82 protein-coding genes are annotated in these 91,025 nt (G+C 37.6%); 41 read left to right on the top strand and 41 right to left on the bottom strand.

Translation table 11 applies throughout. The features are described from left to right. The coding region (locus B5440_RS15460) for a transposase (RefSeq protein ID WP_143533304.1) at positions 1-253 on the bottom strand (253 nt) is incomplete at its 3' end. A gap of 285 nt (positions 254-538) precedes the next feature. On the opposite strand from B5440_RS15460, the gene B5440_RS08160 reads away from it, so the two are divergent. Further along, positions 539-2,692, top strand: coding sequence for a prolyl oligopeptidase family serine peptidase (locus B5440_RS08160; RefSeq protein WP_070052919.1), 2,154 nt, complete (start codon positions 539-541; stop codon positions 2,690-2,692). A 42-nt stretch (positions 2,693-2,734) separates the two neighbouring features. On the opposite strand, the gene B5440_RS08155 is transcribed toward B5440_RS08160, so the two are convergent. Both B5440_RS08155 and B5440_RS08150 read right to left on the bottom strand, forming a co-directional pair. Next, positions 2,735-3,094 carry a YraN family protein gene (locus tag B5440_RS08155; RefSeq protein ID WP_070052921.1) on the bottom strand — a complete coding sequence of 120 codons (360 nt, stop codon included), beginning with the start codon at positions 3,092-3,094 and terminating at the stop codon, positions 2,735-2,737. Between the two features lie 58 nt (positions 3,095-3,152). Next, positions 3,153-3,722, bottom strand: a complete 570-nt coding sequence (locus B5440_RS08150) for a hypothetical protein (RefSeq protein ID WP_070052923.1) — start codon at positions 3,720-3,722, stop codon at positions 3,153-3,155. Positions 3,723-3,857: 135 nt separating this feature from the next. Here B5440_RS08150 and metG point away from each other — a divergent pair, with 135 nt between their 5' ends. After that, positions 3,858-5,945 carry a methionine--tRNA ligase gene (gene metG, locus B5440_RS08145; protein WP_070052925.1) on the top strand — a complete coding sequence of 696 codons (2,088 nt, stop codon included), beginning with the start codon at positions 3,858-3,860 and terminating at the stop codon, positions 5,943-5,945. Positions 5,946-6,113: 168 nt separating this feature from the next. Further along, positions 6,114-7,016 carry a histone deacetylase family protein gene (locus tag B5440_RS08140; protein ID WP_070052928.1) on the top strand — a complete coding sequence of 301 codons (903 nt, stop codon included), beginning with the start codon at positions 6,114-6,116 and terminating at the stop codon, positions 7,014-7,016. Here B5440_RS08140 and B5440_RS08135 read toward each other — a convergent pair. Beyond that, the gene (locus tag B5440_RS08135; protein ID WP_070052929.1) at positions 7,007-7,342 is read right to left on the bottom strand and encodes a single-stranded DNA-binding protein; all 336 of its coding nucleotides are present in this window, start codon (positions 7,340-7,342) and stop codon (positions 7,007-7,009) included. The genes B5440_RS08140 and B5440_RS08135 overlap by 10 nt on opposite strands. A 207-nt stretch (positions 7,343-7,549) precedes the next feature. Between B5440_RS08135 and B5440_RS08130 the strand changes: the two genes are divergently transcribed. The 6 genes from B5440_RS08130 (at position 7,550) to B5440_RS08105 (ending at position 10,767) form a co-directional block, all read left to right on the top strand. Further along, entirely contained in the window at positions 7,550-8,185 is a 636-nt protein-coding gene (locus B5440_RS08130) for a hypothetical protein (protein ID WP_070052931.1), read from the top strand. A 39-nt stretch (positions 8,186-8,224) separates the two neighbouring features. Further along, positions 8,225-8,590 carry a cupin domain-containing protein gene (locus B5440_RS08125; protein ID WP_070052933.1) on the top strand — a complete coding sequence of 122 codons (366 nt, stop codon included), beginning with the start codon at positions 8,225-8,227 and terminating at the stop codon, positions 8,588-8,590. A 123-nt stretch (positions 8,591-8,713) separates the two neighbouring features. Next, a complete protein-coding gene (locus B5440_RS08120) occupies positions 8,714-9,331 on the top strand; it encodes a DEAD/DEAH box helicase (RefSeq protein WP_070052935.1) in 618 nt (205 codons plus the stop codon). A gap of 22 nt (positions 9,332-9,353) precedes the next feature. Then, positions 9,354-9,779, top strand: coding sequence for a DUF4174 domain-containing protein (locus B5440_RS08115; protein ID WP_070052937.1), 426 nt, complete (start codon positions 9,354-9,356; stop codon positions 9,777-9,779). Between the two features lie 169 nt (positions 9,780-9,948). Continuing rightward, a complete protein-coding gene (locus B5440_RS08110; protein WP_070052939.1) occupies positions 9,949-10,296 on the top strand; it encodes a hypothetical protein in 348 nt (115 codons plus the stop codon). Positions 10,297-10,341: 45 nt separating this feature from the next. After that, complete coding sequence (locus tag B5440_RS08105) at positions 10,342-10,767, top strand: putative quinol monooxygenase (RefSeq protein WP_070052940.1); 426 nt, start codon at positions 10,342-10,344, stop codon at positions 10,765-10,767. 61 nt (positions 10,768-10,828) lie between these two features. On the opposite strand, the gene B5440_RS08100 is transcribed toward B5440_RS08105, so the two are convergent. After that, positions 10,829-11,296: a CBS domain-containing protein gene (locus tag B5440_RS08100; protein WP_070052941.1), complete on the bottom strand. Its 468-nt coding sequence runs from the start codon at positions 11,294-11,296 to the stop codon at positions 10,829-10,831. 137 nt (positions 11,297-11,433) lie between these two features. On the opposite strand from B5440_RS08100, the gene B5440_RS08095 reads away from it, so the two are divergent. Next, on the top strand, positions 11,434-13,749 hold the full coding sequence (locus B5440_RS08095) for a M28 family peptidase (RefSeq protein WP_070052943.1): 2,316 nt from the start codon (positions 11,434-11,436) through the stop codon (positions 13,747-13,749). Between the two features lie 196 nt (positions 13,750-13,945). Further along, positions 13,946-14,746 (top strand): NAD(P)H-binding protein, encoded by an 801-nt coding sequence (locus B5440_RS08090; RefSeq protein ID WP_070052944.1) that lies wholly within the window; start codon positions 13,946-13,948, stop codon positions 14,744-14,746. Positions 14,747-14,861: 115 nt separating this feature from the next. Here the strand turns inward: B5440_RS08090 and B5440_RS08085 are convergent, their stop codons facing one another. Further along, positions 14,862-15,401 (bottom strand): porin family protein, encoded by a 540-nt coding sequence (locus B5440_RS08085; RefSeq protein WP_070052945.1) that lies wholly within the window; start codon positions 15,399-15,401, stop codon positions 14,862-14,864. A gap of 311 nt (positions 15,402-15,712) precedes the next feature. Beyond that, a complete protein-coding gene (gene mfd / locus B5440_RS08080; protein ID WP_070052947.1) occupies positions 15,713-19,177 on the bottom strand; it encodes a transcription-repair coupling factor in 3,465 nt (1,154 codons plus the stop codon). A 168-nt stretch (positions 19,178-19,345) separates the two neighbouring features. Here mfd and B5440_RS08075 point away from each other — a divergent pair, with 168 nt between their 5' ends. Next, positions 19,346-20,704 (top strand): dihydrolipoyl dehydrogenase family protein, encoded by a 1,359-nt coding sequence (locus B5440_RS08075; protein WP_070053040.1) that lies wholly within the window; start codon positions 19,346-19,348, stop codon positions 20,702-20,704. Between the two features lie 33 nt (positions 20,705-20,737). On the opposite strand, the gene B5440_RS08070 is transcribed toward B5440_RS08075, so the two are convergent. The 7 genes from B5440_RS08070 to asnB form a co-directional block, all read right to left on the bottom strand. Then, complete coding sequence (locus tag B5440_RS08070) at positions 20,738-21,529, bottom strand: hypothetical protein (protein WP_070052949.1); 792 nt, start codon at positions 21,527-21,529, stop codon at positions 20,738-20,740. 2 nt (positions 21,530-21,531) lie between these two features. Next, entirely contained in the window at positions 21,532-22,167 is a 636-nt protein-coding gene (pdeM, locus tag B5440_RS08065; protein WP_070052951.1) for a ligase-associated DNA damage response endonuclease PdeM, read from the bottom strand. Between the two features lie 142 nt (positions 22,168-22,309). Further along, on the bottom strand, positions 22,310-23,464 hold the full coding sequence (locus tag B5440_RS08060; protein WP_070052953.1) for a methionine aminotransferase: 1,155 nt from the start codon (positions 23,462-23,464) through the stop codon (positions 22,310-22,312). Between the two features lie 180 nt (positions 23,465-23,644). Next, positions 23,645-24,391 carry a succinate dehydrogenase/fumarate reductase iron-sulfur subunit gene (locus tag B5440_RS08055; protein ID WP_070052954.1) on the bottom strand — a complete coding sequence of 249 codons (747 nt, stop codon included), beginning with the start codon at positions 24,389-24,391 and terminating at the stop codon, positions 23,645-23,647. Between the two features lie 67 nt (positions 24,392-24,458). Further along, the gene (locus B5440_RS08050; protein ID WP_070052956.1) at positions 24,459-26,462 is read right to left on the bottom strand and encodes a fumarate reductase/succinate dehydrogenase flavoprotein subunit; all 2,004 of its coding nucleotides are present in this window, start codon (positions 26,460-26,462) and stop codon (positions 24,459-24,461) included. A gap of 12 nt (positions 26,463-26,474) precedes the next feature. Further along, complete coding sequence (locus B5440_RS08045; RefSeq protein WP_070052958.1) at positions 26,475-27,137, bottom strand: succinate dehydrogenase cytochrome b subunit; 663 nt, start codon at positions 27,135-27,137, stop codon at positions 26,475-26,477. A 288-nt stretch (positions 27,138-27,425) separates the two neighbouring features. Continuing rightward, the gene (gene asnB / locus B5440_RS08040; RefSeq protein ID WP_070052960.1) at positions 27,426-29,099 is read right to left on the bottom strand and encodes an asparagine synthase B; all 1,674 of its coding nucleotides are present in this window, start codon (positions 29,097-29,099) and stop codon (positions 27,426-27,428) included. Between the two features lie 332 nt (positions 29,100-29,431). Between asnB and B5440_RS08030 the strand changes: the two genes are divergently transcribed. The 5 genes from B5440_RS08030 (at position 29,432) to B5440_RS08010 (ending at position 33,438) form a co-directional block, all read left to right on the top strand. After that, complete coding sequence (locus B5440_RS08030) at positions 29,432-30,376, top strand: DnaJ C-terminal domain-containing protein (protein WP_070052964.1); 945 nt, start codon at positions 29,432-29,434, stop codon at positions 30,374-30,376. Beyond that, on the top strand, positions 30,373-30,663 hold the full coding sequence (locus tag B5440_RS08025) for a chaperone modulator CbpM (protein ID WP_070052965.1): 291 nt from the start codon (positions 30,373-30,375) through the stop codon (positions 30,661-30,663). Before B5440_RS08030 ends, B5440_RS08025 begins: the two co-directional genes overlap by 4 nt. Positions 30,664-30,859: 196 nt before the next feature. Beyond that, the gene (locus B5440_RS08020; protein ID WP_070052966.1) at positions 30,860-32,152 is read left to right on the top strand and encodes an aminopeptidase P family protein; all 1,293 of its coding nucleotides are present in this window, start codon (positions 30,860-30,862) and stop codon (positions 32,150-32,152) included. 191 nt (positions 32,153-32,343) lie between these two features. Continuing rightward, positions 32,344-33,114 (top strand): alpha/beta fold hydrolase, encoded by a 771-nt coding sequence (locus B5440_RS08015; RefSeq protein ID WP_070052967.1) that lies wholly within the window; start codon positions 32,344-32,346, stop codon positions 33,112-33,114. Between the two features lie 72 nt (positions 33,115-33,186). Next, a complete protein-coding gene (locus B5440_RS08010; protein WP_070053041.1) occupies positions 33,187-33,438 on the top strand; it encodes a hypothetical protein in 252 nt (83 codons plus the stop codon). 31 nt (positions 33,439-33,469) lie between these two features. On the opposite strand, the gene thiL is transcribed toward B5440_RS08010, so the two are convergent. Further along, entirely contained in the window at positions 33,470-34,534 is a 1,065-nt protein-coding gene (gene thiL / locus B5440_RS08005) for a thiamine-phosphate kinase (RefSeq protein WP_070052968.1), read from the bottom strand. Between the two features lie 272 nt (positions 34,535-34,806). On the opposite strand from thiL, the gene B5440_RS08000 reads away from it, so the two are divergent. The 13 genes from B5440_RS08000 (at position 34,807) to B5440_RS07940 (ending at position 45,502) form a co-directional block, all read left to right on the top strand. Then, positions 34,807-35,136, top strand: coding sequence for a HesB/IscA family protein (locus B5440_RS08000; protein ID WP_070053042.1), 330 nt, complete (start codon positions 34,807-34,809; stop codon positions 35,134-35,136). Between the two features lie 46 nt (positions 35,137-35,182). After that, positions 35,183-36,628 (top strand): Fe-S cluster assembly protein SufB, encoded by a 1,446-nt coding sequence (gene sufB, locus B5440_RS07995; protein ID WP_070052969.1) that lies wholly within the window; start codon positions 35,183-35,185, stop codon positions 36,626-36,628. A 9-nt stretch (positions 36,629-36,637) separates the two neighbouring features. Then, entirely contained in the window at positions 36,638-37,039 is a 402-nt protein-coding gene (locus tag B5440_RS07990) for a hypothetical protein (RefSeq protein ID WP_070052971.1), read from the top strand. Between the two features lie 41 nt (positions 37,040-37,080). Next, positions 37,081-37,833, top strand: a complete 753-nt coding sequence (sufC, locus tag B5440_RS07985; RefSeq protein WP_070052973.1) for a Fe-S cluster assembly ATPase SufC — start codon at positions 37,081-37,083, stop codon at positions 37,831-37,833. A gap of 99 nt (positions 37,834-37,932) precedes the next feature. Continuing rightward, the gene (sufD, locus tag B5440_RS07980; protein WP_070053044.1) at positions 37,933-39,249 is read left to right on the top strand and encodes a Fe-S cluster assembly protein SufD; all 1,317 of its coding nucleotides are present in this window, start codon (positions 37,933-37,935) and stop codon (positions 39,247-39,249) included. 48 nt (positions 39,250-39,297) lie between these two features. Beyond that, entirely contained in the window at positions 39,298-40,536 is a 1,239-nt protein-coding gene (locus tag B5440_RS07975; RefSeq protein ID WP_070052975.1) for an aminotransferase class V-fold PLP-dependent enzyme, read from the top strand. A gap of 10 nt (positions 40,537-40,546) precedes the next feature. Beyond that, positions 40,547-40,975, top strand: coding sequence for an META domain-containing protein (locus tag B5440_RS07970; RefSeq protein ID WP_079711104.1), 429 nt, complete (start codon positions 40,547-40,549; stop codon positions 40,973-40,975). Between the two features lie 43 nt (positions 40,976-41,018). Then, complete coding sequence (locus tag B5440_RS07965) at positions 41,019-41,396, top strand: SufE family protein (protein WP_070053046.1); 378 nt, start codon at positions 41,019-41,021, stop codon at positions 41,394-41,396. A gap of 1 nt (position 41,397) precedes the next feature. Continuing rightward, positions 41,398-41,721 (top strand): iron-sulfur cluster assembly protein, encoded by a 324-nt coding sequence (locus tag B5440_RS07960; protein WP_070052978.1) that lies wholly within the window; start codon positions 41,398-41,400, stop codon positions 41,719-41,721. Between the two features lie 85 nt (positions 41,722-41,806). Beyond that, positions 41,807-42,319 carry a DUF2480 family protein gene (locus B5440_RS07955; protein ID WP_070052979.1) on the top strand — a complete coding sequence of 171 codons (513 nt, stop codon included), beginning with the start codon at positions 41,807-41,809 and terminating at the stop codon, positions 42,317-42,319. A gap of 97 nt (positions 42,320-42,416) precedes the next feature. Then, positions 42,417-43,310, top strand: a complete 894-nt coding sequence (locus B5440_RS07950; RefSeq protein ID WP_070052980.1) for a DUF3078 domain-containing protein — start codon at positions 42,417-42,419, stop codon at positions 43,308-43,310. 166 nt (positions 43,311-43,476) lie between these two features. After that, positions 43,477-44,697: a GTPase HflX gene (gene hflX, locus B5440_RS07945; RefSeq protein WP_070052981.1), complete on the top strand. Its 1,221-nt coding sequence runs from the start codon at positions 43,477-43,479 to the stop codon at positions 44,695-44,697. Between the two features lie 76 nt (positions 44,698-44,773). Next, complete coding sequence (locus B5440_RS07940) at positions 44,774-45,502, top strand: hypothetical protein (RefSeq protein ID WP_070052982.1); 729 nt, start codon at positions 44,774-44,776, stop codon at positions 45,500-45,502. Positions 45,503-45,522: 20 nt separating this feature from the next. Here the strand turns inward: B5440_RS07940 and B5440_RS07935 are convergent, their stop codons facing one another. From B5440_RS07935 to B5440_RS07925, 3 genes are read right to left on the bottom strand one after another with little or no spacing between them, the layout of a single operon-like run. Then, positions 45,523-45,930, bottom strand: a complete 408-nt coding sequence (locus B5440_RS07935) for a hypothetical protein (protein ID WP_070052983.1) — start codon at positions 45,928-45,930, stop codon at positions 45,523-45,525. Between the two features lie 30 nt (positions 45,931-45,960). Then, entirely contained in the window at positions 45,961-47,340 is a 1,380-nt protein-coding gene (locus B5440_RS07930; protein WP_070053048.1) for a DUF5689 domain-containing protein, read from the bottom strand. Between the two features lie 10 nt (positions 47,341-47,350). Beyond that, positions 47,351-50,152 (bottom strand): TonB-dependent receptor, encoded by a 2,802-nt coding sequence (locus B5440_RS07925; RefSeq protein WP_070052984.1) that lies wholly within the window; start codon positions 50,150-50,152, stop codon positions 47,351-47,353. A gap of 102 nt (positions 50,153-50,254) precedes the next feature. Here B5440_RS07925 and B5440_RS07920 point away from each other — a divergent pair, with 102 nt between their 5' ends. Beyond that, entirely contained in the window at positions 50,255-51,337 is a 1,083-nt protein-coding gene (locus B5440_RS07920; RefSeq protein ID WP_070053050.1) for an endonuclease/exonuclease/phosphatase family protein, read from the top strand. Between the two features lie 15 nt (positions 51,338-51,352). Here the strand turns inward: B5440_RS07920 and B5440_RS07915 are convergent, their stop codons facing one another. Then, positions 51,353-51,790, bottom strand: a complete 438-nt coding sequence (locus tag B5440_RS07915) for a hypothetical protein (protein ID WP_057482501.1) — start codon at positions 51,788-51,790, stop codon at positions 51,353-51,355. A 231-nt stretch (positions 51,791-52,021) separates the two neighbouring features. On the opposite strand from B5440_RS07915, the gene B5440_RS07910 reads away from it, so the two are divergent. The 3 genes from B5440_RS07910 (at position 52,022) to B5440_RS07900 (ending at position 54,062) form a co-directional block, all read left to right on the top strand. Beyond that, positions 52,022-52,738: an energy transducer TonB gene (locus tag B5440_RS07910; protein ID WP_070052986.1), complete on the top strand. Its 717-nt coding sequence runs from the start codon at positions 52,022-52,024 to the stop codon at positions 52,736-52,738. Between the two features lie 109 nt (positions 52,739-52,847). Further along, a complete protein-coding gene (locus B5440_RS07905) occupies positions 52,848-53,051 on the top strand; it encodes a YfbK domain-containing protein (RefSeq protein WP_079711102.1) in 204 nt (67 codons plus the stop codon). 243 nt (positions 53,052-53,294) lie between these two features. Further along, the gene (locus tag B5440_RS07900) at positions 53,295-54,062 is read left to right on the top strand and encodes a TrkA C-terminal domain-containing protein (RefSeq protein WP_070052988.1); all 768 of its coding nucleotides are present in this window, start codon (positions 53,295-53,297) and stop codon (positions 54,060-54,062) included. A gap of 166 nt (positions 54,063-54,228) precedes the next feature. Here the strand turns inward: B5440_RS07900 and B5440_RS07895 are convergent, their stop codons facing one another. From B5440_RS07895 to uvrC, 11 genes are all read right to left on the bottom strand, one after another. Continuing rightward, positions 54,229-55,866 (bottom strand): Ig-like domain-containing protein, encoded by a 1,638-nt coding sequence (locus tag B5440_RS07895; protein ID WP_070052990.1) that lies wholly within the window; start codon positions 55,864-55,866, stop codon positions 54,229-54,231. A gap of 102 nt (positions 55,867-55,968) precedes the next feature. Next, complete coding sequence (locus B5440_RS07890; protein ID WP_070052992.1) at positions 55,969-57,687, bottom strand: hypothetical protein; 1,719 nt, start codon at positions 57,685-57,687, stop codon at positions 55,969-55,971. A 10-nt stretch (positions 57,688-57,697) separates the two neighbouring features. Continuing rightward, entirely contained in the window at positions 57,698-60,232 is a 2,535-nt protein-coding gene (locus tag B5440_RS07885; RefSeq protein WP_070052994.1) for a TonB-dependent receptor, read from the bottom strand. A gap of 184 nt (positions 60,233-60,416) precedes the next feature. Then, on the bottom strand, positions 60,417-62,048 hold the full coding sequence (gene pgi, locus B5440_RS07880) for a glucose-6-phosphate isomerase (RefSeq protein WP_070052996.1): 1,632 nt from the start codon (positions 62,046-62,048) through the stop codon (positions 60,417-60,419). A 129-nt stretch (positions 62,049-62,177) separates the two neighbouring features. Beyond that, positions 62,178-63,416: a peptidoglycan DD-metalloendopeptidase family protein gene (locus tag B5440_RS07875; RefSeq protein ID WP_176728198.1), complete on the bottom strand. Its 1,239-nt coding sequence runs from the start codon at positions 63,414-63,416 to the stop codon at positions 62,178-62,180. Positions 63,417-63,419: 3 nt separating this feature from the next. Further along, positions 63,420-64,388 carry a tryptophan 2,3-dioxygenase family protein gene (locus B5440_RS07870; protein WP_070053000.1) on the bottom strand — a complete coding sequence of 323 codons (969 nt, stop codon included), beginning with the start codon at positions 64,386-64,388 and terminating at the stop codon, positions 63,420-63,422. Positions 64,389-64,391: 3 nt separating this feature from the next. Next, positions 64,392-65,171 carry a DUF3108 domain-containing protein gene (locus B5440_RS07865; protein ID WP_070053001.1) on the bottom strand — a complete coding sequence of 260 codons (780 nt, stop codon included), beginning with the start codon at positions 65,169-65,171 and terminating at the stop codon, positions 64,392-64,394. Positions 65,172-65,471: 300 nt separating this feature from the next. Further along, complete coding sequence (hppD, locus tag B5440_RS07860; RefSeq protein WP_070053003.1) at positions 65,472-66,614, bottom strand: 4-hydroxyphenylpyruvate dioxygenase; 1,143 nt, start codon at positions 66,612-66,614, stop codon at positions 65,472-65,474. A 38-nt stretch (positions 66,615-66,652) separates the two neighbouring features. Continuing rightward, positions 66,653-67,819: a homogentisate 1,2-dioxygenase gene (locus tag B5440_RS07855; RefSeq protein ID WP_070053010.1), complete on the bottom strand. Its 1,167-nt coding sequence runs from the start codon at positions 67,817-67,819 to the stop codon at positions 66,653-66,655. Between the two features lie 191 nt (positions 67,820-68,010). Beyond that, entirely contained in the window at positions 68,011-70,239 is a 2,229-nt protein-coding gene (locus tag B5440_RS07850) for a patatin-like phospholipase family protein (protein ID WP_070053011.1), read from the bottom strand. A 13-nt stretch (positions 70,240-70,252) separates the two neighbouring features. Further along, positions 70,253-72,058, bottom strand: coding sequence for an excinuclease ABC subunit UvrC (uvrC, locus tag B5440_RS07845; protein WP_070053012.1), 1,806 nt, complete (start codon positions 72,056-72,058; stop codon positions 70,253-70,255). A gap of 177 nt (positions 72,059-72,235) precedes the next feature. Between uvrC and B5440_RS07840 the strand changes: the two genes are divergently transcribed. Genes B5440_RS07840 through B5440_RS07815 form a run of 6 tightly spaced genes read left to right on the top strand, consistent with a single transcriptional unit; the run spans position 72,236 to position 77,015 of the window. After that, a complete protein-coding gene (locus B5440_RS07840) occupies positions 72,236-72,661 on the top strand; it encodes an ATP-dependent zinc protease family protein (RefSeq protein WP_070053013.1) in 426 nt (141 codons plus the stop codon). Beyond that, positions 72,658-73,530: a 30S ribosomal protein S6--L-glutamate ligase gene (gene rimK / locus B5440_RS07835; protein ID WP_070053014.1), complete on the top strand. Its 873-nt coding sequence runs from the start codon at positions 72,658-72,660 to the stop codon at positions 73,528-73,530. Before B5440_RS07840 ends, rimK begins: the two co-directional genes overlap by 4 nt. Before the next feature lie 3 nt (positions 73,531-73,533). Then, entirely contained in the window at positions 73,534-74,514 is a 981-nt protein-coding gene (locus B5440_RS07830; protein WP_070053015.1) for a succinylglutamate desuccinylase/aspartoacylase family protein, read from the top strand. After that, entirely contained in the window at positions 74,507-75,076 is a 570-nt protein-coding gene (locus tag B5440_RS07825; protein ID WP_070053016.1) for a 5-formyltetrahydrofolate cyclo-ligase, read from the top strand. Before B5440_RS07830 ends, B5440_RS07825 begins: the two co-directional genes overlap by 8 nt. 48 nt (positions 75,077-75,124) lie before the next feature. Then, positions 75,125-76,573 carry a sensor histidine kinase gene (locus B5440_RS07820; RefSeq protein WP_070053018.1) on the top strand — a complete coding sequence of 483 codons (1,449 nt, stop codon included), beginning with the start codon at positions 75,125-75,127 and terminating at the stop codon, positions 76,571-76,573. 19 nt (positions 76,574-76,592) lie between these two features. Beyond that, positions 76,593-77,015 (top strand): response regulator, encoded by a 423-nt coding sequence (locus B5440_RS07815; protein WP_070053020.1) that lies wholly within the window; start codon positions 76,593-76,595, stop codon positions 77,013-77,015. Here the strand turns inward: B5440_RS07815 and B5440_RS07810 are convergent, their stop codons facing one another. The 6 genes from B5440_RS07810 to gdhA all read right to left on the bottom strand — a co-directional run bounded on the left by B5440_RS07810 (position 77,016) and on the right by gdhA (position 86,284). Continuing rightward, entirely contained in the window at positions 77,016-77,639 is a 624-nt protein-coding gene (locus B5440_RS07810) for a lipoprotein signal peptidase (protein ID WP_070053022.1), read from the bottom strand. A 159-nt stretch (positions 77,640-77,798) separates the two neighbouring features. Further along, complete coding sequence (locus B5440_RS07805; RefSeq protein ID WP_070053052.1) at positions 77,799-78,182, bottom strand: TraR/DksA family transcriptional regulator; 384 nt, start codon at positions 78,180-78,182, stop codon at positions 77,799-77,801. A gap of 4 nt (positions 78,183-78,186) precedes the next feature. Further along, positions 78,187-81,588 (bottom strand): isoleucine--tRNA ligase, encoded by a 3,402-nt coding sequence (ileS, locus tag B5440_RS07800; protein ID WP_070053023.1) that lies wholly within the window; start codon positions 81,586-81,588, stop codon positions 78,187-78,189. 145 nt (positions 81,589-81,733) lie between these two features. Next, a complete protein-coding gene (locus B5440_RS07795) occupies positions 81,734-84,136 on the bottom strand; it encodes a TonB-dependent receptor (RefSeq protein ID WP_070053025.1) in 2,403 nt (800 codons plus the stop codon). Continuing rightward, a complete protein-coding gene (gene recO, locus B5440_RS07790; RefSeq protein WP_070053027.1) occupies positions 84,137-84,856 on the bottom strand; it encodes a DNA repair protein RecO in 720 nt (239 codons plus the stop codon). Between the two features lie 84 nt (positions 84,857-84,940). Further along, the gene (gdhA, locus tag B5440_RS07785; RefSeq protein ID WP_070053029.1) at positions 84,941-86,284 is read right to left on the bottom strand and encodes an NADP-specific glutamate dehydrogenase; all 1,344 of its coding nucleotides are present in this window, start codon (positions 86,282-86,284) and stop codon (positions 84,941-84,943) included. Positions 86,285-86,486: 202 nt separating this feature from the next. Here gdhA and B5440_RS07780 point away from each other — a divergent pair, with 202 nt between their 5' ends. Then, the gene (locus B5440_RS07780; protein WP_070053031.1) at positions 86,487-87,266 is read left to right on the top strand and encodes a THC0290_0291 family protein; all 780 of its coding nucleotides are present in this window, start codon (positions 86,487-86,489) and stop codon (positions 87,264-87,266) included. Here B5440_RS07780 and pncA read toward each other — a convergent pair. The 5 genes from pncA to B5440_RS07755 all read right to left on the bottom strand — a co-directional run. Then, positions 87,253-87,864, bottom strand: coding sequence for a bifunctional nicotinamidase/pyrazinamidase (pncA, locus tag B5440_RS07775; protein WP_070053033.1), 612 nt, complete (start codon positions 87,862-87,864; stop codon positions 87,253-87,255). The genes B5440_RS07780 and pncA overlap by 14 nt on opposite strands. A gap of 5 nt (positions 87,865-87,869) precedes the next feature. Beyond that, the gene (locus tag B5440_RS07770) at positions 87,870-89,273 is read right to left on the bottom strand and encodes a nicotinate phosphoribosyltransferase (protein ID WP_070053035.1); all 1,404 of its coding nucleotides are present in this window, start codon (positions 89,271-89,273) and stop codon (positions 87,870-87,872) included. A gap of 14 nt (positions 89,274-89,287) precedes the next feature. Then, complete coding sequence (locus B5440_RS07765) at positions 89,288-89,815, bottom strand: macro domain-containing protein (RefSeq protein WP_070053037.1); 528 nt, start codon at positions 89,813-89,815, stop codon at positions 89,288-89,290. Between the two features lie 41 nt (positions 89,816-89,856). Beyond that, positions 89,857-90,405 carry a hypothetical protein gene (locus B5440_RS07760; protein WP_070053039.1) on the bottom strand — a complete coding sequence of 183 codons (549 nt, stop codon included), beginning with the start codon at positions 90,403-90,405 and terminating at the stop codon, positions 89,857-89,859. 391 nt (positions 90,406-90,796) lie between these two features. Further along, positions 90,797-91,025: transposase (locus B5440_RS07755; RefSeq protein ID WP_143533303.1), on the bottom strand; the 229-nt coding region annotated here is incomplete at its 5' end.

The following is a 91,025-nucleotide window of genomic DNA, read 5'->3' as shown; positions in this document are numbered from 1 at the left end:
CCTGCTCAATTTTACGAGAGGAATACATATTGCGAAGGTACGCATAGATGGTCACCTTGAGCAACATCCGGGGATGGTAACTGGAGGTACCTCCTCCTTTATAACTTCGCTCCAGGTCAGCGATGTCGATTTGATCAATAATCGTATTGACGATCCTAACGGGATGATGGGCAGGGACCAGATCATCATAACTGGGAGGTAAAAGACTTAACTGCGACTGGTCATAGGTCTTAAATACTGCTTTGGCTTTCATTACATGAAAATACTAAAAACCAGAAAATAATACAACAAAAAAGGCTGCCTTTTCAGACGGCCTCTTTTTTATAAAGTAGTTTTAGATTATGGAAACTCAACCTCAAAAATTCGAAATAACTATTAACTCAAGAGATTCATCTCGGGAGAGCATCAGAAGTTTTATTGTAAATTTCTTTCCTAAGATTTCAGACTTTCCTGAAAATTATTAATTTTAACAAAAATTTTACAATCTAAGAGTAAACTCCCTAATTTACTTCTCCTAATTCAAGTTTTTATTGCCGTAATGAGAAATTTCACTATCCTCTTATTCCTTTTTTCAGGAATAACCACATTTTGTCAAAATGAATATGATTACCCAAAGGCCCCCAAAGAAGCTACAACAAACACCTATTTTGAAGAGGTGATTGAAGATCCCTATCAGTATATGGAAAATTCTAATGATGAGCAATTAAAGGAATGGCTGGAAGAACAGGCTAGATTTACCAGGGCACAATCAAAGAAACAAACCAATTACTGGGATCTTAGAGCTCAAATTGCAACCATGTATAGAGTTCGGAGGGAAAAAACCGAAGATCATATAAAAAAGGATCCAAAATTTGAAGATAAGTTTGAAACTAAAGAAGACTGGAATCCTTATACAGGTTCTATGGACCTTTTATATAAATTGAAAGATCAACAAAACTGGAAAAAACTAATTAGTGGAAAAGATATTATAAGTAGTAAAGAGGAACGTGTTCTTTACGGAAATACAAGCATCAATGAAAGTGAAAACTTAATAGCTGTGGCTATTTCGGTAAACGGTAGCGACTGGGCCCAGGGACATATTTATGATCTCACCACGGGATCAAAATTTCCATACACGATTAAGAACATTAGAACAAGTACAAATTTGGAGTGGGACGGCCGTGAATTATATTATACCGCCTATAAAAAACCTAAAGAAGGTAGAGAATTATTAGACACCCCAACCCATAAGACATTATACCGTCTTTCCATAAATAACGCTACAGCGAACCCGGAACCTATATACAAAAATCCGGATACCAGTGGCACCTATAATTTTTGGTATGATATTCACGAGAAAAACTTAAAATTATTCCATCATATAAATTCCCAGGGCACCTGGTATAATGCTATATCTATTGCAGATCTTAACAAAGAAAATTTTCAACCAAGAAGGTTTCTGGTTTATCCCGCAGAAGAAAACGTAGAACTAAGTATTAAACATATTAAAGGTGATTCTGTTTTCCTAAAGACTACTATAGGAGCTCCCAAAGGCAAAGTACTTCTTGCTAATTTAAACACGCCTAATAAATTGAGTGAGTTCATCCCTGAATATGATATTGACCTTCAATACGTACTTAAATTGGGTAAAGATAAACTTGCGTGTATCTATCGTAATGAGGGACAAAACATCGCTCTAATTTTTAATTTAAAAGGTGAGTTGCTTCGGAAAATAGATTTCCCGAAGGGTAAGAAATTAAATCATTTCTACGAACTTAATGATGATGCCAGGACCACCAAGTTTAGTATAAGTTCTTTTTTTCACCCTTCCACCTGGTACCAACTAGATCTTGATAATCTTGAATTTAAACCTTCTGAATCTATTTCGGTGCCCTATGACATTAATAGTCTGGAAACCAGATATGTTACTTATACTTCAAAAGATGGCACAGAGATAAACATGTACATCACTTGTGATAAAGAAACCGTTCTAGATGGAAGTAATCCTGTGCTAATGTATGGTTATGGAGGTTATGGAACAACTGTAGAGCCTTCTTTTAGCTATGCTACAGGACTTTTATTGGCTCACGGTGGTATCCTGGCTGTTCCCAATATAAGAGGCGGGGGTGCCAATGGGAGTGATTGGGCATTAGCAGGCCGGCGATTAAAAAAACAGAATGCCATAGACGATTTCATCGCTGCAGGAGAATATTTAATAAAAAACAACTATACCTCTTCAGAAAAACTTGTTATTAAAGGAGGTTCCCATGGCGCATTACTGGTAGAAGCTGCTGCTACACAAAGACCCGAACTTTTTAAAGCAGTTATTGCGGAAGCAGGCCCATATGATATGCTTAGGTTTAATTTATTTACAGTTGGTGGCATGAATACAAACCTAAAAGAATTTGGAACCCCGGAAAACTTAGAGGATTATAGAAATTTAAAATCCTACTCTCCACTTCATAATATAACTGAAGGGAAGAGATACCCTAACACCCTTTTGATTACCGGAGATACCGATGATCGAGTACCACCCCACCATTCTTATAAGTTTCTTGCTAAACTACAGGAGCTAGGAGATCCTTCTGCGCTTTACCATCTATATATTACGCCGGGATCTGGCCATGGCGGGGCATTGAAAAAACAAGATTCTCACGATAAGACTTTGTATGAGTACTATTTTTTGTTTGAGCAATTGGGAATAGAGCTCTAACCTTAAATTCGATAATGTTAAATAGAGCTATATAAATGTAGACTAGAAATGAAGAAAAGCATCTTCCAGGTGTTCTACCTGAATGCCGGCTTTATTCTTGATTATCGCAACGATATCAAACCTTACTTCCAGGTCTAATTGGTGATCGTTTAAAAAAAAATCGGCAGCTTTTACGAGCTGCCGAATTTGTTTAGGCTTTACAAAACTTTGCGGGTCCCCAAAATCGGGTGTGCTTCTCGTTTTCACTTCTACTACCACTAGGGTTTTATGCTTTCGTGCTAAAATGTCTATTTCCGCTTTATTATACACATAATTTTTAGCTAAAATTTCATAGCCCTTTTTTAAAAGATGTTCCACAGCGAGGCGTTCACCCAATTCCCCCAAAGTATTATGCTGAGCCATAATCGAATTTAGGCTTTATTAAAACTTCATAAACCGGGGGATTTCCCGTAAAAAGCACCTAATTGATAAGCATTATACTTTTCACTTTTAAATCCAGGTTTGCAGTTTCTTCTTCGCTAGCTTCAATAATTCGGTCTCCATAAAATTTATCATCTATTTCACCTTCGGGAGATAGAAACACTCTTAAATTAGATTTTTCAAATTTCCCGTCATTCCACATGACTGCGCCGCCATAATCCCAACCAAATCCGTAAAATGAGACTTGCTTTTCATTTAGTTGATTCAAAGCTTCATAAGAAGTTCCAATTTCAATTCCTTTGGCAGATTTCCATTTTCCATTTTCTGAAAATCGTATATCAAAAATTTCCTCGCGCTCTTCACTTTTCCAGGTAATATGTAGTTCATCCGGAGTATTGGGATAGATGATGGTATAGGCCCTTTCTACAGTGCCTTCTTCAAACATACCGGTGTCTTCCTGAATATTTGCTTCTGGAAAAGTTTCAGCTAGATCTTCTGCATCATAATTTGTAAGGTTTTCAACCACAAATTTATCCTTAGACATTTTATTATTAGAACTTCCGCAGGACACTAGACTAAGAACAAAAATTATTAAGCTTATTTTTTTCATTTGGTTAAATATTAGAAATAGATTTCTAGGCTAAAATGAGGAACATTTACCTTAGTCTCCCTGTGTTTTACAAGAATTTAACGCGTATTTTTAAGGAGTTGCTTACCTTTGCGGCTTCAATAAATTTTAAGATAAATGAGCAATACTCCACAGCGATACACGATTACCGCAGCATTACCATACACCAACGGCCCCATACATATTGGGCATCTTGCAGGTGTTTATGTTCCAGCCGATATTTATGCCCGATATTTACGAATGCAGGGCAATGACGTGGCTTTTGTTTGCGGAAGTGATGAGCACGGAGTACCTATTACCATAAAAGCAAAGAAAGAAGGTGTTACCCCGCAGGATATCGTAGATAAATACGATGGAATTATCAGGAAATCTTTCGAAGATTTTGGGGTTTCTTTCGATAATTATTCCAGGACCTCAGCCAAAGTACATCATGATACCGCGTCGGCATTTTTTAAAAAAATGTATGAAGACGGAAAATTCATTGAAGAGACTACGCAACAACTTTACGACGAAAAAGCAGGACAATTCCTGGCCGATAGGTTTGTAACAGGAACCTGTCCAAAATGCGGAAACGAGGAAGCCTATGGCGACCAGTGTGAAAGCTGCGGAACTTCGCTAAACGCCACAGATCTTATTAATCCAAAATCGGCAATTACCGGAGAAGTACCCACTTTAAAAGAAACACGTCACTGGTTTTTACCTTTAGATCAATACCAGGAATGGCTGGATGAGTGGATCGTAAAAGGCCACGCCCACGACTGGAAGAGCAATGTACACGGACAGGTGAAATCCTGGTTAAACGATGGTTTGCGAGCCCGTGCCGTAACCCGCGATTTAGACTGGGGAATTCCCGTTCCTGTTGAAGGCGGCGATGGCAAAGTGCTTTATGTTTGGTTTGATGCGCCTATTGGCTACATATCTTCTACCAAAGAATGGGCCGAGCGCGAAGGCAAAGACTGGGAACCTTACTGGAAAGACGAGAACACTAAACTAGTTCACTTTATAGGAAAAGATAATATTGTATTTCACTGTATTATTTTCCCGGTGATGCTAAAAGCACACGGCGAATACATTTTGCCGGAAAATGTTCCTGCGAACGAATTTCTTAACCTGGAAGGAAAAAAATTATCTACCTCAAAAAACTGGGCAGTTTGGCTGCACGAATATCTTGAGGATTTTCCAGATCAGCAGGATGTATTGCGTTATGTATTAACCGCAAATGCACCTGAAGCTAAAGACAACGATTTTACCTGGAAAGATTTCCAGGCCAGGAATAATAATGAGTTGGTTGCCGTTTTTGGAAACTTCATAAACCGGGTAGTTGTACTTACCAATAAATATTACTCCGGAATTGTTCCGAAACCTAATGATTATTCTGAAGTTGACGAGCAAACTATTGCTGAGCTAAAAGCTTATCCGGCGGTTATTGCAAGTTCTATTGAAAAATACAGGTTCCGCGAAGCGCAAGGCGAATTAATGAATTTGGCTCGCTTAGGAAATAAATATCTGGCTGACGAAGAGCCCTGGAAATTGATTAAAACCGATGAAGAACGTGTAAAAACAGTGATGTACGTGGCTTTACAAATCGCTTCGGCACTGGCTACTTTAAGCGAACCATTTTTACCATTTTCTTCAGCAAAACTTCAAAAAATGCTGAACTTCACCGATGCTGAAAATAAACTTTCCGGTGAAGAATATTCGCAATGGGATAAGATTGCTACCCGCGATTCATTACTCCCGGCAGGTCATCAAATTTGGAAAGCAGAATTACTTTTCAGCAAAATAGAAGATGCCCAAATCCAACAACAATTAGAGAAATTGGAAGCTACAAAAACAGCTAATGCTGCCGAGGATAAAGTGGTAGAGCCGCAAAAGGAAACTGCAACTTTCGAGGATTTCACCAAAATGGATTTGCGCGTTGGGACTATTATTCAAGCCCATAAGATGCCAAAAACTAAGAAATTAATGGTGATAAAAGTTGACACCGGTTTAGATCAAAGAACAGTAGTTTCGGGAATCGCTGAACATTACAAAGCTGAAGAAATTATAGGCAAAAAAGTAACGGTTTTAGCCAATTTAGCCCCAAGAAAACTGCGTGGTGTAGAAAGCGAGGGAATGATCTTAATGACCGAGAATGCAGCTGGAAAATTGGTTTTCGTAAATCCAGATGAAGATGGTGTAGAACCGGGAACTACCATAAATTAGTTTTTAGCTGGTCTATTGAGGTGTAAATAAAATTCTCTTTAAAGTAATTGAAAACGTCATCCTGAATTTATTTCAGGATCTAAGTTCGAGGGTAGGACATGTTAGAAGCTGAAACAAGTTCAGCTTGACGAAAATTTAACTTTTCGCGCAGTCTCGTAAAATCTCAAAATGCTCAAAATCGCTTACCATCCCATCTATAAACATCCTTTACCCGAAGGTCACCGTTTCCCGATGGAGAAATATGAGCTTCTACCCAGGCAATTACTTCATGAAGGAACTTGTAGTGAAGACAATTTTTTTGAACCAGACTTTCCAGATGAAAAACACATTCTCAATGTTCACGATGCTGGTTATTTTGAACGATTACGCGATTTAAAACTCAGCAAAAAAGAAATTAGAAGAAGTGGATTTCCACTTTCTGAAGCTTTGGTAAAACGAGAAATGATTATTGCCGATGGTACGATGAAAGCCGTACATTATTCCCTGGAAAATGGGATTTCTTTTAATATTGCCGGTGGCACGCATCACGCATATACCAATCGTGCAGAAGCTTTTTGCTTGCTCAATGACCAGGCGATTGCTGCCAGGTATCTTCAGCAAAAAAAATTAGCCGAAAAGATCCTTATCGTAGACCTGGACGTTCATCAGGGAAATGGTACCGCTGAGATTTTTCAGAATGATTCTTCGGTTTTCACCTTTTCTATGCACGGTAAAGGAAACTACCCCTTCAAAAAAGAACAATCAGACCTCGATATTGAAGTACCTGATGGCAGTGGCGATGACCAATATTTAAAACTATTAAAAGAAACTTTACCCGATCTAATTGAAAAACAGAAACCTGATTTTATCTTTTACCTAAGTGGTGTGGATATTTTAGAAACCGATAAACTCGGCCGACTCTCCTGCACAGTTAATGGCTGTAAAGAAAGAGACAGGTTCGTTTTGCAAACCTGTCACGATCTAAACATCCCGGTGCAATGCAGTATGGGCGGCGGATATTCTAAAGAGATAAGAGTGATTATTGAAGCTCACGCAAACACCTATAGGCTGGCCCGAGAGATCTATTTTTGACCTAATAAGAGTAGCTCATTGCAAACCACCTCGGTTATATAGCGCTTTGTTCCATCTTTATCATCCCAACTGCGGCTGGTAAGCTTTCCTTCTACTCCAACTTCTTTCCCTTTATTTACATATTTCTCTACCAGCTCTGCGGTTTTGCCCCAGGCCACAATATTATGCCATTGGGTATCGGTTACACGCTCGCCGTTTCCATTCTTGTAATTTTCATTGGTAGCTACCGAGAATTTCGCCAGTTTTTTACCAGACTCCAGGTTTACGATCTCAGGCTCTCTTCCCACATTCCCGATCAACTGTACTTTGTTTCTAATAGTGCTCATAACGTATTAATTTAAAAAGCTGAAAATCGTTAGTTCATTTCAACGGTACAAACATAGCGCTGGAATTCACCATTAATCGGTTGGTAATTATTTGTTTACGTTTAAAGACGTTTGTAAACGTTTGTAAACTTTACTACCTGATGCAAAGTCAATTTTATGTATTCTGGTTGTTATTCTCTATAAGAAAGCCTTTCTTGTAGAAAAAAAATGCCCCAAGAAGAATCCAAAGTTTGGTATGCCTGTTACGGTTCTAATTTATTAAAAGAGCGTTTTAGCTGTTATATTAGTGGTGGTCGCCCGGCAAATGCCAAACGCGTTTATCCCGGTTGCACCAATAAAACGCTTCCAAAAAAATCTAAAAGTATTACTATTAATGGAGAACTCTACTTCGCTAAATCCTCCGAAACCTGGAGTGGTGGTGGCGCCGGGTTTATCCGATCAAGCTTCGATAAAAGTATAGAAACCCTCGGGAGAATGTACCTCATCACCCAACAGCAATTTGTGGACCTAGTGCAACAGGAAATTAAACTGGAAGGTGATTTTGATATAGATCTTCAACAAGTAATTAAAAACCGTAGCCTGGATATGAAAAACAATTCGTGGTACGGGAAGATTATTTACCTGGGAGAAGATGAAGACTCTCCTATCTTCACTTTTACGAATGAAGATTATTTAAAAGATGAAATAAACCCACCTCACGAATTCTATCTAAAAATAATTATTGATGGTCTCAAAGAAACTTACCAAATGAGCGATAACGAAATTGAGGCTTATTTAAAAAACAAGGAAGGAATTAAAGGTGTCCCCATTGAGGATAAATTACCAGAACTCATAAAAAGCTAATCGCAATTTTCTTATTTTTGATTAGTTAACTAAACAATTATGAAGCCTGAGAAAGTGAACCTAAAAGATAAATTTGAGCTTTTTAATGAACATTGGACCCCTAAAATTATTGGCGAGCTCAATGGGCAACAGGTGAAATTAGCCAAATTAAAGGGAGAATTTGTTTGGCACGATCACAAAGACGAAGATGAAATGTTCCTGGTTATCAAAGGAAGCCTGAAGATTGAATTTCGTGACAAGACCATTAATCTAAGTGAAGGCGAAATGTATATCGTTCCAAAAGGAGTTGAGCACAACCCAGTAGCATCAGAAGAAGCCTGGATATTGCTTTTTGAACCGGCCACTACTAAACATACGGGTGATGTAAAAGATAATCGTAGTGTAGAAAATCTAAATTGGATTTGATTATTAAGCTTTATCCATAAATTGTAGCTCTTAAGTATAGGGAAAGCTATCTTTGCAAACTTCAGAAGCTTTTGGTCCCTTGTTCAACGATTAAAAAAATCAAAAGCTCTAATAATAAATCGTATGTCGTTTAAAAAACTGAATATTCCGCTTAAAGAAGCTTTAGAAAGACTGGAAATTAAAAATCCGCTTCCATTTCAGAAACAAATTTTACCCAAAATTAAAAGCGGAAGAGATCTTTTTATCGTTGCTCCTGAAGGCTCAGGAAAAACTACCGCCCTGGTAATTAGCACAATTCAGAAATTGGAAAGTGCAGCTTTCGAAGATGCTCCCAGAGCACTTATTTTTGTGCAGGACAAAGAAGCTGCCCTGGCGCTGGAGGAAGAATTCAACAAATTCACAAAATATATGAACTTGCGTGTGTATAGCGCTCACGATGCACCAGCTATAGACAAACAAAAAGATGATATTTATGATGGTGTAGATATTGTGATCGCTACCCCAAAAAAGTTATTCAAGCTTTTTAAAATTACCGGTATTAATGTGAGTCAGTTAAAAATCCTTGCGGTTGAAGACGCCGAATTCTTAACCAAAAACAGCGATTATAACGATCTGATTAGAATACCGCAGCATATTACAAAATGTCAATACCTCGTTTTTGCCTCTACGATGAATCCTAAAATTGAACGCCTAAAAGATTCTTTTATGGCTCGTGCCGAAACACTTAGACTAAAGGTATAGTAGATTTTTTGTATTTTAGAATATGCTAAAAACAATAAGTTTCCTTATACTAATTTTCTCTTTTGCTATGAATTTAAACGCGCAAGACCTGTCTAAACACCAATGGGAAGACAGATTGGTATTAATTATTGCCGAAGAGGAAAACGAAACATTTCAACAACAACTTACCGAACTGCAAAAACACCAACAAGGCTTAAAAGAGCGAAAACTGGTAATCTACCAAATCTTGCCTGAAAAATATACGACCGGATTTGAAGAAGAGAACTGGAAAACTTCTTCTGAGCTTTTTCAGAAATATAAAGCTGAAAAAAGCGGTTTCAGGATAATACTTATTGGTTTGGACGGTGGGGAAAAACTGGATCAAACAGAAGTCCTTTCCGTAGAAAAACTATTCAACACCATAGATAGTATGCCAATGCGGCAAGCAGAAATGCGGAAAAACAGATAACTCCACAAACAGTATAAAAACCTGAAATTCAGCAATTATTCAGGATTTTCTTTATATTTATTGTAAAAGCAAGCAAACTGCCCTAAAATAAGCTCGCAAGGCGTTATAAATAATAAGAATCAATTTCGAGGTAAGTCCTGGAGTATCTAAATCTCGATTATCGAGTATTATGCAAAAATCCTGTTTAGAATGTGGCGAAAAAATTGTGGGACGTGTAGATAAGAAATTCTGCAGCGATTATTGTCGCAATGTACATCACAATAACCTTAATAAAGACAGGAAAAACCTGGTTAGAAACATCAATAACCTACTTCGCAAAAATTATAGGATTTTAGAAGAATTCAATCCAAACGAAAAAACCACGACTAATAAAAATAAATTACTCGCTCGTGGTTTCAATTTTGAATACTTTACCAGCATCTATACAACCAAAACCGGTAAGGTCTATTATTTTGTATACGACCAGGGATATCTTCCTTTAGAAAATGGAATTTATGCTTTGGTAAAACGTAATTAATATAGCGCATTACCCGAAAGTGGATTTGATCAAAATTTAAACTAAATGAAATTTATAAAATCAGTTTTTACCATTCTAGCCTTTCTCTTTTTATCCTATTCTTGTAGCGCCCAAAATAAGACCAAAAATACTACAACAGCAGATGAAATGCTTATCAGGATTTCTGAGATTAAAATAGAAGAGCAGTATCTTGATGAGTATATAAAAATTCTAAAATATGAAGCTGAAGCCTCAGTTAGGTTAGAACCAGGCGTGATTTCTATCTATCCCATGTTTCAAAAAGAAAACCCTACCGAGATAAGAGTATTAGAAATATATGCAGATAACGAAGCTTATAAAGCTCATCTAGAAACGCCACATTTCAAAGAATATAAATCTTCAACAATTAATATGGTAGAATCCTTAAAGCTTATAGATATGGAAGCAATCAATGCTGAAACAATGTCAAAGATTTTCAAAAAGCTTGAATAATTAAAATCAAGCAAATTACCTCAAAGCATTTAAATCTACGTTACCGAGGCAATCGAAATCCTTAATCTCGCCAATTATTGCTCTTTAGGCGCACCGCAGCCCGCAAAACATCACTCTGACTAATTTGCCCAATAAGTTTCCCGTGCTCTACAATTGGGAAACGTCTAAAACGTTTTTCAATAAAGAGCTTCGCAGCATCCATCACGTTCATATTCCCGTCTATGGTATCAACATTACACGTCATTCGTTTTCCTACCGTGGCATTATCTAAAGGCATATTATAATACCGGCTGTCAGAAATTTGTTTCATACAATCCCCTTCAGAAATAAGGCCCAGAAGTTTATTATTATCGTCTACCACGCACCCACCAGAAATTTTGTGTTTGGTAAGTTTTTCAGCAACATCCATAATATTTTCGTGTTCCTTAAAGGTAATAAGTGAAGTACTCATATAATCTCTAACTAACATTGGAGCGCTTTTCGCCTTTTCCGGCGCAGCCCGTTTTCCCTGAAAACTTTTAATACCCATAGCCTAAATTTTTGATTACTAATTACTTAAATATAGGCAAAATTTAATTATTCTGAAAGCTTACTGGCAGGCGCTACTATTCCTTAAAATCTTAAGTATCTTTAAGTCCTGTAAAACCTTTTGTTTTTTTCTGAATTATGTTGAAAAATATACCTCGCTTTTTTTCATTCATTTTTATTGCTATTGCAGTTTGGTTTAGCTTTTACAGCAGCCAGCCAAAAAGTATTGAAGCCGAAGATGCGCCTGAGACCACTTTTTCTACCCAACGCGCTTTCAAACACGTTGAAGCAATTGCCCAAAAACCTCATTATGTGGGAACTGAAGCACATAGTCGCGTAAGAAATTATATTGTAGGCCAGTTACAGAAAATGGGCTTACAGGCACAAACTCACGAAGATTATACGCTAAATAAAAATGGCGTATTAGTCCGTCCTCAAAACATCATGGCGCGTTTGGAAGGCAACGGAAACGGTGAAGCTTTGGTGATTATGACGCATTACGACAGTAACCCACATTCTTCCCTGGGCGCCAGTGATGCCGGCAGCGGTGTAGGAACCATTTTAGAAGGAATCCGCACATTTTTAGCTGAAAATAAAGAGCATAAAAATGATATCATCATTTTATTTACCGATGCCGAAGAACTTGGTTTAAATGGCGCCGAACTTTTTATAAAAGACCATCCCTGGGCTAAAGACGCCAAACTTGCGCTTAATTTTGAAGCCCGTGGCAGTGATGGCGATTCTTTTATGTTTTTGGAAACAAATTCAGGAAATGCAGGGCTTATTAATTCTTTCAAAAAAGCAAATCCAGAATTTCCCGTTTCAAATTCGCTGGTTTACAGTGTATATAAAATGCTGCCTAACGATACCGATCTTACGGTTTTAAGGGAACAGGGAAATATCCCGGGTTATAATTTTGCGTTTATAGACGATCATTTTGATTATCACACCGCGACTGACACCCCGGAAAACTTAGATAAACAAACCTTAGCACATCAAGGAAGTTATTTAATGCCTCTACTCGATTATTTTAAAGATGCAAAATTAGGCGAAGTTAAAGCCGAAGAAGAAGTCTTGTTTTTTAATATTCCGGGCGGGGAAATAATTAGTTATCCGTTTTCCTGGATCTTCCCAATGCTTATTATCGCTTTTGTTTTGTTTTTTATTATTCTGAGCTATGGATTTTCACAAAACCGCCTTCAGCTAAAAGAAATTTCAAAGAGTATTATTCCTTTTATAGTGAGCCTGGCCTTTTCTGGCTTATTGGTTTTTCTACTTTGGAAATTCCTCCTTTACAGCTACCCGGAATACTCAGAAATGGAACAGGATTTCACCTATAACGGCTATTATTATATCGCCGCTTTTATTTCACTAAGTTTATTGATCGCCTTTTTTAGCTATTTCCGTTTTCGTCATATAGAAAACAAGGCTAATCTATTTGTTGTTCCGCTATTTTTCTGGTTATTGCTTTGTGCTTTGCTCGCATTCTTTTTAAAAGGCGCGGCTTATTTTATAATACCAGCATTTTTTGCACTACTGCAACTTTTTGTAATGATAAGACAGGAAAATCCAAATTCATTGCTGATGGCATTTTTAAGCCTTCCTTCGATCTTTATTTTGGTACCGTTTATCAAAATGTTTCCGGTAGCTTTAGGCTTGAAAATACTGTTTGTCTCAGCTTTACTTACCGTTTTATTATTTCAACTGCTATTACCTGTTTTTGCTTATTTTAAAAGCAATAAAAAAATCGCGGTATTCTTCTTTCTAATTTTCAATATTCTTCTAATTACCGCACATTTTAAAGCCGATTTCACCGAAGAACACCCTAAACCAAATTCACTTGTGTATCTTTTTGATGCCGATAAAAATACTACCAATTGGTATTCCTATGATAATATGGTTGATGACTGGACCGAAGCCTATTTTGGTGAAGAACCGCTAATCGCACCTTCAGAAAATAAAACCTTCAGCAGTAAATACGGATCTAATTTTACCTGGCGTGCCGAAGCTCCAAAAATTGACCTGAAGTCTCCCGGGGTAATTTGGAAAAAAACCGATTCTACTTCAGCTTTAGATTTTTATTCACTGAAAATTGCAACAAATCGAAAAGCAGATAGAATAGAACTTTTTGCTGATAGAACCGTAGATTTTAGAAGCTTTAAAGTAAACGAGCTTGAGGCCGATTCCGTTGCACTGGGAAGCAACGATTTTCATATTCACACCCGTAGGTGGCACGACCGGATATTGACTTATCATATTTCGGGAAGGGACACCTTAAGATTGGAATTCAGTTTAAAAAAGGATAAGAAGCCAGAATTTACGCTTTACGAGTCCAGTTATGATTTGCTGGAAAATGAAGCTTTAAATGTAAAGCCAAGACCAGAAACAATGATTCCAAGGCCTTTTGTACTAAACGATGCTGTAATTTTTAAGAAAACCATAAGCCCAGAGTAGGCTTTGGTTTTGTAGCTTTGAGGTTATTACTCGTCATCCTGAATTTATTTCAGGATCTAACTTGATAAGAAATGCTCTCATATTAGAAGCTGAAACATCCCGAAGCGTCGGGACAGCTTGACGAATACACGAATACACAAATTTTTTATTTAAAACTTAAAAACACCTCCCCTTTGGGGAGGCCGGGAGGGGCTTTATGAATATATCTATATTAGGAACCGGCTGGCTGGGATTGCCACTCGCAAAAAAGCTGAAAGATGAGCACGTAGTAAAAGGCTCGGTTACCAGCCAGGAAAAAATGCAGCCATTACGTGAGGCCGGCATTACACCATACCAGATTAAAATTTTCACCGAAGGTGTTCAGGGCGACCTGACTTCGTTTCTGGCTCATTCTGATATTCTTATCATTGATATTCCGCCCGGATTACGCGGTAATCCTGAAGCCGATTTCGTAGGAAAAATAGGCAGAATTATAGATTATATAGAAAAATCACCTGTAGGAAAAGTGGTTTTTGTGAGTTCTACTTCAGTCTATAAAGACGAAGAAAACTTCCCCGAATACACCGAAGAAAACGAAGCTAACGGAACTTCAGAAGCCGCTAAACAACTTATTTCTTCCGAAAAAATGTTATTGAAAAATGATCATTTTCAAACCACAGTTATTCGATTTGGCGGATTAATTGGACCCGGAAGACACCCGGTAAATTATCTTGCTAACAAAACCGGGATTAAAAATCCGAAAGCCCCGGTAAACCTTATTCAGCAGGAAGATTGTATAAAAATCATCAATCAGATCATCAAGAAAGAAGCCTGGGGAAAGACTTTTAACGCCGCCTACCCTCATCATCCCACCAAAGAAGATTACTATACTAAAACTGCAAAAGAAAAAAACTCAAATATTCCCGATTTTGACCAGAATGGAGTTTCTAAGGGCAAGAAAATAAGTTCGGTTAATTTAGGGGAAGTATTGGATTATCAATTTGAGAAGGAAATCTAGAGACCCTCTGAACCAGGCTGAAGATGGCGTAAATAAAAAACCTCACAGATTTTAAAAACCTGTAAGGTCTATATTGTAGAAAGGTTTTCCTTTCACTTCGGTTTAGGAAACTTGGTTAGAACTTATAACCTACTCCTACCATCAAAGTATTTACTCCACTTTTAATATCCGTATCATATTGTTCGGCAAACTCTATAGATTCGTCAGTGTATCTATTGGTTAGTTCAATACCATAGCGTGCCTCAATAAAGAAATTCTCGGTGATATGATACCCTATACCAAATGCCGCATCTAAACCAAATTCGTTGGTAGTGGGAACATCTTCTAATACAATAGTTGCCTGAGGACCCGCTTGTAAGTAAAAGCCAGAATTTTCTATATAATACTGTACAAGAACCGGAATAGATAAGAAATCGGTTTCTTCTGCATTAAAATAATTTAAAGAAGGTTGTAGATGCCAATTTTCGGTGAATTGATAATCGGCTAAAAATCCTACATAAAAACCGGATCCGTCTTCAGAAACCTGAGTACCACCCTCGGCATTAGCTTCTACTTCAACATTCGTATATCCGGCTTGTATACCGAAATCTACGTTTTGAGCAAAGGAATTCAATCCCAGGAAAAGGAAGAAAACTAAAAAGAAATTTTTAATCATTTTGTTAGATAGTTTATGTTATAAACTACAAACATAGTTTTTATTTGCTAAAACAATGGAAAAACCATAATATTTAGGCTTTAAATTGAATTTCTCAAAATTGCTTGAGGGAATTATTTAATAGTTTAGATTCTGAAATGAGTTCAGAATGACGTGAAAAAGAGACCTCACAGGTTTTTGAAACCTGTGAGGTCTAATATATTCAAGCTCCTTCCCTTCTCCAGGGAAGGTGGCATTCCGAAGGAATGAAGGAAGGGTTCAACCACCCCGGCCTATCGGCCACCCCTCCTTAAAAGCGAGGGGAACATTTTTTAAATCCCCCTTCGGGGGTTAGGGGCTTCAACCTCTTCTTCCTTCACCCTAAAATCCAGAGGCTGCAGAACTTTTAATGCGCTTTCTATCGAATTAATCTTTTCAAAAGTTAAAAGCAAACGAAGACCGTTTCTGGTTTTCTTCTCTTTCATTGTACATTTATGCTTATGCGTTTGTACATATTGCAGCACTTTGGTGAACGTATTGGTTTGGTAAAACCTGGATTGCTGATCGGAAATAAAATAACCTATCAATTTACCTTGTTTTAATATGATCTTTTCCAAACCTATACTAGCCGCGATCCATTTTATACGAACACTATTAAGTAAATCTACCGCCTGGGTTGGTAATTCTCCAAAACGATCTACAAGCTCGGCTTCAAACTTTTGCAATTCTTCTTCTGAAGTAATTTTATTTAACTGTGTATATAAATTCAGTCTTTCAGTAATATTATTGATATAATCGTCGGGGAAAAGAATTTCAAAATCGGTATCGATCTGCGCATCTTTTACAAAGGTTTTATCCTCTATATTTTCAGATTCACTATACAGCTCCTGGAATTCATTTTCTTTTAGTTCCTCAATGGCTTCATTCAGGATCTTTTGATAGGTATCAAAGCCGATTTCATTAATGAATCCGCTTTGTTCGCCACCCAATAAGTCTCCGGCACCACGAATTTCCAAATCTTTCATTGCGATATTTATCCCGCTTCCCAATTCAGAAAATTGCTCTAAAGCACTAATTCGTTTACGCGCATCCTCGGTCATTACAGAATATGGTGGCGTTATAAAGTAACAAAAAGCCTTCTTGTTGCTTCGTCCTACTCTACCTCGCATCTGGTGAAGATCTGAAACCCCAAAATTATTCGCATTATTAATGAAAATAGTGTTCGCATTGGTAACATCAAGTCCGCTTTCCACGATTGTTGTTGAAACCAGAACATCAAACTCGCCATTTATAAAACTCAGCATCAGTTTTTCCAGCTTCTTACCTTCCATTTGCCCGTGACCTATACCAATTTTAGCATCTGGAACAACACGCTGAATCATCCCCGCGACTTCTTTAATGTTTTCAATCCTATTATGAATAAAGAAAACCTGCCCACCACGCTGAATTTCATAGGAAACCGCATCCCGAATGGTTTCTTCGGAAAAGCGAATTACGTTGGTTTCAATGGGATATCTATTTGGCGGTGGTGTGGTAATGGTAGATAAATCTCTAGCGGCCATTAAACTAAACTGAAGCGTTCTTGGAATAGGCGTCGCCGTGAGCGTTAGCGTATCTACATTCTCTTTTATAGTCTTCAGTTTATCCTTTACCGAAACTCCAAATTTTTGCTCTTCATCCACGATCAGCAAACCAAGATCTTTGAATTTCACCGCTTTATTAACTAATTGGTGTGTACCAATCACAATATCCACTTTTCCATTTTCCAGGTCGGCTAAGGTTTCACGGCGTTCTTTAGCGGTTCTAAACCTATTTAAATAATCTACAGTTACAGGGAAATCTTTTAAACGTTCAGTGAAAGTTTCGTGATGCTGAAATGCCAAAATAGTGGTTGGCACTAAAACAGCTACCTGCTTGCCGTTATCTACCGCTTTAAAAGCTGCCCGAATAGCAACCTCGGTTTTTCCGAAACCGACATCACCACAAACCAACCGATCCATAGGGCGTTCGTTTTCCATATCCTCCTTTACCGCCTGGGTTGCGGTACTTTGATCTGGCGTGTCTTCATACATAAAAGAGGCTTCCAGCTCGTGTTGCAAGTAAGAATCTGGGCCAAAGGCAAAACCCTTTTGTAATCTACGCTTTGCGTAAAGTTCAATTAAGTTATAGGCTATATGCTTAACCCGGGCCTTGGTTTTTTGCTTTAATTTCTTCCAGGCATTGCTTCCCAGTTTAAATATCTTGGGTTCTTTGCCATCTTTCCCGTTATATTTTGAAATTTTATGAAGGGAATGTATGCTGACATATAAAATATCACGCTCGCCGTAGAAAAGCTTGATGGCTTCCTGCTTTTTGCCTTCTACATCAATTTTCTGAAGTCCGCCAAATTTCCCTATTCCGTGGTCAATATGCGTTACATAATCACCGACTTCAAGATTACCGAGTTCCTTAAGCGTGATCGCCTGTTTTTTGGCATAACCATTCTTAAGATGAAACTTATGATAACGTTCAAAGATCTGGTGATCGGTATAGCAAATATTTTTTCCGGTTTCATCTATAAAACCCTGAAACAAAGCCAAAGTAATTGTTTGGTATTTCACTATACGTTCCTGGTCATCGAAAATATCGTGAAATCGTTTGGCTTGCTGTTCACTTACGCAGAAAATATAATTTGTATACCCGTTTTCCTGATTTTCAATCAAGTTATCAATCAGTAAATCGAATTGCTTATTAAAAGAAGGTTGGGGTTTTGTTTGAAATTCTATACTTTTTACCGCGCCGTCACCCTGAACTTGTTTCAGGGTCTCATTCGACTTAGATCCTGAAATAAATTCAGGATGACGAAAGTAAGATTGGTTGCTCAATTCAACAACTGAAAAAAGCTCCAGCTGACTTTTAATTAACTGCCCGTCACAAAACAGCTCTTTGGGTTCACTATGTTTTACTTCTTCAGAAAGTTTATTAAAAGCTTCTTCCGCCTTGCTAAAAAGTTTATCGGCTTGTGCAGTGAGTAGATCTAGGTTTTTTATAAACACCACGGTTTTTTCTGAAATATATTTTAGAAAACTGTCCCGTATTTCGTCGAGATGTTTATTTTCAACATTCGGCATCACCGAAATTTTCTTCACTTTATCTGTAGAAAGCTGGGTTTCTACATCAAAACTTCTAATACTATCTACTTCATCACCAAAAAACTCGATACGGTAAGGCTCGTCGTTACTAAAGGAGAAAACATCTATAATTCCCCCACGCACTGAGAACTCGCCCGGTTCGGTTACAAAATCTACCCGCTTAAATTTGTATTCGAATAAAACCTCGTTTACAAAATCTATAGAAAGTTCGTCTTCCACCGAAATTTTTAACGTGCTTCTATCCAGTTCTTTTCGGGTAACTACTTTTTCAAAAAGTGCATCTGGATAGGTAACGATTATCGCCGGCTTTTTACGAGAGTTAATTCGGTTTAAAACCTCAGCTCGTAACAGTACATTCGCATTATCTGTTTCCTCTATTTGGTATGGACGACGATAACTGCCGGGATAAAAAAGTACATCCTTTTCTCCTACCAGTTGCTCGAGATCGTTTAAATAATAAGCCGCTTCTTCTTTATCGTTAAAAATCAGTAAAAAAGGTTTTTCTGCTTCTTTAAACGCATTGGCTGCAACAAAAGAAAAAGCTGAACCAACAAGTCCTTTTAGTTGAATTTTAGTACGATTTTTTTCAGAAGAGACAAGGGAATCCCGCAATTCCTGCTGTTGCGGGGATTGTGCAAAGCTTTGGGCGATAGTAGATTTACTCATTGGCGCAAAGATAATTGCAGAAACTTTGTCCCGCAACCTCTCAACATTTTTTTAACGTTAGTTGATTTATGTCTTCGTCCTAAAGAATTCCCTTCTATCCAATTTTTACCATTTTCATAACAGCAAAAGCGCACAAACTTGGTTAATTTCCCTCAAGAAACTAAAGTTATGGGATTTAAGCATTTTGACGTATTTGTAATAGGAACCGGGACTGCCGGAAAAGGTGTTGCCAAAGACTGCGCCAAGGCAGGATGGAAAGTAGCAATTGCCGATAACCGGGAGTATGGTGGCACCTGCCCAAATCGCGGCTGTGATCCTAAAAAAGTTTTAGTTGGTTTTACCGAAATTATAGATCGTGCCACTAAAATGCAGAGCAAGGGGATTACCAAAATGCCGGAAGTAAATTGGAGTGATCTAATGACTTTTAAAGAAACATTTGTAGACGCTATTCCCGCCGCCACCGAAAAAGATCTGGCTGCCCTGGAAATCAAAATGTATCATCAATCCCCTAAATTTCTAGATGAAAATACGCTTTCGGTGGAAGGAAAAACGGTAACCGCAGATAAGATCGTGATCGCTACAGGTAATAAACCTATGCCATTGAGAATTTCCAGCGAAGAACACGCTTTATTTAGTGAAGATTTTCTCGATTTAAAAGAGCTACCCGAAACAATGATTTTTATCGGCGCAGGATATATTGGGATGGAATTCGCGCATATTGCAGCCCGATTTGGGGTAAAAGTAACCATGATGGATTTTATGCCAGGACCGCTTTCCAATTTTGATGAAGATATGGTGAACTACATCCAGCAGGTTTCTGAAGACGATTTAGGTATTGAATTTATCTTTAATGCCGAAGTCAAAGAAATTGAAAAGCTGCAAAAAAACTTTAGAGTAAAAGCGAATCAGAATGGAAAAGAGGTTTCAGCTAAAGCTGAAATGGTTTTTAATACTGCAGGCCGAGTTCCATCTATAGAAGATCTTGATCTGGAAAAAGGAAACGTTGCTTTTTCAAAAAAGGGAATTACAGTAAATGAATTTTTGCAAAATACCACGAATAAAAACATTTATGCCTGCGGGGATGTTTCAGATAGTGAAGGCCTGCCCTTAACCCCGCTTTCTTCACAAGAATCAAAGGTCGTTTCGGCAAATCTTTTAAATAGTAAAGAGCCTAAAAAAGCAGATTATCCGCCGCAACCTACAGTAGTATTTACCCTGCCCAAACTGGCTTCCGTAGGACTTTCAGAAAAGGAAGCTAAGGAACAGGGATACGATTTTGAACTGGAACACAAATTAGTGCCTGAATGGTTTAATGCCAAACACATCAATGAGAAAATTTATGCTTATAAGACCTTAGTGGATAAGAAAACCGGACTCGTGATTGGGGCTCATTTGGTTGGCCCGGAAGCTTCAGAAATCATCAATATGTTTGTGATGGCGATGTGTGGAAAATTAGATTGTGAGACCTTAAAAAAGATGATCTTTACTTATCCTAGCTGGGCAAGCGATATTAAAGGAATGGTTTAAACAGCCTCCTCCCGCCCCTCCAAAGGAGGGGAGTTAATCGCGATTAATTAATTTATACATCGGGTTAGTTTCTTTATTCATCCAGCCGTGATAAATAATATTTGAAAAAATAGCAACCGCACCTATTAAAGCAGAATAAGCGATAAGTGGGATTTCGCCAAAATGTCTAAAATAAATAGCTATTAACGCCCAAACTCCAACTGCGGCAAATTCCCGCATATTTCTGCGCCAGATTATAGCGATATTTAGAAAAACAGCCACTGCAATAATGATAACTGTCCAAATTTCTTCTCCAAAAAACGGTACTGTCCAATCTATTTTAGAAAGATAAGCCGAAACATTCGCGATACTGGCAACGGCGATCCATCCTGAATAAAGGCAAATAGGCCACCAGCTAAATGCTAGTATTTTTAATGGGGCGTCCCAGCGTTCCATATTAGTATTCAGAATAATTTTTATAAGAGAGAAAAGAATTAAAAACATGAGCAATACTGAAACTCCCGTAAACTCATACAGCCAAAAAATTACCCAGGTAGCATTGGCCAGATTAGCTGTTAAAAACCAGTAACCGGATTGCCTTAAAAACTCCAAATCATTTTTCGCTGAAAATACCTGGAAAAGTTGATAGCCGGAAAAAACCAAAAGCGAAAGAAAAATTATTCCCCAAATGGCAAAAGCATAACCTGCAGGAGTAAAAAGATTATAATACTCGGCACTAAGGCTACCCATAGTATTCCCATTAATTATTCCTGTTTGGGAGATATAACTAACCGCAATAATTAAAATTACCGACATAAAATTGAGTACCGCAAGACGTTTTTCCATTTTTAGCTGTTTTCTATTAAAATTACTTCATTTTGGGTAATCGCGTATGCTTTTTCCCCTTCATTTAGCTTCATCATAAAATTCCCGGTAAATTCTCCAAGAGCAGGAAAAATCAACTGATCTTTTCTTCGGAAAAAACAAGGCAATTTAAGGCTTTGTTTTCCTTTTCCATTTAATCGGTAGCCCGGGTGAATATGACCGCAAAGGTTAAAGAAATCTGCTCTGATTTCCGGATGATGGGTAAGTAAAAAACCTTTAAGCTGCCATTCTGAATGAATTTTAACGCCCAGCTCTTCATATTTTATGGGAGAAATAATATCGTGATTTCCTGCTATTAGGACTACTTCAGCTTCTACAAAACTGAGCCAGTTTTCGAATAATTTCCACTCACTATTAAGATCGCTATGAAAAAGATCGCCTAGAAAACAGACGATTTTAGGCTGAAACTTTCCTACTACTTCACTCAGCCTTAAAAAATTTGCATTTATCGCTTTATGAGGCACTGCACTTCCAAATTTTCTGAAATGTGAGATCTTCCCTAAATGCACATCGCTTATTAAGAGGATTTCCTCTTCTTTCCAAAAAGCGGCACCGCTGGGGTGAAGTTCGAAGGTTTGGTTTTGGAGGTTTATGGTCATTGGTTTATTTGAGTGGGTTAGAAAAAAATAAAATCGTCATCCTGAATTTATTTCAGGATCTAAGATGTTGATAATTCAAAACATGTTAGAAGCTGAAACGAGTTCAGCTTGACGAAACTAGACTTTTCAGACAACCTCGATGCTATAATTTATGTAAAATCTCAGCTGCCTTTTCCAGGGTTTCATCGGTTTTGGCAAAACAGAAACGCAACTGTTTGTGATCTTTTCCATCTTTATGAAATACAGAAACAGGAATTGTGGCCAGTCCGTATTCAGTAATTAATCTTTTCGCAAAATCTACATCGTGTTCATCGGTAATTTCTGAATAGTCCATTACCTGGAAATAGGTGCCTTTTGAGGGAGTTCCTTTAAATTTAGAGCCTTGCATAAGCTCAAGGAATTTATCTCGTTTTTGCTGATAAAAATTTCCCAGGCTCAAATAATGATCCGGATTTTTTAAATATTCAGCAAAAGCCCGCTGCATGGGGTGATTCACACAAAAAACCGTAGCCTGGTGAAACTTGATGATCTCCTTCATTAAATCTTCAGGCGCCACGCAATAGCCCATTTTCCAACCCGTGTTATGAAAAGTTTTTCCGAAGGAAGCGCAAACAATGGCTCTTTCAGCTAAACCAGGGAACTTTGAGGCACTTTGGTGTTCTTCCTCATCATAAATAAGATGCTCGTATACCTCATCACTCAAAAGTATAATATTGGTATTTTTTAACAACCTTTCCAGCCGCTGCATATCGTTTTTAGATATAATAGTCCCCGTAGGATTATGCGGTGTGTTAATTACGACCATCCTGGTTTTGGAAGTGATTTTTGCTTCAACTTCCTGCCAGTCGATTTTAAAATCTTTTCCTTTTAATTCAATTAAAACAGGTTTCCCGCCAGCCAGTTTAATGTCTGGTTCGTAAGAATCGTAAGCCGGTTTAAAAACAATTACTTCATCACCTGGATGAACAAATGCGCTTATAGCACAATACAAGGCCTGAGTAGCTCCGGCGGTGAAGATAATTTCAGAAGCTTCATCGTATTTCTTCCCGTAGAGATTTTCAATTTTGCTAACTATTTGCTCCCTCAATTCAGGAATACCATTCATTGGCGGATACTGGTTGTAGCCATCTTTCATCGCTTTACAAACCAGCTCTTTTAAATGATTATTGGTTTCGAAATTCGGAAAACCCTGAGAGAGATCTATCGCTTTATGCTTTCTTGCGAGCCCGCTCATCACTGAAAATATACTGGTTTTCCCGGCTGGAAGTTTTGAAGGAAGGTTTTGAAAATCTGGCATTATGTTATTTTTAAATCCTATTAAATGGGTTTTATTAAATGATGTGCGACATCGTATTTGGATGAATTTATTCTCGTAAAATACCTCCTGCACTTTTCTTCGAGGTAGTTGATTAAGTTGCATAAAAAATCCCAAATTCAAAAAGAATTTGGGATTGATTTATTTGTATTTAAGGAAGTTTTATCCTTTTACGCTAGCCGCAAGATATTCACGGTTCATACGCGCGATATTCTCTAAGGAAATTCCTTTAGGACATTCTATTTCGCAAGCTCCCGTATTACTACAGTTCCCAAATCCTTCTTCGTCCATTTGTCTAACCATTGCCTGAACACGCTCGGTAGCTTCTACACGACCTTGCGGAAGTAAAGCATACTGAGAAACTTTTGCTGATGTAAACAACATAGCACTCGCATTCTTACAAGCTGCTACACAAGCTCCACAACCTATGCAGGTTGCCGCGTTAAAAGATTCGTCGGCTTTCTCTTTTTCTATTGGAATAGTATTCGCATCTACAGTGTTCCCCGAAGTATTTACCGAAACATATCCCCAGGCTTGTTGAATCCTGTCAAAAGCAGTACGGTCTACAATAAGGTCTTTTATAACCGGAAAAGCTTTTGCTCTAAATGGCTCGATATAAATGGTATCGCCATCTTTAAAAGAACGCATATGCAACTGGCAGGTTGCGATTAACTTATCTGGCCCGTGTGGCTCTCCGTTAATTTGCAAAGAACAAGAACCACAAATTCCCTCACGACAATCGTGATCAAACTGAATAGTATCTTCTCCTTTTTCTACCAACTGCTCGTTAAGTATATCCAGCATTTCAAGAAAAGACATATCTCCATCTATCCCATCTACAGGATAATCTACCATTTTTCCTTTAGCAGTGGCATTTTCCTGACGCCATATTTTTAAGTTAAGCTTCATATCTTAAAAGTATTGAGTAGTGAGTATTTAGTATTGAGCTTTTATACTCAATACTTAAATCTCAATTCTATTTATAACTTCTTGTTTTCAATTCTATATTTTCAAATACCAGGTCTTCTTTGTGAAGAACGGCATCTGCAGGTTTCCCTTTATATTCCCAGGCAGCAACATACTTAAAGTTCTCATCGTCTCTTAAAGCTTCACCTTCCTCGGTTTGGTATTCTTCTCTAAAGTGCCCTCCACAAGATTCTTCTCTATGTAGTGCGTCTTTAGCGAATAACTCTCCCAGTTCAAGGAAATCTGCTACACGACCTGCTTTTTCAAGCTCGGCGTTCTTAGAAGTTGCACTTCCGGGAACTTTTACATTTTTCCAGAAATCTTCTCTTAAAGCTGCAATTTCTTCAATCGCCTCTTTTAATCCTTCTGCATTACGTGCCATCCCGCATTTGTTCCACATAATCAGTCCTAATTCCTTGTGATAGGAATCAACAGATTTCTTTCCGCCAGCATTCATCAACTTGTCGATTCGCTCTTTCACGGCTTTCTCAGTTTCTTCAAATTCTGGTAAATCTGTAGGAATTGCTCCGGTACGAATGTCTTTTGATAAATAATCTCCAATAGTGTATGGGAGTACAAAATAACCATCTGCCAATCCTTGCATTAAAGCAGAAGCCCCAAGCCTGTTAGCTCCGTGATCTGAGAAGTTTGCTTCTCCGGCAGCATAACAACCAGGAATGGTAGTTTGCAGGTTATAGTCCACCCAAAGTCCACCCATTGTATAGTGAACCGCAGGATATATCATCATTGGGGTTTCATACGGATTCTGGTCTACGATCTTGTTATACATATCGAAGAGGTTTCCGTATTTAGAAGCCACAACTTCTTTCCCTAATTTTGTTATTTCTTCTTTTGAAGCATTTTTATTTCCAGAGGTAAAAGCTTTTTCTTTTCCGTAACGCTCAATAGCACTAGAGAAATCAAGATAAACTGCCTGTCCTGTTTTATTTACTCCATAACCGGCATCGCAACGTTCTTTAGCCGCCCTTGAAGCCACATCTCGAGGCACAAGGTTACCAAAAGCAGGATAACGACGCTCTAAATAATAATCTCTTTCTTCTTCTGAAAGTTCAGTTGGTTTTTTCTTACCTTCTCTTATTGCCTTTGCATCTTCTTCCTTCTTAGGCACCCAGATTCGTCCATCATTCCTAAGAGATTCAGACATCAAAGTCAATTTAGACTGGTGATCTCCGGTAACCGGAATACAGGTTGGGTGAATTTGTGTATAGCAAGGGTTAGCGAAATAAGCTCCTCTACGGTGAGCTCTCCAGGCTGCCATCACGTTACTCCCCATTGCGTTTGTAGAAAGGAAGAAAACATTACCATAACCACCCGAAGCCAATACCACGGCGTGAGCCGAGTGACGTTCAATCTCACCGGTAATCATATTTCTGGCGATAATTCCACGAGCTTTACCGTCTACCAATACCAAATCCATCATTTCGTGACGGTTGTAAGGCTTGATCTTTCCACGGTTAATCTGGCGGTTCATTGCTGAATATGCTCCCAGCAATAACTGTTGTCCGGTTTGTCCTTTCGCATAGAAAGTACGGGAAACAAGCACCCCACCAAAAGAGCGGTTATCTAAATAACCACCATATTCACGGGCAAAAGGAACTCCCTGTGCCACACATTGATCTATAATATTTCCGGAAACCTCAGCAAGACGATAAACATTCCCTTCACGAGAACGGTAATCCCCACCTTTTACAGTATCGTAAAACAAGCGGTAATCTGAATCGCCATCACCCTGGTAATTCTTAGAGGCGTTAATACCTCCCTGGGCGGCGATAGAGTGAGCACGTCTTGGAGAATCCTGGTAACAAAATGTTTTTACATTATAACCTAATTCGGCAAGAGTTGCAGCTGCAGCTCCTCCCGCAAGACCTGTCCCAATAACGATAACATCGATATTACGCTTATTGGCCGGGTTTACCAGGTTAATATCATTTTTATGATTGGTCCACTTTTCTGCTAGAGGCCCTTTAGGTATTTTTGAATCTAAAACTGACATAAATCTTACGTATTAAAGGTTATTAATATAGTGAAAAAGGGCTATAAAAATAAATCCTAGCGGTATGATGATCGCATAAGCTTTGGTAAATCCTCTAAGTCCTTTTGCGTACTTATTTCTCCATCCAACAGATTGGAAAGAAGAAGAAAAGCCGTGATAAAGGTGAAGGGCCAAAAATACAAATGAAACCACGTATAATATTGTTCTAACCGGGCTTTGGAATTTCGCCACTAACTCATCATAATAACGAGCAGCGTCTTCGGGATGCGATTCAATATATTTATGAATCATTTCCGGAAACCAGAAATCGTAAAAGTGAAGCCCTAAAAAAGCTAAGACTACAAGTCCGGAATAAATCATATTTCTTGAAACCCAGCTTGAATTTTCATTTCCAGCAAACTTCACATACTTTATGTCTCTTGCCCCGCGGTTTTTCGCTTCCAGTATAAAACCCATTACAAAGTGAAAAATCACTCCAAAAATTAAAATCGGTTGCAATAAAGCCTGTACAAAAAAGTTGGTTCCCATAAAATGAGAAACCTCATTAAAGACGTCTTTACTTAATACTGAAATAAAATTGATGCTGAAATGCTGAGCTAAAAATAAGACCAGAAATAGTCCCGATAAGGCCATAGCAAATTTTCTTGCTATGGTTGAATTTAGAAATCCACCCATTGGTTTGATAATTTTATAGAAATTTAACAGCAAAAATACACTCCAAATCACTTACGGACAAACTTTCAAGCCTGTTTATAGGACTATTTAGAACAAATATAAGTAAGCGATAATTTTGTTGAAGACCATTATTCCAAATCTACACAATGCTAAAGGTTAAAAGCTTTACCTAATGCCATCTTCTAAAGCACTTCAATTTTTCCTGGTAAAAATTCATATAAATTATAGTTATACAATTCACAAACGCTGTTAAGAATGAAAATTTCATAAAAAAAGCTACCCATAGATTTAGGTAGCTTTTTGATAACTATCAGAATGAACATTAGCTACTGCTCTACCTGACGGATCGTTCATGTTTTTAAATGACTCATCCCATTCTAAAGCAGTTGGCGTACTACAAGCTACAGAAGGCACAGATGGAACTGACTCTGCAGCAGCGTCGCTTGGGAAATGATCGGTAAAAATAGATCGGTAATAATATTCTTCTTTGCTAGAAGGTGGTTGAATTGGAAATTTAAAGCGTGCATTTTTAAGCTGCTCATCGCTCACCTCGGCATTAACCAATTCTTTTAGAGTATCTATCCAGCTATAACCAACACCATCTGAAAATTGTTCTTTTTGCCTCCAGGCTACGCTTTCCGGCAAATAATCTTCAAATGCCTTTCTTAACACCCACTTTTCTATACGATCGCCGGTAATCATTTTATCTTTAGGGTTTATCCTCATGGCTACATCCATAAATTCTTTATCCAGGAATGGAACACGCCCCTCTATACCCCAGGCACAAAGAGATTTATTAGCTCGTAAACAATCATATTGATGTAATTTATCTAATTTTCGAACGGTCTCCTCGTGAAAATCTTTTGCACTAGGAGCTTTATGAAAGTAAAGATACCCGCCAAATAATTCATCTGCACCTTCACCCGAAAGCACCATTTTAATCCCTAAAGATTTGATAGTTCTAGCCATTAAATACATAGGAGTAGACGCCCTAATTGTGGTTACATCATAAGTTTCTAAATGATAAATAACATCTTTAATCGCATCTAATCCCTCCTGTATAGTGAATTTTATTTCGTGATGAACCGTGTCTAAATGATCGGCCACTTTTTGCGCAGCAGCAAGATCTGGTGAACCCTCTAACCCAATGGCGAAAGAGTGCAATCTTGGCCACCATGCTGCGTCTTTATCGTCGCTTTCTATTCTTTTTTCTGAATACAGTTTGGCAACCGCAGAAGTAATTGAAGAATCTAAACCACCTGAAAGTAAAACACCATAAGGTACATCACTCATCAACTGCCGGTGCACCGCTTTTTCAAGAGCTTCTTTTAAATCTTCGATACTGGTTTCATTATCCTTTACGGCATCATACTCCATCCAGTCGCGCTCATACCATTTTTGAAAACCTTCCTTTTTACTGGATAAATAATGCCCGGGAGGAAATAATTCAATCTTAGTACATTTTCCTTCCAGAGCTTTAAGTTCTGAAGCTACATAAAAGGTTCCGTTTTGATCCCAGCCTATATATAAAGGAATAATTCCCATATGATCGCGAGCAACAAAATGCTCATCGTTTTCGGCATCATAAATAGCAAAACCAAAAATCCCGTTTAATTCATCTAAAAAGCTATCTCCTTTTTCTTTATAAAGGGCAAGGATAACCTCACAATCAGATTTTGTTTGGAAATTATAATCTGGAAACTGACTTCTTAATTCTTTATGATTATAGATCTCTCCATTTGCAGCAAGCACTAGCTGTTTGTCATCAGATAATAATGGTTGTCCACCAGAAATGGGATCTACAATAGCCAGACGCTCATGCGCTAAAATCGCCTTTTCATCACTATAAATTCCACTCCAGTCCGGGCCACGATGTCTTAAACATTTAGCCATTTCTAATATTTGGGGTCTTAAGTCTTCAGACCTCTCTTTTAAATCGAAAGCACATACAATTCCACACACAGCTTTAAAGTTTTAAGTATTAATATTGAAACAAATATTGAATTAATATTTCATAAAAAAAGCTAATAAGATGTATTTGGTTACAAATGAAAATTTAAAATTCAATATTAACTTCATATTAAAAATAAAATTTAATAATAATTTCGATTTAATTTCAGCAGTAAAATTTCCAGGAAACATTAATAGTATTATTCCAAAAAATAAATATTGCGCATAACACCTTTTGTAAAATTTCTCCTAATTTATTCGATTTTACCCAAACTAAATGGGAAGTAAGCCAGCTTTTTAGTAATTTCAGGAGATAGAATTTCAACATTAATTCATAAGTTTTCATGGATTTTATAGACTACTACAAATTGCTGGAATTAGATAAATCTGCCAGCCAGGCCGATATTAAAAAAGCCTACCGGAAGCTGGCCAGAAAATATCACCCAGATCTCAACCCTAATAATAAGGAAGCGCAGCTCCGGTTTCAGCAAATAAATGAAGCCAACGAAGTCTTGAGCGATCCCGAAAAACGAAAAAAATACGACCAATACGGGAAAGACTGGCAACACGCCGATGCTTACGAAGAAGCTAAAAAACAACAGCAAGCCTCTGGCGGTAGAGCCTATTCTGGCGGCGGATTTGGAAACGCTGGTTTTGGTGGCGGCCAGGGCGGGTATTCCTACTCAGGGAATTTTGACGATGATACTTTTTCAGACTTTTTTGAGGAAATGTTTGGCAGTGGTGCAAGAGCTCACGGTTCGGGGCGAGGCCGTCATTTTAAAGGCCAGGATTTTAATGCGGAGCTTCAGCTAAACCTAAGCGATGTGTATACCAGTCACAAACAAACGCTAACGGTAAACGGGAAAAATATTCGGTTAACAATTCCCGCCGGTGTTGAAAATGGCCAGACCATTAAAATTAAAGGGCACGGCGGTCCGGGCGTTCAGGGTGGCCCTAAAGGCGATCTTTATATTACTTTTAATATTGTAAACAACACAAAATTCAGAAGAGAAAAAGAGCATTTGTTTAGCCACGTAAACATGGATTTATATACCGCTTTACTTGGTGGGGAACTTACCGTGGACACTTTTGGCGGAAAGGTAAAATTAAAAGTAAAACAGGAAACCCAACCCGGAACTAAAGTGAAATTAAAAGGCAAAGGCTTCCCGAAGTATAAAAAGGAAAATCAGTTTGGGGATTTAATTATCACTTATGATGTGAAAATGCCGACAAACTTAAGCGCGAGAGAAAAAGAACTGTTTCAAGAACTTCAAAAATTACGCTCATGAATTTAGAAGATTTAATACCAACCGATGAGATTTGCGCCAGATACCGTGTTGAAAGTACTTTTGTAAGCTCACTATATGAAAGCGGTTTAATTGAAATCATTACCGTAGAAGAAACAGAGTATGTGCATTGCGATGAGATTTCAGAATTTGAAAGGCTATGGCGTTTGCATTACGACCTCGATATAAATTTGGAAGGGCTTGAAGCAATTCAGCATTTATTAAGGCAGGTACGAAAATTACAAAAGAAAAATCTAGAGCTTAAAAACAGGCTGGGGTTATATGAGTAAGCCAGGAACTTTTAATTCGCTAATCGAGAAAATACACCAATACTCCTCGAAATCAAACTATAGTTCCCAGATATTAACTTGTAGGTTTGCCTGGAGGTTTTTTCCTCTGAGAGATAATGATAACTTTGCAGGAAGACTTTACAAACGAACAAACCTCACAGGTTTTGGAAACCTGTGAGGTTTAAAATATAAACAAATGAGATACGATCAAATAGACAGTAAATTATTTATAAAAAACCGAAAAAGCTTTACAGCGGGAATGAAACCTAACAGCCTTGCGGTTTTTAACGCTAACGATATTTACCCGATAGGCGCCGATAGCACCATGCCTTTTCAGCAAAATAGGGATTTATTTTATTTAAGCGGTGTAGACCAGGAAGAAGCGATTTTGGTGATTTTCCCGGATGCCCCAAAACCGGAACATCGTGAGATTTTATTTCTTACAGAAACCAATCCACATATCGCAGTTTGGGAAGGCGCAAAATTAGATAAGGAAAAAGCTTTAGAAGTTAGCGGTATAGAAACGGTTTACTGGCTTCAGGATTTTGAAAAGATCTTCTTTGAAGTAATGTCACAGTGCGAAACGGTATATTTTAATACCAACGAGCATTACCGTGCGAATGTACAAACCGAAACTCGTGACGAAAGATTTATAAAATGGTGTAAAGTAAAATATCCCGCGCACCAGGTAGCGAAAAGCAATCCTATTTTGCAGCGTCTACGTTCAGTAAAAGATCCAATTGAGCTAGATCTAATGCAAAAAGCTTGTGATATTACCGAAAAAGCTTTCCGCAGGGCATTAAAATTCACGAAACCCGGAGTTTGGGAACACGAAATTGAAGCTGAATACTGGCACGAAATGATTAGAAATCGTAGCCGCGGATTTGCTTATACGCCAATTATTGCCAGCGGAAATAACGCTAACGTACTGCATTACACCGAGAATAACCAGCAATGTAAAGAAGGAGATTTAATCCTTATAGACACTGGCGCAGAATATGCTAATTATTCTAGTGATATGACCAGAACTATTCCGGTTTCAGGAAAGTTTTCAGATCGTCAGAAAAAGATTTACAACACGGTGAATAAGGTAAAGAAAGAAGCCACAAAATGGCTAGTTCCCGGAACTATTTGGGCAGAATACCACAAGGAAGTCGGTAAATTAATGACTTCAGAATTACTGGATCTTGGCTTATTAGATAAAGCTGATGTTAAAAATGAAGATCCAAAATGGCCAGCTTATAAAAAATATTTTATGCACGGTACTGCACATAATATCGGATTAGACACCCACGATTACGGGATTTTAACCGAACCTATGAAACCTAACCAGGTTTTCACCGTAGAACCGGGAATTTATTTACCAGATGAAGGCTTCGGAATTCGTTTGGAAGACGATGTGGTAATTCAAAAAGAAGGAGAACCATTTAACCTGATGCGCAATATCCCAATTGAAATTGAGGAGATTGAAGATATTATGAATTCTTAATAGATAAGCTCTTATTGTCGTCAAGCTGAATTTATTTCAGCTTCTAACATGAGACTAACTAGAATTATATTAGATCTCCGAATAAATTTCGGAGCAGGCTCTGAAACCAGTTCAGGATCACGATTTAAAACCAAAGCCACGAATACACGAATTATTTTGTGAATTCGTGGCTTTTTATATTTTGCGCGCCAATGAAAACAATTTTCAAAAACACGCCTATTTCTTATACCACACAGGGAGCAGGAAATCCTCTAGTTCTCTTGCACGGCTTTTTAGAGTCTAAAGAAATATGGCAAGATTATGTTGTAGAACTTTCAGCAAAACGACAGGTTATATGTATGGACCTTCCCGGCCACGGAGAATCTGGGAACTTCGCAGAAGTTCATACTATGGCTGATATGGCCAAAGCTGTAAAAACGGTTTTAGATGAACTTGATATTCAACAGGCTTCTTTTGCAGGTCATTCTATGGGTGGTTATGTAAGTTTGGAATTCCAAAATATTTTTCCTACTATAATCAATAGCTTAGTGTTGGTAAATTCTACTCCACAGGCAGATTCCGAGGAACGCAAAGCTAACCGCGATCGCGCGGCCACTTTGGTCTTAAAAAATAAAAGGGCTTTTGTAAGTATGGCAATGTCTAATTTATTGACGCCCGAAAACAATAAGATATTCAAATCTCAAATTGATATCTTAAAAAAGCGCGCCCAACAATTTTCTTCCACAGGAATCTATGCCGCTATAAAAGGAATGAAAATTCGTACAGACCATACTGAGCTTTTTGCAAAATTTAATGGTCAAAAAATTGTGGTTGCGGGAAAAAACGATCCTGTTTTAGAGTACAGTACAATAAAGAACCTAGCTAAACGCTGTAATAGCAAGTTCTATAGTTTGCCAGATGGACATTTATCTTTTTTGGAAAACCAAACAGAACTTCGAGAAATTTTGCATTTAATCGATTAATTTTAACTTTTGGTCGGAAGTTTAACTTTTTTTTATACTTTAGGCTCTCAAAACAAACAAAATCAAACTTTTATGAAGGAAAGAAACCCTAATACATTTTCGTTCGCTAAAGTTTTTTGCAGCATTTTTGGACACAAACTAAGAGTTTCTAAAAATGTAACAGATCACGTGCACGAATACAAATGCGAGAAATGCGGCATGGAAATGACCGATACCGCAAATGGTTTTTTGGCTCGCTTAACCCCAAAATTCAAAGAAACCAACGATTATATTTCCAAAATACACCGAAAAAGAAAGCGTAAGCATTACGCTCACGCTTCTTAAGCATTTATTTCGGAATTAATTTTCCGAAATCTTATTTCTCTTCAGAATCCTTGGCATCCATAGAATTCCAGCCACGAGCAATAAGTGGTAGTTTCTGGTTGGCACGTGTAATTAGGTGCATCCCTTCTTTTTCCTCGGTCATATGCCCAATTATACTTAAATTAGGATTTGCTTTTATCTTTTCGAAATCATCTTGCGAAATAGTAAAAAGCAATTCATAGTCTTCACCGCCGCTTAAGGCAATGGTAGTACTATCTATATCAAACTCCTCACATACTGAAATCACAGCAGGATCTAACGGAATTTTCTCTTCAAATAAATTAGCTCCCACCTGTGAGTTCTTACATAAATGGATAATTTCAGAAGAAAGTCCGTCGCTAATATCGATCATGGAAGTTGGTTTCACCCCAAGTTCTTTCAATAAAGGAGCGATATCTTTCCTTGCTTCCGGCTTCAATTGTCTTTCAATTAAATAAGTATAAGGATCAAGATCTGGCTGCGCGTTTGGATTGGCTTTAAAAACCTCTTTTTCACGTTCCAAAATTTGCAAGCCCATATAAGCCGCACCGAGATCGCCGGTCACTACAAGCAAATCATTTGGTTTAGCACCACTGCGGTAAACAATATCTTCTTTTTCGGCTACACCTATTGCGGTTATACTAATTAGCAAACCAGAAGTTGACGAAGTAGTATCACCCCCAACCACATCTATATTATATAAATTCGCAGCAAGCTGAATTCCGGAGTATAATTCTTCCAGCGCTTCTACCGGAAACCTGTTTGAAGCAGCAATTGAAACTGTAATCTGTGTGGCTTTTGCATTCATGGCATAAACATCTGAAGCATTTACCATTACCGCTTTATAGCCAAGATGTTTCAAGGGCATATAGGCGAGGTCAAAATGCACGCCTTCAACCAAAAGATCTGTAGTAACCACGGTGTGTTTATTTTCAAAATTCAACACTGCGGCATCATCGCCAATCGCTTTTACAGTAGAAGTAAGCTTGGGTTCAAAACCTTTGGTGAGATGATCTATTAAACCAAATTCACCTAATTCTGAAAGGTTTGTACGCATATCCTGACTATTCTGAAACATAAGAGTGTATTTTAATTTGCAAAATAAATGAATATTATTCAACTCTGGTCATAAAGATAACCAGAGATTGAGAGACGGTAGAAGAATACTATATAAATCAAAGCTTAAAACAGCGAAACAAACTAATTTTCAGCTCAATAGCGACGCTCAAAATTTCAAAAGTTAGGATTGATAAGGCTTATCAACTCATTCTTAAAACATATACCGCCTCTATGGTAAACCGCTTGTTTTATAGTATATTTGTACCCAATTTAGAATTAATCTTTTTAGCTATGATAAAAGTAAGCGAAAGCGCTAAAAAAAAGATTGCCGCGCTAATGAGCGATGAAGGTTTTGACAATTTACAGGACTTTGTTCGCGTAGGTGTTAAAAGCGGAGGATGCTCTGGCTTGTCTTATGAATTAAAATTTGACAAAGCTAAAGCTGAGGACGACAAACTTTTTGAAGATAACGACATAAAAATAGTAGTAGACAAACGCAGTGTTTTATACCTGGCAGGAACGGTTTTGGAATTTTCTGGCGGTTTAAATGGCAAAGGTTTTGTATTTAACAATCCCAACGCCCAAAGAACCTGTGGATGTGGAGAGAGTTTTTCTCTTTAACGGTTCAGGATTTTAGATTTTGAACTTTAACTAATAAAAAATTGAGATGGCATATACTGAAGATGATTTAAAAAAAGAGCTCGAGACAAAAGAATATGAGTACGGGTTTTATACCGATATCGAATCGGATACATTTCCCGTGGGATTAAATGAAGATATTGTTAGAGCAATCTCCAAGAAAAAAGAAGAGCCTGAGTGGATGACAGAATGGCGACTGGAAGCATATCGCCACTGGGAAACCATGGAGGAACCGGAATGGGCCAATGTACATTACGAAAAACCGAACTTTCAGAACATTTCTTACTATTCGGCTCCTAATAAAAAACCGAAATACGATAGCTTAGATGAAGTAGATCCTGAATTGCTGGACACCTTCAAAAAACTTGGTATTTCTGTAGACGAACAGAAAAAACTTGCCGGTGTTGCGGTAGATGTGGTAATGGATTCAGTTTCTGTAACCACCACTTTTAAAAAGACGCTTGCTGAAAAAGGAATAATTTTCTGTTCTATTTCTGAAGCTATAAGGGAGCACCCAGAGTTGGTTAAGAAATATATTGGCTCTGTAGTTCCAAAAACAGATAATTTCTATGCTGCGTTAAATTCAGCAGTATTTAGTGATGGCTCATTTTGCTACATTCCAAAAGGAGTAAGATGCCCAATGGAACTTTCTACTTATTTTAGAATAAACCAGGCCGGTACCGGTCAATTTGAGCGTACGCTTGTTGTAGCCGAACCTGGAAGTTATGTTAGTTACCTGGAAGGTTGTACTGCCCCAATGCGTGATGAAAACCAATTGCACGCCGCTGTAGTAGAATTGGTAGCTATGGATGATGCCGAAATTAAATACAGTACCGTACAAAACTGGTTCCCTGGGAACAAAGATGGAAAAGGTGGTGTTTTCAATTTTGTAACTAAACGTGGACTTTGCGAGAAAGGCGCTAAAATTTCCTGGACACAAGTTGAAACAGGATCTGCAGTAACCTGGAAATACCCTTCATGTATTTTAAAAGGAGATAATTCTATTGGTGAATTTTACTCTATAGCGGTAACCAACAATTACCAGCAGGCAGATACAGGTACCAAAATGGTTCACCTTGGTAAAAACACAAAGAGTACTATTATTTCCAAAGGTATCTCGGCCGGACATTCCCAAAACTCTTATCGAGGTTTGGTTCAAATAAACGGCAGAGCTCAAAATGCTCGTAATTTCTCCCAATGTGATTCCTTGTTAATGGGGAACGAATGTGGTGCACACACCTTCCCTTATATAGAAGTGAAAAACAAAAGCGGACAGGTAGAACACGAGGCAACCACCAGTAAAATTGGGGAAGATCAAATCTTTTATTGCAACCAACGTGGTATTGATACGGAAAAAGCTATCGCCCTTATTGTAAACGGCTTTAGCAAGGAAGTATTAAACAAGTTACCGATGGAGTTTGCGGTAGAAGCGCAAAAATTACTTGAAATTTCCCTTGAAGGATCTGTAGGATAAATAGGGAAAATGAAGATTGAAAAAATGAAGAAGTTTTTGCTAATCATAGCCCTTGCTATTATGGCTTTTTCCTGCCAGGACGAAGGCCGCGAAGATCTTATGAATCAACCTGAAACAGAAAAAGTTCCTGATAGCATTCAAACGCTAACCGGGGAATTTATCTATGCAGGAGATGCGGCAATTTTAAGGGGAAGTGACTTTGTTTACGGGGTAACTATAGACTCGATGTCTAAAGTACTGGCCAAGCAGGTACAGCCATTTCAAAAAGAAGAATTTGATATGGTTTCAGTAAAAGTAAAAGGAAAAATAGTTCCAAATTCAAGGCAGGATGGCTGGAACGAGAATATAGAAATTAGAGAGATTTTAGAAATTCTGGAGACCGAAAAGGCTACAGAACAACAAGAAGAATAATAAACCAATCCCATTTTATTAGGGATGCATACAGAGAATTTATGCTAAAAATAAAGAATTTACACGCGAGTATAGAAGATAAGGAAATCCTTAAAGGAATTAATCTTGAAATTAATCCGGGAGAGGTTCATGCTATAATGGGACCAAACGGTTCAGGAAAAAGTACGCTTTCTTCGGTAATTGCCGGGAAAGAGGAATTTGAACAAACCGAAGGAGAAATTATTTTTGAAAATACAGAGATCTCAGAAATGGATCCTGAAGAAAGAGCTCATAAAGGGATCTTTCTTTCTTTTCAATATCCTGTGGAGATTCCGGGAGTTTCAGTTACCAATTTTATGAAAACCGCTATCAACGCGCATAGAAAAGCTAACGGACTTGAAGATATGCCAGCTAATGAAATGCTGAAGAAGATTCGTGAGAAATCTGAAAGTTTGGGAATTGACCGTAAATTCTTATCAAGATCTCTAAACGAAGGGTTTTCCGGAGGTGAAAAGAAACGTAACGAGATTTTCCAAATGGCCATGTTAGAGCCAAAACTATCTATTCTTGATGAGACTGATTCAGGTTTGGATATTGATGCTTTAAAAATTGTTGCCGATGGAGTGAACAAATTAAGAAGCAAAGATAACGCGGTATTGCTAATTACTCACTACCAGCGTTTGCTTAACTATATTGTACCAGATGTGGTTCACGTAATGGTAGACGGGAAAATTGTGAAATCTGGCGGAAAAGAACTTGCTCTTGAGCTGGAAGAAAGAGGTTACGAATGGGTTAAAGCTGAAAAAGCGGTTTAGTTCAAGGTTTGAAAACTTTTTAATAGAACTAAAAAGAAGATTCACACCCTTTCAATTAAGAAGATTTCCGCCGCTGCGGAAATGACAAAAGAATTAAAGATGGAATTAAAAGAAAAATTAGTATCATCATTCCTGGCTTTTGAAGAAGAGTACACAGGAGCTAATGATGATCTTCATAAAATAAGAAACCAGGCGATTAAGGACTTTGAAACTATGGGTTTCCCAAGTCGAAAAGAAGAAGATTATAAATACACTTCTTTGAAATCGATTTTGAAAGAAGACTACAGTCTTTTTCCAAAGAAGGAAAACGCTATAGAATACAAAGACATTAAAAAATACCTTATCCACGAGATAGATACTTACGATCTGGTATTTATAGATGGTATTTACTCATCTCACTTATCCAGCACCACGCACGATAAGATTGATGTTTGCCTTATGTCTTCAGCTTTAAACAAAGACCTTTACAAGCCGGTAATTGATAATTATTTCAACAAACTGGCTCCAAAAAACGGGTTAAATTCGTTGAATACGGCTTTTACCAAGGAAGGAGCTTTTATCCATATTCATAAGAATACTTTGGCCGATAAACCAATCCAGATCATTAATTTCTCTACGGGAAATGAATCGTCTATTTTGGTACAGCCGCGTAATCTAATTGTTGTAGATGAGAATTCTCACTGCCAGATCATTGAGCGTCACCAGAGTTTAACCGAGCACCCGGTACTTACCAATTCGGTTACTGAAATTTTTGCTGATAAGCGCGCCATTGTAGATTACTATAAGATTCAGAACGATAAACTTTCTGCATCTTTAATAGATAACACCTACATAGAGCAACAATCTGAAAGTTTCTGTTCAGTACATACATTCTCTCTTGGCGGAAAATTAACACGAAACAATCTTAATTTCTATCAAAGAGGAGAGCGCATAGATTCTACAATGAAAGGGGTAACCATCATTGAAGGAAAACAACACGTAGATCACAATACCCTGGTACATCATATAGAACCAAATTGTGAATCGCACCAGGATTACAAAGGTATTTTTGACGAAAGATCAGTTGGTGTTTTCAACGGAAAAGTAGTGGTTGAAAAAGAAGCGCAAAAAACAAATGCGTACCAGTCTAACAACAATGTTTTATTAAATGATAAAGCAACCATAAACTCGAAACCTCAGCTGGAAATTTTTGCAGACGATGTAAAATGTAGCCACGGTTGTACAATTGGTCAGTTAGATGAAGAAGCTTTATTCTATCTTCAATCCCGCGGAATTCCAAGAAAAGAGGCTAGCGGACTTTTAATGTACGCATTTGCCAATAACGTACTGGAAAGTGTAAAAATTCCGGAAATTAAAAAGAGAATCAATAAACTTATAGCCCATAAATTGGGTGTAGAATTAGGATTCAACCTATAAATCGCTATCTAAAGTAGCATTAAATAGAATCCTCAAATCAATATAAAAATGAGCATTGCTACTAATAATATAGCATTTAACGTTGACGAAATTAGAAAAGACTTCCCTATCCTAAATAGGGAAGTTAACGGTTATCCTTTGGTTTACTTTGATAATGCCGCAACTTCGCAAACGCCAAAACAGGTAATGGATGCGATTGTAGATTATTACTCTAACTACAATGCTAATATTCACCGCGGCGTGCATAGTTTATCACAGGAAGCAACCGATAAATATGAAGGTGCAAGAAGAAAAATTCAGCAACATTTTAATGCTGAAAAAGCGCACGAAATCATCTTTACTTCGGGCACCACGCACGGCATTAATCTTGTAGCCAGTGGCTTTGCTTCTATTCTAAAAAAAGGCGATGAAATCCTGGTATCGGCATTAGAGCACCATTCCAATATAGTGCCCTGGCAAATGCTTTGCGAAAAAACAGGAGCAATCTTAAAAGTGATTCCCATGAACGAGCAGGGAGAACTTATTTACGAGTCTTTTGAAGAATTGCTTTCAGAAAAAACAAAAATGGTTTTCCTAAACCACGTTTCAAATGCTTTGGGAACCATTAATCCTATTAAAAAAATTATAGATAAGGCCCACGAAAAAGGCGCAGCCGTTTTAATTGATGGCGCACAAGCCGCCCCGCATATTAAAGCCGATGTTCAGGCTCTGGATGTGGACTTTTACGTGGTTTCTGCTCATAAAATGTGTGGCCCCACAGGAGTTGGCATTTTATATGGCAAAGAAGAATGGCTCAATAAACTTCCCCCTTACCAGGGAGGCGGAGAAATGATTGCAACGGTGAGTTTTGAAAAGACTAGTTATGCCGAGCTTCCTCATAAATTTGAAGCCGGTACGCCTAATATTTGTGGTGGGATCGCTTTTGGTGCGGCTATAGACTATATGAACCGTATAGGTTTTGAAGCTATTGCCCGCTACGAAGATGAATTGCTGGATTATGCCACTTTAAAACTTCAGGAAATTGAAGGAATGAAACTCTACGGAACTTCGAGAGAAAAAACCGCTGTGATTTCTTTTAATATTGAAGGATTGCATCCTTATGATATTGGGACGCTTGTAGACAAAATGGGTATTGCAGTAAGAACCGGCCATCATTGCGCCCAACCCATTATGGATTTTTATAAAATTCCGGGGACGGTTAGGGCTTCTTTTTCATTTTACAACACTAAAGAAGAAATTGACCGATTTATTGAGGCTGTTAAAAAAGCAAAATCGATGCTTTCCTAAACAATATACGATGAAGAAATTCCTATTTATACTTAGCGTATTTTTAATGATTTCCTGCGGAAATTCAGAAGAAAAAATTTCAGAAGATCCAGCAGATCTAAAATCCCTTAACGGCAATTATGAATTGCTGGAAATGGACGGGGAAGATATTTCTGTAGAAGGCTTTATTTTAAATTTTGAAGGCAAAGAACAACGCCTTTCGGGAAAAACGGGTTGCAATAATTTCGTAGCAACTTATAAAGTTCAGGATTCCGTCGTAAAGTTTAATCCACCGCTAGGCACAAAAATGTACTGCGAAGGACAAATGGAATATGAAGAGATTTTTAATGAAGCAATTCCCGAAATCAGAAAAGTAAAAATTAGCGATAAAGATTTAATATTTTTATCTGCAGAAAATCAGGAGCTTTTAAACCTGCAAAAAACAGAAGATAGTGAGTAAAACGATACAGGAAATACAGGAAGAGATTGTAGACGAGTTCGCGATGTTCGACGACTGGATGCAGCGTTATGAATATATGATAGAGCTTGGAAAAGCACTTCCGCTTATAGACGAAAAATATAAAATTGACGAAAACCTTATTAAAGGTTGTCAGAGCAAAGTATGGGTTCACGCTGAACTAAAAGATGAGAAATTGGTTTTTACTGCAGATAGTGATGCGATAATTACCAAAGGTATTGTAGCCATTTTAATAAGGGCTTTTTCAAATCATCATCCTTCAGCAATTATTGAAGCCGACACAAAATTTATTGATGATATTGGCCTGAAAGAGCATTTGTCTCCTACCCGTGCCAATGGTTTGGTGAGTATGATCAAACAACTTAAAATGTATGCTGTGGCATACCAAACACAATTAAAATAAGATGGAAAAAGAAATAGATACACAGGAATTGGGAGAAAAGATCGTAAAGGTTTTAAAAACCATTTATGACCCGGAGATTCCTGTAGATATATACGAATTAGGACTTATTTACGACGTAATGGTAAATACCGATTACGAAGTAAAGATCCTAATGACCCTAACCACACCTAACTGCCCGGTAGCGGAAAGTTTACCGCAGGAAGTAAAAGAGAAAGTAGCGTCTATAGATACTGTGAAAGAGGCCGAAGTAGAGATCACTTTCGATCCGCCCTGGAATCAGGATCTTATTAGCGAAGAAGCAAAATTGGAATTAGGGCTATTATAAAAAGCCCCCTAGGCCCCAAAGGGGGAATAAAAACTTTTGCTTCAAACGTTTATTAACTTTTAACCATTAACACTTAACCCATTTTATGGCTGAAGAAATTGTAAACAGGATAGCCAACAGCAAACTAATCACCTTTAACCTTGAGGATTATTATCCTGAAGGCGAACGTGTTTTGTTTGATGTAAAAGACTGGCTGTTGGAAGGTTTTGTATTACGGGAAAGTGAATTTAGGGAACAGGCCAAAAATCATGACTGGAGCCAGTACGAAGGCAAATTCATTGCACTTACCTGCTCCAGCGATGCGATTATCCCGGCCTGGGCATTTATGTTATTGGCTACCTACTTACAGCCTTACGCAAAAAAAGTAATAACCGGCGATCTGGAAACACTGGAGACAGTACTGTACACCGAAGCTATTTTAAAAATGGATGTAAGCGATTTAAAGGATAAGCCTGTAATTGTAAAGGGTTGTGCCCACAAACCGGTTCCAAAAAACGCATATTTACTTTTAATAGAAAAATTACAACCCGTTGTAAAGAGTTTAATGTATGGCGAGGCTTGCTCGTCGGTACCTTTGTACAAGAAACCAAAAAATTAAAATGAACAAGCATGATGCTGGACGCAAATTTAACAATATCAAGAAAGTGATTATATTCTTGTATTAGCGTTCAGGTGACATTCAGAATTATAAAAAAATGAAAAAATTAGTACTTACTTTCGCCCTATTTGGCGGGATTTTTAATATGTCTGCTCAGGAAGAGGAAGAAGAACAAAAACAAGGATGGACCAAAGAAGGAAACATCTCCTTACTTTTTAATCAATCAGCCTTTAATGAAGAATGGACCGGCGGTGGAACCTCTAACCTTTCAGGAAATTTACTTTTTGACTATAATTTCAATTATTTAAAAGACGATTTTACCTGGGATAATAGGTTGCTCGTAGATTATGGGATCACAAAGCAACGCAGCGATGAGTTTGCGAGAAAAACAAGTGACCGTTTAGAATTTAACTCAATCGCAGGTAAGCAATTAGAAGATTCAAACTGGTATTATTCACTTTTTCTTAATTTCAGAACACAAATTACCAAAGGTTATAAATTTGGTGAAGATGCTGAAACAGGAGAAACTACCCGAACAGAATATACTAACTTTTTATCTCCCGCCTATCTTCAGTTTGGTCCTGGTATGATGTGGAAAAAAAGCGAAAATTTCTATGTAAATATTGCACCGGCTACCGGCCGAATGGTTTTTGTTGATAAAGATTTCACCTCTGGACCAGGCTATGTAGGTGGAGATTATTTTGGTGTAGACGCCAATAAAGCGATGCGTTTTGAACTTGGAGCCTCGGTTTCGGGATATGCTAAATTTGACGTTATTGAAAACGTAACGATGGAAAACCTGCTTAACCTCTACTCCAATTACCTTGAAGATCCACAAAATGTAGATATAGATTACACCATGAACATGAAAATGAAGATTAACGATTATCTTTCTACAAATCTTATTTTCCAGGCCATTTACGACGATAATGCAGTACAGGGATTTCAAATAAGAGAAGTATTCGGTCTTGGAATTAATTATGGATTTTAAATCTTTCTAAGACTTCTTGCTGAACTTGTTTTCAGCAGCAATAATTTAAAATACAACCTGCCCATAAACGGCAGGTTTTTTATTTTATGAGCTTTTTTAGTTAAATATATGTTGAAATGAATTCAGCAAAAATCGCAGTAGCAATCTATTATGTAACTTTGTAGTTATGATTGAAAAAACCGACCTAACCCACGAAAAAGCTGTTCTAATTGGTATCGTAACCAAGGAGCAGGGGCACGATAAATTAGAAGAATACCTGGACGAGCTAGAGTTCCTTACCTATACAGCAGGCGGGGAAGTGATAAAGCGTTTTAGCCAGAATATGGATAAACCCAATCCTAAAACTTTTATCGGTACCGGAAAGATGAATGAATTAAAAGAATTCGTTGATGAAAATGACGTAGGTACTGCTATTTTTGATGATGAACTTTCTCCTGCCCAGCAAAAGAATATTGAAAAGATCCTGAAGTGTAAAGTTTTAGATAGAACTACGCTTATCCTTGATATTTTTGCACAGCGTGCGCAAACAAGTTACGCCCGTACACAGGTAGAACTTGCGCAATATGAATATTTACTTCCAAGACTTGCCGGTATGTGGACTCACCTTGAACGCCAGCGTGGTGGTATTGGAATGCGTGGTCCCGGGGAAACAGAAATTGAAACTGACCGTAGGATCGTTAGAGATAAAATTTCGCTTTTAAAGAAAAAGCTCGAAACCATAGATAAACAGATGGAAGTGCAGCGCGGTAATCGCGGGCAGTTGGTTAGAGTAGCACTTGTAGGTTATACCAATGTTGGGAAATCTACTTTAATGAACACCATAAGTAAAAGTGAAGTTTTTGCCGAAAATAAACTTTTTGCAACTTTAGACACCACGGTTAGAAAAGTGGTAATTCGTAATTTACCCTTCCTTTTAACCGATACGGTAGGATTTATAAGGAAATTGCCTACGCAATTGGTAGAGTCTTTTAAATCTACCTTAGATGAAGTTAGAGAAGCCGATTTGCTCTTACACGTTGTAGATATTTCTCATCCAAACTTTGAAGACCATATAGAATCTGTTAACCAGATTATGAGTGAGATTAAAAGTATTGATAAGCCAACCATTATGGTTTTCAATAAAATTGATCAATATGAAGCTGAAGAAATTGAAGATGACGATTTAATGACCGAAAGGACCAAAGCGCATTATACGCTAAAAGAATGGAAGCAAACCTGGATGAATAAAATGGGAGATAACGTCCTGTTCATATCTGCTTTAAATAAGGAAAATATGGAAGATTTTAGAAGAAAAGTTTACGAAGCGGTTCGCAAAATTCATATCACCCGTTTTCCCTACAATAACTTCCTATATCCCGAATACGATAAATACGGAGAAGAAAAATAGCAAATCAAGCCCCGAAATTTTCGGGGTTTTTTATTGAATTTTATATTAAATTAGAGGGAATCAATATTCTATTAAAATGAAAAAATTAATCTTATTACCTCTCCTATTCTGCTTCGGAATAATATCTGCCCAGGAATTAGATGGTGCCTGGAAACTAATTCAAAAAAATGGCGAAACGGTTAGCGATCGCGTAGTGATCAAAATAGTTCAGGATGGTTATTTTGCCCTGGGTTCTAAAAATCTAAGCAATAATGAATTTTTGGGCGCAGCCGGTGGAGCACTAAGCCTCCAAGATGAAACCCTTACCGAAATCAGGGATTTTGACACCTACAATGCCCAAAACATCGGTACTGAACAGGAATATAATATTTCCTGGGATGGAGAAAACAAGATGGAAATTTCTGACGGAATGACAACCAAAATTTGGGAAAGAGTTTCTGAAGAAACTGATGCCCTTACCGGAACCTGGGTAATTACCGGCCGGGAAAGAAACGGGGAAATGAATACGATGACTCCCGGTGATAGGCGCACGGTAAAGATTTTAAGCGGCGGAAGATTTCAATGGATCGCTTTTAATTCAGCCACCAAAGAATTTAATGGCTCCGGCGGCGGAACTTACACTGCAGAAAATGGAAAATACATTGAAAATATTGAATTTTTCTCCAGAGATTCGAGTCGTGTGGGGGCCAGTTTAAATTTTAAATATGAAGTAAAAGATGGTAAATGGCATCACCGGGGAAAAAGTTCTAAAGGAGATCCTATTTACGAGATTTGGTCTCCATATAGTGAAGCTTATCAGAAGTAAGTTTTTAAATTATTATAAACTTATCTCATTAAAAATGCCTCCTTTGGGATATAGAATTCCCCGGGAGGCACTTCTTTTAAGTAAAATCGGATTGCTTTTTCACGATCTATATATTGCAAACGTATTTTTCCGGAAGTAAAACTTACTGCACTTTCTATAGTACCATCATAAACTCCTTCCGCAATTTTTACTAAATTAATGCTAAGAGCTCCGGTATCGTTTCTTTTACAGTCGGTTTTTTCACCCTGATAAAAAATCACACAGTGATTACCAACAATCCTGTTTTGATTTTCGTATTCCAGCTGTAACTCCATAGTGTTTTGTCCATCTGGAGATTCCCAAAACCAATTTCCCGCGAAATCCTGGGATTGCTGCGCGAACCCGGCAACGAAAGTCAGTAAAAAAAGAAAGAGTAAAGTTTGCTTCATTTCTTGATTTTAAAATAAAAATCAATTTACTCAATTCCCACTTACCCGAATGTTATCAATATCATAAGTTGTGCTTTTATCGGGTGCGGCGCCCAAATACCTGAAGGCAAAATGAATATCGCCCTTTAAACAAGAAATATCGATCTTACTTTTTACAAAACCTCTACCATATTGATTGGTGGGACCTATAGGAATTATCGCATCCAAAGTTTTCCAGTTAGTGGTTAATACATTCCCGGTAAATTCTTCGGTAATTAAAACACTTAGAATGGTGGCGTTATCGTAAGAAGACATAATTTCAAAAGACAATTGAGCTCCTAAAACATCGTCTAAATTTATTGGGGGACTCACCAGCCAGGTTTCCATTGGCGCCTCTTCGGTATTAAATGCCGAAACCCGAATATACCGGTTTCCATCAAAGTTTCCGGGTTGAAAAACTTTGCCCCCGTTTACATTCACATTGATCCATCCGCTATTTTCTAATGCTGAAAGACTGGTGATATTCGTAAAATCTTCCTCGAATAAAACATTTATTCCTTCGGAAGTATTATTCGTACACTTCAAAAATTCCGGGTCGCAACGCTCGCCGTCAAAACTAAAATCATCGGGAGAATTTACCGCGATCACAAAATAATCATCGTAAAAATTTCGGGTTAGAATTCCTTTTACGCTTCCAGAGTTTTCAGGCAAATACAAAGATTTAAATCCGGAAAAAGTGCTGGTGCTTAACATCGTACTGGCGCCTGTGCTGCAGCTTTCCAACTGTCTCTCACCATCATACTCATCGGTCACTTCCCCGGCAAAAGTATAATGATGTTGTTCCCTTAGTAGGTTTCGATTAAACTGAACATTTTTAACCTGAATAAATAAGTTTTCGTGGATTTCCTTAAATTCTGAAATCTCTAATTGAAGTGGAATAATTTCAGCGGTTTCCACGGTTCTAATAATATGATCGTCTATCCTGGAAGGCGGAATCGCCACCACATCTCCCCTATTCTGAATTCCCAGTTGATGTATCCCATTGTTAGACCATAAAGCGAGTCCGTCTAACTTTACATATATTTTTCTACCAAAATTATAGGTTTCAAATAGCGAATTATCATCTACCAACAAAAGAGTTCCGGCAACGGGATTTTCTGGTTTATCCTGCAAGACCAGCTCCTTATAAAAATTACCTCCCTCATCACTGGAAACCACATAAGCTTCCATCCAGGTGTTGGTTTCAGAAAAAACATATATTTCTTCAGTTTCAGGTTTAAAATTGCTTTTTACCGCAGAAATTCCGGTAATATTTCCTTCAATAATTATCTCTTTGGTTTCAGATTCCGGCAACTGAAAATCCCCTGTTTTCACGCAAGATGAATACAAAACCAGGAAGATAATAACCGATATCAATTTAAAATTTCTCATCGCTATAGTTTTAAAATCGCACATAAACCATGGCAAAATAAGAAGCACCGGTGCCATACCAGTATTTAGGAGCAAAAATGGGGGTTTCCCTCTCCTGGTCTTGTTTTAGGGTTCGGTAATTCGCATTTCGGGATTGCTCAAAACCACCGGTTTTGTATACTTTATCAAAAATATTATTCAGACTTATAAAAAAGCCGATAAACTTTCCCTTCACTAGCCAGGATTTTCCACCTATGGCATTTACCAATATATAATCACTAAACTGCTCTTGTTTTAGAAGTTTCTCGGCGACATTTTCATCGTAATTTAAAATGGGTAGACCGTCGCTATCATTCAGGAAATTCGCAGTTCTGGTTAAGGGGCTTATATCTAAAAAAGCCTGAGAAAAGAAGTTAGCAGTAGTGCCAAAAAACCAATAATCAGCATCACGATATTCAAAACCAATTTGAGCCGCTCTTTGCGGACCTCCGGCAATGCGGTAATTTTTCAAATAGGAAGTTCCATAATCTACTATCTCATTAAAATCGTCTGAAGTTAAATAGAGTTCTGGATTATTATTGTAGATAAATTGTCCCATTGCTCCCGCCGCCTTCAATTTTATAGCTGAAGTTAGTTGCGCTTCAATTCCTATTTCCAAGCCAAGATGCTGTTTATCAATTCCGCTTAAAACTTCCTGAACAAATGCCGTAGTACTGTTTCTACCTAAGCCTGAAAGACCATCGGCATAATAAAAAGAGATTTCAGTTGCGTCTTTAATTTGAGTGTAATAAGCTTTAATATTTGAAGACCTATACCTGTAACTTAAATCTATATTCTGGATTTGCTCGCTTTCTATACCCTTCACAACATCATTATTTTGGCGTGAATTTGAAAAGGAATTCCGAAGGTTTGGTGGTTTAGTAAACCAGGCTGCATTAAAACCCAATAAATGTTTGGCGGTAAGTTTATAATTTGCTCCAATTTTCCCTCCAAAATCGGTAAAACTTAATTGCTCACTTTTACCGAGTGAATTATCTGGGTAATTCCCGTTTTGGAACAATCCTTCTCTTTGATAAAAAGTTTGGGAAGCGATAATACCAGAATAGAAATCAAGCCGATCGTAATCAAAATTTAATTGCCCAAAAGCCTTAGCGGAACTCGCATAGAACCGAAAATTATATTTGTAAGGCTCATTTTCAGAAACTCTTCTATTCGGATTTTGAAGATCGCTTTGGGCCCTATTTTCAAGAGAGGTTTCCCGGTCGCCTTCAGCAAAAAAATCAACGTCAAGAAAAGTATCGCCTCCCAGCATATCTTTTATAGAAGCAAAATTATGAGAGTTCAAATACGAAAAAGCCAGTTTTCCATTTAGATCAATATTATCATTCATTTTAGCTGAAACGATAGAATTCAAATCAAGCTTAAGATCATCGCTTCTGTCTTCTGCCAACGCATAAACTGTGTAACCTGCCGAGCTGTTAGCGTTATATAACTGCTGCCAATCTAACTGACCTTCTTCTTTGAATTCTTGCTGCGCAAGGTATGCTGCTTCATAATTAGGATTATCTGCGAAGCGCAAATAATAGCTGGGTAGTTTTTGATAATAGGTAGGATCTGGATTGGTGCCTCCGCCTACGTAACCCGACTGGTCATTAATTTCAGCCCTTCGGGTTCCTCCAAAATCTATCCTTGAATTTCCCATTTTTCCAAACTGAAAAGCAAAATTATTATTGATGCTCACGTTTTCTGAAAATTCCCAGAAATGATTCAACATTAATACAGGTTCTTTTATCTCCCTAATTCGGGAATTCCTAATTTCAGTATCCTGGTAACCCCAGTATGCATTATATTTTCTTCCTTTTAGTTCGAAAACTTCTTCGGTATTGGGAGAAGATTTTCCACGAAGGTTAGGCGTATAAAAACCTGTAAAATTGAGACTATGTTTCTCATGGAATGACTTTTCAACCGAAAGGAAAAATGCATTTGCATCGTACAAGGTTCCATCTACATAAGCTTCGTTGGCAAACCTACGGGAAGCCGAAATTGCATAAGCCCAGCCGTTCTTTAATTCTCCAGAGCCGTAACTAGCCATCAATCTGCCGTTGTAGCTTCTATTAGCCGCTGCTATGGAAGCTTTCCCTGCTTTGGCGTATTTTGAAGCCCGCATAATTATATTCGTGGTTCCCGCAAGACCTCCAAAACTTACTTCAGAAGGACTAAGCCCCATTGAAAAAACCTGGTTGCGTTGCACATCGTTGAGTCCGCCCCAGGCACTCCATTGTGGCCGGCCGGTATAAATCTTGTTCATTTCTATACCATTTATTAAAACTTTACCATGTTCGCTATCGAGACCGCGTGGTCTAAAAAAAGTCTGACTAAAATCGAAAGCAGCGGCATTTAGAAATACATCACGAGAAGCCTGTAGAAGACCAGAAAGATTATCTATATGAGCTTCATCTTCATCTAGCTCAGCATCAGATAGACTTATAGTGGTTATTTGATTAGCATAATCGGCAAGAACAGGTTGCATTAAAATAAGCCCAAGATCTTTATTAGTTCTCTTTTCAATAATTACCGGAATTCTAAGCAATTTGTAATCTGGAAGACCTATGCTTAAAATTTGTTCACCTAGCGGAAGATCTTCCGAGGAAAATAAAAACTCCCCATTTTCATTCGAAATTGTTTCAAAAAAGCTTTTCTCTATCTGAAGTTTAGCGCCGGGTAATTCTTTATAAGTTTGAGCATCTACCAATTTCCCTTTCAGGGAAATTTCCTGCGCCAGGGAGCCAGAAAATCCCAACCCAAAAAAGAGAACAAAAATTAAAAATTTCATTACCAGGTAGTGTCATATTCAATATAAGTTTAGATATTTAAGCGTTAATAATCAAAATATCAACACTTTATACCAATAATTTAGCTTTAATGTAAGACAATGATTACCCGTATTTTTCCCCTTTTTGTTTTTTGCCTGTTATTCTTTTTGAGTACTGAAAGTAGTTTCTCACAGCAAAAGGAGTATAAAATTATAAGTATTGCTTTCTATAATGTCGAAAATCTATTTGATACTGAAAATAATCCCTTCACTTTTGATGATGACCGTACCCCAGACGGAGATGATGTTTGGACCCAGGAAAAATACCGTGATAAATTGCAAAAGCTGGCTGGAGTTATTCCAGAGATTGGTTCAGAAATATCAAAGCAAGTTCCTGCTATTGTAGGGATTTGTGAAATTGAAAACAGGCAGGTTTTAGAAGATCTAATAAATGAGCCAAAACTCAAAGCCTATAACTATGGTATTGTACATTATGACTCGCCAGACCGCCGCGGAATCGATGTTGCATTATTATACCGAAAAGATATTTTTAGATTAGAAAATTCGGTTTCTCACGAATTACTAATCTATAATAGCAAAGAACCCGACAAGCGTGTTTACACCAGAGATCAGCTAGTGGTAAGTGGAAAAATTGATAACGAAAAACTACATTTTATTGTGAATCACTGGCCTTCCAGAAGTGGTGGGGAAACGGCCAGTAGTTACAAACGGGAAAAAGCGGCGGCACTAAATAAAGTTATTCTCGATTCAATTTTCAAAAAAGAACCTTTAGCAAAGGTGATAAGTATGGGTGACTTTAATGATGATCCTACAAATAAAAGCTTCAAAGAAATACTGAAAACAAAAGAGAACCCAACAGATTTAACTCCACATCAATTATACAATCCTATGGAGCGTATGTTAAAAAAAGGTATGGGGACACTTGCCTACCGCGATGGTTGGAATTTATTTGATCAAATTTTGATTTCGGGAGCTTTAACCGGGAAAGACTATTCCGGTTTTCAGTTTTATAAAGCAGGGATTTTCAATAAGAAATACCTTATCACGGAAAGTGGACAATACAAAGGTTATCCCTTCCGAAGCTATGGTTATAGCGGTTATCAGGGAGGATACAGTGATCATTTCCCTGTATACATTTATCTTATAAAGCAAGCCGGCCCCGGCTCTCCAAAAGGAAGTGAATGAAAAGTTTATTCCAATCTAAAACCAGGCACTCCAGGGAATACGCGATAACATCACCAATAATCCTAAAGTATAAAATATAGCCAGGGTTTTAAATTTTGGCTTTGAAGTAAGTTTACTTTTATGCTTAGAATAACCAATGGTTATTAATACTACGGCGATAATCATCATTAAAGGATGCTCCATGATATAAAGTCTAAGGGTTGGATCTGGCATCACTGCACCCATTCCTTTTTCAAGTAAAACAGAGAAATAAGGAGATACAAAATATAAAACAATTCCTATTAGAAGCTGAATATGTGTAGTGATAAGTGTAAAAAGCGCGATCCTAAAATTAGTTGCACCATATTCCTTATTTGAAGCATAACCTATAATTGAATTTATAACGGCCACGAACAAAACAATAAGTACTAAATAAGCCCAATAAGAATGTATGAATTGTACTGTTGGATACATAGAAGTAAATTTTTAGTAAAGATAGGATTTTCTATAAAAAAGCCACTCAATTGTACTTCTTAGTTTATAGAAGACATTTACCTCTTCTATTTTAGAACAGAAATAAGCTTTGAATCAATTATACAAATTTATTTCAGGTTTTTGGCATTTTAATTGATAGTTATTCAAAATACCAGCCATTACATTAAATTTTCCCTGTTTATCACTAACTATTAATTTAATACTAATCTTATGAAACCTAAGAAAAATCCTAAAGCTGACCTTCGAAAAAAATCAAATTTGTTTTTATCCTTCGGACTTATCATGGCCTTACTAGCCAGTTTGCTTTTAATAGAATGGAAAACTTATGATAAGGAAGAATTTGCCGGCGAGCAGGTTTATTTAGATGCTCTTGAAGATGAAGAAATCCCCATTACCGAACTGGCAAACACTCCACCGCCTAAACCACCGGTAATTCCTGATGCAATAGATGTAATTGAAGACGATCCCGAGCTTGAAGAAGACGAAATTGAATCTACCGAAATAAGCCTGGAAGATATTGTAGAACCCGAGGAAATAGTTGAGCACAAACCAGAAGAAGAACCAGAAACCGTGCCTTTTACATTAATTGAAGATGTGCCGGTATTTCCGGGATGTGAAGGTTTAAATGATAATTCAGCGAGAAAAACCTGTATGAGTGAAAAGATCACCGCTTACGTAAATAAGAATTTTAATAAAGAACTTGGAAGTGAATTAGGACTTTCGGGAGTAAATCGCATCAACATACTTTTTCAAATAAATACTGAAGGAGATATCGTAAATATACAGGCACGAGCACCACATCCTAAGCTTGAAGAAGAAGCCAAAACAATTATTGAATCCTTGCCTAAAATGCAACCGGGAAAACAACGCGGAAAGCCCGTTAATGTAAATTATGCCTTACCCATAATTTTCCAGGTTCAGAATTAGAGATAAACTTAATACAACACCTATAAAATTTAATTTATGAAGTATAATTTACTATTCATTTTAAGCCTATTTCTTTCTATCTCGATTTCGAACCGGAACGGTAAACTATATAGAAAAAGATTTTGAAGAAGCCAGTACCGATTTTAAGTTTGCCTCCGCCGTTGCGCTTTATGGAATGAAATTAACCGATTCAGAATTTGTGGAAAATCAAAGTACTGAATTGATTTTGGACCTCGCCGAAAAAGGCCATGCCGAAGACAAGGAAGGTTACAGTGCAGAATTTATAAGACTTGTAAAAAGTACGCTTCAGTAACTCTAAGGCTTTTGCATTGATTCAAAACGATTAATTACGTTTCATTTGCTATGGAACGTAATTATATTTATGAACTTTTCAGATTCTCTAAATTCATAATAAAACACTCCAATAGGGCAGAAAGCAAGAGTCAGACTTAAAAATAGCAACAAACAACTTGAAAATTTAAATTTCTAAATACTCCAAAAAATTTCAAAAATTAGTTTATCTTATATTGATACATAGTTATATAAATCAATATTTATGATTGCCGCTGTTACGTTATTTTTTATCATCACACTTTCAGCCTTGATTACACGAATTGCGGCCATTGCTTTGGCTCACACGGGACTATCTACCCAAAGCGCAAGGTTCCAGGCTAGATCTGCATATACCGGCTCTGGTTATACTTCTGCAGAATCTGAAAAAATAATGAACCATCCGGTTCGAAGAAAAATTATATACAGCCTTATGCTTATAGGTAATGCCGGTATAGTAACCGCAATGTCTTCTTTAATTCTAACTTTTGTGCTACCAGATAGTAATGCAGCTAAGCTTTATGGATTGCTAATAGTTGTGGTAGGACTTGGCATATTGTGGTGGGCCATTAGAAGTGATTGGGTAGACCGCGGACTGTCTAAATTGATTAGTAAAATGCTAAAAAAATATACCGATATAAATGTACAGGATTATGCCGCTGTATTGCATTTACACGACAACTACCATGTAAGCGAAATGCGAGTAGAGAAAGACAGTTGGCTAGCCAATAAGACTTTAATAGAATTAGACCTTCGAAAAGAAGGCATAACTGTACTGGGAATAGATAGAAAAGGTGAAGACTATTTGGGTTCTCCTTCGGGAAATTCAAAAATATTGCCCCACGATATTATCACGCTTTATGGCAAAGCAGAGGTTTTTGAAAGTATTTACAAGAGAACCAGGGATTTTGGCGGAGAAGTACAACATAAAAAATTTGTTGAAAAAGAAGCCGAGAGAAAAAAAGATCAAACCTCCACAGATGGTGAAAAATGAATTAACCTATTATTTTCAAATTAAATTTTTCGATACGTTCCCTTAAAGCTTTATCCATTAGATTTTCTCGCTATAGGTATAGTTAGTAGATTTTTGCTTACAATAGTTTAAAACACAAAAAACCACCCCGAATTGGGGTGGTTTCTTATTTTTATAAAAACTGTTACTATTCCCACGTATTTTCAGCGTCCTGCCCACCGTATAACAGCGTGGCCAGATATGGGTTATCTATAAATGGATTACGGTTACCCTGAGCGCTTTCTATAACATTGTTACGTTGTAGTTCAAATGCCGAAACTGGGTCTTCCCGATTCCATTTAAGAAATAAGTCTAAATTTCCTACTTCATCAAAATCATCGCCATAACTAAGGTTAACATACATCACCATCCTGGCAACATCGCCTTTCCATTCATCACCCGGGAACCATTTGTTATCATCCACCAGTTTGTATTCTCCGCTTCCATCGGTAAAAGGAAAATTTAATCGCATTTCATTTACATTAACATCGGCTACTCTCAAAAGGTGTAAGTCACTTACAGATTCCTCTGTATTAAGCCTGGATTGTGGGTAAATATGCTCTGTATTGAAACTTTCGTCTCCATCAAGGTCTCCTAATTGATACTCATCGTCTGGTCTCAATTCTCCTGAATATACCAGCACCACCATACTTTCGTCATTAAGAGCAGCGTCAGCATCATATAAATAATCGTGTCTATCCGGGTACTCCAGTCTATTGGTATGCTTTTCATTGGTAAAAGCTGAAAGCTCAGCATACAAAAGATCAGGATCGGCAGTAAAGGTGGCATTCTGGTAATAAGATTTAAGATCACCGGGGATGTTGAATGCAATGGGTTCTACTACGTTTACAGAAACGGTAGCGGTAGCACAAGTAGGTTCGGCATCATCATCACAAATGGTATAAGTAAAAGAGTCTTCTCCAACATAACCTGCCTGAGGTATGTATGAAATACTACCATCATCATTAAGAGTAATTGTAGCATTACTCGAAGAATCATCGACATCAATAATCGTTGCATCGTCAGTTAAATCATCATTGTCCAGATGCCTGGTGATGGTTTTTTCATCATTCCCAGACTCAACGATCACGAGATCATCTTCAGCAAAAGGAGAACCGGTATCTTCTACCTGCATGGTGATAGTAGCAGTAGAACAATTTGGTGTTTCATCATCATCACATAAAGTATAGGTGAAAGAATCTTCTCCAGAGAAAGAATCATTAGGAGTGTAAGTTATTTTACCGTCATTTTCAAGGGTTACAGTAGCGTTTCCTGTTTCACTTATCACCTCAGTAACCATTGCGTTATCCACCACCTCATCATTATCTAAATGATTTTGAATGGTGTAAGAACTTCCTTCTTCCATCGTATAAGTATCGTCTACCGCAACAGGGGAACCGGCATCTCCAACCACAACAGTTACCTGTGCACTAGCACAACGATCTAAATCTCCAGGAATGCAAATAGTGTAGGAAAAGGTGTCATTACCAGTAAAATTTGCAGGCGGATTATATGTAAATGTACTATTTCTATTATCCTCTATAGAGCCACCTTGTTCGGTTTCAGAATCTATATCTACCAGGATTGCATTTTCAATTAAATCATCATTATCTAAAAGCAGAGCCCTATTAAAGGTTAGCTCTTGATTTTCGCTTGCCGTAATCTCATCGGCAACGGCAACCGGATTTTTTTCTTCCCCTGGCTCTTTAGGTTCAGTTACACCATCATCTTCAGAAGAACAGGCTGCAATTAATACGAACAAGAACAGGTAATATATTTTTTTCATAGCTATGTTTTGGTTTACAAATATCACACATTTTTAATCAAAATAAAAAACCTCCTATCTAACTGACAGGAGGTTTTGATTTTATAAAATAAGATTAAAATCTTATTCATTAACTACCCACTCACCACCTTCTTTAATAAGGCTTAGGCTTTCTGTAGTATTAGAACCATTATAAATATCGAAAGTAAGGGTGTACTTTTGTCCTTCTTCTGCATTTGCAGCTATCTCGTTCAAAAGAGATTTCATCGCTAGCAAAATAGCTTCATCATCCCAGTATGCACTTGCACCTGGTCGGCGGTCGAAGTTGGAGTACTGCTCCATACTTGCTACTTGAGTGGTCAATTCATTGTTACCCGATAACTCATCTGCAATAATAGAATAGTCATCGCTGGTAAGTCTATAATTAATGGTATTATCAGGAACCCACATTCCATCTTCGTATCCAAATTGTAGTGTCTCTGAAACTACCGACTGGATTGCATTCCAGTTACCATTTTCCAAAACAAAGTTTGCATACTCTGTAACAGTTTCGTCACCGTTATAAAATTGGTAAGCTACTGCTTTAAGCTCCCCTTCTGTAGCATAAGGAAATTCTCTTCCAAGGAAAATAGCAATTTTAGTAAGCGCTTCTTCCTCATCGCCAAAGTTGCTAAAACGCTGACCAAATTCTTCTGTATAAGAATCTTCCGGAAGTGAATATGGCTGATCCCATTCTTCGTTAGTAAATGCATATACCGTAGTCTCTTCAATAGTAGAAACCGATGCACTTTCGTCAATAACATATTCTCCTCCACTTAAGATTACATTGGTAACCTGAGTAGAAACAAACCCACTATAAATAGCGTAGGATACAATAAACTGGTCTCCTTCTGCAGCATTTGGGTAAGCCTCCATAAGTGTAAAGTTAATGGCCTCAAGGATCATAGCTTCACTCCAGTAGTTATCGCTGCTTTCCCTAACATCAAAGCTTCCAAAACGAGCTGCGTTTTCTGCAGGGCCAGGATAATCGGTTGCGAACTCATCTCCAATTGCATCGAAATCTGCATCTGAAATTTCGTAAGCAGTTCCTCCAACAGAAATATAGGTATTACCATCAAACTGAATAGTCATGCTTCTAGTTTCAGGGTCACCGGTGTATACATCGTAAGTTACGTTGTATTTTTGCCCGGAAACATCCCCATAGTTTTCAGAAATAACAGCACCTAATGCATCTACTATCATATCTTCGCTCCAGTAGTTATCACTAGTTTCCCTAACATCGAAGCTTCCAAATTGAGCAGCATTTCCAGCAGGACCAGGATAATCACCTTCAAACTCCTCACCTACGAAATCGTAATCATCGTCATTTAAGGTATAAGCTTTTTCTTCAGCAAGGATGTCATAAGTCAAGCTTACGTAATCACCTTCCTCCATTTGAGGATATTTAGCTTCAAGGAAATCGGTAATTTCACCGTTTCCTGAGAAGTAATCTGTATCAAGACCGATTAGTTCATAATCTGAAGCTGATAAAGTATAATCGTTAATTCTTAGTGGATCATAAATATCAAATTCAACATTGATAATAGAACCGGCTCCATAAGTTGGGTAAATATCAGATAAAAGAGTAGGAACAAGCGTTCTGGCATCTTCTACTGAACCAAAATTCGGAAAACTCTGTCCTAGATCGTCGTAGTCATCCTCTGTTAGTACGTAATCAGCTTCTGCTACTGCCAACTGATTGTCTAACTCGGCATCAATTTCATCGTGAATGTCATCCATTGGGTTGCAACTAACTACAACCAGCCCCAATAACATCAATAAAAGGTTAAAAGACTTTTTCATTTTTATTTTTTTAGAAATTAAGTTTTGCTCCTACAGAATATGTTCTTCCGAAACCGTACCATACAAGAGCTGTACGGGCATTATTTCCAAGACCATTCTGGGCGTTAGCAATATATTGTGTGTTTGTAAGGTTATATACGTTAGCATTTAAGACTGCATCAAAACCTGCTACCGGGAAATCGTAAGTAATACCAGCATCTACAGTTCCAAAGTCTGGTAATTCCCAAACCTCAGGAGTATCAGGATTTGTTCTGCTCACAGGATCAAAATCTGAGTAGAAATCTCCGTAAAAGTTATAGTTTGCTCTAAACCTCATATCTTCAAGAAACTCGTAATCCACACCTAAACCAGCAGTTGTTTGTGGAGAACCTCCAACCTTAGTGTCTTCTATATAAAGGTTAATTTCGTCAATTAGATTTTGTTCCTCATCAAATATTTGAACTCCGGTAACATCGTCTTGCCAGGTCCAATCTCCAAGAGAAGCGAATCCGGTAATGCTAAGCTCATCAAATGGACGGTATTCAAAATCTACTTCAATACCCTGGTGAAGCGCGTTTATTCCAAGAATATTCGCTACCCCTAAAGATCCGTCAGGATTGTTGTAGCTATAAGTTAAAGATCTATCACTCCAGTTAGTACGGTAAGCATTTATATTAGCTCTCCACTTATCTGTTCTGAAAGTGTATCCTAGTTCTGCACTAAAAATCTTTTCGTTTACCGCATCCTCGTTTATATCGTTCTGGAAGTTAAGGAATACAGATCTAAAGAATGGTGCTCTTTCAAAGTAACCAATGTTAGCAAACACACCACTACTTCTTGTAAAGTTATAGTTTGCACCACCTTTTACCTGGTAACCGAAGAAGTTAATAAAATCGGTTTCCTGTAAGGGATCATCATCAGTATAGTTAAAATAGTCAATTCTTTTGTAAGAAGTATTTGATGCAGCAACAGAAATAAAAGCATCAAAATCTCCTTTTGAATATTCTGCCTGAAGGAATCCACCCTCCCAAAGAACAATACCATCGTTGTTATAACTAATCTTATCTCCAACCTTAGCAAGATTTACAGGGTTGTTTACATCTGAATCATCATACCAATATTGACCTCCTAAAAGATCTGTTACCTCCTGGAAATGTCTTCCTTCATAATATCTTAAATCGATACCGGCAAGTAATTCAATATCATCGGTAAGATCAGTAGATAAGGTAGAAAGAGCTCCATACCAGCTATGGTCGTTTCTTGATGCTCTTAAGATTGTTTCAGAACCTTCAGCTCCACGAGCAACATTCTCATCTACAATAAGATCAAGATTTACTGGCTGTAAAGCACCATCTCTATATTCTGAATCAAGACCGAATTTGTTTTCTCCGGCCCAGCCACCACCACCACCGGTAGCAACAGAAGCATATAAAGCAGTAGAAAGCAATGTCTTATCGCTAATATTCCAGTAATGGTTTAAAGATAATTGAGGCTTATGATAAAAGTTATCTTCAATATGAGTAACCTGTCCATTCATATAACCCCAGTCACCGTTGAAACGAATACCGCTTTCACTTTCACGGTATGTTTCCATAAGATATCTATTTTGACGTTGACCGTGTCTTTGTGGAGCACCAAAAGCAGTAAAAGAAAGTGTATGATCTTCGTTGAATTCTTTAGCAACATTTAGAAAGTAGTTATAACCTACAAACTCAGTTCCATCTACATAACCATTACCTGCTGTTCTTGAAGCAGAAACTGTTGCAGCGAGTCCGTTTTCATCCATCCCGGTAGAAACAGTTGTTCCAAATTTTGTATAACCATCGTTACCTGTAGCAGCAAATATATTTCCTCCTTGTTCTGCGTCGGTAGATTTAGTTACAATATTTACCGTACCTGCAATAGAAGGAACAGCAACTTTCGCGGCACCAAGACCTCGTTGAGTTTGCATGGTTCTGGTTACATCAGAAAGACCAGCCCAGTTACTCCAGTATACCCGACCATTTTCCATATCGTTTACCGGTACACCATTAATCATAACAGCAATATTTTGCCCTTCGAAACCTCTCATACGCAGTTCTGCATCTCCAAAACCACCACCGGCTTTGTTTGCATAAACTCCAGGAGTTGATTTAAGAACTTCAGGAAATTCCTGGTTTCCTAGTTTGGTTTCGATTTCAGCTGCGCTAATTGTAGAAACCGCAACCGGTGTCTTACGATCTATCGCAAGAGAAAAACTAGTTACAATTACTTCCTCCAACGCACCTGCATCTGGACTTAAAGTAATTCTTCCTAGATCTGTTGTTCCTCCAGAGACTGAAAATTCAACTTTCTTGGTGTCGTAACCTATAAAACTAATTGCAATAGAACCTTGTGATGCATCTACATCAAGACTAAAGTTACCATCAAAATCGGTCATAGTACCATTACTGGTACCTGTTACCTTAACGTTAGCACCCGGCAGGGGACCATCCATTTCGGAATCGATCACCGTTCCGGTAATAGTTCCTTGAGCAAAAATTGTAGCCGATGTTAAAAACAAGGCCAGGAATAATAATTTCCTCATGTCTAAAATTTGTTTGTTTTGAGTTTAAATTTCGATGCAAAAGAAACCAAATCCTACGTTCCGCAGTTTACCGGAATGTTAAGAAATTTAACTTTAACACCTTTTCCGCAGCAAAACTAAAACAAATTTTTAACTAATTGATTTACTGTGAACTATTCATTTCAAAAGATTGTTAACAAAATCTTTATTTTAAAAAGAATTTAAGCAGACTTTTGGTAGAAGAATCGTGATTATTCACTGATTTATTTTCGATTTCAGCAAGAATATTACTAGCAAGCTGCTTACCTAATTCTACACCCCACTGATCGTAGCTGTAAATATTCCAAATCACACCCTGAACAAAAATTTTATGCTCATACATAGCAATAAGTTTCCCTAAGCTTTCTGGCGTAAGTTTGTTAATAAGCAAAGTATTTGTAGGCTTATTCCCGTCAAATTCTTTAAAAGGCAATAATTTTTCTATCGCATTTTCAGACAAACCTTTAGTTTCGAGTTCTTTTCTAACCTCAACTTTAGATTTTCCCTGAAGCAAAGCCTCGGTTTGCGCGAAGAAATTAGCCATCAGCTTGTTATGATGATCTTTATCCTGATGCAGAGACTCTTTAAAACCAATAAAATCGGCAGGAATTAATTTAGTTCCCTGGTGAATTAACTGGAAAAAAGCATGTTGAGAATTGGTTCCCGGCTCTCCCCAAATTAGGGTTCCGGTTTGGTAATCTACTTTTTTTCCGTTTCTATCTACACTTTTCCCGTTACTCTCCATAATTGCCTGTTGCAAATAGGACGGAAGCTTTTGAAGATATTGCGTATAAGGAATCACCGCTTCACTTTCAGCTTTATAAAAATTGTTATACCAAATACTTAACAAAGCAAGCTGAACCGGAATATTCTCCTGAAGATCTGAAGTCTTAAAATGTTCGTCCATTTTTTGAGCGCCCTTCAATAAAGCTTCAAAATTATTATATCCCACCGCCAGGCTTATTGAAAGTCCTACAGCGCTCCATAAAGAAAAACGGCCACCAACCCAATCCCACATTGGGAATACATTATCTATAGCGATCCCAAACTCCTCCACATTCTTTAAATTACTGGAAACAGCAGCAAAATGTTCGGCTACGGCTTCCTGGGGAGCTGTTTTTCTAAACCAGTTTCTAATTGTTGTTGCATTAGATAAAGTTTCCTGGGTGGTAAAGGTTTTTGAAACTACAAGAAATAAAGTAGTTTCAGGATTTAGTTTTTTTAAGGTTTCGTGAACGTGGTCACCATCTACATTAGAAACATAATGAACCTTTAAATGATTATGATAATAGGTAAGTGACTCGGTTACCATTACAGGTCCAAGATCTGAACCTCCAATGCCAATATTTATAACATCGGTAAAAGCTTTCCCGGTGTAACCCTTCTTTTCTCCACTTATAATCCTATCAGAAAATTTCCTGATTTTTTCTTTTACTTCCTGTACTTCAGGTACTACATTTTCTCCATCAAGCTTTATTTCAGTATCAGCAGGCGCTCTAAGAGCTGTATGTAAAACTGCGCGATTTTCAGTAGCGTTGATCGCATCGCCTTTAAAATAGGAATTTATAGCAGATCTAAGATCACATTCTTCTGCCAATTCCAGCAGCAAATCGCGGGTATCAGCAGTAATTCGGTTTTTACTGTAATCCAGGTAAAAATCCTCCCAGGCAATAGAAAATTTAGAAGCTCTATCTGGATCTTTCTCAAATTGCTCTTTTAGTTGCAATTGTTGTACATCGCTGAAATGTTTTTCTAATTTTTTCCAGGCTGCTGTTTGGGTTGGATTAATATTTTTCATGCTAATTTTTCTTTTTGGCGTTGCCTATACTTTATATTTTTCCAAGATTAAGCGCAAATCAAATCGTATCGATACATAGACCGAAATTTGATCATTACACCTAATATGTTTGGGACTTAGTTGTTGTTTTTAGATTTCCTTATAAGGAATTTCGTCTAGCGCAGTTTTTAAACCTTCTATCGCTGCAAAATATTTCTCCTTATGTTGAGGCTCTATATGCTTTGCTGTTGGTAAGTTCTGGCGATAAGGATCTACCTGTTTACCGTGAACCCAGAAGCGATAGCACACATGCGGCCCTGTAGCAAGACCGGTACTTCCCACATAACCAATAACATCGCCTTGTTTTACGCGCTGACCGTTACGAACGTTTCGCTTGCTCATATGTAAATACTGCGTGGTATATTTATCGTTATGCCTCACTTTAACATAATTCCCGTTTCCGGAAGTATAACTGGAAGCGATAACAGTACCGTCAGCTGTGCTTACAATTGGTGTTCCTCTAGACGCAGCGTAATCTGTTCCCAGGTGAGCTTTCCATCGTTTTTGAACCGGATGAAATCTTCTTTTTGTATATCTTGAAGAAATCCTGCTATAGTTTAGTGGAGCTTTTAAAAAGAAGCTCTGCAAAGCTTTGGCTTCTTCATCGTAAAAACTAGGTTGCCCGGTTATTGAATCTACTTCATATTCAAAAGCGTAAAAAGGCCGGTCTCCGTGTTTAAAAACTGCAGCTTCTACATTCTCAATTCCTGCAAAAATAGTATCATCTATATATTTTTCAGAATAGATCATTTTAAACTGATCTCCTTTCTGAAGTTTAAAAAAGTCTATACTCCATTGGTAAATATCAGAAAGTTCATACACTAACAGATTACTTAAACCCTGTTCTGATACAGCTTCTGAAAGCGAAGAACTAACCACGCCAGAAACTTCTCTCTTCCTCACAGTTACCGGTTTCTTTTTTCGGGAAGCACTAATACTATCCCCAATTCCAACCACGGTATAGTTTATCCTGTCGTTCTGATAAATAAAATACTGCGGAGTATTCGCTGAATCCTTTGCTTTTAGGATCATATACTTTCTACCGGCCGTAATTCTTGCCGGGTTGAATGTATCTTTTACTGTTTCTGAAATTTCGTAGATTTTTCCTCGATCTACTCCGTGCTGATCTAGCAGATAACCAAAACTATCTCCAGATTCTATAACGCCATCAACCACTTCGTAATCATCCAGGATAAATCCGAATTCTTTATTGACAGGTTTAGGCGCCTTTTTTTCTACCTTTTCAGTATTTAGCGCGGTTTCTTTTGCATCATCTTCACAGGCTGTAAAAGCCAACATCAATACCAGTAGGAAACTTAATTTTTTCAATTTTTAGCAATTTTCTTTTTCTGTATTAAACATATGGTTTACCCATTCTTTGCCCCAATTTTCTAATTCTTTTTCACTCCATAAATAAGGAAAAAAGCTATTTCTTTGGAATGAAGGCGGCAAAAATTCTTTCCAGTTTGTTCCACCTGTAGCCGCGATTGTTTCTTTATCCTTATTTAAATACCTGTAAGCAGCACCCATATGCATTAGGGGCCAGTTTACATTTACATTGGCGTCAAAATTACGCAATGCTTCTTTCAAAAACTTATTATTTTTAACCGAATCTGGCAGTTCTTTATATTTATGAAAAAGGGTTTTTCCTTTATATTCTGAAGCTATCCTCAGGAAACGTGCGGTGTAACGCTTTTCAAACTGCCTAAGCGTTAAGGTTTTCTCCCCGGTTTCAAGATCTATTCCACCTTTCTTCCAGTAAATATTTTCGTACAAATCTTCCAGGCTATTCTTTTCCGAAAACTGGTCTCTTATTTTACAGGAAACCAAATTTTCTAAAGGCGTAGCATAAATTTCTATCATTCTAAACTGCGCCGATTGAAATCCGCTGGCAGGTAACAAAGACATCCTGAATTTTAGGAACTGATCTCTTTCCATTCCTTTAATCATCACATCAAAAGAATCGGTAAGAATTCTAAAGTAGCGATTTAAGCGATTATATTTTTCGATCAAAAAATCAGCGTCAGGCGCTTCTTTTTCAATTATTTGCTTCTGTTCATGAATAATGAGCTTAAAATAAAGTTCACTAATTTGATGATAGGAAATAAAGATCTTTTCATCTGGGAAATGCGTCAGGGTTTTTTGCAAACTTAGCAACGTATCAATATTCAAATAATCCCAATACGTAAGATACCTATCATATAAAAGTCCGTCTAAATAGGAGGCCAGATCCTGGCCCGAGTTTTTAAACTTTTCCTCTAATGCAAAAATACGCTCTGCAATTTCCGGCTTTATTTCCATGTACTAATTCATAATTATTTTAAACGGATGCTTCAAACCTTTGTAAGAATCTAAATCGGCATCAAGAGAGCCAACCGCAAGATTTGCTTCAATTTTTAAAGGAATTCTATTGGCATCATCACTCACCCAAAAGGTAAGACTTTCTTTTTCTTTAAAAACCCTACCAGCCATTACATAAGGCCTAAATTTTAAGGTAGCAACTTTACCAAATTTGGTTTTTATCACTTCCCTGCCAAGAAACCTCAGTTTGAAATCCATATTCTCATCGTCTATAAAGAGATTGAGACGCATTTCATCTCCAGGGCGAAGTTCGTCGTTTTTAATATTGTTGCGAATATAATAAAATGCCGATAACATATCGTGAACATTCGGCTTGGTAGTATAGGTATGATTTTCGTCGTGTTTTCTATCAAAAACGTATGCCTTATTCTCGCTGTGATCAAAGTCTATTTCAAGATCTTTAGTATAGCCACCTTCATCAATTTTTCGAATAAATTTATAGGGTTTCCCATTTTCTTTATCAATATAGGTTTGATAATTATCATCTACTTTAAAAAACCAATGTAATAGACCGGTAGATTTCCCCCTACCTTTAATATGGTAAACAGACTCACCCTGTATACTGGTTTCATCAACTTCTAAAGTTGCGTAACTAGCATTAAAAGGGCCGTAATGTATGCGGAATTTAAACCATTCACCGGCGCTAAATGCTTTTTTAGATTGCGCCTGAAGCGCGAAGCCGGTTAGGAGGAAGAGAAATATTGTAAATAAACTTTTTTTCATACCAAATTTTTAAATGCTGATTTTCAGATTGATTGGGATAAGGATATTTACAATTTTTATTCCAAATGTATTAAAACAAAAAACCCCGTCAAATTAATGAAGGGGTTTTTGTCTTATTAACCAACTAAAACTTAAATTATGAAAAAAATTAATTACATTATTGGTAACCACTCCAAAAATGCGAGCGCAAAAGTCTACATTTAATAGAGTTATAGCAACGAGAAAATTAAGTTTAACACAATAATTTTCAGTAACACAATTTTTTAACCATAAACTTAAGTTAATTCAGTTGTTTTGTGATTATTGTAAAGTCCCTCGTAAGTCTTGTTCTCTTTCTATTGCTTCAAAAAGAGCTTTAAAGTTACCTTTTCCAAAAGATTGAGCTCCTTTTCGCTGAATAATCTCAAAGAACATTGTTGGACGGTCTAAAACCGGCTTTGTAAATATCTGTAATAAATAACCTTCATCATCACGATCTACCAAAACCCCAAGCTCTTTTAAAGGCTCAAGATCTTCATCTATTTCTCCTACCCTATCTAATAAAGTATCATAATAGGTATCTGGCACGTATAAAAATTCTACGCCACGATCTCTAAGCTGGGTTACCGTTTCAATTATATTATCTGTTGCCAGTGCAATATGCTGCACCCCGGCTCCATTATAAAAGTCTATATATTCTTCTATCTGAGATTTTTTCTTTCCTTTTGCAGGTTCATTGATAGGGAATTTAATTCTACCATTCCCGTTACTCATTACCTTACTCATTAAAGCAGTGTAATCTGTAGAGATATCTTTATCATCAAAAGAAACCATTTGTGCGAAGCCCATAACTTTGCCATAGAATTCTACCCATTTGTTCATCTCATTCCAACCTACATTCCCAACCATGTGATCTATGTAATTTAAACCTGTGTCCTCTGCCTGTACTTTAGTGGCATAAGTTTTATAACCAGGAAGAAATGGCCCTTCGTAATCTTTTCTTTCAATAAAAAGGTGAATGGTTTCTCCGTAAGTATGAATTCCCGAAATCACTGCTTTCCCGTGTTCGTCTTCCATTTCGTAAGGCGCCACATAAGATTTAGCACCACGCTTTGTGGTTTCTTCGTAACTCTTTCTGGCATCATCTACCCAAAGCGCTACCATTTTCACACCATCTCCATGCTTATTAATGTGAGCATTAATATCACCTTCCGGCTGAAGCGGTGAAGTAAGTACAATTCTAATCTTGCCTTGTTGCAAAACGTAAGAAACACTATCCTTTCTTCCGGTTTCCAAGCCTGCATATGCAACAGGCTGAAAACCCCAGGCGTGTTGGTAATAATAAGCAGCCTGCTTGGCGTTACCTACATAAAGTTCAACAAAATCGGTACCCAGGATTGGAAGAAAATCTTCAGCATCCTGCATTACCTTTTCTAATTTTAGTGATGTATTATCAGTACTCATTTTAATATTTTTTATTGCTAATTTTTTAATTATAAGTTTTAATGATTTTCATCCAACCAGGATTTATGGTAGGTTTCATCGGCAATTTCCATCGCGTCTTCTGTAAGCATTAACGGTTTAAATGTATCTACCATAACCGCTAATTCTTCGGTTTCTACCTGGCCAATACTGCGTTCTACGGCTCCAGGGTGCGGCCCGTGAGGAATTCCTGCCGGGTGCAAAGAAATATGGCCGGCTTCAATATCGTTCCTGCTCATAAAATCGCCATCAACATAATACAACACCTCATCACTATCTATATTACTGTGGCTGTATGGCGCCGGAATACTTTCTGGATGATAATCGTATTTACGCGGACAAAAACTGCACACCACAAAAGCATCGGTCTCAAAAGTTTGGTGCACCGGTGGTGGTTGATGAATTCTACCGGTTATAGGTTCAAAATCATGAATTGAAAAAGCATAGGGATAATTATACCCATCGTAACCCACCACATCAAAAGGATGTGTTGCATAGACCATATCGAATATTTCGCCCTGCTTTTTTATTTTAATAAGAAAATCACCTTTTTCATCATTGGTTTCCAATTCATAAGGCTGTCTTAGGTCACGTTCGCAAAACGGCGAATGCTCTAACAATTGGCCAAACCAGTTTCTATAGCGTTTTGGCGTATAAATTGGTCTTCTGGATTCTACTATAAACAAGCGATTATCTTCGTCGTCAAAATCTATTTTATAAATAGTTCCCCGCGGAATTAATAAATAATCACCATATTTAAAATCTAAATTTCCCAGGTGGGTTCTTAATTTTCCGGTTCCTTTATGAATAAATAGCAATTCATCTGAATCTGAATTCTTATAAAAATAATCATCAGTAGAACCTTGAGGAGAAGCCAGGGTGATATCTACATCACTATTGGTTAAAACCACTTTTCGGCTTTCAAGATAATCTGGATTCGGCTTTATCTGGAATCCTTTAAAACGATAAGATTTTATATTGTTTTCGGCTGCGATTTTTGGCTTTACACTATAACTTCCTTTCACTTCTTTTACCTGTGTAGGGCGATGTTCGTGATAAAGATTAGAAGACATCCCGTCAAAACCAATAGTACCAAAAAGTTGTTCGTAATAAAGGCTGCCATCTGGCTTTTTAAAAACCGTATGACGTTTATGAGGAATTTTACCGAGTTTATGATAAAAAGGCATAATCTGATATTTTTAATTCAACCCACAATTTCTAAAAGAATATTGAGAATTTGTTATTTTTTTCGGTGTTATTTTACCTTAAAACAAATATCGGGAATTTTTAAGGAAACATTCTTAAAACATCTCTAAAAACCGGAAAGGAATCTCTAAACCCTTCAGTAAAAACTGAGGGAATCAAAATCACTGATTTACTAAAACCAAAAGCCCAGGCTAAAGAACCATTGGCTTGCTTTAACTTCGGGCGAATAGGTGTATTTTAACTCCAATGGCCCCATAAAAGTATCTATACCATAGCCAAGGGCATAACCTGTAAAGTCTGGCAAGCTAAACCATTCTCCAGATGAGTATAAATTATTCCCAACATTAGCAATATTTGCCCCTAAAATCACGTGGTTTTTTCTGAAAATCTCATAATCAAACTCCAGAAGACCTTTAATATAACTATCTCCGGAGAGACTTATAAAATCGTATCCGTAAAACGGCACAAAGTTATTAATGAGGTTATTCCCATATCCTCCAAGGAAAAAATCGAGCGTATTAACGCCGGCGCTTCCTATTCTAAATCCGGCTTCAGTCACAATTCGGGTTGAAAACCTATTAAATGGAGAAAAAGCATAACCCAAAGTTCCTTTAGCTATAGAGAATTCAGCAAAATCATTATTGTAATCTGAAGAAAACAGGTAAACGTGAAAATCGCCATCAAAATAAACTCCACGGGAAGGGAAGTATTTATTATCGTAAGAATCGTATTTTAAATAACCAAAAGTACTATAGAAATGGCTGTTTTCAAAAAGGGTGTTCTCATCAATTCCGCCGTTGGGATCGCCTAAGGTTTCTGAAGCAATTCTTAAGTATTTATGTTCAGCTCCCAGTCCAAAAGAGAAAACCTGCTTAAATAAGGTTTCGGCATAAACCTGGTTGGTAAAATCGCGGTAATCTACATCTATTTTATTGATACCAATATCTTCTAACTCGGCATTTTCACGAGCAAAATCAAAAGAAACCGGGTGTTCGAATTTATTATAGCGCGATTTAAGCCCAATACTCCAGTAGAAACCTTTATCTATATAATAGTCAAAATTATACCTAAATTGATCCCCAACCACTATATCCAGGGAAGCCACATCGTTTGAAAAAAGCAGACTCTTGCGGGTATAATTAATTAAGGCGCCAATTTTATAAAGTTCATCATAGTGCAAGCCTAACCGCAAAAAACTTTTATTTTCACTCTCTTCCATTTTCATGGCGAGTGTATAAAGCCCGTCATTATTATTAGGAATTAATCGATAATTAACCCTGTTGAAATTCCCCGACGCAGAGAGATTGTTAATTCCCTCACTTAAATCTTGCAGCGTAAAATCGGTAAAATAATTCAGTCTTAATTTACCCATAATATAAGAACGCGGGTAGGTATTGTTGCCTTCCAGCGTTAGTGTGCTAATTTGAAGCGTATCTATGGTAGAAATCTTCACCTTTTCTCGGCTGCCAGTTTGCCTTTCAGCTAACTTCTTAAGCTCGTCCTTCCGTTTTAATGTGGCCACCCTTCCCGAATCTATAATCGCAGCTCCTTTTTCAAAAGATAAAACAGAAAACGGACTAATATCAGGATTGATATAAATATCGGTTTTAGGGATTTTTTCCTTCATATCACTAATTGTGCGGAAATTGCTTATTTGGGTAAGGATGTCAAATACGCTACGCAAATCTTCTTTATCCACCAGGCTATCCTGCACGTCTACCCCAATAATTACCTCCGCCCCTCTTTTTCTAAGTTCCTCTACGGGATAATTATTTGCCACCCCGCCATCGGTTAGTAATCTACCATCAAGGTTCACGGGGCTAAAAATAGAAGGGATTGCACCACTGGCAGAAACAGCCTGGGCAAAAGAACCTTCATCTAAGATCACTTCTTCCCCGGTTTCAATATCTGCAGCTACACAAAAAAAGGGGATAGGCAATTCACTAAAATCATCTACATTCCCCAAATGCATAGTGAGTTGAGACATTAAATTGTAAATATTCTGGCCCCTGGAAAGCCCCGAAGGCAAGCCTATTTTAAAATCATCAAAAGGTAAACTAAGCGCATATTTTTCGGCATCTTCTTTTTCGTAAAAAGATTTTGCGCTACGCGGAATATTATCCTGAATTAAAATATTAAAATTAGTCTCGTGAAAAATGGAATCTAACTGGTGTGCGGTATAACCTGAAGCATACAGCCCGCCAATGATAGCACCCATACTGCTTCCGCCAATATAATCTATTCTAATTCCCGCCTCTTCAATAACCTTCAAGGCGCCAATATGCGCAAGGCCTTTTGCGCCACCCCCACTTAAAACCAAACCAACTTTTAAGTCTTCCTGCTCCTGGGAAATTCCAGGAAAGGCTGCAAGCAGAAAAATTAAAAGCAGTAGTTTTTTCATCTATTCATAATTTTTATTCCGGGGTATTTTTTGTTTTATAATGATTGTAGATTATACCTGCCTTAGAAACCCCAATAACTTCGGCCAGTTCTTTTTCTGAAGCTTCTTTTATACGTTTTACCGATCTAAATTGTTTTAATAATTCTACCACGGTTTTTTCACCAATTCCGGTAATTTCTTCCAGTTCTGTATTTAACGCACTTTTACTTCTTTTGTTACGATGAAATGTAATCCCGAACCTATGCGCTTCATTCCGTAATTGCTGAATGATCTTTAGAGATTCCGACTTCTTATCTAAATAAAGAGGAATTGTATCACCCGGATAAAAAATCTCTTCCAAACGTTTTGCAATGCCTATAATGGCTATTTTTCCGCGTAAACCCAGATCTTCTAAAGCTTTTACTCCAGAAGAAAGCTGACCTTTCCCTCCATCTACAATAATTAACTGAGGTAGGTCTTCCCCTTCGTTCAGCAAACGTTTGTAGCGTCTAAAAACCACCTCTTCCATAGATGCAAAATCATCTGGCCCTTCAACGGTCTTAATATTAAATTTACGATAATCTTTCTTACTTGGTTTCCCATTTTTGAAAACTACACAGGCGGCAACCGGGTTTGTTCCCTGGATATTCGAATTATCAAAACATTCTATATGGCGAGGCTCAACATTAAGACGAAGATCCTCTTTCATTTGCGCCATAATTCGTTTCACGTGCCTGTCTGGATCTACAATTTTCATTTGCTTAAAACGCTCCTGGCGGTAATATTTGGCATTGCGTTGCGATAATTCTACGATCTTCTTTTTATCGCCCAGTTTTGGGATGGTAACTCTTACGTCTTCCCCCGCATCAACTTTAAAAGGAACATATATTTCTTTTGAATTAGAGCTGAAACGCTGCCGAATTTCGGTAATCGCCAATTCCAGCAGCTCCTCATCTGTTTCGTCCAGCTTTTTCTTCATTTCTATGGTATGCGACCTAATAATAGCGCCGTGAGAAAGCTGAAGAAAATTCACATAGCCATAACCTTCATCTGAAACTATGGAAAAAACATCTACGTTGGTGATCTTAGGATTTACAACCGTAGATTTTGATTGATAATTCTCCAACACATCAATTTTATTTTTAATGCGCTGTGCATCTTCAAATTCCATATTTTCAGCGTGTAGTTTCATTTGTTCCCTGAATTGCTGCAGCGAATCTTTGAAATTCCCTTTTACAATTTGCCGAATTGCCTCAATATTGCTGTTATATTCTGCTTCAGGCTGTTTAGCTTCACAAGGACCTTTGCAGTTTCCTAAATGATATTCCAAGCAAACTTTATATTTCCCGTTCCTAATTTTTTCTTCGGAAAGATCATAATTACAGGTTCTAAGTTTATATAGACCTTTAATAAGTTCCAGTAGCGTATTTACGGTTTTAAAACTCGTAAAAGGGCCATAGTATTCGCTGCCGTCTTTTATTAATTTCCGAGTAGGAAAAACCCTTGGAAAACGCTCGTTTTTAATACAAATCCAGGGATAGGTTTTATCGTCTTTAAGCATCACGTTAAACCGCGGCTGATGCTTCTTGATAAGATTATTTTCTAAAAGTAGTGCATCGGTTTCCGATGCTACTACAATATGCTTTATTTCCTTTATCTTTTTCACCATCACCCCAATACGATGACTATCATGACGCTTGGTAAAGTAGGAAGTAACCCTTTTCTTTAAGTTCTTGGCTTTACCTACATATAGTATCTTTCCGTTCTTATCGTAATACTGATAGACTCCGGGACTATTGGGCAATGTTTTTAGTTGTACTTCTAAAGCTGGCGTTTCCATCTCCCCAAAGGTAGAATTTATTATGCGTAGCTTTAAAAATTGCCGAGTCTTGTGAATGTTAAACTTATATTAAATAAAACTCGAAAATCCCGTTAATAAGCTCATTTTCGGACATAAAGGCTTTAAATTTTATAATTTCTATAAAATGATTGCAGGGCTATTTTATTACCTTGCGGTATGGAGAAAACAGTAATTGGGCGTTTTGACAAAGCAGACTTTCCCGCTTTGCATTTAGATGATATCGCTATTAAGATTGATACCGGCGCTTACACTTCATCTATTCACTGCGTAAATATAGTGGAAAAAGACGGAGTTTTAGAATGCACTTTTCTTGACGAGGAGCATCCACTATACAATGGGAAAAAATTTACTTTTACTGATTATGATATCGTTTTTGTGCGCAGTAGTAATGGTATAATCCAAAAAAGATATCAGGTAATATCTACTATCAAAATTTTTAATAAGGTCTATAAAATTTCACTTTCTTTGTCTTCCCGACAGGAAATGAGGTTTCCGGTACTTATTGGCCGAAAATTCCTTACCAAGAAATTTATCGTGGACACCGAATTAACTGACGTTTCTTACAATCTTAAGCAAAAATGAAAATAAAAATCCTTTCGCGTAATAGCCATCTGTATTCTACAAAACGTCTTGTAGAAGCTGCTACCAAACGCAAACATGAAGTTGAAGTTATAGACCCACTAAAGTGTGATATCGTTATAGAAAAACGTAAACCAAATATTTATTACAGAGGAGGGTATATAGAAGGTGTAGATGCGGTAATTCCAAGAATTGGAGCTTCAGTTACATTTTATGGAACTGCGGTGGTAAGACAGTTTGAAATGATGGGCGCGTTCACCACTACAGAATCTGAATCTTTAGTTAGAAGTCGTGACAAACTCAGAAGTTTACAGGTACTTTCCCGTGCTAAAATTGGACTGCCAAAAACCGTTTTCACTAACTATTCCAGGGATGTTTCCGGGGTTATTAAACAAGTTGGCGGCACACCTTTGGTAATAAAGCTATTGGAAGGAACCCAGGGCGTTGGAGTTGTTTTAGCCGAAACTAAAAATGCTGCAGAATCTGTAATTGAAGCTTTTAATGGTTTACAAGCTCGTGTGATTGTACAGGAGTTTATCAAAGAAGCCAAAGGTGGAGACATTAGAGCTTTTGTGGTAGATGGTCACGTAGTTGGCGCTATGAAAAGACAGGGAAAAGAAGGTGAGTTTAGATCTAATCTTCACCGCGGCGGCAGCGCAGAAGTTGTTGAACTTACCGACGAAGAAGAAATTGCTGCGGTTAAAGCTACTAAAGCAATGGGACTTGGTGTTGCCGGGGTAGATATGCTACAAAGTGCCCGTGGACCACTAATTCTTGAGGTAAATTCTTCTCCGGGCTTAGAAGGTATTGAAAAAGCTACCGGTAAAGATATTGCGAAATCCATAATAAGATATATAGAACGGAACGTTTAGCCTATGGCAAAAATAACCAGTGAAAATGTTCTGGAAATCCTGGGAGAGAAGGTAAAACCGGGAAAAAGCGCCACTATTAATTTTAATATGGCCAAACTTTACACCACTACCTCGGTGGAGGTACCGGTGATTATTGAACGTTCTAAAAAGCCTGGTCCTGTGGTTTTAATAACTGCAGGAATTCACGGCGATGAAATTAACGGGGTAGAAATTGTACGGCAAATTATCTCCAAAGGAATCAATAGGCCTCAAAAAGGAACCGTTATTTGTATTCCGGTAGTGAATATTTTTGGATTTCTAAATCTACGCCGGGAATTTCCCGATGGTCGTGATCTCAACAGGATGTTCCCCGGAACCAAACACGGTTCACTGGCCAGCCGGTTTGCTTTTCAGTTTGTAAAGAAAATATTACCCCTGGCTAACTTTTGCCTTGATTTTCATACCGGCGGCGCTAGTAGGTTTAATGCGCCACAAATAAGAGTGAAGCGAGGTGATGAGCAGAGCCTGAAATATGCACGAATTTTTAGCGCTCCATTTACTATACACTCGAAAACCATTACAAAATCTTATCGAGAGACCTGTGCAAAAAAAGGAATTCCTGTTTTACTTTTTGAAGGAGGAAAATCTCAAGATAGCAATAAGGACGTAGCCAAACATGGCGTAGAAGGTGCTATGCGAATTTTGAGTTTCCTCGAAATGTTAAACCCAAAATTTGAATATCCAGATGCTATTGGGGAAACGGTAGTGATCGAAAATACTAATTGGATGCGCGCCAAATACAGCGGGCTTTTACATATAAAAATTCCCTGCGGAAAACACGTAGAAAAAGGAGAGTATATTGGCACTATCACCGATCCTTACGGAAAATTTAGACACAAAATCAAGGCCGTAAATACCGGGTATGTGATCAATATTAACGAATCTCCTATTGTTTACCAGGGTGATGCCATTTTTCACATTTCAGCACCACCAAAAGATGAATAAAGCCGAATTACGAAAAAAATACAAAGCATTACGTTTAGAGCTTTCCGAAGAAAAAATAGAAGCGTTTAGTTTGGAGATTGCCAATCAATTACTCCAACTACCAGTTTGGGAAAAAGAGTTTTACCATCTCTTTCTAAGCATTGCTAAACAGAAAGAAATTGATACTGAAAATATCTTACATATTCTCCAGGGAAAAGATAAGAACGTAGTGCTGTCTAAAACCAATATCAAGGACCATAAACTAGAACATTTTTTACTTACCGATAGCAGCGTAATTAGAAAAAACAGATGGAATATTCCTGAGCCTGAAGGCGGCATCCCAATCGCTCCAGCGCAAATAGATGTAGTTTTTGTACCGCTTTTGGCGTTTGACGAGCAAGGACATCGCATTGGCTATGGTAAAGGTTTTTACGATAATTTTCTTAGCGAATGTAAAGCAGATGTGGTAAAAATTGGTCTTTCATTTTTCGAAGCTGAGCCTGAATTCAAAGAGGTTTTTAGCAGCGACATTCCCCTGGATTATTGCGTTACGCCAAATAAAATATATAGCTTTAAAAATTAGGGAATTAGGAAGTATTCTGTTATTTTTAACAAAACTTTCACCCCTTTAATGCTAAACGACCTTCAATTAAACAGCATTCTTGAAGATTTTGACATCGCTTATTGGAAGATTAATCTTCTGAATAAAGAGGTAACCTGGTCAGAACATTTCAATACCCTCATTGGAAATCCCGAATTTTCTGAATCCCATTTTGATTTTTTTCTGAAAGAAATTCTGCATCAGGACTATCGCTACGATTTCAGAGTGTATTTCGATAAACTGACCGAAGAAAATGAAGCTTTCAGCATTGAGCTTAAACTCAAACTTAACAATGGTAAATACCGTTGGTTTGAATGCCGAAACCTTAAAAACAAAGAGAATAACAGGGAAACAGCTGTACTGTTATTTGTAAATATTCATCAAAGCAAGCGTGACCAGTATACTATTGAAGAAAATTTCTTCTATTACCGCGAAACCGCGCAAATGACCAATACCGGCGGTTGGTATATAGATACGGTAAACAAGAATATTTATTGGGATAATGTTACAAAGAAGATCATAGACTGCCCCCTGGATTACCAGCCACCCTACGAAGAGCATTTTAAATTTTACGCCCCTGAGGAACACCCAACAGTAATTTCGGCTTTTGAAAAATGCGAGAAATATGGAATTCCGTTTAAAGTAGAATTAAAAATGCGGAATCTTTATCATAAAGATTTTTGGGTGCGTGCTACCGGAAAACCGGTTTATAACGAAGAACAGGAGATTATAGGAATTCGAGGCGTTTTCCAGGATATTAATGAGCAGAAGGTGAATGAACTGAATTTACAGAATTCCCTGGATATTATTGCTACTCAAAATTCCAGGTTATTTAATTTTGCCCATATCGTTTCTCACGATTTACGCTCCCACAGCAGCAATCTTTGCTTAATTGTAGAATTGCTTAAAGATGCTAAAACCAACAAAGATAAAATTGAATTAATCCCGAATGTGACCGATATTTCTGAAAATTTGGATTCAGCAATAAATCAGTTAAACGAGATCGTAAATAAACAATCAATTTTACGCAAAGAACGCCGAATTGTTTCTTTTGAAAAAGCCTTAAGTGGGGTAATAGCTTCAACTTCATCTTTAATAAATCGAGAAAATGCAAAAATCGTAGCTGAATTTCACGCCCTAAAAGAAATTAGCTATATACCTGAGTATCTTGAAAGTATTTTACTAAATTTAATCACAAATGCCATAAAATATAAACATCCTGGTAGAAAACCGGTGATTTATATTCAAACCTATATCAAGAATGAAACTCCGTTTTTGGAGGTTAGTGATAATGGGTTAGGCATTGACCTGGATCAATATGGTGACAAGATGTTTGGGATGTATAAAACCTTTCATGAGAACCTGGATTCACGAGGAATTGGACTTTTTATTACAAAAAACCAGGTAGAGGCACTTGGAGGTTCAATCTCGGTAACCAGCACTGTAGATGTAGGCACTACATTTAAGATTAAGTTTTAAAAACTAAACACTAATTCTCATGGGGCAAAAAGTAGAATTGGCGTGTATTATTGACGATGACAAAATATACGTGAATCTGGTAAAGAAGATTATTGAAATCAAAAAATTATCAAAGAATCTTCTAATTTTTAAAAACGGTAAAGAAGCTTTAGATCATTTTAAATTGATCCTGGAAAACGCTACCGAAGACGTACTACCCGACATTATCTTTCTTGATATTAATATGCCGGTTATGGATGGCTGGGAATTTCTAAATGAATTTATTAAGATAAAGAATAACTTCGAAAAGAAGATCACGCTTTACGTGGTGAGCTCTTCTATAGATCCAAGAGATCTGGAACGCGCAAAGTCTTTTAACCTGGTTACAGATTATCTAATCAAACCAATAGAATTAAAGAAATTCGAGAAGATTTTTGACCGAAACGGACACGCTGCCGCTTAATTATTTACTTTCTTTGGAACTTTCCTCTTCTTTAGGAAAAGCACGCTTATTAAAAAGCAGCAGTAAAATTACGCCCGCACTAATTGCGGTATCAGCAATATTGAATACCGGCTCGAAGAATGTGAAATAATTCCCCCCCCAGAAAGGAATCCATTCGGGTAAATTGCCTTGCCATAACGGGAAGTAAAGCATATCTACCACCTTACCGTGAAATAAGGTGCCGTAGCCGCCTTGTGCCGGCATAAATTCAGCAACCTGGCCATAACTACCGTTAAAGATAATTCCGTAGAAAACAGAGTCTATAATATTACCAAAAGCACCCGCGAAAATTAAGGCTATTGCGGTTATTAAAATTCGAGAACCATTTTTTCTAACCGAATCCCACAACCAGTAACCAATTCCAACAATGGCCACCAATCTAAAAAGCGTAAGGAAAAGTTTTCCGTATTCGCCAGGGATCTTGGTTCCCCAGGCCATGCCTTCATTCTCTACAAATAAAATCCTGAACCAATCAAAAACCGGAACTTCTTCGCCAAGCGAAAAATTTGTCTTGATATAAAATTTTGAAATTTGGTCTATTAAAAGTACCAAAACGATTATAACACTCGCTTTTTTTAAGGACATGAACTCTGTGGAATTTAAGAACGCCGCTAAAATACTATATTATTTAGTTTTTACGCGGCTAAAAATCAGCTTATCCCAAGCAAATTTATTAATTATTCAAATAAAAACGCCCCAAAGCATAAGCAAAGGGACGTGGTATACATAAAATCCAGAAAGCTATTATTTCTGCATATTTTTAGCTTCAATACTTAAGGTAGCGTGCGGTACCAGTTTTAAACGCTCTTTTGCGATTAATTTTCCGGTTACACGGCATATTCCGTAGGTTTTATTCTCAATACGGTTTAATGCATTTTTGAGGTCACGAATAAATTTTTCCTGTCTAATAGCCAATTGAGAGTTCGCTTCCTTACTCATCGTTTCACTACCTTCCTCAAAAGCCTTAAATGTTGGTGCGGTATCATCTGTACCGTTGTTTCCATCATTTTTATAAGCATTCTGGTAAATCTCTAATTGCTCCTGCGCCTTTGCGATTTTGCCTTTAATCAGGGCCTTAAACTCAGCTAATTCGGCATCGCTATACCGTTCTTTTACTTCAGTTGCCATAATTCTAATGTTTTTTAATAAACATTTTAGTGGTAATATCATCAAAAGCCACCTCGGCTCCTTCAGTTACCACCTCCGCAAATTCGAGACTTGCAGTTAATGTTTCATTCTTGATATAGGTTATATTTTGGTTAACGGCATCCTCGACAATACCGTCTCTTTGTAGGGTCACTTCAATGGTATCAGTAACTTCAAAGCCAGAATCTTTTCTCATATTCTGTATTCTGTTTACCAATTCCCTGGCAATTCCTTCTTTTTTTAATTCTTCTGAAATACTAACGTCTAAAGCTACGGTAATATTACCACTACTCGCCACTAACCAGCCTTCAATATCCTGGGAAGTAATTTCCACTTCTTCAGTAGCTAATTTAATCATTTCTCCGTTAAGATTTATCGCAATATTGCCTTCTCGCTCTATCTTTGAAATATCTTCGGAAGTTAATTTATTTATCTCATTGACTACCAGCTTCATATCCTTTCCAAATCTTGGTCCAAGAACCTTAAAGTTTGGTTTTATTTGCTTTACAAGCAATCCTGAAGCATCATCAATAAGCTGAAGTTCTTTGACATTTACCTCAGATTTTATCAAGTCCTCAACCGCCTGAATCTCCTCACGCTGTTGCTCGTCAAGCACCGGAATCATTACCCTTTGCAGCGGCTGCCTTACTTTTATCATCTCCTTTTTTCTAAGGGATAACACCAATGAAGAAATGGTTTGAGCTTTCTCCATTTTTCGTTCTAAAGACTTATCAACAAATTTCTCATCATACTTTGCAAATTCAGCCAAATGTACCGATTCAAAGTTTTCTTTTTGTGTACTCTTGTTTAAGTCTTTGTAAAGCCTATCCATAAAGAACGGCGCTACCGGTGCACCCAGTTTGGCCACTTCAACTAAACAGGTATAAAGCGTTTGATAGGCCGAAATTTTATCTTGCTGATAATCGCCTTTCCAGAATCTTCTTCTGCTTAAACGCACAAACCAGTTACTAAGGTTTTCCTGAACAAATTCTGAAATTGCACGGGTTGCCCTGGTAGGTTCATAATCGGCATAGAATTTATCTACTTTCTCAATTAAAGTATGTAATTCTGAAAGTATCCAGCGATCTATCTCGGGTCTTTCAGCTAGAGGAACATCTTCTTCCTTATAAGTGAAATTATCGATATTCGCATATAAAGTGAAGAAAGAATAGGTGTTGTAAAGTGTCCCGAAAAATTTACGGCGCACCTCAGCTATCCCCTCAATATCAAATTTTAAATTATCCCATGGATTGGCGTTAGAGATCATATACCAACGCGTGGCATCTGGGCCGTAAGCCGCAAGTGTCTCAAATGGATCTACCGCGTTCCCAAGGCGTTTGGACATTTTCTGTCCGTTTTTATCTAAAACAAGTCCGTTAGAAACTACGTTTTTATAAGCTACATCATCAAAGATCATCGTAGCGATAGCGTGCAGGGTATAGAACCAACCTCTGGTTTGGTCAACGCCTTCGGCTATGAAATCGGCCTGACGTTCTCCTTCTTCTACCTTTTCTTTATTTTCAAATGGATAATGCCATTGTGCGTAAGGCATAGAACCAGAATCGAACCAAACATCTATAAGATCGGCTTCGCGCTTCATTGGTTTGCCAGAATCTGAAACAAGCGTGATTTCATCCACCACGTTCTTGTGAAGATCTACCAGATCGTAGTTTTCTTCACTCATATTTCCGGGTTCAAAACCTTCAAAAATATCTTTATCCATAAAGCCGGCTTTAACCGACTTCGCCATTTCTTTTTTTAATTCTGCAATAGAACCGATAAGCTTTTCCTCTTTCCCTTCTTCGGTTCTCCAAATTGGCAATGGAATTCCCCAATAACGACTTCTGGATAAATTCCAGTCGTTCGCATTGGCCAGCCAGTTTCCAAAACGGCCTTCCCCGGTAGATTTTGGTTTCCAGTTAATGCCTTTATTCAGTTCGTGCATGCGCTCCTTGAATTCGGTTACTTTTATGAACCAGGAATCCAGCGGATAGTATAAAATAGGCTTATCGGTTCTCCAGCAATTAGGATAGCTGTGAACATATTTTTCTACTTTAAAAGCACGATTTTCTTCTTTTAGTTTTATAGCAAGTTCAACGTCTACAGATTTTTCTGGCGCCTGCCCTTCATCATAATATTCATTCTTCACATACTTCCCGGCAAATTCACCCATTTCTGGTCTAAATTTCCCCTGAAGATCTACCAACGGCACAAGGTTTCCATTTTCATCTTTCACCAATAATGGCGGAACCTGAGGTGTAGCCTGTTTAGCTACCAGCGCATCGTCTGCACCAAAAGTTGGTGAAGTATGCACAATTCCGGTACCGTCTTCTGTAGTCACAAAATCTCCAGCAATTACACGGAAAGCATTTTCAGGATTTTCTGCAGGTAATGCATAAGGCAACAACTGTTCGAATTTAATCCCAACAAGATCCTTTCCTGTGAAAGTTTCCCCGATTAAAAATGGGATCTTTTTATCGCCTTCAGTATAAGCTTGAAGTTCCTCTTCGGTTTCAACTTCGTTAAACTTTTTATCGAATTGAGCCTTAGCCAGTGCCTTCGCAACCAGAATAGTAATTGGCTTAAAAGTGTACTGATTATAAGTTTTTACTGAAACATATTCAATTTTTGGCCCTACGGTTAAGGCAGTGTTAGAAGGCAGAGTCCATGGGGTCGTGGTCCAGGCGATTAAAAATGCGCCTTCCAGATCCTTTTCAACTGAAGCTGCTGAAGCATCAGTAATTTTAAACATGGCCGTAACAGTGGTATCGGTCACATCCTGGTAAGTTCCGGGTTGGTTAAGTTCGTGAGAACTTAGTCCCGTCCCTGCTTTTGGCGAATACGGCTGAATGGTGTAACCCTTATAAATAAGGTCTTTTTTATAAATTTCGGAAAGCAGCCACCAAACTGTCTCCATATATTTCGATTTATAGGTAACGTATGGATCTTCCATATCTACCCAATAGCCTATTTTTTCGGTAAGGTCGTTCCACACATCGGTGTAACGCATTACTGCATTTTTACAGGCTTCATTATATTTTTCTACGGAAATTTTGGTCCCGATATCTTCTTTGGTAATCCCCAATTCTTTTTCTACACCAAGTTCTACCGGAAGACCGTGGGTATCCCAACCGGCTTTACGTTTTACCTGGAATCCTTTTTGAGTTTTATAGCGACAAAAAATATCCTTAATAGCTCGCGCCATTACGTGGTGAATTCCCGGAAGCCCGTTCGCAGAAGGTGGCCCTTCAAAAAACACAAACGGTTCTTTGCCTTCCCGTGTAGAAACGCTTTTTTCAAAAATATCGTTCTCCTTCCAGTAACTTAAGATTTCCTCAGCTACTTTTGGTAAGTCAAGTCCTTTATATTCAGGGAACTTATTGCTCATTTTTTCAAAATTTCCAATGAGTCGCGAAAATAATCAATTTTAAGAAAAGAGCGGGTTAGAAAAACGGAAAAAGCTAACCCAAAAGAAAACTAACCCATTCAAAAACCTCACAGGTTTTGAAAACCTGTGAGGTTTAGAGTTCTGTTTAAAAACTATACCGCAACGCCAAAATTAAATTTCTACCTGCAGCAGCGATCCCCGAGGAATAAGTTCGATAACGTTGGTCGGTAATATTTTCTAAGGAAGCGGTTGCCAGCAAGTTTTTACTGAATTCGTATTGACCGGTTAAATTTAGACTATACCAGGAAGGTGAATAAGGGTTTCCGTTATTATCTATAGCATATAAATAGGCTTTGCCCTGTTCTGAAGGAGCGAGATCTTCATAATCAAATTGCCCATTATATTCAGCAAAAAGATCGAATTTCAGTCTTTTTTTGTGCCATATCAAATGAGTATTCCCAAATACAGGAGCCGCATGACGTAATGCCGCGGTAGAACCATCTTCCTGCTCTTCCTTACCTTCGGTAATGCTAATTTGTGAAGTTAATCTTAGTGCAACAGAAAAATCGATTTCTATTCCGCTTTCAAAACCGTAAACGTGAGCTTTCGCGGTGTTTTGAATCGCCTGCACACGGCTTTGCTCCCCCTGGTAATCTATTTCGGTTTCTCCATTTAAGTTGAAATCCCTGCGCACCATCGCATCATTTAAATACGTATAAAATGCAGTCGCGATAAAACTGATATTTTCAGCAGGCTTCCAGTCAAAACCAAGCTCACTGCTGTAGGCATATTCCGGTTTTAAATCTGGATTTGGCACTACTACTGCTCCGGGTTCAGAATCGAAAATTTTCCCTACATCATCTATATTGGGGGCTCTAAAAGCTGTAGAAAGATTTAATCGCCATCCAATAAACCTGTTTTGTTGCCAGTTAATTCCCGCGCTCCCGGTTAAAGCACCAGTATTTATATTGGCCTCACTAAACGGAAAATCATATAAATTCTCATCAAATTCAGCGTCTACCAAAATATGATTGTACCGAAGTCCAGATTGAAAAGAAAGATCTTCCTGGATTTTCCATTGATAAGTGGTATATGCCGCAATGGATTGCCAGGTGGAACCATCTGGATATCGTGACGCAGTGATGTTTTCTTCTTCAGTTAAAATATTTTCTGCAAACCCTGTAGAATTTACTTTATTAAAAACATATTCGGCTCCATAAAATAGGCGACTCTCTTCAAAAGTCTTTTCAAAATCAAAATTAACCGAATACGCATCTACATTTTCTTTGGTATTATATAACCAATCCTCGCCAAAATCCCGGTTATGACGACTCTCCTCAAAAAATTGATAAGCAGTTGTCATCTGGGCTTTATCATAGAGTGCTCCGCTTCCTTTTTTATTGATCTTAAAATTTCCCATAAACCATTCTTGAGGGCCATAATACCATTCTGCTGTACGCAAATCACCATCCCGCTTTCGATAAAGCCTGTCAAATCTTGGAAAATCTGATGTGGTAGAATAGATAAGTCCTAAATTCAGATCCCAGTCCTTATGCGGCATAAATTTCACTTTCTGCAACAAATTAACCTGTTGATATCCGGTTGGCTTTTGCACCTGTGGATTATCATTTGGAACTATCACATCTTCCCCATTTCTTCGTACGGCATATTCATTTCGCAAATATTCATCGGGTCCATGAGATCCCATTCTCAAATCATCGAAATCTGAAAAGCTAATACTGCTTAAAAACGCCCAGTTTTCCAAACCTATATTAACATCGGCATGTATGGTCTTTTCATTATTGGCAGAAGCATAACGAGAGTAAACACTACCGGAAACCGAAGCTTTATGAGTAAAAGAAAATTTCGGCTTCAAAGTATAAAAATTCATCACTCCTCCAATCGCATCACTTCCATAAACCACCGATCCCGGCCCTAGAATCACCTCGGTATTTTCTACCGCCAGGGGATCTATTGAGATAATATTTTGAAGATTTCCGCTTCTAAAAATCGCGGTATTCATTCGTACTCCATCTACGGTAATTAAAAGCCTATTAGTAGCAAAACCACGAATCATAGGACTTCCGCCGCCTAACTGACTTTTCTGAACAAAAACCTGCCCGCTGCTTTCCAAAAGATCGGCCGAAGTTTGCGGGCTGGCCATAATAATATCATTTGCTGAAAAACTGACGATCTTCTGCGGAATTTCATCCTTATTCATTTCAAATTTAGCCACCGAAAGCACCACCTGGTCCAGCTCGTTGCCATCACTTTTTAGATAAACCTTATTCTGGATTATCTGAGATTTCCTAAGGCTTTTATCAGTGAAGTTCACGTGTTTAAAATGAATAACCTCATCTTTATCAAATAATGAAATATTAGCTACTCCATCAAAATTAGTTAATACACTTTTAGATTTTTCAGCATTATATAGGGCTACACTGGCAAGTGGTTCGTGACTTTCTTCATTCAAAACCTGTATCTGCTGAGCGTAGATACTATTAACCATAAAAAAAAGGAGAATTACTCCTATTATTGAATTTCGCATTTAGCTAAAAATTTCGTTGAGGACGGCAAGTGATTTTGGTTTCTTAAATCCTTCAATATGTAACTCGTAATATAAAAGCAGCATATTGAGAAAATTTGCCCGACTTTGTTGATTCAATTTTACCTCATTCAACTTATCAAAATTTATGCCTAATAACTGCCTTAAAACCGCCACGCTTTGACCATCTATGCAGTAATTATTCACGCTATTTATTTCAAAAACGCCATCTAAGAGATTAAAGTAAGTGAAATCTTTAGCATCAGCATCGGGATAAAAACCAAGATATCTGGTTAAATTTAATAAGAATAAAAGATGAAAATTTGCGATCTTATCATGCAGATCTAACCACATGAGTGAGTTTTCAAGATACTTAAACAATTGCGGATTGGTTTCTTCTTCCCGAATCGCATTTTTTAAAACTTCAGCCAGAAACATTAGCATCGCACCTTTCACCATATTGGTATGAAGGCTGGAATAAGAATGCAGCACCTTCGCATCTTTAAGGTACTCCATCTTTCCCTGGTTGCGATGGTTCGCCACGATCTCTAACTGGGTAAGCAACTGGAATTGTGACGCCTTGAATTTCCCCCTTTTAGATTTCAAGACTCCTTTTAGCATATAGGTTTTTAAACCGTCGCTATAAGTATAGGCTTTCACAATCAAATCGGCCTCACCGTATTTTAAGGCACTAATTACAATTGCCGGAGTGGTAACAAGCATTTTTAAGGAATTTCTTCTCTTCGAAGATAATTAAAAAAGGCCGCTAAAAAAGCGGCCTTAATTTATCGTTTTAATGATTAGGATTTATACTACTCCCTGGGCAAGCATAGCATCCGCAACTTTTACGAAACCGGCAATATTTGCTCCTTTTACGTAGTCTATATAACCATCTTCTTCTTTTCCGAATTCTACACAACGATCGTGAATATTATTCATGATTTCGTGTAGTTTTTTATCTACTTCTTCTGAAGTCCAGCTATAACGCATAGAGTTCTGGCTCATTTCTAAACCTGAAGTGGCAACACCACCGGCATTAGAAGCTTTCCCTGGAGAGAAAAGAATTTTTGCTTCTTTAAATACCTCTACGGCATCTGGAGTACAAGGCATATTGGCACCTTCGCCAACACACATACATCCATTCTCCACTAATTTCTTAGCATCAGCTTCTTCAAGTTCGTTTTGTGTTGCACAAGGAAGCGCCACATCACATTTTACTCCCCAGGGCGTTTCACCTTCAAAGTATTTAGCTGAAGAATATTTATCTACATATTCGCTGATTCTACCACGTCTTACGTTTTTAAGATCCATGATAAACTGAAGCTTCTCCTCATCAATTCCTGCTTCATCATAAATATATCCTCCAGAATCACTCATGGTTAAGATCTTCGCACCAAATTCCAGTGCTTTCTCTGCAGCATACTGCGCTACGTTTCCAGAACCTGAAACAACTACTGTTTTTCCTTCAAAAGATTCATTTCTTGTTCTTAGCATATTCTGAGCAAAATACACATTCCCGTAACCTGTAGCTTCAGGACGAACAAGGGAACCGCCGTAAGAAAGTCCCTTACCGGTTAAAATTCCTGTGAATTCATTTTGTAATCTTTTGTACTGGCCAAACATATAACCAACTTCACGGGCACCAACTCCGATATCTCCAGCAGGAACATCGGTATCTGGGCCAATATGGCGGTAAAGCTCTGTCATAAAGCTCTGGCAGAAACGCATTACCTCATTATCAGATTTTCCTTTTGGATCGAAATCAGATCCACCTTTTCCTCCACCCATTGGCAAAGTGGTAAGGCTGTTCTTAAATACCTGCTCAAAAGCAAGGAATTTAAGGATACTTAGATTTACAGAAGGGTGAAAACGCAATCCACCTTTATAAGGTCCTATTGCAGAATTCATTTGAATTCTAAAACCGCGATTCACCTGAATATTGCCTTCATCATCCAACCAGGATACTCTAAACATAATTACTCGCTCTGGCTCTACCATACGTTCCAGCAATTGCATGTTCTGATACTTTTTATTCTTCTCTATAAAAGGAATAATAGTTTCAGAAACTTCGTGCACTGCCTGCATGAATTCCGGTTCGTTTTGATTTCTTTGAGATACTTTATCCAGGAAATCTTGTATATTTTGTTCCATATTGCGTGATACTACAAATAGTTTATAAAAAAAACTGTGTTTTACGTTGCAAATATATGAGTTCTATAAAAAATGACCTCAAATTTTTATCTTTTCATATAATATTAACGTCTCCATTTTAAGAATTTACAGACAGAATGAAATCTATAATTTTTTGTTAAAGTAGTTTTTATATATTTGTTGCTCGTCCAAGTCTGAAGTAATGCACAATTACAAGATATTTTCACCTCTTATTGTTTTTATATTACTTTTCCAGGTAAAGGGATATTCCCAATTTGGGATTGCCCACGAAATCGCTGTTAAGGCAGGACCGGCTTCTTTTTTTACAGATTACGGGGAACGCTGGAATGTGAAAAACAACCTCAACAACGCGGGTTACGGAATAGGGATTTCACATTATATGAATTTTGCCTACAAAACCGACTGTCACTACTCACAAGCGGCTTCTTTTTTCACGAATCACTTTAGAATTAGAAATGAACTGGATTACTTTTACTCCAAGTTAGAACATTTTGGTCCTGTAGCCAGGAAAAACACCATTGGCGGACAGTTACTTAGAGCAATGCACGGGGAAAGTGAGATTATTGAAGGCGGAATTCATCTGGAATACCATCCTTTTAGAATTCGGGATTTCACCCATTCTGGGTATATGTTTTCTCCATATATAAGTTTAGGCGGTCATTTTGTGTCTTATAAAGCTGACGCGTATTCTGATCTCGGTTCATTGGAAAATCCCAAAAATGTATTCCCAACTTTTATTGGCGGAATGGATTTTGAACGCGGTAGCACCTATTCTATAGTTGGCGGACTTGGCGTTCGTTATCGATTAGGTTTTAGACACGACCTCCTAATTGAAGCTCGCGGACAATATTATGGTAGCGACTGGATTGACGGTCTAAACATTAATGCACCTCAAAATAAGTTTAATGACTATATTTTTTGGCTTAACGTGGGCTACGTTTATTACATCAATTTTCAATAGTTGAAGAATTAATAATCTTACCGCCTAATTCTTTTAATTCTGCTTTCGCTTTTTCAAAGTCTTCCGCATTTAGAGCTCGCGTCGCATCTTCTATTATTGTAGCTTTAAAACCTTCTTTAATTGCATCTTTGGCGGTAAAATGAACACAGATTTCAGCTGCAAGTCCGCAGAAATAAAGGTCTTCTGCATTCTTCTCTTTTAAATACCCAGAAAGGCCTGTAGATTTTAAATGCTTGTTATCATAAAATGCGCTATAACTGTCAATTTCCAGACTGGTTCCTTTTCTAAAAATTGCTTCAATTTTTGCAGTTTTCAGATCTTTATGAAATTCAGCGCCTTCGGTATTTTGAACACAATGTTCCGGCCACATCACTTGTTCAGTTCCATTTAGATCAATGGTTTCAAACTCACTCTTTCCCTTATGGCTACTGGCAAAACTGGCGTGACCTGCTGGGTGCCAATCCTGGGAGGCGATCACCAGGTCAAATTTTTCCTGAAGTTTGTTTATTATCGGTATAATTTCATCTCCATTAGGAACCGCGAGGGAACCACCGGGCATAAAATCGTTTTGTGGATCTACAATAATTAGCGTTTTCATAAATCTTATTTTTGGTAAGAAGCTATTAATTTATCCCGTTCTGCTTTTAAAGCTTCACTAATTCCCACCTTATAAATATGCGGATTATTAAAGCGTTTATATTCTATTGAAAGCTCTGCAAGCCTGTTTTTACTGTATTCAGCAATTTTCTGAAGGGATTTATGCTCTAATTTATTTTCTCCATTTTCCATTACTGGCTGAAGTAAGGGTTCTTTTTGCAACTCCCCAATTCGCATCTGCTTATAAGGTTCAAAGGGATGTATCATATTTTCAATATCATTTTCTTCAAAAAGAGCTATTAGATCTGCTCCAACACAATTTCCTTCAGCATCCCTTAAACGATACACTTGTTTTTTATGTGGAAGCGTCACCTTAACTATGCTTTCAGAAATTTTAATTCTTGGTTTTCCGTGAGAATAAGCCAATTTATAAACCCCGTCTAAGGCGGCATCAGGACTTCCAATAACAAGGTTGGTACCCACGCCAAAAACATCTATCCTGGCGCCTTGTTCCAGCAAACTTTTTATCACATTTTCTTCCAATTGATTAGAAGCTGCAATTTTCACATAATCAAGTCCGGCATCGTCCAGCATTTTCCTGCTTTGTTTAGAGAGATAAGCTAAATCTCCACTATCAAGCCGAATAGCCATTAATTTTTGGCCGTGCTCTTCCATTTCCTTTGCGACGGTAATCGCATTTGGAACACCGCTTTTAAGCGTATCGTAAGTATCTACCAACAACACACAATCTTTTGGTCTTCCTTCGGCAAAATCTCTAAAAGCGGTGATTTCATCATCATAACTTTGAATAAAGGAATGCGCCATAGTTCCTGAAACCGGAATATCAAAATCCCGTCCGGCAATTACATTGCTTGTACCATTAAAACCGCCAACAATAGCAGCGCGGGTAGCATAGTAACCTCCAGATCCCTGTGCCCGTCGCAAACCAAAATCTAACAAAGTGCGCTCTCCTGAAACCAATTTTATCCTACTCGCTTTTGTGGCAATTAAGGTTTGAAAATTAAGTAAATTCAGTAAAATAGTTTCAATTATTTGCGCTTCAATGATATTGGCTTCCACCTGCAAAACAGGCCGGGTAGGAAAAACCACGTCTCCTTCCTGAACCGAGTTAATATTTCCGCGAAATTTAAAATCTTTGAGATATTCCAGGAAATCATCATCAAAATCCTGCTTTTTAAGGTATTCAAGATCTTTATCGCTAAATTTTAAATTTTCAATAATCTCCAATAGATCCTGAAGTCCGGCAAAAATTGCGTAACCACCATCGAAGGGAAGTTTTCTAAAATAATAATCAAATATTGCGGTGTAATCTTTTTGGCCTTTTTTAAAATATACCTGCGCCATCGCCAGTTGATACTGGTCAGTATAAGTAGCTGAAAAATTTAGCATAGCTTTTAGTTAGTTTAAACTTCGTCAAGCATCGCTTCGTAAATCTTAAGGTCTGCTTCACTGAACAAAACAAATTTAAGCTTTTGCAGGTGTTTAAGCTTTGGGATTTCGGCTAAAATTGTATTAAAAGTAATCCTGGTCGCTTCTTGTATAGGATAACCAAAAACTCCGGTAGAAATAGCCGGGAAAGCCACCGACTTTACTTGTTTCTCTTCTGAACACTTCAACGCATTTTTATAGCAATTTTCCAAAAGTTTGTCAGCCGGTTTATCACGCCCGTAAACCGGGCCCAGGCAATGAATCACATATTTGTTCGGTAATTTATGAGCGCCGGTAATAACGGCTTCTCCGGGCGCGATAGGCGCAAGAGGTTTACACTCTTCATAAAGTTCCGGCCCTGCAGCACTATGAATTGCTCCCGCCACGCCGCCGCCAGTGGTGAGTTGAGCATTTGCTGCATTTACCACAGCTTCAATTTCAGGCTGATTAGCAATATCTCCTTTAGAAACTTCAATTTCTACATTCTGAATAGTCTTTTTCATAATTCAGAATTTACGAAAACTACCTTAAGAATTCAAACAAATTAAAATAAGCGATATCCAAATGCCAGACCAAAAGTAGGCGAGAAAGCCGTGCTACTTGTATCAAAATCACTTACAAAACCAAGCCCAATATGCGTGTTAAATATGAAATTGCCGCCCAGGCTTCTTTGAATTCCCCAATGCACTTCGGTAAGTAATGCAGGGTTATATGTGAAACTACCGCTTTTTCCGAATGAATATTTAGTTTGCAGCGCAACATAATTTCCAGAATTATTTACGGTAACTTTCTCCTTCTTAATTCGCTTATTAATATTATAAACAAATTTAAGTTTAGATTTAAAAAAAGGAACAGGTCTTACAACATCTAAGGTATAGCTGGCACTATTGTCTTCTGCACTCATTCCCATTCCAGCACCGAGAGCATTTTCCCAAACAAATTTATTGGAAATAGGCAATTCATACCCAAAACTCAATCCGTGAAAGCCCAATTCAATCTTTCCAAAGTTATCTAGTTGCTCGTTCTCTTTTTCTTGAGCGATCGCGTTAAAACCTAAAGTTGATAGTAGAATTACAAGTAGTATTTTTTTCATAATAGATTGGTTTGATAAGATCGAAGAGGATTTTAAGTGATGGAGTTTTTTGATGAATGATTAATTGTATTTTAACAATAAGTATCAAAAATTTAAAAAAGTTACATCTTAAAACCGTTATTCTAAAGAAACAATTAAATGAAGGAGAATTAATGAGTAAATTAAGACTGAAAAAATCGGTACGGCAAAAATTAGAATTGAGGTGTAGTACTTTAAGAATTTATCCTGAGTGAACTCTAACGAAGATATTTTTCAGGAAGAGCTGTAAAACAAGAAGAGGCCGTCTAAAAAGTATTTAGATGGCCTTTTTTATTGATAAAAGTTTTTGTGAGAGAAGCGCTTCTTCTTTTGTAGATATTCTTAATGATAAAAAAGGAAGGAAGCCCCCTTCCTATGCTATACTGAATTTTCTTAAGTTGTGCGCCATAGCGATTAACCCTATTTCAGTAGTTACTTTCTCCATTCCCCGAAGCATAAATCGCTTGAAGCCCATGTTTTGCTTGATATTCCCAAAAACGGCTTCCACATCCCAGCACCGACGTTTACGATGTGCTATTCCCGCTTCACTTAATAGTAGGTTCCTAGCTTTTTCTTTGAGACGGATCAGGTTATGATTGCGC

Source organism: Salegentibacter salarius, assembly GCF_900168265.1.
GTDB lineage: Bacteria > Bacteroidota > Bacteroidia > Flavobacteriales > Flavobacteriaceae > Salegentibacter > Salegentibacter salarius.
Note: the sequence above shows the minus strand (reverse complement) of the source record. Positions and strands in the feature narration are given on the sequence as shown.

Bases quoted from the DNA above. Each gene is read 5' to 3' on its own strand.
- B5440_RS08160 (WP_070052919.1), top strand. From the start codon at position 539: ATGAGAAATTTCACTATCCTCTTATTCCTTTTTTCAGGAATAACCACA.
- B5440_RS08155 (WP_070052921.1), bottom strand. From the start codon at position 3,094: ATGGCTCAGCATAATACTTTGGGGGAATTGGGTGAACGCCTCGCTGTG.
- B5440_RS08150 (WP_070052923.1), bottom strand. From the start codon at position 3,722: ATGAAAAAAATAAGCTTAATAATTTTTGTTCTTAGTCTAGTGTCCTGC.
- metG (WP_070052925.1), top strand. From the start codon at position 3,858: ATGAGCAATACTCCACAGCGATACACGATTACCGCAGCATTACCATAC.
- B5440_RS08140 (WP_070052928.1), top strand. From the start codon at position 6,114: ATGCTCAAAATCGCTTACCATCCCATCTATAAACATCCTTTACCCGAA.
- B5440_RS08135 (WP_070052929.1), bottom strand. From the start codon at position 7,342: ATGAGCACTATTAGAAACAAAGTACAGTTGATCGGGAATGTGGGAAGA.
- B5440_RS08130 (WP_070052931.1), top strand. From the start codon at position 7,550: ATGCCCCAAGAAGAATCCAAAGTTTGGTATGCCTGTTACGGTTCTAAT.
- B5440_RS08125 (WP_070052933.1), top strand. From the start codon at position 8,225: ATGAAGCCTGAGAAAGTGAACCTAAAAGATAAATTTGAGCTTTTTAAT.
- B5440_RS08120 (WP_070052935.1), top strand. From the start codon at position 8,714: ATGTCGTTTAAAAAACTGAATATTCCGCTTAAAGAAGCTTTAGAAAGA.
- B5440_RS08115 (WP_070052937.1), top strand. From the start codon at position 9,354: ATGCTAAAAACAATAAGTTTCCTTATACTAATTTTCTCTTTTGCTATG.
- B5440_RS08110 (WP_070052939.1), top strand. From the start codon at position 9,949: ATGCAAAAATCCTGTTTAGAATGTGGCGAAAAAATTGTGGGACGTGTA.
- B5440_RS08105 (WP_070052940.1), top strand. From the start codon at position 10,342: ATGAAATTTATAAAATCAGTTTTTACCATTCTAGCCTTTCTCTTTTTA.
- B5440_RS08100 (WP_070052941.1), bottom strand. From the start codon at position 11,296: ATGGGTATTAAAAGTTTTCAGGGAAAACGGGCTGCGCCGGAAAAGGCG.
- B5440_RS08095 (WP_070052943.1), top strand. From the start codon at position 11,434: ATGTTGAAAAATATACCTCGCTTTTTTTCATTCATTTTTATTGCTATT.
- B5440_RS08090 (WP_070052944.1), top strand. From the start codon at position 13,946: ATGAATATATCTATATTAGGAACCGGCTGGCTGGGATTGCCACTCGCA.
- B5440_RS08085 (WP_070052945.1), bottom strand. From the start codon at position 15,401: ATGATTAAAAATTTCTTTTTAGTTTTCTTCCTTTTCCTGGGATTGAAT.
- mfd (WP_070052947.1), bottom strand. From the start codon at position 19,177: ATGAGTAAATCTACTATCGCCCAAAGCTTTGCACAATCCCCGCAACAG.
- B5440_RS08075 (WP_070053040.1), top strand. From the start codon at position 19,346: ATGGGATTTAAGCATTTTGACGTATTTGTAATAGGAACCGGGACTGCC.
- B5440_RS08070 (WP_070052949.1), bottom strand. From the start codon at position 21,529: ATGGAAAAACGTCTTGCGGTACTCAATTTTATGTCGGTAATTTTAATT.
- pdeM (WP_070052951.1), bottom strand. From the start codon at position 22,167: ATGACCATAAACCTCCAAAACCAAACCTTCGAACTTCACCCCAGCGGT.
- B5440_RS08060 (WP_070052953.1), bottom strand. From the start codon at position 23,464: ATGCCAGATTTTCAAAACCTTCCTTCAAAACTTCCAGCCGGGAAAACC.
- B5440_RS08055 (WP_070052954.1), bottom strand. From the start codon at position 24,391: ATGAAGCTTAACTTAAAAATATGGCGTCAGGAAAATGCCACTGCTAAA.
- B5440_RS08050 (WP_070052956.1), bottom strand. From the start codon at position 26,462: ATGTCAGTTTTAGATTCAAAAATACCTAAAGGGCCTCTAGCAGAAAAG.
- B5440_RS08045 (WP_070052958.1), bottom strand. From the start codon at position 27,137: ATGGGTGGATTTCTAAATTCAACCATAGCAAGAAAATTTGCTATGGCC.
- B5440_RS08030 (WP_070052964.1), top strand. From the start codon at position 29,432: ATGGATTTTATAGACTACTACAAATTGCTGGAATTAGATAAATCTGCC.
- B5440_RS08025 (WP_070052965.1), top strand. From the start codon at position 30,373: ATGAATTTAGAAGATTTAATACCAACCGATGAGATTTGCGCCAGATAC.
- B5440_RS08020 (WP_070052966.1), top strand. From the start codon at position 30,860: ATGAGATACGATCAAATAGACAGTAAATTATTTATAAAAAACCGAAAA.
- B5440_RS08015 (WP_070052967.1), top strand. From the start codon at position 32,344: ATGAAAACAATTTTCAAAAACACGCCTATTTCTTATACCACACAGGGA.
- B5440_RS08010 (WP_070053041.1), top strand. From the start codon at position 33,187: ATGAAGGAAAGAAACCCTAATACATTTTCGTTCGCTAAAGTTTTTTGC.
- thiL (WP_070052968.1), bottom strand. From the start codon at position 34,534: ATGTTTCAGAATAGTCAGGATATGCGTACAAACCTTTCAGAATTAGGT.
- B5440_RS08000 (WP_070053042.1), top strand. From the start codon at position 34,807: ATGATAAAAGTAAGCGAAAGCGCTAAAAAAAAGATTGCCGCGCTAATG.
- sufB (WP_070052969.1), top strand. From the start codon at position 35,183: ATGGCATATACTGAAGATGATTTAAAAAAAGAGCTCGAGACAAAAGAA.
- B5440_RS07990 (WP_070052971.1), top strand. From the start codon at position 36,638: ATGAAGATTGAAAAAATGAAGAAGTTTTTGCTAATCATAGCCCTTGCT.
- sufC (WP_070052973.1), top strand. From the start codon at position 37,081: ATGCTAAAAATAAAGAATTTACACGCGAGTATAGAAGATAAGGAAATC.
- sufD (WP_070053044.1), top strand. From the start codon at position 37,933: ATGGAATTAAAAGAAAAATTAGTATCATCATTCCTGGCTTTTGAAGAA.
- B5440_RS07975 (WP_070052975.1), top strand. From the start codon at position 39,298: ATGAGCATTGCTACTAATAATATAGCATTTAACGTTGACGAAATTAGA.
- B5440_RS07970 (WP_079711104.1), top strand. From the start codon at position 40,547: ATGAAGAAATTCCTATTTATACTTAGCGTATTTTTAATGATTTCCTGC.
- B5440_RS07965 (WP_070053046.1), top strand. From the start codon at position 41,019: ATGTTCGACGACTGGATGCAGCGTTATGAATATATGATAGAGCTTGGA.
- B5440_RS07960 (WP_070052978.1), top strand. From the start codon at position 41,398: ATGGAAAAAGAAATAGATACACAGGAATTGGGAGAAAAGATCGTAAAG.
- B5440_RS07955 (WP_070052979.1), top strand. From the start codon at position 41,807: ATGGCTGAAGAAATTGTAAACAGGATAGCCAACAGCAAACTAATCACC.
- B5440_RS07950 (WP_070052980.1), top strand. From the start codon at position 42,417: ATGAAAAAATTAGTACTTACTTTCGCCCTATTTGGCGGGATTTTTAAT.
- hflX (WP_070052981.1), top strand. From the start codon at position 43,477: ATGATTGAAAAAACCGACCTAACCCACGAAAAAGCTGTTCTAATTGGT.
- B5440_RS07940 (WP_070052982.1), top strand. From the start codon at position 44,774: ATGAAAAAATTAATCTTATTACCTCTCCTATTCTGCTTCGGAATAATA.
- B5440_RS07935 (WP_070052983.1), bottom strand. From the start codon at position 45,930: ATGAAGCAAACTTTACTCTTTCTTTTTTTACTGACTTTCGTTGCCGGG.
- B5440_RS07930 (WP_070053048.1), bottom strand. From the start codon at position 47,340: ATGAGAAATTTTAAATTGATATCGGTTATTATCTTCCTGGTTTTGTAT.
- B5440_RS07925 (WP_070052984.1), bottom strand. From the start codon at position 50,152: ATGAAATTTTTAATTTTTGTTCTCTTTTTTGGGTTGGGATTTTCTGGC.
- B5440_RS07915 (WP_057482501.1), bottom strand. From the start codon at position 51,790: ATGTATCCAACAGTACAATTCATACATTCTTATTGGGCTTATTTAGTA.
- B5440_RS07910 (WP_070052986.1), top strand. From the start codon at position 52,022: ATGAAACCTAAGAAAAATCCTAAAGCTGACCTTCGAAAAAAATCAAAT.
- B5440_RS07900 (WP_070052988.1), top strand. From the start codon at position 53,295: ATGATTGCCGCTGTTACGTTATTTTTTATCATCACACTTTCAGCCTTG.
- B5440_RS07895 (WP_070052990.1), bottom strand. From the start codon at position 55,866: ATGAAAAAAATATATTACCTGTTCTTGTTCGTATTAATTGCAGCCTGT.
- B5440_RS07890 (WP_070052992.1), bottom strand. From the start codon at position 57,687: ATGAAAAAGTCTTTTAACCTTTTATTGATGTTATTGGGGCTGGTTGTA.
- B5440_RS07885 (WP_070052994.1), bottom strand. From the start codon at position 60,232: ATGAGGAAATTATTATTCCTGGCCTTGTTTTTAACATCGGCTACAATT.
- pgi (WP_070052996.1), bottom strand. From the start codon at position 62,048: ATGAAAAATATTAATCCAACCCAAACAGCAGCCTGGAAAAAATTAGAA.
- B5440_RS07870 (WP_070053000.1), bottom strand. From the start codon at position 64,388: ATGGAAATAAAGCCGGAAATTGCAGAGCGTATTTTTGCATTAGAGGAA.
- B5440_RS07865 (WP_070053001.1), bottom strand. From the start codon at position 65,171: ATGAAAAAAAGTTTATTTACAATATTTCTCTTCCTCCTAACCGGCTTC.
- hppD (WP_070053003.1), bottom strand. From the start codon at position 66,614: ATGAGTACTGATAATACATCACTAAAATTAGAAAAGGTAATGCAGGAT.
- B5440_RS07855 (WP_070053010.1), bottom strand. From the start codon at position 67,819: ATGCCTTTTTATCATAAACTCGGTAAAATTCCTCATAAACGTCATACG.
- B5440_RS07850 (WP_070053011.1), bottom strand. From the start codon at position 70,239: ATGAAAAAACTACTGCTTTTAATTTTTCTGCTTGCAGCCTTTCCTGGA.
- uvrC (WP_070053012.1), bottom strand. From the start codon at position 72,058: ATGGAAACGCCAGCTTTAGAAGTACAACTAAAAACATTGCCCAATAGT.
- B5440_RS07840 (WP_070053013.1), top strand. From the start codon at position 72,236: ATGGAGAAAACAGTAATTGGGCGTTTTGACAAAGCAGACTTTCCCGCT.
- rimK (WP_070053014.1), top strand. From the start codon at position 72,658: ATGAAAATAAAAATCCTTTCGCGTAATAGCCATCTGTATTCTACAAAA.
- B5440_RS07830 (WP_070053015.1), top strand. From the start codon at position 73,534: ATGGCAAAAATAACCAGTGAAAATGTTCTGGAAATCCTGGGAGAGAAG.
- B5440_RS07825 (WP_070053016.1), top strand. From the start codon at position 74,507: ATGAATAAAGCCGAATTACGAAAAAAATACAAAGCATTACGTTTAGAG.
- B5440_RS07820 (WP_070053018.1), top strand. From the start codon at position 75,125: ATGCTAAACGACCTTCAATTAAACAGCATTCTTGAAGATTTTGACATC.
- B5440_RS07815 (WP_070053020.1), top strand. From the start codon at position 76,593: ATGGGGCAAAAAGTAGAATTGGCGTGTATTATTGACGATGACAAAATA.
- B5440_RS07810 (WP_070053022.1), bottom strand. From the start codon at position 77,639: ATGTCCTTAAAAAAAGCGAGTGTTATAATCGTTTTGGTACTTTTAATA.
- B5440_RS07805 (WP_070053052.1), bottom strand. From the start codon at position 78,182: ATGGCAACTGAAGTAAAAGAACGGTATAGCGATGCCGAATTAGCTGAG.
- ileS (WP_070053023.1), bottom strand. From the start codon at position 81,588: ATGAGCAATAAGTTCCCTGAATATAAAGGACTTGACTTACCAAAAGTA.
- B5440_RS07795 (WP_070053025.1), bottom strand. From the start codon at position 84,136: ATGCGAAATTCAATAATAGGAGTAATTCTCCTTTTTTTTATGGTTAAT.
- recO (WP_070053027.1), bottom strand. From the start codon at position 84,856: ATGCTTGTTACCACTCCGGCAATTGTAATTAGTGCCTTAAAATACGGT.
- gdhA (WP_070053029.1), bottom strand. From the start codon at position 86,284: ATGGAACAAAATATACAAGATTTCCTGGATAAAGTATCTCAAAGAAAT.
- B5440_RS07780 (WP_070053031.1), top strand. From the start codon at position 86,487: ATGCACAATTACAAGATATTTTCACCTCTTATTGTTTTTATATTACTT.
- pncA (WP_070053033.1), bottom strand. From the start codon at position 87,864: ATGAAAACGCTAATTATTGTAGATCCACAAAACGATTTTATGCCCGGT.
- B5440_RS07770 (WP_070053035.1), bottom strand. From the start codon at position 89,273: ATGCTAAATTTTTCAGCTACTTATACTGACCAGTATCAACTGGCGATG.
- B5440_RS07765 (WP_070053037.1), bottom strand. From the start codon at position 89,815: ATGAAAAAGACTATTCAGAATGTAGAAATTGAAGTTTCTAAAGGAGAT.
- B5440_RS07760 (WP_070053039.1), bottom strand. From the start codon at position 90,405: ATGAAAAAAATACTACTTGTAATTCTACTATCAACTTTAGGTTTTAAC.